Consider the following 115,343-nt stretch of genomic DNA (forward strand, 5'->3'; position numbering starts at 1 on the left):
GACTTTGCGTGTGCGAACAATGGAGTCCAGCGTTCTGAATCCGGCATAGTCGAGCACAATATCGCCGTTAGGCACACCGGCATTGATGAGATCGCGACGCATGGTCACCGGCTCGTTGTAGCTCTGAAGCGCATTGTCGCCGCTCAGCAATAGGTAATTCACTTTGTTGCTGTTGTAGGCGTTAAGCGCGCCTTGGATGCGGTAGCGGTAATACTGATTGATGGTTCCAGTACTGACATATTTGGCCGTACCTAAAACCACGCCCACCTGACGATGTGGCAAATCCTGCACGTCTTCGTAAATATACGGCGCAGTTTTCCAGCTAATCCAGCGATCCAGACCAATAGCCGTCACCGCCAGTAAAATAGCGACGGTTAAAATACCGTATATCAGTCGTCTCCACATGATGGTGCCTGCTGCGTCGGTTGTATTTATGCCTAAAGGTGCTTATGTCTACGAGGCTACTTTACCCGCTCAGGCGACGCAAGCAATCTGAGTGGGATTTTCCTAACTTGATGATTTTTTAGACGATGAGAGTGAGTAATTAAAAATAAAGCGTGGTTGTTACACCACGCTTGGGAGATAACTCTAATTGTATTTTACTTAGCGACTGTCACACACTCTTAGAATGAAGTTCGCTTGTAGATACGATACAGAGGCTGCCAGAAGTTATTATCGATCGCTTGTAATAATGCTTCGTCAGAGGTCAACACGGCCACACCTTGTAGCTGTGCTTCTTTGCCCACTTGGAACGCAATGGAGCGTGATACTTGTTGGATATCTTTAACATCAGGCAGTAGTGCACCTGAACCTTGCTGTGCCAGCGGTGAGCAGTCGGCTAAGGCGCGGCTGGCGGCCATGAGCATGCCGTCGGTGACGCGTTTAGCCCCAGAGGCCAGAACACCGAGCCCAATACCAGGGAAGATATAGGAGTTATTGCATTGGGCGATCGGGAAGACCTGATCTTTATAGCTTACCGGCCCGAATGGGCTGCCGGTGGCGACCAGCGCCGCGCCATCGGTCCAGTTAATAATATCTTCTGGACGGGCTTCAACGCGTGACGTTGGGTTCGACAGCGGCATAACGATTGGACGCGCGCAGTGGCTGTGCATTTCACGAATGATTTCTTCAGTAAATAAGCCCGGCTGACCCGAAACGCCGATGAGAACGGTAGGCTTAGCGTTACGCACCACTTCCAACAGTGAAATTGCATCACTTTCTACTTCCCAGTTTGCTAGTGATGTACTTTTTTGCACCAGCTTACTTTGGAACTCGAGCAGGTTTGGTAGCTTATCTGTGAGCAAGCCAAAGCGGTCAACCATAAAGACGCGTTGGCGTGCTTCTTCATCGCTTAAGCCTTCGGATTTCATCTGGGCAATGATCTGCTCGGCGATACCACAACCTGCAGAGCCTGCGCCTAAGAACGTAATAGTTTGATCGCGCAGTTGGCTGCCGGCCGCACGGCTGGCGGCAATCAGGCTACCCAGCGTAACCGCCGCCGTACCTTGAATATCATCGTTGAAACAGCAGAGTTCGTCACGATAACGGTTGAGCAGTGGGGTAGCATTTTTCTGAGCAAAGTCTTCAAACTGCAATAGAACGTTAGGCCAGCGGCGCTTCACGGCCTGAATGAATTCGTCAACGAAGGCATAATATTCATCACCGGAAATGCGTGGGTGACGCCATCCCATATACAGCGGATCGTTCAAGCGCTGTGGATTATTGGTGCCCACATCTAACACGACCGGCAGCGTATAGGCAGGGCTGATGCCGCCACACGCGGTGTACAGTGACAATTTACCGATGGGGATCCCCATGCCGCCGATGCCCTGATCGCCTAGCCCAAGGATACGTTCACCGTCGGTTACAACGATGACTTTCACGTTTTGTTTGGTGGCGTTTTGCAGCATATCGTCGATGCGGTCGCGGTTCGGATAAGAAATGAATAGACCACGGGCGCGACGGTAAATATCAGAGAAATGCTCGCAGGCTTCGCCAACCGTCGGGGTGTAAATGATTGGCATCATTTCACTCAGATGGGCATCAAGCATGCGATAGAACAGGGTTTCGTTAGTATCTTGGATATTGCGTAGGTAGATGTGTTTATCGTTATCGGTTTTGAAATCCTGATACTGGCGATAGGCGCGCTCGGTTTGTTCTTCAATCGTTTCGACGGCCTCAGGCAGCAGGCCGTGTAGGTTGAAGTTGCTGCGTTCTTCTTCGCTAAAGGCGCTGCCTTTATTCAGCAGGGGGAATTCCAGCAGGATCGGGCCTGCGTAGGGGATGTATAACGGACGTTTACTTTCGTATTCCAGTTCCATGGGTAGCACTCTTTATGTCGGGCGGTATATTTTTATCAGAGATTTTAATACGTCATCCCTGCGATCCTAAGAGATACTAATAAGTTGTTCAATGCTTGTTATAGAAAGATGACATTTAGCAGGGAAAGTGCGAGCTAAGTAACACTTTTTTACAGGATTTGGCGAGGAGTGAGAATGCAGGGCCGAATGACCCTGCATTAAAAATAGCTTAAACCTGAACCTGTTCGACTTGAGTGCAGCCTAACGCATGAAGCGTTGCTTGGGTGGCATCCCATTGGGAGAACACGGCATCTTCGGTTTCAACCAATACCGCACGGCGAGTACGCAGCACATCTTTGCCCGAAACGTTCATCAGAATCAGCGCTGCCTGTAACGGCGGCAAGCTTGGGTTAAAGGCCGCATTTTCAGCATAACGTCCGCTGTAAACGCTACCGTCCTCGGCTTCCAGCGCTACGCCGCTATAGGCATGGCTATAAGGCGCATGGCTGCGGTTGGCTGCGTCTAACGCCGCTAAGGTTAGTTCGTCCGCATTTGCCAAACTGAGGTTATGGTTTTCTTCATCCATCAGCAGGGTTTTGATTTCAAGATCGCGCGGTCCAAAAGCGTCTGGTAGGTAATCACCCAGCGTAGCGGCCTGGCGTCCTGGCAAGTTAATCGCCAGTTTGGTGCCGGTATTCAGCTCATTCATAAACTGACGGCAATGACCACAAGGGGTGTAGTTAACCGTGATGGAGGCGAGTGCTTTTTCGCCGCGCAGCCATGCGTGCGTCACCGCGCACTGTTCTGCGTGAATGGTTTGCTGCATCGGCGCACCCAAGAACTCCATATTGGCACCGAAATACAGGTTGCCGCTAACACCGCGCGCAACGGCACCAACGTAAAATTTGGAGATGGGCGCCAGTGAGCATGCGGCGGCCATAGGAAGCAGGGCAAATGCTAATTCGCTGTCGCTCAAGCCGGTAGCCTGTTTCAGACTTTCAACCTGAGAAGCGGTAATCACCGCGTGGAAATCAGCATCATTGATAATCGGTGAGAGCGCCGCCTGCAAAGCGGCTGGCAGTTGGCTGAATGCCGCGTCGTATCGTGCGTGCATGGGGGAGCCTCTTAGTTAGTTACGGGAGAGTATTCTAGGCAACCGATTGGCTTTATTATGTGATTATTATCACTATTTTGATGTAATTAATGTAACGAATGAAAGAAGTGTGAGATGTATCGCGGGTTTTTGTGATTTTTGTTTCTTTTTAGCCTCCCCATGTAGGGGAGGCAACAGTGATATTAGCTAAATAAGTGCAACAGCACAGGGAAGAGGAATGGCGCTAGCAACGAAGTAATAATCCCGCAGATAACCAGAGCCAGTGAGCTGAACGCGCCTTCCTGAAAATCCATCTCGGCGCAGCGTGCGGTGCCAAGGGCATGCGATGCGGTACCCATCGCTAAACCACGCGAGGCTTTAGTGCTGATTTTCATCAGGTTTAATAGAGTATGTCCAAACACGGCTCCCAGAATCCCAACGAAAATAACGCACACCGCGCTGATGGCTGGAATACCACCAATCGACTGTGCAACGGCCATTGCAATTGGCGTGGTCACTGATTTCGGCATTACCGAGGCTGCGATTTCTGGCGATGCACCCATCCACAGAGCAATTGCTGTGCCTGAAATCATGGCGGTAGCGCTGCCGATAAAACAGATAGTGATGATGGATTTCCAGCGTGCGCGGATCTGGTGGATCTGCTCATACAGTGGGAATGCCAATGCCACCACGGCAGGCTGTAGCAAACTGTTCAGCGTTGAGCTGCCTGCAAAATAATGCTCATAAGGAATTTTGAGCAGCAATAGCAATGGAATAATAATTACCATTGATACAAGCAACGGATTCAATAACGGCATGTTTAGCTTTTGAGCAATACGGCGCGCCCCAAAAAAGACTAACAGCGTGAGTGGTAACGACCACCAAATATAAGCCATTATTTTTTCTCCTCGCTGCCGTCGGTAGCCTCACCAATGATACGTTCGCGATGCACCATATGAGAGCTATAAGCAACGACAACCATAATAATCAAAGTACTAATGAGGCACGATACGACGATAGGACCAAACTGCTTGGTTAATACGTCGTAGTACTGCATCACGCCAACGCCGATCGGGACGAACAACAGCGCCATATAGCGGATTAAAATATTACAACCAGGCTTTACCCATTTTGCTGGCATGATTTGTGATGCCAGCAGGGCAAATAAGATCAGCATGCCAATAATGCTGCCTGGAATTGTGATTGGCAGCAGCGTTGAGATGGCATTCCCTGCAAACAAACACAGGTAAATTAATATGAAAGCTCTCAAATACTGCCAGCAAACTGAAAATGCTTTTGACATCAGTGAATACCTAAGAAAGAAAACGCATTCATCATACAATTAAAATCAGAAATGTGCTACCGATCACATCATGAAAACAAGTTATCGCAATTATGCCGTTTGTGAAGGTTTTCAGTTAGGAGCCCATATAGGAGTAAGAGCCCGTATCAGATGAGATCTTCGGAAGCGTGGTTAGATGCGCCCGACAGTCTATAGCCGTACCAGAAAAATACTAGACCAAAAAGTGATATAGCGACCAGTACGTAGAAAAGCGTAGTCGGCGGGGTGAAAGAGAGCAAAAAACCGCACAGTATGGGATTCACCGCACCGCCTAAATTAGCCAAGTTTTGCACCCCGTAGTAACTGCCTTTCAAATGCGCTGGCGCAATAAAATCAATAAATAGGTATTCAACCGGTATCACAATGACTTCACCAAGGGTGAAGATCGCCATGGCGACCATCCAGAGAGGAATGGAGCGCTCAGCCAAAGCAAAACCGATGAGTCCTAGACAGAAAAAGAGGGTGCCAAATATCAGCCAGCGCAACAGATTTTCTTTATTCATGTTGCGGCTGAGCAAATACTGCAAGCCGATGACGACGGTTGCGTTTATCGTCATCACTGAGCCAATCACCTGATAAGCAAACTGCGCGTTGCTGACGGTGATTAAATACTGGGATAAGTAGCCGGTGAACTGTCCTGCAACCACTGCGCCCATGGTGCTGCCAAGCGTAAAAAAGATTAGCCGGCGGTCGTGGCTTAAGACTTTAAAAGTAGCACTAAAAGTAAGTCGCTGGTCGGTAAATACGGTATCACCGTTCGCAGGCGGAAGTCCGTAGCTATCTAGGCGCAGCCAAAGGGTGAGTCCAACGAGAAAGGCTAGTAGGCCAGAGAGAAAAAACGGCAGCATGGGATAGAACGACGCTGCGAAAACACCGAGCGCAGGGCCCGCGGCCCAGCCAACATTCACTAACGTATAATTCATCGAAAAGCCGCGAATGCGTTCACTTACCGGTAGCCATTCGGCAAAGCAGGCTTTAATGGCAATGCTAAAAATAGAATAAGCGGCGTGCAACAGCGCCAATACGGGCACCATCCAGAGCACGTCGTTAAGCCATGGCATAATGCAAAACGTTAGAGTAAATAGAGCAATGCTGATAATCATTAAACGATGTTTATCAAATTTATCAACCAGATAGCCACCGTAAAAGCTTGCAGTAATGCCTAGTGCAAGACTGACACCTAAGACCAGCCCCACACTCTCAGGCTCAAGATGAAAGTGCTCGGTCATATAGATAGTTATAAAGGGCAGTGTAATGGCGCGCCCTATGGTTAATATGAGTGACGACATCAACAGTAGGGTAATTAGTGGTGGGAATCCTTTCAGCCTCATATATTGATGTCTTACTCTATGTAGTTTACGCATGGTAAAGGAAATGAACGATAGCTACTGATTGTATTAGAAAAAACAGTGTCGGGTAGTCTAAACAATAAATTCAGCGAGTTATTTATAATTAATGACTCGTTTAGCGATCAATGACTGCTATAAACCAGAAATCGTAAAGAAAATACTGAAGGGAAAAATAAGCACCTTTAAGAAATTCAATGGCAATCCATTACCATTGTTTTCTATGTGGCTTATGGGTGCTCGGCAACGAGTCTGGCTTGTTCAGACCATGCGTGGAGCTGCTTTGTATAGATAAACTTTATGGAGGGAAAAGGCTCTAATGGGCTATTCACCGCGATGTAAACCAAACATGGGTAGTTTTCAGGCTGGGATTTATTAGCAAAATCAAGTAATTCACTTTCATCGACTAAAGGTTCTGAGTTAGCGTCAAAATCATAAAAAAAAGAGCTGACAATCCATTTGTAATATTCATCATAATTATATATTAACTGCATAATATTCCTCTCTTTTAAGTATATAAATGCAGTTTTATATTTTGTTTTTTTAAGCGCTTAAATGCCAGCGCTATTTTCATTATTTACATTTTAATAGTATCAGGTTGTAATAAAAGTGTTTAAATAAACAAATGAAATGAAGGTTAAAGAAAACTGTGAGGGAAATAGTTTAGACGTTTTAGGGGCGATATTAATGATGATGAAATATGTTTAATGGGGAAATACAAGAGCCTATAAGACTCTTGTATTTGTGTGGGTAACGAAATAATTACACGCCTAACCGATCACGGATTGTATAATAGGCGGCGCCGATGGCGGTGAATGGAATTTGTAAATTTCGTCCGCCAAAGAATGGAAGGTGAGGAAGTTTAGCAAAGGCATCAAAGCGCTCAGCGTCACCACGTAGCACCTCTGAAATCAGCTTCCCAGCCAGATGGGTACAGGTCACGCCATGTCCACTGTAGCCTTGCATGTAGTAAATGTTATTCTCCAGTCGACCAAACTGCGGCATGCGCGATAGGGTCAGCAGGAAGTTACCTGTCCAGCGATAATCAATTTTCACGCCTTTCAATTGTGGGAAAGTTTTCAGCAGTTTTGGCACGATGAGATTATCAATGTCGTCTGGGTCACGTGCACCGTAAACTACGCCGCCGCCATACAATAAACGGTTATCACCGGTGACACGGTAGTAGTCTAAAAGATAGTTACAATCTTCCACGCAGTAGTCTTTCGGAATTAATGAGGCAGCGACGTCGGCTTGCAGAGGCTCAGTGGTCACGATTTGAGTGCCACATGGCATGCTACGGCGCGCTAATTCGGGTTCAACTTTATTTCCCAGATAGGCATTCCCCGCCACAATGACATATTTCGCCTGTACTTGACCTTTTTCAGTGATCACCGTGGCAGGCGTGCCATGCTTAATTTTGACGACCGGAGATTGCTCGAAGATGCGTCCACCTTGCATGCGGATCGCTTCTGCTTCACCCAGCGCTAAATTGAGAGGGTGAATATGACCACCGCTGTGATCCAATAATCCCCCTACGTAGCGATCGGAGGCGATCTCTTCACGCACGCGATCTGAATCTAAAAGCTCAAGCTGGGTATTGCCATAGCGTTCCCAGTGGGCTTTTTGTTCGATGAGCGTGTGGTATTGCTTGTTGTTGAGTGCAACGAAAATGCCGCCGGGCTTGTAATCACAGTCGATGGCGTAGCGTTTGATACGTTGGCGAATAATTTCTGCACCTTCAAACATCATGCTGCCCAGCATTTTGGCGGTGTCCATGCCGTAGAGCTGTTCAATAACGTCAATATCGCGGCTGTAGGAGTTGACCAACTGGCCACCGTTACGTCCGCTGGCACCAAAGCCAATGCGAGCTGATTCTAATAAAACAACGTCATATCCCGCTTCAACGAGGTGCAGTGCGGAAGAAAGGCCGGTATAACCACCGCCGACGATACACACATCACATTGAACCGATTCGGTTAGCTGCGGATAAGGCGCGTGTGGATTCGCGCTGGCGGCATAATAGCTATTTGCATGTTCAGTCATGATATTTACTCCAGCGAGATCCAGATAGTTTTCAATTCGGTGAATTTTTCTAGGGCGTGCAGTGATTTATCGCGACCGTTGCCGCTCTGCTTATAGCCACCAAACGGCACGGTCATATCGCCATCGTTGTAGTTATTAACGAATACCGAACCTGCTTTCAGGCGGCGCGACATACGATGAGCTTTAGACAAATCACGAGTCCAGATGGCTGCACCTAGGCCATAATCACTGTCGTTTGCCAGCGTGAGCGCTTCCTGTTCGGTGGTGAAGGTGGTGACAGCAAGCACTGGGCCAAAGATTTCTTCACGCGCAATGCGCATAGAGTTGCGCACTTCGGTAAAAATGGTGGGGCCGAGATAGCTACCATGCTCACCCTGCGGGTGATCGCGACCATCGAGATAGAGGTTCGCACCTTCAGCCAGTCCGGCCGCGATGTATTCATTCACTTTTTCACAATGGTCTGCATCGATAAGTGTGCCCATCACGGTTTCAGGATCGAGTGGGTTACCCGGTCTGAAGGCCTGAGCCTGTTCGCGCAAAATAGTGAGGAATTCGTCTTTAATACTTTCTTCCACCAGCAGACGTGTGCCTGCGATACACACTTGGCCTTGGTTGTAGAAAATACCGGCCGCCGCATTAGCTGCGGCTTTTTGCAGATCGGGACAATCGGCAAAAACAATATTGGCGCTTTTGCCGCCAGCTTCGAGCCAAACGCGCTTCATATTGGAATCCCCCGCGTCTTTCAACAACTGTTTGGCGGTGCGCGTGGATCCGGTAAATGTCAGTACGTCGACGTCAGGATGGCGCGAGAGAGCCTGCCCTGCGCCTTGGCCAAAGCCTGCGATCACGCTGAGTACGCCGTCTGGCAAACCCGCCTCTTTGGCTAAACCCGCGATGCGTAAGGCGGTTAACGGGGATTTCTCTGACGGTTTTAAAATAACGCTGTTACCCGCGGCTAAGGCGGGGCCGAGTTTCCAGCAGGCTAACAGCAGAGGGAAGTTCCAAGGAACGATGGCGGCGACAACGCCAACGGGTTCACGTTCGATTAACGCAAGGACATCTTGAGCCGTTGGGGCAATTTCGCCATACACTTTATCAATGGCTTCGGCGTACCAACGCAGAGAGCGAATGGCGCCAGGAATATCATCACGTAGGCTGTGGCGAATAGGCTTGCCAGTATCCAGTGTTTCCAGCAGCGCCAACTCCTCGTGATGCTGTTCCATTAAATCAGCCAGCTTCATCAGCGTTGCTTTGCGTTTTGCCGGAGGGGAGCGTGACCAATCCCCACGCTCAAAAACTTCACGCGCTGCGCTAACGGCCTGATTCACATCATGCTCATCTCCCTGAGCGACGCGAACCAGCTCACGCTGACCCGCCGGATCTTCCACGGCAAACTGTGCGCCATCGGCGGCCTGCTGATAACGGCCATTAATAAACAGTCGGTTCTCAATCTCTAGGGCGCGAGCCCGTTGCTGCCAGTACTGCAAATCGTGAAAGTCCATGCGTTCCCCTTAATTCCCTTCGACATGGCATTGCAGAGCGTGAACGGCAATGCCAACGGCGTCGGGTTTTATCTATATCTCGACATAGGCGTCAGAATGTTGTGGGTGTATGGGCGCTGATAATTCGACATATACGCGCCGACGTATTACTGAAGCTATGTGGAATGCCGGTATTAATGGCATAACTTTGTCCGGCTTCTAGGTGATAAATCTGACCGTTGATCGTCAGCATCACTTCCCCTTCCAACAAGGTGCCGATCTCTTCACCCTGATGTTTGATGCGTTCACCGGTTGTGGTGCCGGGTTCATAAGTTTCAATCATCATGGCCAGCGTGCGGTTCGGGTTACCGTTATGAATGAGCTTCATGGAAACCCCTTGGCTGCCAATTTCGATCAAGTCTTCGGCGTTAATCACAACCTGTGGTTCATCTGGTTTTTCCTGTTCGGCAAAAAACTCCGACAGTGACAACCCATAGACCTTGAGCAGTTTTTGCAAGGTGCTAATCGCTGGGCTGACTTTATCTTGTTCGATGGTGCTAATAGCACTGTGCGTTAATCCAGACAGTTCAGCTGCCCTGCGCTGTGACAATCCCAATTGTTGACGGATATGTGACAGGCGTTTTCCTGGCGCCAAGCTGACATCGCTCATATGCATATTTCCTTATTGATAGTTCTTATCAGGCTGGCTGTTTTTTTCAGCACTGGCTTTCTGACAAGCGGTGATAAAACCTTCAAACAACAAGCGGGATAGGGCGTATTCATCGCTATTCCATTCAGGATGCCACTGCACGCCCAAGGCGAATGGGTGATCGTGAACGCTAACGGCTTCTACTAAACCATCAGATGCCTTGGCTTCAATGCGTAGTCGTGGCCCCAGCGTTTTGGCACCTTGACCATGCAATGAGTTAACCCAGAACTTGTTGCAACCCGGTACTAATTGTGAAAGCAAACCCCCTGCCTGTACCAGCACTTCATGAGAGGGGGCATATTGTTGCTCCAGCGGAAGCTCTGGATCTTCGCGGTGCTCCAGTAACTCCGGCTGTTCATAGAGGCGGCGATAGAGCGTGCCACCGGTTGCCACCACCATTTCCTGTAACCCTCGGCAGATGGCGAAAAGGGGAATGCGCCTTTCGAGTGCGATGCTAATCAGCGCCATACTCAAACTATCACGCCCAGGATCGGCGTCAGGCTCATCGCCGTTTTCACCATATAGGTGCGGCTGCACATTGCTTGGGCTGCCCGGCAGCATAATGCCGTCCAGATGGGGGAGAAGCGATTCCAACAATTCAGGTTCAGACAGTGCGTGTGGCAAGGCCACCGGAAGTCCGCCCGCGTTCAATACGGCATTTAGGTACTTTTCTTGCAAGGTCTGCGTTAGGTGCCCGTGCACCCTGTTCCTACACATGACGACGCCAATCACCGGCCTGTTAAATATATTGCCCATACCACCCTCTCCGCTTGGTCTAAATTATGAACACATTGCTTCCATACAGCGCTTTTCCGTTCAATATTTTCTCAATCTAGCAGTGGTAAGCGTAATATTCAAACTAATTGCAACACTTGCGAAACATTTTGTTTGCATCTACATTTCAATTGTGGACATTATATCGAGCAGTCCAAACGGTCAGATCCACGGTCTTCAATCAATGGCGGGTGAATCATGCAAACCAATATCGTAGAAGTTGAAAACTTTGTTCAGCACAGTGAAGAGAGACGAAGTAGCGCGTTCCAACGCGAAGTAAAAAATTACTTGGAACGCTATCCCTCCACGCAGCACGTCGATGTACTCCTTACCGACCTTAATGGTTGCTTCCGTGGAAAGCGTATTCCTGTTGCTGGGCTGAAAAAGCTTGAGAAAGGCTGCTATTTCCCCGCGTCGGTGTTTGCGATGGATATTTTGGGCAACGTGGTTGAAGAGGCCGGATTAGGCCAAGAGCTCGGAGAGCCCGATCGCACCTGTATCCCGGTACTGGGATCGTTAACGCCATCGGCGGCTGACCCAGAATTTATCGGTCAGGTTTTACTGACCATGCTGGATGAAGATGGTACTCCCTTTGACGTTGAGCCACGTAACGTGCTGAATAATGTCTGGCAGCAGCTACGCCAGCGTGGATTATTCCCCGTGGTAGCGGTAGAGCTGGAGTTCTATCTCATCGATCGACAACGCGACGCCGAAGGATACCTTCAGCCGCCATGTGCGCCAGGGACTCAGGAGCGTAATACACAAAGTCAGGTATATTCCGTTGATAACCTGAATCACTTTGCCGACGTGTTAAGCGATATTGATGAACTGGCGAAATTACAACAAATCCCAGCCGATGGTGCGGTAGCCGAAGCGTCCCCAGGACAGTTCGAAGTTAACCTGAACCACACTGATAACGTCTTACTGGCCTGTGACCATGCGCTTTCGTTAAAGAGACTGGTACGCATGGTGGCAGAGAATCACGACATGCACGCCACTTTTATGGCGAAGCCTTATGAAGAGTATGCGGGCAGCGGTATGCATATCCATATCAGTATGCTCGATAGTAAAGGCCAAAACGTTTTTGCTGATGATGATGGTGAAGATTCGGCATTATTGAAGAAAGCACTCGCGGGCATGATGGAACTGATGCCAGCATCTATGGCGTTGTTAGCGCCTAACGTCAATGCGTTCCGCCGCTTCCAACCGGGCATGTATGTACCGACTCAGGCATCTTGGGGCCACAACAACCGTACCGTTGCATTGCGCATTCCGTGTGGCGATCGCGACAGCCACCGTGTTGAATATCGTGTTGCAGGTGCTGATGCCAACCCGTATCTGGTGATGGCAACGGTGCTTGCGGGCATTTTGCACGGGTTGGATAACACACTTACGCTGGCAGAACCTATCACCGGTAACGGTATTGAGCAAGACGGCCTGCCATTCCCAATTCGCCAAAGTGATGCTCTGTATGAATTTGAAGAACAGCAAGCGCTGCGCTCGCTGCTTGGAGAGCGTTTCAGCCACGTTTACCACGCCTGTAAAACCGATGAGCTTATTCAGTTTGAACGTATGGTGACTGACACTGAGATCGACTGGATGTTGAAGAACGCCTAATACCCTTTATCTTTCAAATTGAAAGGTGCTGCAAGACCCCCTCCCAACCTCCCCCTTGTCAGGGGGAGGGGCTGAAAATGCGTATTTTTGCAGAAACAGCGTGTTTACACGGAGTGCTCCCTCCCCTGATAAGGGGAGGGTTGGGGTGGGGTTAGAAATTTGAAATTCAAATTCAATTACGGAGTACATCATGTCTGAGAATCAAAATCTGTCCGGGAATTCCTCCAACCAGTCATGGCAGAAGCGCCGTGAAGAGGCGGTGGCGGGCGGAGTGTCAACATTACTGCCAGCGTTCATTCATAAAGCACGTAATGCTGAGCTGTGGGACATTGAAGGCAATCGTTATATCGACTTTGCAGCAGGGATCGCCGTGCTGAATACCGGTCATAACCATCCAAAAGTGATCGCGGCCGTTCAAGAACAGCTGACGCGCTTCACGCATCCGTGTTTCCAAGTTACGCCATATCCTGAATACGTTGAACTGGCAGAGCGTTTGAATGCGCTGGTGCCAGTTAAAGAAGCCACGCAGACGCTGTTGCTGACTACCGGAGCTGAAGCGGTTGAGAACGCTGTGAAAGTGGCGCGTATCGCTACCGGGCGTAGCGGTGTGATTGCGTTCCGCGGTGGTTTCCACGGACGTACCTTAATGGGGATGGCGCTGACCGGAAAAGTGGCTCCGTATAAACAAGGATACGGCCCGTTCCCATCCGGCATTTATCATGCGCCATATCCGTCTTCCTACTTGGGCATTACGGAACAGCACGCGTTAGATGCGCTCGATTCCATTTTTGCTGCGGACATCGCGCCGAGCGAAGTCGCCGCAATCATTATTGAACCGGTGCAGGGCGAAGGGGGGTTCTATGCCGCTCCTACTGGTTTCTTGAAATCGTTACGTGAAATTTGCGATCGGCACGGCATTGTTTTAATTGCAGATGAAATCCAGAGCGGTTTCTGCCGTACGGGTAAAACCTTTGCTATCGAACATACCGGCGTTGAACCCGATCTGATCACCATGGCGAAAAGCTTGGCGGGCGGTTTCCCGCTGTCTGCGCTGGTGGGTAAAAAACGCCTGATGGAAAAAGCCTTGCCGGGTGGCTTAGGCGGCACTTACGCAGGTTCTCCGGTGGCTATCGCCGCGGCGCTAGCAGTGACGGATCTGATTAAAGAAGAACAACTGAACCAAAAAGCCCAGCAGGTTGGCGAACAGATTACGACCGAGTTACATGCGTTGGCAGAACGCTTTGATTGCATCGGCGATATTCGTGCCGTTGGTGCGATGGTGGCGATGGAGCTGGTGGAAAATCGCGATGCAGCCAAGCCAAATAAAGCCATCACTTCTGCGTTAGTGAAAGAGGCCGGTAAGCAAGGGCTGATTCTGCTCTCCTGCGGCGTGCGCGGTAATGTCATTCGATTCTTAGCACCGTTAACGGCCGAAAAAGAAGTTATAAAAGAAGGTATGGAAAAGTTGGCTTCAGCACTTTCTGTTGTGACAAAAACAGTGCAAAATGCATGACATAAAGATAACCGGTAGTTTACTGCCGGTTATCTTTTTTTTATCACTATGGCGTAACGACTTTGGGTCTGCGTAGGTGAACAAACGATGAGCCTGTCCATGCTTGCACGGCACAGGTTCCAAATACAGAGCGCGGTCGGAAGATTCGCGCAATAGCCAGAGCAAAAGTAGTTCTCGCGGCTGTTTTCCACTACCGGACCACGGAGCGTTCAGGCGGTAGCGGTTTACTATGATGACGTATCGGGATACGTCTAGAGGATATAACGATGGTGCATGTTTATGTTTATCCGCCGCGCTTGGGCGAACGCCTGAGCCGCAGCGAATACGGGCCAGCTCACTGTTTTATTGGCGCTTTGCTAAATGAACAAACCTATATCTGTAGCCGATTATCCCGCCGCCTAATACGACGTTTCCCCGCGGCCTCTCTGAATGACGTTAATTTGTTACCAGCAGAGGACAAAGGGGGAAACCGTCATGGCGATTAGCACTCCTCCTGTTGCTCAGGCTGCCGCGCATGAAGCGGGTAAGCCTCAATTACGTAAATCATTAAAACTTTGGCAGATTGTCATGATGGGCTTGGCTTATCTGACACCGATGACCGTGTTTGATACCTTTGGCATTGTGTCGGGTATCAGCAATGGGCATGTGCCGATGTCGTATCTTTTTGCTTTGGCCGGTGTGTTATTTACGGCGATCAGCTATGGCAAACTGGTGCGTCAGTTCCCGACCGCGGGTTCGGCGTATACCTACGCACAAAAAGCCATTAATCCACATGTGGGCTTTTTGGTGGGGTGGTCATCGTTGCTGGACTATCTTTTCCTGCCGATGATTAACGTGCTATTGGCGAAAATCTATCTCACGGCGATGTTCCCAGAGGTTCCCCAGTGGATTTGGGTGGTCGGTTTTGTGGCGATCATGACCGCGGCAAACTTGAAAAGCGTGAGTCTGGTAGCCAATTTCAATACCGTTTTTGTTTTGGTGCAGATCTCAATCATCGTGGTGTTTATCTTTTTAGTTGTGCAAGGTCTGCATAAAGGCGAGGGGGTTGGCAAAGTATGGAGCCTCCAGCCATTTGTCAGCGAGAATGCGCATTTGCTGCCGATTATCACCGGCGCTACCATCGTGTGCTTCTCATTCCTCGGTTTTGATGCGGTAACGACGTTGTCTGAAGAAACCAAGGATGCCGCGAAAACGATTCCGCGGGCGATATTCCTGACAGCATTGTACGGTGGCATTATCTTTATCTCGGTATCGTTCTTTATTCAGCTGTTTTTCCCTGATATCTCAAGGTTTAAACAGCCGGATGAGGCGCTGCCAGAAATAGCTCTTTACGTGGGTGGAAAACTGTTCCAGTCAATCTTCCTGTGCACCACGTTTGTGAATACGCTGGCCTCGGGTTTGGCATCGCACGCGAGTGTTTCGCGCTTGCTGTATGTTATGGGGCGCGACAACGTGTTCCCTGAAAAGATCTTTGGCTACGTGCATCCAAAATGGCGCACGCCAGCGCTGAATGTGGTGATGGTGGGGATGGTTGCTCTATCGGCTATCTCGTTTGATCTGGTGACGGCGACCGCGCTGATAAACTTTGGTGCGCTGGTAGCATTCACGTTTGTGAATATCTCGGTGATTAGTCACTTCTATGTTCGTGAAGGGCGCAATAAAACCTGGAAGGATCGTTTCCACTTCCTGATTTTGCCGATGATTGGCGCACTTACGGTTGCTGTGCTGTGGCTGAATCTGGAGAAAAGCTCGCTAACCATGGGGTTAATTTGGGCTGCTCTTGGATTTGGTTATCTGGTGTTCCTCACCCGTCGCTTCCGTAAACCACCGCCGCAGTTCGAAAGCCAGCCGCAGGCTGAATAACGATCTCAACTGTTATGTCGGGGAGCGAAAGCTCCCCGAATTTTTTGCGAAGCTCTTTCCAATCCTCTGCTTATGCTCTGACATCTCCTTACCGCCATGCTAGTTTCCACCCTCAATAAAAAGGTCATTTAAACAGCAAAAATAACATGGAGTTTTATACCTAAATGGATATAATTGAGCGAATGGCAAGGCTTTACCGCAGACCCATTTTTTGGATTGCGGGATGTAAAAAAGATCTGCAGCAATTGCCTGATGAGGTGAAAGATACGATGGGCTATGCATTGTATCTTGCCCAAATTGGGCGAAAGCACCCGCAGGCGAAGCCATTAAAGGGTTTTCATGGCGCGGGGATATTAGAGATCGTTGATGATGATGGGTGTGGAACGTATCGCGCTGTTTATTGTGTTCAATTCAAACATGCGGTTTATGTGTTACATGCGTTTCAAAAGAAGTCATCTTCTGGGATTTCGACACCGCAGACCGATAGGGAAAAGGTCAAAGAACGTTTAAAAGCGGCTCAACAACATGCAAAGGAAAATCACTATGAAAAATAACCTAGAAATCGAAGCCGGTAGCGATAGCGTCTATGAAGATCTTCAGTACGCTAACGCCGAAGAGATGCAGGTAAAGGCACAGTTGGCGGCCATTATTGCTGAGGTGCTACAGGAACGAGGCCTTTCTCAAACCGAAGCCGCTATGATGCTGGGGATGACTCAGCCAAAATTGTCTAATTTGCTGCGTGGGCAGTTTCGCGGCATTAGCGAATTTAAAATGTTGTCATGCCTGATGTGCTTGGGTGGGCAAATTAATATTCAGGTTAAAAAACCGCGCCTTAAAACAACCCGTGGACACTTAACTGTATCAGTGAGCTAAGCACATTAATGGCCCGGATGGTTTCTTTTGCCGCGCACCATATCGGTAGCTAAATGGCGATAGCGCCAGTGCTGCTGGAATAACTCGTAGACGCAGAATGCTAACCCTAACCAGATGAGGGAGAAGCTAATCATCTTCGGCATATTGATCGGCTCACCGAAGGCGAGCACCGCCAGTAAGAATTGGAGAGATGGCTCAACATACTGCGCAAGGCCAATGACCGTCAGCGAGGTGCGTTTAATGGCCGCGGCGAACAGCAGCAGAGGCGCGAAGGTGACCGGTGCCGTTAGTGCATACAGAATATAGGTCTTAGTGCCAGATCCAGCCAGAATACTGCCGCCGGTGGCATGCAGCCAAAAGGTAATAGCAATCGCTAGCGGGAGCATCCACAGTGTTTCTAACGTTAATGCGGTCATGATGTCGTAGCGAATAAATTTACGCACTAACCCATAGAATGCAAATGTGCTGCCCATTGCCAAAGCGAGAAGTGGAACGTGGCCTAACAAAATGACCTGATAGACCAAACCCGTGATGGCGAGCACCACGGCGATGCGCTGAAAGCGACTGAGTTTGTCGTGGAGAAAAATAACGCCTAACGCGATAGAAAACAGTGGATTGGTGAAATAGCCAAGGCTGGCGTCAAGCACCAGATTATGGGTGAGCGCATAGATAAACGTTGTCCACGAGACACTCATGATCAGGCCGCCTAATAGGCAGCAGAACAGAGAGCGTTTATCTTGCCAAACCTGCTGCCACGTCGTTCGGTTTTTAAATAACAGACGCAGCAGAAGCAGCAAAGGAATAGACCAAAACAGGCGTTGTGCCAGTAACTCCAACACGTTGGCATCTGGCAGCATTTTATAAAAAAGCGGTGTAATGCCCCACAAAATAAACGCGAGAACGGCCAAGACTGGCCCGTTTTTCAGCCACATATTTACGACCTGTTTTGTATGAAATCTATACCGCCATACTTCAAGCTGCATTTTGTTGGTCGCGCTTATTCACCCTAAGCACTGGCTGGCTCGCCTCAATGCAACTCGAATTATTGGAGTATTTATCTTGTAAAATAAAGAAAATACGCCTTCGCTACCTACTTTAACCGTTGGTAAGAAAACCGAGGGTGATGTAGCTCACCCTCAATGATAAATCTTATGAATATTAACCAACTAACTGCTTTGCATATTCATACAGTTCTTTAAGCTGGGCCAATTTCTCTGGATTTTCTTCATGGCGGTTATACAGCTCTTCCAACTGATGAATGTAGGTTTGAACACGTTCAGGCGTTAGTGCCGCTTGGCGATGTAGCTGCCAGCGACGCTGTTCATCATCGGTAAGAGTAGCGGGGAAGTTACGTGCGCGATAGCGGAACAGCAGTGGTAAAACGCGTTTATCGTTAAACGTAAGATCAAGTGCCGGAAGGTTCTGCGGCAAAGTTTCTCTAATAATTTGCATTGCCGTTCGGTCTGCATCGCTAAAGAAGCCGTCATACAGCTGGGCGTCAACGTCTTCTGATGCTTTAAAAGGCTCGGCTTCGGCAAACACCGCCACGACTTTGTCTCGTAGCTCGGGATGGCTACGTAGCAGCTGTAAATTATCCATACAATGCTGACGATCGAGCCCTAATCGTTCGGCATTTTCAGGGCGCAGGGTCTGATCAGGTGCCAGCACTGGACATTTGTTGATATGCACAAGTTTGAGAGGAACGGGAGACGCTGTGCCAAGTTCGCTGCGGCGAGTATAGAGCCGTTCGCGCAGGGCATCGGTATCCAGATCCAATAGTGGAGACATATCTCCAGCCAGATCGCACATGATCACCGCGTTTTTATTGTCAGGATGCCATGCCAGCGGCGCAACTAAGCTGGTGTTGCCACGCAGTGCGCCAAACATGCCAGAAATATGCACCAGAGGCTTCATGTTGGCGATATCAATCAGCGCTGAAACTTTGTGTTTATTTCTCAGTTGGAACAAGTAATCAAACAGCTTAGGCTGTGCTTGTTTAACCAATTTAGCCAGCGCGATGGTGGCGTAAACGTCGGCCATCGCGTCATGGGCATTTTCATGCTCGATACCGTTGGCTTTCGATAAATGCTCAAGTTTAAAACTTGGCAAACCTTCCTCGTTTTCCGGCCAATTGATCCCTTCTGGGCGCAATGCATAACAGGTGCGTAAAACATCGAGCAAATCCCAGCGTGAATTGCCGTTTTGCCAGCTGTATCCATACGGATCATAAAAGTTACGATAAAAGATATTTCGGCTGACTTCATCATCAAAACGAATGTTGTTGTAGCCCATAATGCAGGTACCGGGCACGCTGAACATCTGGTTTATTTGCCGTGCAAACTCGGCCTCGCTAACGCCACGCTCTAACGCAACCTGAGGTGTAATGCCCGTGATCATGACGGCTTCTGGCTGAGGAAGATAATCGTCGGCAGGGCGACAATAGATCACCAAAGGTTCTTCAATGATGTTGAAATCAGCGTCTGTCCGCACGCCAGCAAACTGGGCAGGGCGATCTAATGCTGGATGTTGACCAAAGGTTTCGTAGTCGTGGATGAGGAACGTGGGCGCGGCCTTGCTCAAAATAACATCTCTTATCAGAAAACAAAGTAGCGACTAGTGTAACCGCGAAATTGATGAAACCCAAAGACTGGGACAAAACACGCGGGGAACATCGCATAATTATTTATCTGGTTTGGCTAAACGGCGTTTGTTGTTTAATTTTTTTTACGATATTGAGTACACTTAGCAAAGATAGGTATTTTCATGCGTTGTTATCCTTAAGGTATTCCCTGTGCGTCTCAATAGAGCAATTTCTCCCCTCGAACATGTGATTTACGGTCATTACAAAGCCATCCACGGTATCCGTATGGCGATTGCGTTTGTCATCACCTTCTTGGCGATTCGCTTATTGCATGTACCCGAAGCCACGTGGCCGTTGATCACGATGGTGGTGGTGATGGGGCCGATTTCGTTTTGGGGAAACGTGATTACCCGCGCGCTGCAGCGCATTATGGGGACGGTTTTTGGTGCGGCATCGGGGTTGGTTGCACTCTATCTTGAAGTCTTTTCCATGCCGCTGATGTTGGTGTGGTGTGCGGTCGTTATGTTTGTGTGCGGCGTGCTGGCATTAGGCAAACGGCCTTATATGGGGCTTTTGATCGGGATTACTCTGGCCGTGGTTTGTGGTGCGGGTCCCGGTGATATGAACACCGCCTTGTGGCGAAGCGGCGATGTGATTATTGGTTCGCTATTAGCCCTGCTTTTTACATCGATATTCACCCAAAAAGCGTTTGTTCACTGGCGGTTAATGATGAGCAAAGAGCTTAAAAATATGAGCAGTTTTTACAGCGCTCATATGTCTCCAAACGTGTTGGAACGGCCTCATTTAACCAATAAGCATCAGCAGATCCTGAATGAACTCGTCAAAATACGGACGCTGATTTCACCGTGTGTGCGCGAAACTCGCATCAATAAAGATGTATTTGATGCTATTCAGGTGATGAGCCGTAATTTAGTGTCTACGCTTGAGCTTTTGACCGATGCCTACTGGGCAACCCGTGAAAGCCATTTCATTATGTTGAATGCGACAAAGCTACGTGAATTTCAGAAACTGTCGGTTAATACGCTGAATGCGCTTTCCAATGCACTGATCAGTGGAAGCATTGAAGCGAATTTGAGCGATCTGCCTGAAATGGTTGCGGTGTCCGGTGAGCTTAAAGCTTTAATGGAAAACGCCAAAGCAGCTGAAAATATTGAGGCACCTATCTATGGTTATGTTTGGCTTAATATTGAACTGGCGAAACAGCTTGATGAGCTTAAAGATTTGATCGGTATGGTGTTAAGAAAGTAATTTTTGTTATCCCCCCGGAAGGGGGGATAACTATTCGTTATGGTTTAACGTTATGACTTATTTGCAGCCTGCTTCGCTGCATCGATCCAACCATCAAATGTCGCCTGATGGGCTTTAATCCATCCGTTTACATGGCGTTCAATATCCGCTTCTGAGTTTTCACCCTGATGCATACGCAGGTTTTGCGCATTGACGTCAGCAATTGGCAATTTCATTTCAGCAAACAGTTTTGCCGCCGCTGGGTTTTTCTCGGCGAAGGTTTTGTTAGCTACGATCTGCATATTGTTAACAGGGAAACCGTAGTTAGCGCCGTTTGGCAGCTTGGTATCAACATCTTTCAGGCTGCCCGGTAGGGCTGAGAACGGCACCTGTAGCCAAACAACATCACGTCCAGGTTTGAGAACGTCACTAACCCAATACGGCGTCCATGTGTAGTAAAACACCGGCTTGCCTTCTTTAAAGCGGGTCATGGTGTCAGCAATCAGCGCTGAATAGTTGCCTTGATTATGTTCAACCGTATCATTCAAACCATAGGCTTTGAGCTGATAGTTGATAGAAGCTTCACATCCCCAGCCCGGCGTACAACCGGCTAGATCGGCTTTACCGTCGTTGTTAGTATCAAACAGCTTGGCAATTTTGGGATCTTTCAACTGCTCAATATTGGTGATGTGATACTGATCGGCGGTTTTCTTATCGATCAAATATCCCTGCGCCGCTCCCGTTACGTACTGACCTTCACGGTAGAATTTTTTATCACCGCCGGCACCGTTGTACATATCAGAGTGAAGCTGATCCCAATTTACCGCGAGGAAGGTGGCATCACCGGCGGCAACGGAAGTGTACGCTACGTTGTAATCCACTTCTTTGGTTGGCTGAACGTCATAGCCTAGTTTTGCTAGCGCCTTGCTCACCAGTTGGGTCTGGAAAGTCTCTTCGGCAATACTGCTCTGAATTGGCTGTACAGACACGCCTTTGCCCGGCAATTCTGCTGCCTGAGTGGAGAAGGAGATGGAAAGGGTGCCGAACGCCAAAGCAGTGACGGCAAGCATAGAAGCGATGCGTTGTTGAGTTTGGTTATGTTGTTTTGTTTGTGATGTCATGAATATTCCTGTTTGTTTTATCCCTGTTATTTTTGGCGTAGTGCCAGCGATGCAGGGTATAGATGGGAAATAGGGCTATCCGCGCTCTTCTCAGACGATGAAAAAAACCGAATAGAAGTTCGATATGCGCCTCCCCCGGCAAGAGGGAGGCTAAGAAGTTTTAACCGCGCTTAACAAAAATACGTGCGACCAAGCCAATAGGGCCAGTCATGTACCAACCCTGCGTACCACGGCTGCGACGATCGCGGCCAACGGACTGGGTTAAACGGTCGAGAATAATCGCCAGAATTACGATACCTACCCCACCAATGGAAGCCAGACCCATATCGAGTCGGCCGATACCGCGCAGTACCATTTGGCCTAAACCACCCACCGCAATCATCGAGGCGATAACCACCATTGACAGCGCGAGCATCAGAGTCTGGTTAACACCGGCCATAATGGTGGGCATTGCCAGCGGTAGCTGCACTTTAAACAGCATCTGGCGCGGGCTTGAACCGAAGGACTCAGCGGCCTCAATCAAATCAGCCGGAACCTGCTGAATGCCTAAGCTGGTTAGACGTACGATCGGCGGCAGCGCAAAGATAATGGTGACGACGACGCCCGGAACATTACCGATACCAAACAGCATCACGATAGGCACCAAATAGACGAACGCTGGCGTGGTTTGCATGGCATCCAGTAACGGTCTAATTATACGGGCCGCGCCTTTGCTGCGTGCCAGCCAAATCCCTAAGGGCAGGCCGATGAGCATGCAGAAAAACAGTGATGTCAGCACCAATGCAAGCGTCACCATTGCCTGCGACCAAGCGCCGATCGCACCGATGGCGATGAGGCCAATCAGGGTCGCAGCCCCCATACCAAAACCGGCGCATTGCCATGCAATTAAGGCGAAGACCAAAATCGCGATAGGTGCGGGCATGCCCAGCAAGATGTTTTGAAATCCGCTGAGGACGAAGTCCACCGGCATGCGAATGCCTTGAAAAACAGGGCGGCCGTGGCTGACCAACCAGTCGATGCCATGCGTGACCCACGTGTCGAAGGGCACCCAGGTATGATGGAACGGATCCATCAGATTAAAGTGCTCTGGCTCGGGAGCGGGGGCGCTGCTGAGCCAGTCGCTGCCTTGGGCTGCATGGTTACTTGCGGCATCAGTCGTGGCCGGTGATGAAGACCATGCGTCTGCGCCTTGCGATGCGGATGATGCGCTGGCGGCTGATTCTGCGGGTTCTGTTGCCCATGGATTACTCGTTGCGTCACTCATTGGTTAGGGCCCTCTTTGTCTAATGCTTGTAATAGCGTGCCTTTATTGATAATGCCGATAAAAATACCGTCAGCGGACGTCACCGGAACACCACAAGGTGATTGGGCAACCTGCGAAATTAATTCGTTGAGCGAGGTATCTGCATCAACGGCTTCGGGAGCTGACAGCAGGGCAGAATCTAAAGACTGACCTTGAGAGAGCGCTTGTTTTAATGATTCTACTGAAACGATACCAATATATTTTTGGCCTCGTTCTACCACATAACCATAATCATGATCTTCATCCTGCAATAATTTTAGTGCAGCACGAGGCCCGAATCCCGGCGTTTTTCGAATCAACGAAATATGTCTACGGCGAGCAATATCTTTTGCACTAAAGACTTGGCTAATATCAACGCCTTTGAAGAAAGTCTTAACGTAATCATTGGCCGGATTATTCAATATTTCTTCAGGCGTTCCAACCTGTATTACCTCACCACCTTGCATAATGGCGATGCGGTCACCAATACGCATTGCTTCATCTAAATCATGTGAAATAAATACAATGGTTCTTTGTTGCTGAGACTGAAGTCTAATTAATTCATCCTGCATTTCAGTACGAATTAAAGGGTCTAACGCTGAGAATGCCTCATCCATTAATAGAATATCAGGATTAATTGCCATGGCGCGTGCTAAACCAACGCGCTGACGCATACCACCGGATAATTCATCGGGATAAGAGTTAGCGTGATTTTCTAATCCAACCTGACGCAAGGCATCGAGTGCTTTCTGATGACGCTCTGCCTGAGGCATACCTGATAGCTCTAGTCCAAAGGCGGTGTTATCGAGCACGTTCAAATGTGGCATAAGTGCAAATGATTGAAAAACCATGCTGATTTTACTACGACGAATATTACGCAGTTTCTCTTCTGAGACCTGTGCGATATCTTCGCCGTCAATCATGACTTGGCCACGGGTCGGTTTAATCAGACGATTGAGAAGGCGTACCATGGTGGACTTGCCGGAACCTGAGAGTCCCATGATGACAAATATCTCGCCTTCTTCAATGGCCAGACTGGCATTTTTAACGCCAACGGTCAGACCTGTTTTTTCAAATATTTGGTCTTTATGTAGACCTGATTCAATAAGTTTAAATGCACGGTCGGGATGCTCTCCGAATATTTTGTAAAGGTTCTTAATTTCTATTTTAATAGTCATGCAATAATAGAGTGTCCTATATATAATGAGAAATAGTTCACAGATTATTTAAATCAAATAATCCAAATATTATGAGCGAAATCGTTTAATACCCTAACATAATGAGATGATGAGACAACCCCTAAATTCAGATTAATGCCGTAATTGGGGTTTACATAAGCATAAATATTCGTTATGGTAAAATGCTGCTGCGCTTTCGACCTGATTTTAATATCCATCGATTTTTAAGTTATTTGTGCTGTTAGGCCCCTTCAATAAAGCGTAATTACGCTACTGAATATTTATAATCAAAATCATATTATTTGTTAAGAATGCTCCTAATATTTCTTGGCTTTAATCTATTTATGTAAACATTATTATCAACTGCTATTCCACGTGCATGACAGAATATCAGGCTGATTTTTGATGGTGAATATGAGAAAATAGACCTCTGTTTCTTTCTGTATCGAGTATCAATGGCGCTTTCTTCCGCAACTAAAAATCAAATTACTCAATGGTATAAAGCCCTTTCTGAGCATATCCCTGATTTTATCCCACGTCCTCAGCAGCGCACGATGATTGCGGAAGTCGCGAAAACGCTAGCCGGTGATGATGCTCGCCATTTGGCCATTGAAGCGCCAACGGGCGTCGGTAAAACCCTGTCGTATCTGATCCCTGGGATTGCGATTAGTCGCGATCAAGAGAAACCTCTGGTGGTGAGCACGGCCAACGTTGCTTTGCAGGATCAGATTTACAGCAAAGACCTTCCGCTGCTGCGCAAAATTATCCCCGATTTAAAGTTTACCGCGGCGTTTGGCCGTGGCCGCTATATCTGCCCGCGTAATCTGGCCGCGATGGCGAGTGCTGAAGGCATGCAGGGCGATCTGAAACTGTTTATTGAAGATGATTTACAGCCCAGCAGCGCGGAAGAAAAAGCGCTATGTCAAAAAATCAGTAAGCAGCTTAGCGGCTATCGTTGGGATGGCTTGCGCGATCACCTTGATGAGAATATTGATGATGCTCTGTGGGCGAAGCTAAGCACCGATCGCGCCAACTGTTTAGCGCGCAACTGTATGTATTTTCGCGAATGTCCTTTCTTTATTGCTCGTCGCGAAATCGAGAGCGCTGACGTGGTGGTCGCAAACCATGCGTTAGTCATGGCGGCGTTGGAAAATGAGTCGGTTCTCCCTAATGCCAAAGATTTGCTGTTGGTGCTAGATGAAGGTCATCATTTACCCGATGTGGCGCGGGATGCGTTAGAAATCGATGGCGAGATTACGGCTATTTTTGTTAATAGCCAAGTGGAAGGAATCGCGCGACACATCGAGCAGTGCGGTGCACAGTACAGCCCTAAAAATCGCCCGAAGCTGATGGATAGCGAGCGCTTAAAAGCCCATTGTGAAGAGATGCGACAGTTAACCACGGATTTTGATCGTATGGCGACATCGCTACTTCCTGTGGGAAGCAGTGAGCCAAACTATCGTTTCGAGATGGGCGTATTGCCGGAGCCCATGGTCGATATTGCCGTTCGTTTATATAAATTGACGGACGGGCTGCGCGGTTTGGCTGAATTCATGATGAATGATTTGCAGGAAAAGACCGGCAGTCACGACATTATGCGATTGCACAAAGCCATTTTGCAGATGAGCCGTAGTTTTAGCTATTTAGAGGCGATGACGAAACTGTGGCGTTTGGCGGCAATGGAGAAAGCATCCAATGCGCCGATTTCGAAATGGCTAACGCGTGACGTATTTGACAATGTGCAGCACATCTATATGCATTGCGTTGGGATCCGTGTCTGCGATCAGCTTGAGAAAATGCTGTGGCGCAAAATCCCACATGCCATCGTCACTTCGGCCACGTTGCGATCCCTGAATAGTTTTAACCGAATTAGCGAGCTCTCTGGATTAAATGAAAAAGCGGGAGATCGTTTTGTCGCGTTGGATTCCCCGTTTAACCATCCAGAGCAAGGTCGTTTGGTGATCCCGCAAATGACGCTTGAACCTGCTATGGCACAGGAAGCGGAGCATTTACGCCAAATGGCACATTTTTTCCGTCATGAATGGGAGAGTGGCAAGCATACTGGCATGTTGGTGCTGTTTGCCAGCCAGAGAGCGATGCACACGTTCCTCAGCTTCGTTCCTGCATTACGTTTGGGATTGTTGGTTCAAGGCGACCAACCGCGTTACCGCTTGGTTGAAGAGCACTGTCGCCGTGTGCGTAAAGGCCAGCAAAGTGCCTTGGTGGGGCTACAGTCATTTGCGGAAGGGTTAGATCTTAAAGGGGAATTGCTCACTCAGGTGCATATTCATAAAGTTGCTTTCCCGCCCATCGATAGCCCTGTGATCCTCACCGAAGGCGAATGGCTGAAAACGCTGAAGCGCTATCCGTTCGAAGTACAGAGCTTGCCTGGTGCGTCGTTCACTCTGATCCAGCAGGTAGGTCGCTTGATCCGAAGCCATGAGTGTAAAGGTGAGATTATTATTTATGATCGTCGCCTACTGAGTAAAAGCTATGGCGCACGTTTGCTAGGCGCATTGCCGGTCTTTCCGATTGAACAACGCCCAATGCCGGAAGGCGAACTGCCCGAAATTCCAGCCCCGAAGAGCGATAAAAAACCCGCGAGCGGCTCGCGTGGCAAGCGCGGTGCTCGCCGTCGAGGCTAGGGTTAGCGATAAGTACAATTGTCAGGGCAAATAATGCCACGTACTATCCCTAATATAACGCAAATGTAAAATGGATGAGTACGAGGTGTTGCCGTGGATTATGCACAAATCATTAAAGAAGTGGGCCGAGGGAAGAACCACGCCCGTGATATTAGCGCTGAACTCGCTCAGAGCTTGTTTAGCGATATGCTGGCCGGTCGTGTCCCTGAGCTGGAGCTAGGCGGTATTCTGATTGCGTTGCGTATCAAAGGTGAATCCGAGCAGGAGATGCTCGGTTTTTACCGAGCGATGCAGCAGCGTTCCGCCAATCTTGCGCTGCCTGTTGACATGCCAATGCCGATTGTGATCCCAAGCTATAACGGTGCTCGCAAGCAAGCGAACTTGACGCCATTGCTGGCTTTGTTACTTGCCAGAGAAGGTGTTCCCGTTTTGGTGCACGGTGTTAGCCAAGATCCAGGCCGAGTTACCAGCGCTGAAATATTCCAAGAACTGGACATTACACCGACACGCGACGTGCAAAAAATTGATTGGAAAACCGGCAAACCGGTTTTTATCTGCGTGGAAGATTTAGCGCCAGAGATGCATCAAGTGCTGTCATTACGTTGGCGAATGGGCGTTCGTAATAGCGCACATACTCTAATCAAGATGATTAACCCTTTTGCCGGTGACGCTTTGCGTATTGCCAGCGTTTCTCACCCAGAATATATCCACAGAATGGCGGGGTTATTTAATCAAACATTATCCACTGCGCTTTTACTCCATGGAACGGAAGGTGAGGCGTATGCAAACCCGTTACGTTGCCCGCAGATGCATTTATGCCGTGAGGGAGAAATGAGTACGCTAGTGACGCGCGAAATGGGAGAGGGGGATAAACCCGAATTAGCCGAGGCAAAAAGCATAGAGGAAACCGTGCGCTGGACGAAACGTTGTCTTCGCGGTGAGCTGCCAATACCTCTAAGTCTCAAGCTACAGGTAGAAGCCTGCTTGAATATTGTCAGTGCATAAAAATAGAGTGAAAGGAATTAGCCTACAAGCACAGCATTATAAATGTAGTCACTCTAAATAATTATTTATAGGCGTTTTTTTATGCGAATTTAATCGGGGGAAGTCCTGGTTAATGTAAATAAAACGCTAAGAAAATTCTTTAAATTAGAGTTTAATTCTTTGAATTCTATTTTTACTGGTGATTTATTTGTTTTTTTTGTTCTCACTGAGCTTATATTTTTATTTTTAAGATCTCACTTTAAGTTGTATCTATCAAAAAAGTTATCCAGTATCCTTTTCTGGAAAATTCTACCGTACCCATATTCAACAGTGCATAACAGAGTGTGACTTGCTTGTAACATTATGACTATTATACATCATGAAAATAATGATGCTGTTTTAGACAGCTCAAACCGCAAATTCCAGCCTCCATACCCACGTGATGATGAAATTGACTTGATTGAATGGTTACTTATTGCAATTAAATCATATAAAACAATTTTAATTATAACGTTCTGTTTTGGCTTAATCGGGTATGGGATTGCTAAAATTTTGCCGCAAAAATGGACGAGTGATGCGGTTGTTGTTGCTCCGCAAAGTGAGGAGCTCACATCACTGGACGAATTGAAGCCGCAGTTGGCTATTCTGGGCATCGATTTTAACGTCAGCGAAAAAGATCTATTAAGCCTCTTCGTACGAGACTATGACTCTCAGATCTTACGCCGTGAATACCTTGTCACAACGGATTATTATAAGCGCCTCATCGAAAAAGTGGCTGCGAATGATGAATTGGCTAAACGTCAGATACTCGACAGTTTGGCGACCAAGTCTTTTGCTTCCTTCAGCAGTGAATTGAGTAAGACTCCAGCTGATACCGCTTATTCTTACTATAAGCTGTCATTTACCGCTGATAGCAGTGAAGACGCGCAAAAAACGTTGGAAGGTTATATCTCTGTCGTTAACGCTTCGGTGGAAAAATTTATCGCCGGTAAGATCCAGCGTTTGATCGATATTAGCCTGAGCAGTGAAGAGTCAAAATATGATATGGCTCTTGCTCGTTTAAAAAATGTGCAAGACGTGAATATCAACCGTCTTGGTTATGCATTGTCTATTGCTGATGCGGCTGGCGTGAAACGTCCACTGTATAGTAACGGCACCGCGATTAAAGATGACCCTGATTTCTCCATTGCGTTAGGTTCTGATGGTTTAAAGCGTAAGCTAGAAATTGAGAAATCGATTACCGATCTGGCTCAGTTGAACTCCGGTTTGCAAGACAGCAAGATGATTATCAGCAAACTGCGCGAGCTAAAGTTAGCGGATATCAATTTCACCGCGTACAAATATATGATGAAGCCTAATGAGCCAGTGAAAAAAGACAGCCCTAAAACGGCGCTGATTGTCTTGTTGGCACTTATTTTAGGTGGGATCACTTCGGTAGGTTTGGTCACTGTCCGCCATGTGATCAAAAACCGTAAATAACGTATGTGTTAATTTGAGATCTTAATAGTTTGATAGAAATATCAACTTGTCAGAGATAAAAAAACGGGCCATATGGCCCGTTTTTGTTTAATCAGTGCAGCCTGTATCTATTGTGTGCTGCGACGTTTGCGAATGAACATCCAACCCAGTCCCAGAATAACAAACCAGATCGGCGTCACCATCAATGCCTGACGTGTATCAGCTTCCAGCGTGAGCAGTACGATGACAAACGCAAAGAAGGCAAGACACACCCAGCACATCAGCTTGCCAAAAGGCATTTTGTAGATAGATTTTTCATGCAGGTGAGGACGCTGTTTGCGGTAAACCATGTATGAGCACAGAATGATTGACCAAACAAACATGAACAAGATTGCTGATACCGTGGTGACCATCGTGAAGACGGTAACAACGTTAGGGATTAAGTAGATAAGTACCACGCCGCCCAGCAGACAAACGCAGGAGAACGTTAGACCTGATGATGGAACCGCGCGCTTAGACAGCAAGGCAAAGCGCTTAGGCGCTACACCATCCTGCGCTAAGCCATAAAGCATACGGCTGGTTGAAAAAACGCCGCTGTTGGCGGAGGAGGCCGCAGAGGTCAGCACCACGAAGTTAATGATGCTGGCAGCGGCAGGTAAACCTGCTAACACGAACAGTTCAACGAACGGGCTTTTATCTGGAACCACAGAGCTCCACGGTGTCACTGACATAATCATGATCAGTGCAAATACGTAAAACATAATGATGCGGATAGGAATCGAGTTAATCGCTCGTGGCAGTGATTTCTCTGGATCTTTCGTTTCTGCCGCCGTGGTCCCTACCAGCTCAATACCGACGAAGGCGAACACCGCAATTTGGAAGCCCGCGAAGAAACCACTTAAGCCTTTCGGGAACCAGCCACCGTCGTTCCAAAGGTTGCTAAACGAAGCCACGCTGCCGGTTGGTGATTCGAAGTGCATTAACACCATACCTAGCCCGATCAAAATCAGTGCAACGATGGCCACGATTTTAATCATCGCAAACCAGAATTCCATTTCGCCGAACATTTTGACCGTTGCCAGATTCAGGCCTAACAGCAAAAGCACCACGGCAAGCGAGGCGACCCAATCAGAAAGTCCAGGGAACCAGAACTGCGCGTAGGCGGTTATTGCAACGACGTCGGCTATCCCAGTGACAACCCAGCAGAACCAGTATGTCCAGCCAGTAAAATATCCAGCCCACGGGCCGAGTAAATCAGCAGCAAAGTCGCTAAAGGATTTATATTCAAGATTGGATAAAAGCAGTTCCCCCATTGCGCGCATCACGAAGAACAGCATAAAGCCGATGATCATGTAGACGAAAATGATCGAGGGGCCTGCAAGGCTGATCGTTTTGCCGGATCCCATAAACAGGCCGGTACCGATGGCACCACCGATAGCAATAAGTTGAATATGACGGTTGGTGAGATTACGCCGTAGATGCTCTTCCCCTTTTGCGGGGCTCGCGGCCTCAACTTTTACCTGCTCTACCATATTGTCTCTTCCTTTTACCTGTCTGTAAGTGGCATGTCTTCTGCTGATACTTCGCAGATGATTAGCTGCGGTGCAGCCTATAATTTTAGGTATATAAATGCATTGCGAAAGAGAACGACTCTTTCGCAGGACATCCAAGATATTAGGGAAGAAAATAAGAATTGAATACAAATAGATTAACTTAATGTTAATTTTTTGTTTTTTTATAGATCTCGATCCACAGTGATTTGTGATGCATTTCAAGCTGAGTCGGATAAAACATCCGTCCGATCACAAAATCACCGCAATAATCATTCAGCTTCAAGAACGGATTACAGAATATTGTGAAGGTGCTGATAAGGAGAAGCAGAGGGAGTCGGGCATAAAAAAACGCAACCGAAGTCGCGTTTTATTTGGCATTTAGGACAATCAGGTGTTTGTGCGTCTGGATTAGCTATGCGCCGGGTTGGTCAATACTCGACGAGCTTCACGATAACGGCCTTTCCAGTAGCTATCATTCAGGCTTGAAATAGTCACACCGCTGCTGGTGGAAGCATGAACGAATTGATCATTACCTAAATAGATACCGACATGGCGACCCGTTGAACCTGCACGGAACAGCACTAAGTCACCGATACGCAGCTTGGTACGCTGAATTTGGCGGCCAGTATCTTGTTGTTCTGATGTAGAGCGGGGCAGATCCAAACCAAATTGTTCACGGAAAGTACGCTGAACAAATGCTGAACAATCAATGCCACGTTTACTGTCGCCACCGAGGCGATAACGTACACCTTTCCAGGTTGCGTATTGATCCATAATTTTGGATTTAATATCCACATTACGAACCATTGCTTCAAATTCATCCTGAGAAGCTTGAAGTAAAAGACCATCTTTGTCTTTAACTGCATGCGTATCAGTTTGTGCGTATCTATCAGATGAAGAATGGTTTGCACTACATGCCGACAGAAGTACTGCGGCGGCGATAGCAGGTGCTAATCGCAAGATATATCTCAGAATCGGTTGAGACTTGACCATTGTAGAAGATTTTCCTTTTTGTCCTTAACGACGGAGTCGCTATCTATAAATGCCATTCAAGAGACTAATAATAGGATCTACATGTGACAATGTTTACACATGAAATCTGTGCGGTGGAGCACACTTTTGTCGCTATTATTCTCAAAAACTCAGAATCTATGCACAAACGTTGAAAGATTACCGGATCGAAATAGGTTTGGCGAGGCTTTTTGTTCATTTTAAAGAATAAGAAGCTGTTGTAATAATATGTAATATTTAAAGATTATTAAAAAAGATGTGCACGAGATGAAAAGGTCAAAAGAAAGGCAAGATGGTATAGGAATTATCTGAATGAGAACTTATGCAATATCTGATTTATCCCCCTTAATCGATGATATGGATTCAGGGGGAAGTGATGGATTATTGCGGACGATACTTGCCGGGCAAATGCCGGTCTAACAAGTTCAATAAGGCATCTGATGCAGGCGTGAGTAGCCACCAGCTTAGACCAACCAGCACAACGCTGAGGGAGCCTACGGCGATATCGCTAAACCAATGTGCACCAATCATGATGCGCGGCAGAATAAATACCACGAAGATCGCCAGTGCAATAATAAATGAGCGGAGCGTAAAGTAACGCAGCATGAATACGGCAAAAATAATCAACATCATGCCATGGTCGCCAGGGAAACTGTCGCTTGAACTGTCTTTAGTGTTAATTCCAGTAAGTTCTCCCACGCGATGAATGTGGGAGAAATAGTTAGTTGGACTCGCACGCTTAACGGGAAGAATATGACCCAGTTGGTTTAAAACCACCGCAGTCAGCAAGATTACCACGCCCAAAATTAGCATTCGGCGCTTGCCGTAACCATCTTGTTTGACAAAAAATGACAGATATAGCAATCCCATACACAGCAGTGCTATGGCGTCAAACGCACGATTATTGGTATAGGCGACTAAATAGAGAAAGGCGCGGTTGGTGACTAGATGATCGTTAAAAAAGAAAAAGATCGACGAGTCTATTGGGAACCAGAAACCGTGATTCGGAGCCAAATACCAAGAAAAGAATAAAGCGATGCCAAGGAGATTACACAAAATAATCCACGGCAGATTACGACGAGTCATGTGCTAAGCCTAACCTGTAAAAAATGAAAATATCTGTTTAATATGCTGTTTTAATACGCGCTTTTAAGAGCGCGCTTTGTAACGTGTTCCAGTCGGTTTCAGCGTCATGAATTAACTCGATGCGACTGTCCAGCGGCGTGGTTTGCTGCGTTTCAATATGAAAATCAGCACCTTGTCTATTAACGATTAAGGTTCCTTCAGGGATCCGCAAGCTTCCTTTCACACGCACAACCGGTGCGAGACGTACCCATTCCAGCAACGCGACGGTGTCGAAACAGGTCTCCGCGTTGAATACCCATCCGCAGCTAAAATAGCCTTGACCCTGATTCAGTGAGCGACGCCAGTTTTGCCCTTCAGGCAGACGCAGAGCGGCGATGCCTGAAGCAGGCGCTTTACCATGATGGTGATGTTTAGCGTTCGGTAACTCGGCGATGTTTTCACGTGGGCTATCGAGCAATACCACATCAAGCTGCCCATGCTGGGTCGATACCAAGCGACGTCCTGAGCCAGCTTGCTGATACCAGCCATCGAGCTTCTCGCGATCGCTGTCGCTATAGGTGTCGTCTTTATTCGCCACAATGATATCTGCCGCGGCGAGCTGATCGCGGAAATTCTCGTTGCTGGTGTATTTGTCATCGCTAAGCTGGCGGGCATCAAGCACACAAAGCGTGGCTTTTAGCTCTAGCCAAGCTTGATAAGTATCAGATGTCAGCAGGTTTAGGATTTGTTTTGGATGTCCAAGCCCCGTGGGCTCAATCAGCAAGCGATCGGGTTTGGCTTGCTGCAACAACATATTCAATCCAACCTGCATGGGTAGGCCGTTAACGCAGCACATACATCCACCGGGGATCTCTTTTAACACGGCTCCGGTATCAGCCAACAGCGCACCATCAATCCCAATTTCACCAAATTCGTTGACCAAAACAGCCCATTTTTCATTCTCGGGTTTGTTTGCTAATAAGTGGCGTAGCGTGGTGGTTTTACCGCTACCCAAAAATCCAGTGATGAGATTTACTTTAGTCATTTAACGCCCCGATTTACCTGCTTTTCGACCAGAATATTACCATAATTACACACTCTCTCAGGGGAGAGAAAGTGCTGCAACGTTAAACCAAAGTTAAACGAAAAAGAAAATATCGCAAAAATATTCGCTTCCGTTATCTACTGTGAGCTTGCTGATTTAGCCTTATTAAACGCTAATAATTTTCTCTATAGCATAGTTACCTGCTGTATATCGTCTGAACGACATTTTTTCTTAAGGTTTCCTGTTTTGGTGCCGTTGTGTTTTTTACAGACTGCTACCTTTAAATCACTCTCTATGCGCAGGATTTGCATGGATTGATGTATTTACCGGCTAGCGTGTATTTGTGTGAAAATCCAAGGGGTGACCATGAATAAGGTTTGGTTATCAATGCTTTTCGCTGTCGGCTTGGGATTGCCTTTTTTCTCTGGATTGATGTCTGAAGCTCAGGCAGGAAATGTGGGGGTCATTCGTTTTGTTGGCTCGATTGTTGAAGATGCCTGTGACGTTGGCATTGACAAGAATCGTATAAAAACCCGCTGTGACAACGGTGGCCGAACCGCAACGGTCAGTCATCCAATTAGCCAAATAGGTACGGCTCCCGTCGATCTCCCTATTTCAGTGGGAACCAGTCAATTAAACTGGATCAATTCCAAACATACCCTCGGTGTGTTAACCATTAATTATCATTAGATTTCTTTGCTAATTCTTTTCTCAATACTTTATAGGTTGGTGGATTAAAATGGGGTTTGGATTATGGTTATCCAGCCCCTGTTATTGATGTATTTTGCCGAGGTCATTTCTCTGCTGTGATATAATCAGACCAAATTAGGTAAGTGCTCCTATCATTTGGGGATTTGGTCTGGCCAATTGGTAAGCTAGACGATATTCGCCCACGTCATCGGTATAAAAGGTAGCAATATGAGATTGTATCAAGAAGTGGGCAATACTCTGCGTGAGCTGATTGCGCAAGGAGAGTATCCAATTGGTGAGCGTTTGCCCCCTGAGCGTGATATTGCAGAACAATTTAGCGTTAGCCGCAGCGTTGTTCGTGAAGCACTTATCATGCTCGAGCTGGAAAAACTGATTGATGTTCGTAAAGGTTCCGGCGTGTATGTTGTTGCTTTGCCGCAAAGCCAGCGACGTGCTGCGGTGACCGATCTCGATGAAAATACCTACGGCCCTTTTGAATTGCTTCAGGCAAGGCAGTTGCTGGAGAGCGAGATTGCGGCATTTGCGGCCGTTCAGGCAACCAAAGCCGACATCATGAAGATGCGAAAAGCGATTGAACAAGAACGCCAGTCATTGTCCTCAGGCACGATCGATGAAAGCGCCGATGAACTCTTCCACTGCCTGCTTGCGCAATCTACGCAAAACAGCGTGTTGGCCAGCATGGTTCACGACGCTTGGCAGGCAAGAAAACATAACCCAATGTGGAGTGGGCTGCACGTGCATACCAGCGATTTCAGCTACCGTTGGAATTGGTTAGACGATCACCAAAAGATTCTGCATGCCGTTTTACGTCGCGATGCTAAATCTGCGAAACAGGCGATGTGGCAGCATTTGGAAAACGTAAAAACTAAGTTGTTAGAAATCTCCGATCCCGAAGATCCAAGTTTTGATGGTTTTTTATTTGAATCAACTCCGGTGTTACAGAGCGAGTAGGCATTATACTTTTGTGAGTGCATTACTACCTTAACTGCACGCTATCAACGACGCTTCGCCGTTGGCTTTTTCATAAGCTTGTGCGGTAAGTTCCTATATTTCGCAATAGATTAGCTATTTATGGTCGTTTTTCGACATAATAAAAATAATATCCGTCGGGAATTACCGGTAACTGATATATGACACAGCTTTTTCGCTCAGCGAGTTTCCGCCCAGTAGCCAGACTTATCGTCTCTCTACTGGTCGTTATTTTAATTCTTATTATCGCCGTGTTGACTATTTCATGGCAGATTTCGCGTGGGATGGAGCGCGATATTGAGCAACGCCTGCAGCGTGCGATATCGCAATTTGATGCGACGTTACAAAATGCGGAGACTGCAGCGAATGCGGTGCATGATTATTTAGGTAAGGCCTGTAACACTGAAACGCAGGACGCGTTACGTTATCAGGTTACCGTTGTTCCAGATATCCGCACTGTTAATCTGGCTACTGGCGATAATGTTTACTGTTCATCTCTGGCCGGAAATTATTCGACCAGTGTGAGTACCAGTAAATATGTCGGTGGAATGTTATTGATGCTGAATGGTAATCCGGTAACGCCAAATCGTTCGCTTATTGCATTTCGCAAACCTTACGGCGAGTACAGCGTTTTGGTGGGCGTTGATGGCTATTATCTAAAGAATGTTTTGGAGCTACTGCAAACACCAACGGAAATTCATCTATTAGTCGGCACAAGTTGGATGGACAGTTCAGGCCATGTCTCCGATGAGAAATTCCAGCCCAATGGTACCAGCTATTTTAAGACATCAACGCGCTTCCCTTACACGGTTGCAACAGAAATTCCTACCAGCACCCATTGGGAATACGTCTGGGAGTACTCTTCTGGCAGCATTATTTTATTCCCACTCTTAGCTGTCTTATTGGGATTTGTGACCTACCGTACAATGGGGCGCGTGAATTCGCCTCTGTCCGAGCTGAGAAGCGGGTTGAAGAACCATGAGTTTATTCCGTTTATTCAACCCGTAGTTAGCGGTAATACTAACGATCTCACGGGATGTGAAGTGCTCATGCGTTGGCGTCATCCGCAGATGGGGATGATTGCCCCTAATCAGTTTATTCCTTTAGCAGAAGAATCTGGGCTGATCGTGCCGATGACTCAGGATTTGATGGCGCAGGTGAGAGACTATTTTGCGCCTTTGGCGGAGCGTCTCCCTTATAACTTTCATTTCGGAATCAATATTAGCGCGAGCCATTTTAAAGATCTCAGTCTGGTTGAGGATTGCCGCCAATTTCTTGCCGCCTTTGAAGGGTATAAAATTCAGCTGGTATTAGAACTGACCGAGCGCCAACTCATTGTGCCAAGCGAGATGACGCATCGTATATTCCATGAGCTACACGAGCTTGGCGTATTTATTGCCCTGGACGATTTTGGTACTGGCCACTCAAGCTTGGCTTATCTGCGTGAATTCCATATTGATATTCTTAAGATTGACCAGAGCTTTATCCGCATGATTGGATCAGATGCGCTATCAGGGCATATCGTAGATAACGTGATTGATTTAGCTAAACGTCTGCAAATGGTGACAGTAGCAGAAGGGGTGGAAACACCGGAACAGGCGGAGCATCTTAAACAATATAACCTTGATTTTTTGCAGGGGTATTTATTCGGACGCCCAGAAGATCTCAAAATCTTTAGCGATAAGTGGCTGTTGTAGATGGTTTTAATACATCGATAGTGTGATCAGATTAAATTTACAATATTGGCTATCCCATGTGGGATAGCCAATTGACATGAATTATTTAACCAGTGCTGCGCAGGTGCTAGCCGCGCCATTTTTCACGAGTGCTAAATAAGCATGGATGACGGCTTCGACAAACGTAGCTTGTTTTGGCAACTCATCACCAAATACCGCTTTGATACCTAGCAATGCCTGAACGCGGGCTTCGCCTTCTTGGCTTTCAGCAACCACCGCCTTTAATGTTTCCACCATAGGATCACGAATATCAATATCTTGTTGATGATCGTCTACGCCGCCGACATAACGCATCCAACCCGCCACACCCAGCGCCAAGCATGGGAAAGCGCTACCGTGAGCAAGATGCCAACGAATGGAATCCAGCATGCGCTGAGGCAGTTTCTGGGTGCCATCCATCGCAATTTGCCAAGTGCGATGTTTCAGTGATGGATTACTGTAGCGCTCGATCAGACGGTCGGCATACTGACCTAAATCAACGCCGGTTACGCGTAGCGTCGGGGCTTGTTCTTGCAGCATTAAACGGTGTGCCGCGGTGCGATAGGCCTGATCTTCCATGCAATCATTAATGTGCTGATAGCCAGCCAGATATCCCAGATACGCGAGGAATGAATGACTACCGTTAAGCATGCGCAGCTTCATTTCTTCGTAAGGCAGTACGTCACTCACCAGCTCTGCGCCAGCGATTTCCCACTGCGGGCGGCCTGCAACAAAATTGTCTTCCACAACCCATTGAATGAAAGGCTCACAGGCGATGCCGCAAGGATCTTCTACGCCAACGGCCTGTGCTACCTCAGCCAACGTTTCCTCCGTGGCGGCCGGTACAATGCGGTCAACCATGGTGCTTGGGAAGGTGACGTTAGATTCAATCCAAGCAGCCAGATTTTCATCGCGTGCCTTGGCTAATCCGAGAACCGCATTTTTAACCACGTGACCGTTTTCAGGGATGTTGTCGCAAGATAAAACGGTAAACGGTGCAAGGTTGCGTTCGTGGCGTAAACGTAAAGCTTCCACAATCACGCCTGGTGCCGAAGTTGGTGCCAAGGGAGTGGCTAAGTCGCGTTGGATCAAGGCATTATTGAGATCCAGTTTTCCGCTGCCAGGTTCAATGCAGTAGCCTTTTTCCGTGACGGTCAATGACACAATGGCGACCTGTGGTTCCGCCATTTTCTCGATAACGGCCTGAATGCCATCGATTTCTGAGTGCAGTGATTCATGCACTGAACCTACCACCACGGCCTGATTATGTTCAGCGCCTTTTTCCAATACGGTGTACAGATGATTTTGTTCGCGCAGCTGTTCAATCAACTTTTCGCCGCCGAACAGGTTAACTTCACAATAACCCCAATCTCCGCCTTGCTGATTAAGCACTCGGTCAGTCAGCAATGCCTGATGGGCACGATGAAAAGCACCAAAACCGAGGTGGACGATACGACTTTTTAAAAGGCTACGGTCATAAGTGGGCTGTTTTACACCGTCTGGCAAAGAGTGGTTGGCTAGGTTTTTCATGCTGAACTCCATTGAGAAGATGAACGTGGCAGACGGGAAAAAGTCTGTCAGCATCAGAACGGTAAAGCAAAAGATGTTAGACCACTTTGTCTCGCTTACGCTCACGGCATAAAAATACGTTTATAGCCTGAGAATTAATGCGGTCTGACATCTTCTAAGATCGCTAAAGTGGCTTGCAGTCTAAAGTCATATGACAGAAAATGAAATTGGTTAGTCCAAAATTCTAAAATATTCGTGAAGTGGATCAACCAATAGTGGATTGGGTTTTGACAGAAAACCAGCAAAGAGTAAGGTAAAAGCTAAATGATATCTGTGGTATTTGGTATAACAGCTTGAGTTTTTTACCCACTATTTTGCTGGAAACATCGAGAGATTGCTGCCAAAGCTGCCACAGAAGAATTCCCTTAATCATGATAAATCGTATTTTCACCCGCAGAAGGTAGAGACAGATGGAACAAACTTGGCGTTGGTATGGCCCGAACGATCCGGTTTCTTTGGATGATATTCGTCAGGCAGGCGCAACCGGTGTGGTCACCGCATTGCACCATATTCCTAACGGAGAAGTTTGGACAGTTGAAGAAATTGAGAAGCGTAAGGCTATCTTGGCGGCAAAAGGGCTGACATGGTCCGTGGTTGAAAGCGTTCCGGTTCACGAAGAGATCAAAACGCAAACCGGCAACTATCAGCAGCACATCGACAACTACAAACTGTCTCTGCAAAATCTCGCGGCCTGCGGCATCGATACCGTTTGCTACAACTTTATGCCCGTTCTGGATTGGACACGTACCGATCTTGAATATGAATTGCCAGATGGCTCTAAAGCGCTGCGTTTCGATCAAATTGCGTTTGCGGCGTTTGAACTGCATATTTTAAAACGCCCAAATGCAGAAGCGGATTACACGGCGGAAGAACAAGTACAGGCTAAAGCCTATTTTGACGCCATGAGCGAAGCCGATATTGCTAAGTTAACAGGCAACATCATTGCGGGTTTACCCGGTGCGGAAGAGGGGTACACGCTGGATCAATTCCGCGCTCGTTTAGCCGAGTACGACGGTATTGATAAGGCTAAGCTACGCGAGCACATGGGCTATTTCTTGAAAGAGATCGTGCCTGTTGCCGAAGCGTGCGGCTTGAAGCTAGCGGTTCATCCTGATGATCCACCACGTCCAATTCTGGGGCTGCCACGCATTGTTTCAACCATCGAAGATATGCAATGGCTGAAAGAAACCGTCGATAGCATCTACAACGGCTTCACCATGTGTACCGGTTCATACGGCGTTCGCGGCGATAACGATCTGGTTAAGATGATTGAAACCTTCGGCGATCGTATTCATTTCACGCATTTACGTTCTACCTGTCGTGAGCAAAACCCGAAAACCTTCCATGAAGGTGCGCATTTGCAGGGTGATGTCGATATGTATTCCGTGGTGAAAGCGATTCTGACCGAAGAGCAACGTCGTCAGAAAGCAGGGGATATGCGCCCAATTCCTATGCGTCCCGATCATGGTCACCAAATGCTAGACGATCTGAAGAAGAAAACTAACCCAGGCTACTCTGCGATTGGTCGCTTGAAAGGTTTAGCTGAAGTGCGCGGCGTTGAACTTGCGCTTAAGCGTGCGCTGTTCCCTGAAATGAAATAATCATCGCGTACTATATTGCTGAAGATAAATTGCTGAAGATAAAAAAAGGGACGCCATCGCGTCCCTTTTTGCTGTTTGGTGTGCAGAACCGTAATCAGTCAGCACGGCCCATAAAGCGACGTTCTTCAATATGGATGCGAATTTTTTCACCGCTGCTCAGATATTCAGGAACCTGAATCGTTAAGCCGGTGCTCATTACCGCAGGTTTGGTACGTGCGCTGGCAGAACCGCCTTTGATGCTTGGGCTGGTTTCAACGATTTCCATATCCACGGTCTGTGGCAGCTCAAGTGCCAGCACCTGACCATCCATGGTTAATACCTGAATGCCAGGCATTCCACCTTCAGGAATAAACAGCAGTTCTTCTTCGATCTGATCTTTTTTGAAGGTATATGGCGTGTAGTCTTCGTTGTCCATAAAGACGTATTCGTCACCGTCAATATACGAGAAGTTGACCTGACGACGGCTCAGAGAGATCTCTTCCAGAATGTCATCGCCCTTAAAACGTTCTTCAACTTTCAGACCGGTACGGATATCGGAGAAACGCATTTTGTACAGCGTGCTCGCGCCACGAGCGCTTGGGCTTTGTACATCGATATCGCGAACCAGCAGCAGTTTGCCGTTTAAAGTGACCGCCATACCGCGTTTAATTTCGTTAGCTCTTGGCATAAAAAAACCTTGTTAATGAGTTTGCAAATTCAGTCTTTAGCGTGTGGCGACACGTTACCCGCGCGGCGTTTTCTAGGCAAGAGGGGAAGATAAAAAAGCAGATAAATTTGACGCAAAATGCCGGAGTGGGCGCTCCGGCATCACAGTTTTTGACGAGTTATTGATAAACGGGTAACAAGTTCATCAGTGACAGAATATGTGCCACGGCGTTAATCAAACCAAAGGCAATAATAAACAGAATCATTGCTGAACCGCCCGGTGCGCGATAGGTCGCCTGTGGGAAACGTTTACGGCTTGCTCGCGCCATCATCGCCGGTACGATAACCGCCCAAATAGTGGCGGCTAAACCCGCAAAGCCGATGGCATAAAGAAAGCCATCTGGGAATGCCAGTGCGCCAATCGTTGGCGGCACGAAGGTGACCAATGCCGCTTTGGTACGGCCAGTACGGCTATCATCAAACTTAAAGAAGTCAGAGATAAAGTCGAACAGACCTAGGGAAACACCCAAGAACGAACTCGCCAACGCCATATAAGAGAACGCGTTAAGCAGCTGGTTGACAATGCTGCTGCTAGCAACGCTGCCCATCTGTTTTAGCAAACTGCCAATGTTGCCGCCTTCAGCGATGATCTGCTGGAACGCCGCGCGGGTGATGTTCCCTTGGATCACATACTGCCAGAAGATGTAGATCGTCAGTGCGATAAGCGTACCGATAAACAGACTGCGAACCACTGACTTAGCGTCTTTATGATAATACTTCACCAGCCCCGGAACGTTACCGTGATAGCCAAAGGACGTTAGCAGGTAAGGAAGCGAAGCCAGCGCATAGGGCAAATAACTTGGTTTGTCTTCACCGGTATTAAACAAAACCGCAGGATCGACATGGGTGAACATATCACCGGTTGAAAGCAAGAAGGTAATCACCATGCCGCCAATCAGAATGGTGCTTAAGCGGTCAACCGCACGCGTCGATAACCAGACGATAAAGGCCACGACAATGGCGAATACCAAGCCTGCTGCAGTTTGCCCAACGCCAAAATAGGGTTCCAGCGTGTGGGTGATGATTGAACCCCCCGCTGAAATATAGGCATAGGTCAGAATGTAGAGAACGAAGGTGATGGAAAGCCCGTTCAACGAGTTCCAGCCTTTGCCGAGCAGATCGCCCACCATGGTGTGGAAGCTTGCGCCTGCCGGATAATTGAGATTGGCTTCTAATATCATTAGGCCAGAGATGTACATGCAGGCCCAGGTATAGATCAGTAGCAGGACGGAACCGGTAAACCAGACCCCAGCGGTGACGACCGGAATTGAAAACATCCCCGCACCGACGGCGGTTCCGGCAATAATCATCGCGCCCCCAAGGACTGACGGGCGGCGTATCGTTTGAGTCAAGGTATTCTCCATCGTCATGCTGTGCTCCTGATTAGCGGCATGCTAATTCTTATGTACTAGCTCAATGGTACGTGTTGTTTAATGAGAAGTAAACAGAGTAATGACGAGTGAGGTAAAAGAATTTGCCAGATTTTGTGCGAGAAAGTCGCGATGGGGCAGAAAATTACGCGTTTAACCGCCGAATGATGTCGATTTATCGGTGTTTTTGCTGTGAGCTTTTACAGCATAAAAAATGAAAACCCTGTATAAGTGGAGAGCGGATTTTCCGCTCGCTGACTCTGTCGCAGCTCATTTCAGACAGCCCACCGGAGTACTTCCATGGACTGCCGTTCCGATTGCGGAGCTTGCTGTATTGCTCCCTCAATTTCTAGCCCGATCCCCGGTATGCCTCACGGCAAACCCGCTAATACGCGCTGTGTTCAGTTGGATGATGACATGCGCTGTAAAATCTTTTTATCACCGCTCAGGCCCGCCGTGTGTGGCGGACTTCAGGCAGCTGCGGATATGTGTTTTAGTCATCGAGATCAAGCCCTGAGCTATTTAATTCAGCTTGAGATAGCCACTGCGCCTTGATGCCGGTTCCCGCACATTAAGTTTTCGCGGTTTATGCTATGTTCAAAAATCGCGACTTAAGGGACAGGTTAGATCTCAGCATGAAACGTATAGACAGAATTTGCCAGGAATTAGAACGCTTAACATTGGGTCTGAACCAGACCGATTTGCAAAACGACGTTGCTTTCACCGCTGAAAGTATTGGTTTTAATCTTGGCCTCGCGCGTAATTCAGTAAGCAAAGATCTTAACCAACTGTGGAGTGAGCAACGGGTTATTAAGGTAAAAACCCGCCCGGTTTATTTCCTCCATCGCGAGGTGGTAGAAACACTCATTGGTCATGTGCTACCGGACCATCTCACCGAGGTTCGTTTTGTTAGCGAATTATTGCCAAGTGAAGACCCGCTTATCGCCAGCGATCCTTTTACCGCGCTGATTGGTTACGACCGCAGCTTGAAACTGGCGGTGGAAAAAGGGAAGGCCGCGGTACTCTATCCCAGCGGTTTACATGTTTTACTGACCGGCCCATCTGGCGTGGGGAAAACCTATTTTGCCGAGCTGATGCATCAGTTTGCCTGCCAGCAAAGCGGCAATAACGCACTGCCGTTGGTCTATTTCAACTGTGCTGAGTATGCGCACAATCCCGAGCTTCTCTCTTCTCATCTTTTTGGTCATCGGCAGGGCGCTTTTACTGGCGCAACCAGCGATAAAACTGGGCTTATTGAGCAGGCTGACGGTGGCTATCTGCTGCTGGATGAAATTCATCGCCTTCCTTATGAAGGGCAAGAAAAACTGTTTGCCCTGTTAGATAAAGGTGAATTTCGAGCGTTGGGCTCAAGTCATAAGGCGCGAGCGGTGAGTGTGCGCTTAATCTGTGCCACCACGGAACCGGTGAATTCCACGTTACTACGCACTTTCCAGCGACGTATTCAGGTTAGTATCGATCTGCCTGCCTTACGCGAGCGTTCAATGGAAGAGCAAATTGAGCTGATTACTGGATTCCTGCATCAGGAAAGTCGAAAAATCAGCCGCACCATTCGGGTCGATAAAGCGCTGCTGCTGTGGCTGCTAGAAAAACCGTTGGAAGGCAATATTGGCCAGTTGAAAAGTGATATCCAATTCTTGTGTGCTCAGGGCTGGGCGGCAGGCATGGGGCAGCAACACGATGTGCTGACGTTGGATAAAAAGCTGGTAGAGCAGTCGGTGATGCCGAGTGCGGACCAACGCTTGCTGGTCGATAGCATATTTGGTCAACAACAATGGCTGGATATCAGTGCAGATACCCTATCTGCGCTGAAACCCTCGTTGGGCGCGGCCGTGGGGCAAGACGACAGCGACCTGTTTTACCGTTTTCTGACGCGCGAATATGTCAACCTACGCAACAGCAACGTGCCGCCGCAGGAAACGCTGGCTATCCTCAAAAACAAACTGCGCTCGATATTTGAATATGGTTTGTACAGCCGTGACACTGCGACGGTCGGTTACAGTGGCCAGCTTGAGCAGCGTTTAGCGCTGCTGATTGGCTACGTTGAGCAGGTGGTTGGGTTTACTCTGCCAGAAAACATGGTTAATCATCTGCGTAAGCACTTCCTCACCTTGCTGAGCTATGTCCAGCGCGGTTTGATTCCTCAGCTTTACTCTTCAAGCCTGATATTGGATCACTGCAAAGACGAATACGATAACGCGATGCAGCTTTGTCGTCGCATCGATGAAATATTTAATATTCAATGTCCTGCGACCGAAGTGGTGTATCTATGCATGTTCCTAAAAGAGTGTCGCCAGCACCGCTGTGAAATTGACGATAGCCCCGAGCTTGGCGTGATTTTTATTGCCCATGGTGCCACGACGGCTACCAGTATGGCGCAGTATGTGAATCAGGTTTTAGAGCGTGAACTGCTCACCGCGATTGATATGCCGTTCGAGCAGTCAGTGCATGACACCTTGGAAGTGCTTACCAACCTGATCCGCAGCCGTGGCTACCGGCGCGTGATTCTGATGGTCGATATCGGTTCACTGGTCCATTTTGGCAGCGCCATCAGCAAATTGTTCCAGTTTGAAGTGTTGCTGTTGCCAAACATGACGCTAACCAGCCTGTTGGAAATTGGTCTGGATTTGACCTATGAATCTAGCGATTTTGCCGCGCTGAATGCGCTAATGCAGGAGAAACAAATTCCGTGCCATTGGTGTTCGCCCGAACAGGCCGGAGCGGGAAAAGTGCTGGTGGTGTCCTGCATTACCGGTATGGGAACCGCAGAGAAAATCCACAAGGTACTGTCAGAAAGCTTTGGTGAACTGATGGCGCAGGATACGCGCTTATTAATTCTGGATTACAACGAGGTTCGAAGCCTAGACCGTATTCAGCAGGTGCTGGCTCCTCATGAACGGCTGGTGGGTATTGTGGGGACGTTCCAACCGGGATTGCCGGACATTCCCTTTATCTCGCTGGAAGAGATGTTTTCAGAGCAAGGCCCCGAGCTGCTGCTTAGCTTGTTAAACCCCGATCTCAGCACTCAGGAACGCCGCTTAGAAGTTGAACGTAGCTCAATGCGGTTTATCAGCGCGCTAACGCTCGAAAGTATCATTAATCAGATTTCGGTGCTGAACCCTCGCCGTATCTTGCAGGAAATGGAGAGCGTCTTGCAGCGGATCTGTCAGGCCTCAGACCTCAAACCGAGCCGACAAGTGACACTACGCTTCCTTATCCACTGTTGTTGCATGGTGGAGCGTATCGTTATTAGCCGTAAACCGTTACAGATGGCGCTGGAAACTCAGCAAGATATTGATGCTGCCGCTATGAGTGTCATCAAACAGGCGTTCGCTCCCATTGAGGAGGCGTATGCCATTCGTTTATCTGACGCAGAATTCATTTATATTTACGAGCTTCTCTACCGCTAGCCCGCACTCTGCGGGCTTTCTCTGCATACCTCCTCGATAAAAAACGCGCCGTGACACAATGCTGGCACGGGCGTTGCTATATCAGCCATAGAAACCTTTTATTTCTTTGACTGAATGCCAGGAGGCTCATTTTGTCTACTACAGCTTCACATCCCCTACCACAGATTTTACTGCTGACTCACGGTGGCTGGGGCAGCCAGCTTTGCGCCAGTCTACGAATGGTTGCCGGAGATATTCAAGGCGTGGCCGAAATTGCGCTCATGCCGGTCGATACCTTTAGCGAGTTTTTTCAGCGCGTTGAACAAGCCGTAATGGCCATGCCAAAAGGATCACTAATCCTGACCGATTTTATCGGTGGAACCACGTCAAACGTGGCGGCTCGGCTGAGTGTGGATTATCCAATCGGCGTGATTTGCGGCCTGAATGCGTCGCTGCTGCTACAGGCTTTAGAGCTGCGAGAAACCGGCTTGTTGACTGATGCAATCGAAGAGCTGGTCGAGGCTGGGCGCGACAGTTGCCTCGACGTGGTGGCGCATATCAATAGCCTTCAGAGCAACGCATAACCCATTAAATCCGAAATATAAAACCGAATAACGAAAAGGAAAATCACATGGCTAGCATCGTTTTATGTCGTATCGACAGTCGTTTAATTCATGGTCAGGTTGTTACTAAGTGGGTTGGACAATCTCAAGCAAACCGCATTGCGGTGGTCAGCGACGAACTGGACGCCGATCCGTTTATGAAAAATATCTATCTGATGGCGGCACCGCCAAGCATCAAAGTGGATTGCTACAGCAACAGCAGTTTTGCCGCCGCGTGGAAAGAAAATCAGCTGGGTGAAGGAAAAGTGCTGGTGCTGTTCCCATCGCTGACGGCGGTGCAAGACGCCGTGCATCAAGGCTTTGATGTGCAGACTATTCAGGTAGGGGGATTAGGCGGTGGCCCAAGCCGTAAAGCCGTGTTCCAAAATATTACGCTAGACGACAAAGATGTGGGCATTTTGGGCGATCTGAAAGATCACGGCATTAAGGTGTTCTTCCAAACCATTCCAGAAGATAAGCCGCAGTCGCTAGAAGACATTCTAAAAAAATATTAATCGTCTTTGAGTACCAACTTTGACTGTTGACCATTGATTTTGACCAGAGGAAATCACTATGGATACCTTGTTTATTGCTATCAGCATGGGGCTGTATTACTGGTTTGCCCGTTTACGTCTTGGGTACACCTTTTCAGGCATGCTGGTTCAGCCGATTGTTATTGCCGTGTTCGTTGGGGTGATTTTGGGCGATATGCAAACCTCAATGATTATTGGGGCGGGCATGCAGTTGGTTTATCTCGGCGTGACATCAACGCCGGGCGGTAATGTGCCTTCCGATCCGGCTCTTGCAGCCTGTATTGCAATCCCGATTGCCGTTCAGGCCCATATGGAGCCTAACTTAGCTATCGCGCTGGCGATCCCGTTTGGCGTGATCGGGGTATTCCTCGACCAGCTACGTCGTACGCTGAATGCGGCATGGGTACACATGGCGGATAAATACGCCGAAGAGGCCAATACCGGCGGCATTATGCGCTGCGCCTTTTTATATCCAGCGCTGCTGGGGTTGGTTCTGCGTTTCCCGGTGGTATTTGGTGCCAACTATTTCGGTCAGAGCGTGGTCGAGAAGTTCCTTGCCTTGATGCCGCATTGGTTAACGCACTCCTTTGAAATTATGGGCGGCATCCTTCCCGCGCTCGGTTTTGCCATCACGATTATGGTGATTGGTAAGAAAAGCCTGCTGCCTTGGTTTATCGGTGGTTTCTTCGCGGTGCTTTATCTCAAAGTCGACATCATGGCGATGGCTATTTTCGGCACCTGCGTGGCGTTTTTGGTGAAAGGTTTGGCAAAGAATGAAGGAGCATCATCATGAGTGAATCAACCCCAGATATCATGCAGCACGAATTAGTCGAGCGTGCCCGCCAGAGTTCGGCGCTCACCAAAGGCGATATCACCAAAGCGTGGTTTATTTATTGGCTGGGTGCTGAGGTTTCCAGCTCCTATGAACGTCTGCAAAGCCTGATCTTCTGCGCCTCGATGACGCCGATTATTAAAAAGCTTTATCCCGAAAAAGAAGAGAGAGCCGAAGCGTTAAAGCGCCATTTGAACTTCTTCAACACTGAACAAACGTTTGGTGCGGTGATCCAAGGCGTTGCTATCGCCATGGAAGAACAGAAGACGCGCGGCGAACCCATTTCTGATGCATCGATCACCGGGATCAAAACGGGATTGATGGGGCCACTGGCAGGTATCGGTGACTCGGTAATTTGGGCGGCGGTAATGCCTTTGCTCATCGCTATCTTTATTCCATTTGCAGCTAAAGGCAGCGCATTCGGTGGGATCCTGCCACTGGTGCTTTACACCGGTATTACGCTGGCGGTCAGCTACGGGCTGGTACACAAAGGCTATACCCTTGGGCGCGATTCCATCATTACCTTGTTGCAAGGCGGGCGAATTAAAGAGCTGATTTATGGTGCCAACGTGCTGGGGTTAATCATGATGGGCGCGCTATCGGCAAGCTACGTCAAGATAACCTCACCGCTTAAAATCAGCGCGCTTGAAGGATCGGAAATTGTCGTACAGCAGATTTTAGATTCCATTGCGCCTGGGCTTTTGCCGCTGGCCGCGGTGTTCTCTATCTACTTCTATCTCACCAAAAAAGGCCCGCGTTATACCACGATTTTGCTTTCGGTGGTGGTGATTAGCGTGGTGTGTTCGCTGCTTGGTGTGCTGTAAGGAGAGTTGCAATGAGTCAAAATATATACCAACGCCTAGGGCTAAAACGTGTGATTAACGCCTGCGGAAAAATGACTATTCTGGGCGTTTCAGCGGTATCACCTGAAGTGATGGCCGCAACGGCTGAGGCCGCAGGGGCGTTTGTGGAAATTGATGCGCTGGTCGATCGCACCGGCGAGTTGGTGTCAACGCACACCGGTGCGCAGGATAGCTATATAACCTCTTGCGCGTCGGCGGGGATTGCCATTGCGGTGGCGGCGGTCATCACGCGCGGTGAACCAGACCGCGTAGCGATGATGCCGGACAGCGCCGGTATGGCCAACGAAATTCTCATCCTGCGCGGTCATAACATTGATTATGGCGCGCCAATCACCAGCGCCATTCGTTTGGGTGGCGGGCGCATTGTTGAAGTGGGGCAGAGTAATTTGGCTGCGCGCTGGCAGCTTGAGAAAGCGGTTAGCGAACGCACGGCGGCGCTGCTGTTTGTGAAATCTCACCACAGCGTACAAAAAGGCATGCTCACGCTTGAGGATTTTGTGGCGGTCGCTAAACAGTTCCAACTGCCACTCATTGTTGACGTCGCCGCCGAAGAAGATTTACGCCAATACGTTGCCCGTGGTGCCGATATGGTGATTTACAGCGGAGCCAAAGCGTTCAATGCACCAACGTCAGGCTTTATCACGGGCGGGCGTGAGTGGATCCGCTGCTGCAAAGCTCAGCATCACGGAATTGCGCGAGCAATGAAAATTGGCAAAGAAAACATGGTCGGTTTGGTGAAAGCGCTGGAGCTTTATGGCGAAGGTATTGCCAATATGACGCCAGAAAAACTAACCCCCACGGTCGATGCGATCTCGGCACTGCGCGGATTTAGCGCCGAGATTGAGCAAGACGAAGCGGGACGCGAGATTTGGCGTGTTCAGGTACGCGTTCACCCTGATATTTTGGGCATAGATGCGCGGCAGGTTGAAGCGATGCTACGAACCGGTGACATCGCTATCTACACGCGTCGATACTTCCTGCATCAGGGTGTTTTCAGTATCGATCCCCGCACATTAGATCACCATGATTTAACCACGATCGTTGAAAGACTGGCACAGATCGCCGGTGAACAGGAAAAGCATTATGCAAAGCATTAATTTTTACCAAGGGCGCGTAGCCATCAACGTGCTGGCCAAAAATATTGAAAATGCGCGAGCGGTGTATGACGCTGCCGAAGGCCATGCGGTGATTGGCGTGTTGTCGGCACAGTTCGACAATGTGGCGCAGGGCATTGAAGAAGTTAAACGCTGGCAGTTGCAGGTGCCTTCAATTTCAGTAGGGCTGGGGGCGGGCGATCCTGCTCAGTTTTATAAAGCCGCGATGATTGCCGCCGCTACCGGTGCTGCACATGTTAACCAAACTTTCACCGGATGTGGCTTCGCCGCCGGTGCGCTGGCTCAGGCTGGGCAGTCGCATACGCATATCAATGCGCTAGTGAGCCCAACGGGAAACATCGGGCAGGTACAAATTTCAACCGGCGAGCGCAGTGCCAAGGGGGACAAAGCCATTGTTTCCTGCGATAGCGCGGTGAATATGATGTTGGATATGGGCGCGCACGCGGCGAAGTTTTTCCCTATGGGCGGGGAGCGTAGCTTAGCTGAGCTAAAAGTCTTGGCGGAAAGCGCGGCGCGTAACGGTATGACGCTGATAGAACCGACGGGCGGCATCGATTTAGACAACTTTGGGGTTATTTTACAAACCTGTTTGCAGGCTGGCATGAAACGAGTGATGCCACACGTCTATACCTCGATTATCGATCCACAAAGTGGTGAGACACGGCCAGAAGATATCAAACACCTGATGGATATGATCAAAGCCATTGTGTAGATAACGCAGTAATGCACCGAAACGCTGGGAACTTATTTCCAGCGTTTTTGTTCCTATATATCGTATTCCTATCAACCGTAGAGATTACGCTTCTTTGATTTTCCACATGCAGGCCACGCCCGCAATCAACAAAACCAGCGAAACAAAAAACACGGCGTAGTAGTTCCAGAATTCTGCAATAAAACCAGCCACAGAACCTGCAAATATCCAGCCGGTACGCCCCGCAGTGGTAAATAAGGTGGTGGCTGAACCTGCCTGACCGGGCATTAAATCCTGAAAATACAGCATGCCGATTCCGGCCAAAATACCGATAAAAACGGCGTTGAGGAGCTGTAGCGCCAGCAGTGCCCAAGGTGCGGTTAAGAATAATAGGCCAGCATAAAAAGCCAAGCCTGCGGCGAGTGCAACCATCATCAAAAAGCGTTTACCAAAGCGCTTAGCGTAATAGCCCGCGATGAGCATGGTTGGAATTTCTAGGCCTGCGGCGGTGCCCATCATCACGCCAGCCAGTTTATCCGGTAAATGCAGTTCATGAATGATGTACAACGGCATATTGATGAGATACATGCTGTTGCAGGTCCACATCAACGTACAGGCGGCAAAGAGCAACAGCGTGTCGCGACGATTGCGGCGTGGCGCATCCAGCACTTCTGTGGTGCGTACCACTGTTTTTGGCATCGAAGGCAGTGTGTACCACACAATCAAACCGCAGACTAAAAACGTCGCCATCGCCGCCATATACATAAACGGAAAGCCAAAACCGAGCGCTAGCGCGAATGAAATTGGTGGCCCAATCACCCACGCCAGAGAGACTTGCGCACGCAAAATTGAGCTGAACATCACCGCTTCTTTACCGGTTTTATCTGCATATTCACGTGCCAGAGCAAACATCTGCGGGTTGGCGGTGGAGCCAAAACTGGTGAGCATGACACCGACGACGAGCAATAAATAGTAGTTGCGGTTATAGGCAAACAGCAGACAGCCCGCAGCGCCAAGAATGCAGCACAATAAAATCAGCTTTTTGCGATCGCCTGAGCGGTCTGAGCGAGCGGCGAGAAATTGACTAACGATGATCCCAATCACCGCGCTGCCGGTATAAAACAACCCAACCATGAATGGGCTTTTAACCACTTCGGTGGAGAGAAACAGGCTGAGCGTTGGTGTTTGTAATGCGCCAGCAATGCCGGTCAAAAACGCCACAATCAAGAATGAGGTGGAGGTTAAATCGGGCAGACGGCGGAGTGCGGTCGAATACATGCGCATAGGTTTATCAGGGATCAGTCAGAGGTGAACGGAGAACTTCAGGGCGGGGATGTTACGCTCGAATGTTAAAAATGAAAAGCTGTTTCAGCCTCTTGAATGTAAGAAAGTCATACAAAAGATAAGGAATAGATTATGCACAATAATAAATGGATAGCAGGCAGAAAATAGTTTGCGAAGAGCATTGCACTATTTTTCCTTGGTTCTGACTTTTATCCGTAAAACGTAATAATGGCGGTAAGTATAACTACGGAGAAAGAACGATGAATTCACTTGTTTTGTGGCTACGATGTAGCTACATTTATGGTTATAAAACACTCAGTTCATGGAGCGAAGTTATGACTAAAAGTGATGTGGTAAGAGCCCGAGTTTCTCCAGCGGTTAAAGTGGCCGCTATGGAGAATGCCAGCGCGTTAGGAACCGATCTTTCAACTATCATCCGGTTATTAGTTAATCAGATAGCCGTGACGGGTGAAGTGCCTGCGGAATTACTTAAGCCTAATGCAAAAACGCTGAAGGCGATCCGCGATCTGGAAGCCGGTATCGGTGTGAATCGGGCCAGCGATATTGATGAATTAAAGGCAGATCTCGGCTGGTAGCGAGTTGAGAAATCATGATGCAAGGATTGCTCATCATGTTAATGATTGTTTATCAGCATCGTTTTAAAAAAGATGCTAAACGCTTTATGGGTAACTTATTCGCTCAGAGAGTGATCCTGCAAACTGTTGCTTTGCTACAGAAAGGCGAGCCGTTGCCGGAAAGATATCGAGAGCATAAGTTGGTCGGGAATTATATTGGCTATCTTGAATGCCATGGAATGCCCGATCTTTTATTAATCTATCAGCGAACCGAAACCGAGCTAAGGCTATACCGTGTGGGAAGCCATGCGGAGTTATTTGATTAGCTTTGTTCAATGACTCTTGGTTGAAGACAATGATTAGATAAAAAACGGGGCCGAAGCCCCGTTGGTGATATGGCTAAAGTTAAGAGTTAGAAGCTATGCGCCAGTTGGAACCGCATGGGCGGTGTTCGTGAGTGCAGGGCCCTGATATTTTTCGATCTCAACCTGCGCCATTTGGCCACAGTTACCCTGCGCCAAGCTGGATGAGCCAATATCAAACGTCAGGCAGTTCACGTTGCCGTTTTTACACAGCGATCCTGGTGTTGCAGGATCGGCCGGATCAAACCATGCGCCTTCGCTGATACGAATCACGCCCTGGCGTACATCTTCAGTGACTACTGCGCCGACCAAGATCTGGCCACGATCGTTAAAGGCACGCACTAAGTCACCATTGCTGATGCCACGCGCTTTAGCATCAATTGGGTGGATTAGAATGGCCTCACGATCGGCGACGGCATATTTTTTACGCAGCGGCGTATTGTCTAGCTGAGAGTGCAGACGGTTGATCGGATGCGCGGTATTCAGAGACAGAGGATATTTTGCGGCTTCTGGCCCTTTATACCACTCATGCGGCGGCATCCACGTTGGAATACCTTTGCAATCTTCATAGCCCATTTTCTCAATGGCGTCAGAGTAGATTTCAATTTTACCGGACGGTGTACCCAATGGATTTAACAGTGGATTTTCGCGATAGTCAGCGAAGCGTACCCATTGTTTATTTTCTTCTGGCACAGGGAAGCGAACATAGTTGTTTGACTCCCAGAACATATCGAACGGCGGTAATGCCACACGCGCTGCGCGAGCCTGGGTTTTCATATCGTCATACATGCTTTTCAGCCACTGGGTTTCATCTTTGCCCTCGGTAAAGGCATCCTGAACCCCTAGCTTTTCTGACAAGCCCGCAAAGATATCGAAATCGCTACGTGATTCGAACTGCGGTGGTACGCACTGATGCATTGGGAAGACATACAGTTGCGAGTAGTCACCGCCCATTTCCAGATCGTTTCGCTCGTAGCTGGTGGTGGTTGGGAAAACAATATCCGCGTGTTTGGCCGTTGCTGTCCAATAAGGTTCGTTGACCACAATGGTTTCAGGTTTTTGGAAGGCTTTGACCAGCAAGTTTGTATCTTGATGCTGGTGGAAGGTGTTACCACCCGCGACGTAAACCATTTTCACATCAGGATAGGTAACCTGAGCGCCATTAAAATTAATGGTTTTGCCTGGATTCATTAAACATTCGGCAATACGCGCAACGGGAATTGGCGTAGGCGTATTTTTCGGCGAGTTACCGGCGGAAATGCCCGCCAAAATCCCACCTTTAGCTGTCGGACTGCCGCCTGAAGAGTAGTGATAGCTAAAGCCAAAACCACCGCCCGGCAGACCAATTTGCCCCAACATGGCGGCAACGGTTACCAGCATCCAGTGTTGCTGCTCGCCGTGATGCTGACGTTGAATACCCCAGCCACCCATAATCATGGTGCGATTCTTCGCCATATCACGCGCTAGCTGGCGAAGCACGTCGGCATCAACGCCGCTTACCTCGGCTGCCCAGTTTGCGTCTTTGACGATGCCATCGTCTTGACCCATAAGATAAGCTTCGAATTTATCAAAGCCCACGGTATAGGTTTTCAGGAAATCAGGGTTATGCAGTTTTTCTGTCAGCAACGTGTGCGCAATACCAATCAGCATGGCGGTATCTGTGTACGGACGCGGTGCAATCCATTGAGCATTCACAAATTTTGCGCTGTCGTTATGGACGGGATCGATGCTGATGATCCGTGTCCCTTTTTTCTTCAGCGCCTCAAAGCCAGTTTGGCCAACGTGATCGGGTACGTTCCAGCTATTTCTCAATGTGACCATTGGGTTACATCCCCACAGGATCACTAACTGACTATTCTCAATGACGTTTGGCCATGCGGTTTGTTGTTCGTAAACCTCCATGGAACCAACCACGTGAGACATGATCACCTGTGCAGCGCCGGTCGAGTAGTCACCCGCATAGCCTAAGAAACCGCCGCTTAGATTCATCATACGCTGAAGCAGTGTTCGGCTATTGTGAAGCATACCCACGCTCTTCCAACCGTAAGAACCAGCATAAATAGACTGTGGACCATGTTCTTTTTGCAGGCGTGCGATTTGATCGCTAACCAGCGTTAGGGCTTTATCCCAGCTTACGCGTACCCACTCGTCACGGCCGCGCAGCTCTGGATGGCTATTGGCTGAGCCACCTTCTAACCAGCCTTTACGTACCATCGGGTACTTAATACGGTTTTCCGCGTGTACCTGATAAGGCGCCATGGTAATGAGCTCATTTGGGTACGGATCGTCACTAATGGCCTTAACATCCACCATTTTGCCGTCTTTCACGATGGCTTCGAAAGCGCCCCAGTGTGCGGCGGTGAGTATGCCCGTCTGTGCCTGACGCAGTGCCGTAAATTGCGGCAGCGCTTGACTGATGGCCTGCGCTAAGGCTGACTTAGGCCATAAACCTGCCAGCAATGGCACGCTCAATACGGCACCTGCGCCGGTCAGAAAGCGACGGCGGCTGACTTGAAGCGGTTTTTGTTCGAAATCGTTAACGTTTTCAACGTGGGAGTTCAGATTTTTTTTCATTGTTATGGCTCCTTAAATCTTGTTCGACTGATTGGCAGGCATATCACTGGCGTGTTTCTGAACGTATTGGGTCAGAACGCGCAGCTGTTCCTGCGTCAGAGAAGTACGTGGAGCCATACCTTTAACCACACCGATCCACTGGTTGGCGTTGAAGCGGTCAAGCGCCGTTAAACCATGGCAACCGGTACAGTTGGCAGACATCATGTCGGAGGCGTAATGCCAAATTTTTTGTTGGTCATCAACCAACTGTTTTTTCGGCAACCAAACCTGCAATGAAACCTGATGCCAAACCAAACCGGTTTCGGCGTCTTTAACCGTGCTGAGGGTTTTCAGCTGTTTGCGAGCATCTTCGCCCACTAATACGCTGAGGATGCGCTTGCCTTGTGCGGCATAGAACACTTCCGTCACGCCGTCTTGCTGCCAACCGGCAACGTCAGCCAATACGCGATCGCCTTGACGTTTCACCACTTTTACTTCAGTGGATGGCATCAGGTTACCCGCGTTGTGCTGGGTTTCATCGGCGCTGAGATAGAACGGTTCGGTCGCGATGGTATACAGCGTTGTGGCACTGTCTGGCGTTTTCGCTGCGGCGCTGGCCAATTCGCTGGCACCGGCGGCGGCTAATCCACTCATGTCTGGCAGGATATGCGCAACACCTTTGTGGCAATCGATACAGGTTTCACCATTTTTGATAGCTACCGGATGCTGCTGACGGGCTTCTGGTTTCTGCGCGATAACGTCCATCGCGTCGTAGCTGTGGCACGAGCGGCAGGTTGCGGAGTCGTTTTTCTTTAACGTATCCCACACGCTTTGCGCCATGGCGAGTTTATGCGCCTCATATTTTTCAGGCGTATCAATTTTACCTGTCACTTCGCCATACACGTCTTTCAATGCGGCAACTTTGGTTAGCAGATAATCGATAGGCTGGTGTGGAACGTGGCAGTCGGCGCATTCAGCGCGGATACCTTTGGTGTTCTGGAAGTGAATACTGCCCTGATATTCGGCGAGAGGTTGTTCCATGGAGTGACATGAAATACAGAATTCCGTGTCACTGGTTTTATGCATAACGGTGGCGGTTCCTGCCAGCAGGGCTGCGCCAATGAGGATCCCCAACAATAAAAGCCATAGCCAGGCTCTGCTCCGGCGCTTGCCGGGAGTCTGATATCGATTGCTCATAGTTTATTCCATATAATTATTAATATAGTTTTCTTGCCATATTATTTCTGAATCGAATGAATTGATGTTTTTTCAATGCTATAGGATTCGAAATCCCGCTAAGTATAGAAAACTTTTAGGCTGATTACCTATAAAGAAGTAGCAAAATTGGCAGCTTTTTTATCGTTTTTATTCAATAGGGCGCGGTGCTGATCGCTGTTTTCATTCATTAACACATTTCGTTAACAGAGAACTGCGTTCTGCAGGTACATTGAGCGTTATAGATACCGCTATGATTAAACTGAATCTCTTGAATTGTTTACGAATGTCATTTGAGCGGTAGGTCACGACATTGGCTGTTTGAAATCCTCAAAGGTTGAATTGATGAAGAATTTTGACTCCGCAACACTCATTTCCCAGCTACAACGCTCACAGGCTCAGTTGGAAAGTATCCGCCACGAATTTCATGCCAACCCAGAGTTAGGCTTTCACGAAACGAATACCTCTAGCAAAGTGGCTGAATTGCTCAATGAGTGGGGCTATGACGTTGCCACGGGCATCGGCGGAACCGGCATTGTGGCAAGTTTAACTAAAGGAACGGGGACAAAATCCATCGGCCTGCGCGCCGATATGGATGCGTTGCCGATTCATGAAGCCAGCGGCGTGAAATACCAGAGTGGCTGTTCAGGAAAGATGCATGCCTGTGGTCATGACGGTCATACGTCCATGTTGCTGGGCGCGGCGCAATGGTTAGCAAGCGATAGCGCAAACTTCAATGGCACCGTTCGTTTGATTTTTCAGCCATCGGAAGAGGATATGCGTGGCGCACAGGCGATGATTGACGATGGGTTGTTTACGCGATTCCCCGTCGATGCTGTATACGGTATGCATAATATGCCTGGTTACCCACAAGGGCATATGGCGTTCAAAGAGGGCGCGACGATGGCCGCGGTGGATAGCTTAACGATCACACTGACCGGCAAAGGTAGCCATGGCTCAACGCCTGAAAAAAGCATTGACCCGATCGTGGCCGGTGCATCATTGGTGATGGCATTACAAACGATTGTTTCGCGAAATGTTGCGGCGCAGGATCAAGCCGTGGTTAGCGTGGGGGCTTTTCAGGCCGGTGATGCTGGCAACGTGATCCCGCAGGAGGCGGTGTTGAGGTTAAGCATCCGCTCCACCGATGAAAACGTGCGCAAAAATGTGCTGCAACGGATTCGAACCATTACTGAAGCGCAGGCTATATGTTATGGCGTGACGGCGTCCATCGAAAGCGCGGTGGCGGGCGTGGTGTTGATGAATACGCCGCATGAAACCGCGTTTGCCAAGCAGGTGGCGGTTGAGCTACTCGGCAGTGAGAAGGTTGTTGATATGCCTAACACGTTTATGGGCAGTGAGGATTTTGCGTTTATGCTCAAGCATAAGCCCGGCTGTTATTGCATTATTGGCAACGGTGATTCGCCGATGCTGCATCACCCACAGTACGATTTTGACGACCGCAATCTGAGCGTGGGCGCAGCATACTGGGTAGCACTGACCCAATCTTATTTGGCATAACGGCGTGAGTGAGTTGGGGTAGATTGCCTACCTCAACTGACTATCTTTACTGCCTCGACGGTTGTATCCGCTGGCGGCCTGCTGCTTTTTGTCGATTTCCGCCTGACAGTTCACGCAAAGCTGTACTCCCGGCAGCGCCTTGCGCCGTGCTTCTGGGATTTCTGCGCCACACTCTTCACAAAAATGAGCGCTTTCGCCGTGGCTCAGCTGGCTACGTGCACGCGCAACGGCGTCATCAACCGTCGCGTCAATTTGATCCTGAACTGCCCCATCATTTGCCCAACCACTGGCCATATTCACCTCCGGTTATTTTTTAGGCTACATAAGTATAGATGGGGGCTTAGGACTCAGGATCAACCACGGCTTAAAAACTCAGCGTCGCAGATGTCATTATGAAATTCATATCTTTTAAATTGGCATGTTTTTCTAAGCTATGACCAACGTCGAAATAGGCATAGGCGAATTTAAACTGCAGCCATTTTTCTGGTGTCCATTGGGTTGAAATCTGATATTGATTGCCAATAAAGCGGCTGCCTTGAATGCTGTTTTTAATGGGTTTCATTGGGCTGAGGTAAAATCCGTCCTGCTTTTGCTGCCGCCACATTGCATCCCAGCTAAGATCAATGGAGAGGGTATCCGTTGGCGTTAACGTGACAGACGGGTGAATGTCTATCAGGTTGGCCGGTGCCACTAGACCGTTCTCGGTCAGATAAGGCAATTTAGGATACATGGCATTGAAGGTATTCAGTTCGCCGTCGTGCGGGTTTTTGTCGCCGCTCGCTATCCCCATTTTGCCGCCGAAACGTGGTCGCCATATCCATGTAGACGCGGTATAGCCCGCATGCACTGATGCGGACCACGCCCGAATAGTGCGTGATGCGCCATTGGGTGAAAACTCACCAAATTGATACGCGGCCTCATTATCCCAATCAAATCCCGCCGAACTGCCGAAAATGCGGCTGCCAACGGTATAGCGGCGTTCACTGCCGCTGCCCTGCGTGTAGGTAGAATCGTTGCTTTCGAAGCCAAAGGTGTAGAGATCGATAGAAGAGGCGAGTGGGGCTACCGGCGTCGTGGCATATAGCCCCCAGATTTTTTGGCTATTGTCGGTGTTATCATCAAAACTGCCTTTTTTGATGTTCACCGGATGACCAATAAATGCATCTACGCGATTTTTGGGCGTAGCCCAACTGGCGCGAACGGCATCGAAGGAGCGGCGCACGTTTGCTCCGTCGCGCGTTCCCATCAAATGCAGTGAGCCAAGTGGGATCTCTTGCCGTCCCACCCGCAGCGTGCCGAGACCCGCGTCGATAGGTAATTTTAAATCGATGTATCCTTGCCCTACGTAGGCGTGATCGTCATCCGTTGGCTTGCGTCCCTGATCGCGCGGCGTGGCGATCGATGAACCAAGCTGAACATAAGTTGACAAATAACGGCCATAGTCGAGTTTAGAACCCAGCAGAAAACGCTGCATAAAGGTACTATCTCGCCCTCCGCCATGGGCGGCCAGATCGCGTTGATCGCTCCATTCGTAGCGTTCACGCAGCGAACCGTCGAAGGAAAGCACCGTATTGTCAGTTAACGCTATCTGCTTCCATGCTGGTGATTCTTCGGCATGCAGATAAGGTGAGTGGACAAGCGTCGTTAGCATCGTTGTCGCAACCAATGCCGGGAGCCATCGATAAGATCGAAATTGATAAGAGTGTTGTTTATTAGACTGTTGCATGGGGATCGCTTGCTGATGTCGCGGTGCCAAACAAGGCTGACACCGCGATAAGATAAATATTATTTAGTGTCTTGATGGATTTCCGCAATATAGCCGCCAGGGAATTGCACCACGGCGCTAGCTCGTTTTTCGCCTGCGACCGACTGCCATAGTATTTTTGCACCGCTGGCCGTTGCTTTGCCGAGGGTTTCACTCAGATTAGCGACGCCATAGCCGGTACGTTCCTGCCCGAATGGATAGTTCAAATGTCCATCGGTGACAAAGATGCGGGTTTTTCCGAAGGCCGAGGACAAATTAACCACGCGAATAGCGCTATTTTTCTCACCGCCTATCACGGTAGAGCTTTGCTGTGAATCATCGACGACTTTGCCATTAGAGAATTTCTGATAGCTTTTAATAAAATCATCAACGCGATAGCGTGAAAGATAAATACGGTTTTCAGGAATAAAGCTTAGTGGCTGATAGTTAGGTGCTTTGGTATGCCAATACAGCTGCATATTCACGCCGCCTGGCCACTGAACAACAGCGTCACGTCCGATAGGATCGTTAAATGGCTCTACGATTACGTCGGCTCCGGCTTTTTTGGCGCTCGCTATCGCGGCATCCATATTGGTGACTAAGAAACCGTTACGCTCATTGCCAAACGGGTAAGGCGCTGGTGTTTGGAAATCAAATACGGAAAAGCTTCCGGATGGCGTTAAGATCAGCTGAGAATAGGTTTTGCTCGGTGTAGGGGTGACATCCGCTAAGACGCGCTGGGTCGTGCTTCCACCAAAAGTTTTCAGGATACTGTCGACGAAAGGATCCATTTTTCCCGGCTCGACATAGACGTGGGTGGTGTCGTATTGAGGGCCTACGCCAATATCCGCCGCCCAACTGGCCGGAGATAAAGTCACTGTTAATGCCGAAGCGACGGCGAAATAGATAGAAATACGCGCTGTTTGATTCATTTCAGTCCCCTTAATATTAAATGTTCGATGCTACAGGTTGAGTGCACTGCCGATGAACTGTTCATAAAATGCATATTACGGAGAAGTGAAATGAAGGATAGACAGTAATTTTTAACATTTAATTAAAAATAACTAGGGTAAAATAGAGTTGTAATTAACGAGGTTAAAGAGTGGGTGCTGGCAGAATAGTTGAAAATAGCCGTCACTCTGGATTTAGCAGAATGACGGTCTAGGAATAGTTCTAAAAAATAATTTCTTGTATCTTTAAAATGTATATTTATTAATGGTTAATGATATTGTCGTTTATTAATAATGGTGGAGTGTAAAAGCCCTCATCATTAAACAAAATTTCAGTGGTGTATTGGGCTGTATGCATACAGAGACGGAGTTTGCCAGTGTGCTTATTATCACATAATGAAAACTCAGCGCCCGTCAGACCGTTATCTAAATCAAATAGGGTTAAATAGGTCATTTCTAACTCATGTGAACGCAGCGTGAGTTGGCAAATGTTTTGCGTATTGGGATTATCTGGTGCATTGCTGGCAATAAGTAAATTTCGCGCTGAATTTTGCTCTGCCATCAACTTGGGCATTATTTGGGTATAAATAGTGACAGTCGAAGCGGTTGTCTTCGCCACCGTTTTCTGCATGTCGCTGCCCGACTTTACCCAACTCGGTTTCACATGGCATAGCATCGTTTCATTGTGAGCATCATCGTATTGCTCGGGAGTCGTTAAGCTGCCATTGATTATCCAATTTAAATCAGCGCATTGCCTGTGTGGATTTTGAATCGTTGAAATATCAATAATGATGTTACCGATAAGCATTACACGGCGTCTAAAGCTAACCTGCTGGTAAGCCTTCTCATCCCAATTTGTTATGTAAAAACTGTCGGGAGTTTCAGCCTTGCTTGCCCAATCAACTATCACGTCAATATAGTGATACTTATTGGTTTTAAGATAGGCGTTGACCACCGGACTCACCGGCGGCTGGTTCGCGAGATTGATTGCCAGCGTGCTATGTGACGCGGTTTTCTTGTAATAATCGCGATGTAAGTCGGTGCCATAACCTGTCGTCCCCAGATCTTTCACCAGCTCTTTGCCTTGGTGAAAAATAATAATGCTAAGACTATCGCTGTGATCGTGTTCTCCGCCGTAGGGAAGATGTTTTATCAGTACTGCGCTTTGCGTCTCTGGCTGTTGAAATAACGTTAAGCCAAGCTGACTATCGTTATTGAAAGTTTGGATAGGAAGGGAATTTCCCAGAGGTGCATGCTCATTGCCATACAGAATAAAATCGGTGTTGATGCGATTTTTCCGGCTATAAATAATATCCAATGCCTGTACATAACCCGGATCAGCATAATAGCTGTAGGCAAACTCATAGATGTCGGAATGGATAAGTTTTTCTTGGCCAAAAACGCAATCGTTAAGACGAGGGAAACAGCCGTTCGGCATTAGCAATGACAACGGTACACGAAGCATTCGCGGATAGTAGGGGAGATCTAATAAGCTGTATTTCGTTCCCTTAGCTATTTTCTCGAATGCAAAAAAACCTTGTAGTGCATACAGATGATAATGCAGCGAGCCTTCAAACCACAGGCTGCCATTAATTAGCGAATGTTCTAGCTGATAGCGCAAGCCATAGCGTGTATTTAAAGCAAAGTTAAGGTAGGGCTCTTTCTCCAAAACCAGCCCAATAACGGCAATGGCACTGTTAATTTTCACTTCATGGTTATGAATTTGATCGTGTCGCTGCTGCATCAAGAATTCAGCGCCGGGCTGTAATAATTGCTGCTGAATAAAATTTTGTTCGTCAGTGGATAAATGATCGCAAATCAAATCGTAGCCGCGTACAAAATCAAGCAAGCAATTGGCTTCACACAATGCCTGCGCATTCATTTTTCCGTTAGCGTTATAAGGAATGCCGCCATGCTCCTGATAGTAGGGATAATAGCTGGCATAAGTTAGCAATAGATCGCGAACGCGCTGGAAATAGGATTCATTTTCGGTGACTTGCCATAATAACCCGACTTCGTAGCAGGCCTTGGCATTTAAGCCATTCATCCAACGCCACCATGCGCCATCATAGGGCTCACCGCTGAAGGTTTTATTATCTACTGGGCAGTTATGATGGTGTTCATAGCGATAGTCCCAATTAAGTCGCACTCCGTGCTCAGGGCAATAATAGTAGTGGTTCCAGGTCGCAATTCCGGAGGTCGGTACTTTTAACGGATGATTTAACACCGTGGCGTTGTCGGCATTCAATGTATCAATCCACTCAGGCCAGCGCTGTGCGCGCTGGCGGATGATGGCGATTTCAAGGGTACTGAATTGTTTCATTCTCACCGCTTCCTTTTATGGCACCAACGACGCACTTACGGTCAACAGATTGATGTTTTTTGGATCTTTCTGCTCGAGATAAGCCGCTTTTTCTTTGAAAATAGCGTCAGGGTAGGCTCTTTCAGCGGCTAAAATATTGCCAACGGCCTCGTTTTCATCGAATTTTAATTCAGGGAACGGCCACGGCTTAGGGTTGTCGATTTGTTGAGCCACAACAAGCAAAGCTTGTTTAAGATTGTGATCGTCTAAATCGAAATGCCACATATCTATACCGGCTAGTTCACCATATCGCGCTAGGCGCATAAAAGCCGAAAGAGAGAAATTGGTGTAGTGCCATGAGCGTGTTCTCTCTATTTCTTCGGTGAGCAATCCCTTGTTATCTATTTGAGCCGCTAAATGACGCAGCTGGGCAATTTTTAACTGGCGGCGAGCGAGGTCTGGCTGATCGGTAAATAATGAAAAAGCAACAACTTGGGTATCGAAAAATGTGCCGTGGTTATTGTGCCAGTTACTTTCTTCAAATCCATTTTCACTGGTTAATAGCCATTGGTTAAACTGTTTATACCAGTGCTTAATAGCCTGATAATTTTTCTCGCTCAGCGTATTTGCTGGGCGAATAAGCTCAATGCTATCCATAACGTCAATCAAAGCACGACTATCGATAATGCCTATCCCTCGTCCATCTACAATTCCGGGAATAGCCTGTGCATAGGCCAAACTGGGGTTCATCTTGGTTTTGGGTGCGACAAACCATGCGGTGGCGAGATCTGCAGCCTTTTGTGCATATTCGATTTTGCCAGTGAAGTAATAAGCTAGCCCTAGGCGCTTCATGTCGTTGGCAAAATGCGCCATACGTTGACTGTCTGTTGCGTCAGTTTTGGTATCTGGATTCGTTTTCCCATCTTGGCGAATATAGGGGAGGTGATTAGGCGTATTGGGATTAGGCCACCAATAAGTACCAAAGCTGTAGTAGTCGTGTTTATTATTCGATGCCGGTGAAAGACTCTTATCAACGACGCTGTAATTGGCGTGTTTAAGTGCGCTGTTTGCCTCGGCGATAAGTTGTTCGAAAGCAGGCTGCAGCACAGATGCGGGTTGTTTTAGCTGCTGTTTGCTGGTGGCTAATGTTTCTGGCGAGTAAGTAAAATAGCGGGATTCGGCCGCATGGCTTAATGCAATAGAGCTAAATAACACGCATGAAATAACGCTGACGAGTAATTTAATCTTCATCATTTTTCCTATTTAAAATTGGTGTTTGTTACAAGGTAAATGTCATACCAATACGATAACGTGATTCAGGAATATTTCCCTCGCCGTCGTAGTATCCAGTTCTATCTAAATAATCATATTCGATATATGGGCTAAACCAATCATTCCACTTATAACGTAATGAAAAGGCATTTTCCGTCGACCAGGTTTTTCCATTTTTATATTCATACTGATCGCTGGCATGTTTATAAACTGTACCTTGATATTGCACGCTCCACGTATCATTTATTTTATACCTGAGATACAAATCTAAGCGATTAACGCTATCACGGTGATATTCTCCGTTATCATTTGTCGTTTCATAATCATTATAGTCATAGCGATAGCGTAGGCTAGTGCTAAGGTCTGGGGTGATTTTGTAATTAATTCGAAAATAAGGCCGAAGCTGAGTGCCTTTACTGCTCCAGTGTAAAATTCCCCCGGGCTGAAGGCTCCATTTATCGGTTAATTTATAGGTATAGTTGGTCTCTATTTCGTTATAGTCAGAGGTTATATCTCCCAGCGAATGTGCGCTATCGCTTTGATCAGCGCCGTTAGGCCCTTTGCCATTATTTTTGTTGTTTTTATTATCGGTTTCCATACTGGCCCACCAGCCATTTTTCCAGCTTTCGCTGACTTTGAAGCGAGACTCATAGCTGTGGCTGCCTGCTCGGTATCCACCTCGCACATCGAAGGTGAGCGCATGAGAAACGAGTGGGGTCGCTGCAATCAGTAAACTGATGACAGAAATAATCGGTTTTTTCATGATATTCCCTTATATAAAAGCAGTTTTGTGTGAGGTTTTATTGGCTTCTTTCTCTTTAACTAAGGTCCATAAGAAAGCAGCGCCAATAAGATCAAAAAACCCTAAACCGACAAAAAAGAAGTTGTAGCCAATCACCGCGACGGACGCGCCTAAGAACATTGAGAAAAGAAAGTTTCCCGTACCACCGCTGAGTGCAGCAAAGCCGGTCGCCGTAGCTACTTCGGATTTATTAAATAGATCCGAAGACATGGTGATAACGGTAATAGAGAGGCATTGATGTGCAAAACCTGCAATGCAGAATAGCGCGACGGCCAAATAGATATTTTCGACGTGACAAATAAAGGCCATGCTGACCATCAGACAGGCGGCAAATGTATAGGTAATTCGGCGTGAATTAATAATGTTGATACCGCGATTATTTAGATAACGCGCCATTATTCCCGAAAAGAGGCAACCTAAATCTGACGTTAAAAAAGGGAGCCAGGTAAACATCGCTACGTGGGCCATATCAAGATGACGTTCGGTGACTAAATAAAGCGGCATCCAATAATGCAATGTTCCCCATGCGGGATCGGCCATAAAGCGCGGTAGGGAAATGCCCCATAAATTACGATTTGTGAGCATGTCTTTGAGTTTAACCCGCTGGATTTTCTCCGTAGATTTAATCTGCCCATCGGCAATCAAAATGCGCTCTTCATCTGACAACGCCGGATTTTTTTCTGGCGACTGATAAAAGAATAGCCATAGAGCAACCCAAATAAGGCCAATCGCACCGGTAATAATAAAGGACATTTCCCAGTTATATTCGAGTATGGCCCAGACGACCAAGGGAGGTGCCAGCATCGCGCCGAGCGAGGTTCCCATACTGTAGATCCCGCAGGCCAAGCCGCGTTCTTTAGCGGGAAACCATTCTGCCACCACTTTCATCCCAGCAGGATTCGCCGAAGATTCGGTAACGCCCATGGTGCCTCGCCAAAAGGCGAGAGACTGCCAGCCGCCTGCCGTGCCATGAGCCATATTGGCGATAGACCAAGCGATAGCAAAAATGGCAATGCCCCATTTCACACCGATGATGTCGATGACATATCCCACCACCGGCGCAGCCAGCGCGTAGGTTGCTTGAAAGGCACTGACTACGTATGAATATTGTTGCTGACTGATACCGAGTTCTTTAATTAAGGTTGGCGCGGCAATACCTAACGCGCTGCGAGATAAATAGTTGGTAATTGTCCCTACGGTAACGAGCGCAATTATCCACCAGCGTAATCCTTTAATTTTCATCCGTTATTCACTCTTCTGTTTTATGAAACGATGTTTTATTAAAACAGATTTGATGTTTTGTTTATTGTGATCGATGATCAATATATTGATATTGTTGAATTTTTTCCATGAATGATTCTTTGAGACACATTATCGCTATCGATCATTTAATTTAATTATCGTGAGAAGAAGAATTTTTATTTGAAATAAACTGGAAGGAACTCAATAGATTGGTATTTTTTAGCTGAGTCTAATAAAGGCGTTATTACAATAAATAGCGATTTATTTAATAAGTATCGAATTTAAAACGTAAGGGAGAGGTTGCAACGTCACCCAAAATCAGGGGTGACGTTAAATAGGGAGAGGTTGAACTCAGCGACTATTTTTCATGCCGTTGACGCAGATTATTAATCACTGCGCTAAGATCCAGATCTTGATCCTGTAGCAATACCATCAGGTGATATACCAAGTCTGAAGCTTCATTCACCAGTTCGTCGCGGTCGTGCACCGTGGCAGCTAGTGCGGTTTCCACGCCTTCTTCTCCCACTTTCTGCGCGATTCGTTTGGTGCCGCTGGCGTACAGGCTCGCGGTATAAGAGCTTTTCGGATCGGCATTTTTACGCTCTGCAAGTAACTGTTCTAACTGGAACAAAAATGCCCAGTCGGAGGCTGCAGGAGAAAAACAGCTGCTGGTGCCTTTGTGGCAGGTTGGGCCCTGAGGCTCCGCCAGCACCAGCAACGTATCGTTATCGCAGTCGGGGGTGATGCTGACAACGCTAAGGAAGTGGCCTGAGCTTTTACCTTTGGTCCACAGGCGCTGCTTAGTACGCGAGTAAAACGTTACGTGGCGGCTACGATTGGTTTCATCGAGTGCTTCGGGCGTCATATAGCCCAGCATGAGCACTTCGCCGGATACCGCATGTTGAACGATCGCAGGCATCAGGTTATCAACTTTGTTCCAGTCTAATTGTTCTTTCTGCTGTTCAGATAAAAAGGATTCTTTTAACACAAGCGGATCTCCACACCTTGTTGCGACAGATAACGTTTCAAATCGCCAATATTGATAATTTGTTTGTGGAACACCGAGGCCGCCAGCGCGCCATCAACGTCGGCGTCGCGGAATGCTTCAAGGAAGTGCTCTGGTGTACCTGCACCGCCGGAGGCGATCAGCGGCACATGACATACGTCGCGGATCAATTTTAGCTGGCGCAGATCGTAGCCGTTGCGCACGCCGTCTTGGTTCATCATGTTTAACACGATCTCACCGGCACCGCGCTTTTGCACTTCTTTGACCCAATCAACCGTTTGCCACGTGGTGGCTTTGGTGCGTTGTTCGTCACCGGTAAATTGATAAACCTGATAGCTGTCGCTTTCGGCATCAAACCATGTGTCGATCCCCACCACGATGCACTGCACGCCGAAGCGGTCGGCGAGGCGAGAAATTAAATCAGGATCGGCCAGCGCAGGGGAGTTGATGGAAATTTTATCGGCGCCAAAGGTTAAAATTTGCGAGGCATCTTCAACGCTTTTGATCCCGCCTGCGACGCAGAAAGGAATATCAATCACTTCCGCCACGCGTGATACCCAGCTTTTATCCACCACGCGACCGTCGGATGACGCGGTGATGTCATAAAACACCAGCTCATCGGCACCTTCCTGCGCATAGCGTTGAGCGAGCGGCACGATATCGCCGATAATTTCGTGGTTACGAAACTGAACGCCTTTGACCACTTGGCCATCGCGCACGTCCAGACAAGGAATTATGCGTTTTGCCAACATGCGATAGCCTCCTTCACGGTGAATTTTCCTTCCAGCAGGGCACGCCCCACAATAACGCCTTGAACGCCGCTGCCGCGCAGGGCGGCAATATCTTCTAGGCTACCAATGCCGCCGGATGACTGAAACGCCACCTGCGGATAACGCGCACAAACTTCTTGATACAGCGCCACATTAGAGCCGCTAAGCGTGCCATCGCGTGAAATATCGGTGCAGAGCACATGTTTGAGGCCATAAGGCAGAAACTCGTCAACGATCTGTTCAAGCGTGACGCCGGAATCTTCCTGCCAGCCGCTAACCGCAATATTTTTGCTGCCGTCAGCCGCGATGCGCACGTCGAGCGCCAGAACCAGCGCATCGGCACCAAAACGGGTAAACCACTGTTTCACGACATCAGGCTGGCGCACCGCCGTGGAGCCGATGACAACGCGTGAAGCACCTGCTTCAAGCAGCGCTGCTACGCCGTCTTCACTGCGAATGCCACCACCGACCTGCACGGGAACGGATACACCGGCCAATAACTTGCGCAGTAATGGGATCTGGCGCGCTGCCGGATCTTTGGCACCGGTTAAATCAACCAAGTGCAGAACTTCACCGCCTTGTTGCTGATAATCTTGCAGGCGCGGTAGCGGGTCATTGCCATAATCGCGTTGCTGGCCGTAATCGCCCTGATGCAGACGCACTACTTTTCCGTCGATAAGATCTAATGCGGGAATAATCATTGGCGTGCTGCTCCTTAAAGTGACAATTCCAGAAAGTTTTTTAACAGCTGAGCACCGGCTGCGCCGGAACGCTCAGGATGGAATTGCACACCGAAGAAATTATCTTTTTGCACCGCCGCGCTAAAGGGCGCGCCATAGTTCGCTTGCGCGATGGTATTTTCGCACACGGGATAGGCATAACCGTGCACAAAATAGAAATAGGCACCGTCTTCAAGCCCTTGGAACAGGCGATGACCGGCGAGGGCTGAGACTTGGTTCCAGCCCATGTGTGGCAGTGGCAATCCATAGTCTTTCATCGTTTCAACAGGAGTATCGATGATGCCTAATGTGTCAGTATTGCCTTCATCGCTGCGGCTAGCCAGCAGTTGCATACCGAGGCAGATCCCCAAAACTGGCTGAGTACAGGCTTTGATCAGCTCAATCAGATTACGCTCGCGCAGCTGTTGCATCGCGGCTTGTGACGTTCCTACACCGGGAAGGAATAGCTTATCAGCGGTGAGGACCACATCGGGTTCACGGCTGATTTTTGGCTCATAGCCCAGCCGCTGAATAGCATATTTCACCGAGGATAAGTTGGCACAGCCGGTATCCAGAATTACAACGTTCGTGTCGGCCATCATAAAACCCCTTTCGAGCTTGGCAGGGTATCGCCCTCAACGCGAATGGCCTGACGCAGCGTGCGGCCAATGACTTTAAATAAGCTCTCTACGCGGTGGTGATCGTTTTTCCCTTTGGTTTTCAAGTGCAGCGTGATCCCCATGGCATAGGCCAGAGATTGGAAAAAGTGCTCAACCATTTCGGTGCTGAGGTCGCCCACTCGCTGGTGGGTAAACTCGGCTTTATAAACCAAATAAGGGCGGCCAGAAATGTCCAGCGCGCAGCGCGCCAAGCATTCGTCCATCGGCAGCACAAAGCCAAAACGGGAAATGCCGCGTTTATCGCCCAGCGCTTTTTTCAACGCTTCGCCCAATGCCAGCGCGGTATCTTCCACGGTGTGGTGGTCGTCGATATACAGATCGCCTTTCACCTCGATGTTCATGCGGAAGCCGCCGTGAGTAGCAATTTGATCGAGCATGTGATCAAAGAAGCCGACGCCGGTACGAATGTGGCTTTCACCTTCACGATCGAGCCACACGTCGACGTTGATTGCGGTTTCACGCGTAACGCGATTCACCTGCGCGTGGCGGTCGCGTTTAGTCAACTCTTCGGCGATGTAATCCCAACCGCTATTTTCGGCGTTGTAGCGAATGCCGGTGATGCCCATATTTTCAGCCAGCTGAACGTCTGTTTCACGGTCACCGATAACGCGTGAGGCTGCATAGTCCATCACTTCAGGATTCAGGTATGACTGCACCAGTTCGGTTTTTGGCTTACGGCAGGTGCAGTTGTCGGCGGGCAGATGCGGACAAATCAGCACGTCATCAAAGACCACGCCTTGTGAGGTGAAAATTTGCATCATCAAGTTATGCGGGCCGTCAAAATCGGCCTGCGGAAAACTGGCTGTGCCTAAGCCGTCTTGATTGGTGATCATCACCAGACGATAACCGGCCTGCTGTAGCTTCAGTAGAGCAGGGATAACAGCGGGTTCAAACGCCAATTTGTCCATGCGGTCGACCTGAAAATCCACCGGTGGCTCGCTAATTAAGGTTCCATCACGGTCGATAAAAAGAAACTTCTGGCTCACACGGCCTCCTTGCTGAATTCTTTAGCGGCTACGGCATTGGGAAAAGCGCGCAGGGCTGCAATCACTTGGTTGTTTTCTGCCTGTGTGCCTATGGTGATCCTTAAGCAGTTAGACAGACTAGGTTGTTTGCTTTGATCTCGTAAGATAATGCCTTGATCCCAGAGCGATTTAAACACCGCCGCGGCGGCAGAACAGCGAAAGACTAAATAGTTGCCTTCGCCGGGATAAACGGCCTCGACACAGTCGCATTCGGTTAGGGCTTTTACCAGCAGCGCGCGGTTTTCAAGAATGGTTTGCACCCGCTGGCGCATGGCTGCCACACCGTCTGGAGAGAGCGCCTGCGCGGCGATATCGGCAACCGGCGTTGAAAGAGGATAAGGCGCGATCACTTTCAACAGCAGGGTGATCATTTCAGGGCTGCCGAGCGTGAAGCCACAGCGCAAACCCGCCAAAGCAAATGCTTTAGAGAGGGTACGCAATACGACCATGTGCGGAAACTCAGCCAGCCAAGGCACCAGCGAAGCGTGCGGCGCGAATTCGATATAGGCCTCATCAACCGCCACAATGGCTTTTCCTGCGGTGAGTTCTAGTAACTGGCGTAAATCAGTCGGGCTAAGCAAGTTGCCGGTTGGATTATTCGGGCTGCAGACGTAAATCAGCTTCACGTCAGCCAGATTTTGTTCAATGGTCGGTAAATCCAACTGCCAGTCTTCACGAAGTGCAACCGTGCGGCGTTCAACGCCAAAGGTTTCAGCGCTTACACCATACATACCGTATGTCGGCGGGCAATAAAGTACCGCATCCTGACCCGGCTCACAGAATGCACGGATCAGCAGTTCAATGCCTTCATCCGCGCCACGGCTGACTAACACCTGATCGGCGTTGACACCCGCGTAGGACGCGTAGTTATTAATCACGGCCTGTGGCTGACATTCTGGATAGCGGTTAAAGGTATCGGCGCTGAGCTGATAAGCCGTGCCAATCGGATATTCGTTGGCGTTTAACCACACGTCGCCTTTACCGCCCAGACGGCGAGCAGATTGATAAGGGACTAATTTGCGCACGTTGGCGCGGGCCAATTCTTCAATGCTGGAGCTCATTAGTTTTTCTCCTTCTGCTGAGACTGGAGCGCAGCAACGCGCAGGGTGACGGCATTTTTGTGGGCGGTCAGCAACTCTGCCGCTGCCATCGCTTCAATCACCGGCGCTAGGCCGAGTAGGCCATCGGCGCTAATTTGTTGAACGGTCATGCGTTTTTGAAAATCAGCTAAACCGAGGCTGGAGTAGGTTGCGGTGTAGCCGTAGGTTGGTAGCACGTGGTTAGTTCCAGATGCGTAATCACCCGCAGATTCGGGCGACCAGTCGCCAAGGAATACGGAACCTGCGCTGGTGATTTGGTCGATCCACTGGCGCGGCTCGCGTGTCTGGATAATCAAGTGCTCAGGGCCATAACGATTGCTGATGTTGATGCACTCCGCTAATGACGAAGTGACAATTAAACGGCTTGAATCCAGCGCCTGACGTGCGATGTCGGCACGTGACAGGGTTGCCAGCTGCGCTTCCACTTCAACGGCGACGCGTTTGGCAATTTCAGCATCGGGCGTGAGTAAAATTACCTGTGAATCAGGGCCGTGTTCTGCTTGAGATAGCAAATCAGCGGCGATAAATGCCGGAGTCGCTTTTTCATCGGCAATGACCAGAACCTCAGAAGGACCTGCAGGCATGTCGATGGCTGCGCCGTCGATGGTTTGGCTTACCTGACGTTTAGCTTCGGTGACGTAAGCATTGCCCGGCCCAAAAATTTTATCCACTTTAGGGATTGATTCACTGCCGAAAGCCAGTGCTGCAATAGCCTGAGCGCCGCCGACCTGGAACACTTCGGTGATGCCACATAGCGATGCGGCATAAAGGATTTCATCGGCAATCGGCGGTGGCGAACACAACACCACGCGTTGACAGCCTGCGACGCGCGCCGGAATACCGAGCATCAATACGGTGGACAGCAACGGCGCGGTACCACCCGGAATGTATAAACCGACTGATGCCAGTGGGCGGGTGACCTGCTGGCAACGTACGCCGGGCTGGGTTTCGATATCAACCGCAGGCAAGATTTGGGCGACGTGGAATTTTTCGATATTCTTGGCAGCTTGTTGCATCGCCGCTTTGATCTCTTCGCCTAGACGAGAGGCCGCTTGATCGATATCACGCACGCTGACGCGCAACGTGGTGATATCGACTTTATCGAATTTAGCACTTAGCTCACGCAGTGCCGCATCGCCGCCGGATTTAACCTGTTGCAGAATATTGGCCACGCTAGCGCTAATGGCATCAGACGCGGCGACCGCTGGACGTTGCAATAGCGCTTGTTGCTGCTGCGCATCGCATTCGTTCCAGAAAGTGATGTTGTTAAAGTTGGTTTTCTTATCAGCAGCAATCATCGCTATTACTCCATCATTTTTTCGATTGGCAGAACCAGAATCGAGCTAGCACCCAGAGATTTCAGTTTTTCCATGGTTTCCCAGAACAGGGTTTCGCTGCTCACCATGTGCATGGCGACGCGGTTTTGGTCACCAGCCAGCGGCAGTAATGTTGGACGTTCAGCCCCCGGCAACAGCTGAATAATTTGTTCCAGCTTGTCGCTTGGCGCGTGCAGCATGATGTACTTAGATTCGCGAGCTTGAATTACGCCTTGAATGCGGGTCATCAGTTTGTCGATAAGTTCTTGTTTAGCGGCTGGCATTTCGCCATCGCGCTGGATCAGGCAGGCCTTGGAGCGATAAATCACTTCGACTTCGCGCAGACCGTTGGCTTCAAGCGTTGCACCAGTAGAGACTAAATCGCAGATCGCGTCGGAAAGGCCAGCGCGCGGCGCGACTTCCACCGAGCCGTTCAGCAAGCATGATTTAAAGCGGATATTTTGTTTATCGAGGTATTGCTTAAGCAGGTGTGGGTAGGAGGTCGCGATGCGGGAATCTTGTAAACACTGCGGGCCGTCGTAAGGAACGTCTAACGGCATCGCCAGTGATAAACGACAGCTGCCGAAATCCAAGCGACGCAGCGTGAAGTAGCGCGGATCTTCGCCCTGAGCGCGGCGGCTCAACAGCTCTTCTTCCAAAACGTTCTCGCCAATGATGCCCAAATCAACAACGCCATCCATCACCAATCCGGGGATATCGTCATCGCGAACGCGCAGAATATCGATAGGCATGTTTTCAGCGAATGCGATCAAGCGTTGCTGCTGTAGATTAATTTTAATGCCGCAGCGTGCCAGAAGCTCTTGAGAGTCTTCGCTCAGGCGACCGGATTTTTGCATGGCGATACGTAAACGAGTTTTGTCTAACATGTGGCTTCCCTTAATATTTTATAAATTCTGTGATGTTATTTACTAATCTTCGGGCAACAAAAAAGCCCTCGGAAGATAATCTTCCGAGGGCTCTCTTTTGCGTTCTGCGCCACTGGAAGATTGTTAACCGTCTTCCAGCACTCATCGGCCTGTCAGACTAGTCAGGATGATGGTGATGATGGTGGCTGAACTGAACGCGAGTAAGCATTTTTTGTAATCCAATAATTTGGCAGACACAATTGTCTGCGTTAACTGTAAATTAACCTAAACCAAATGCAGGGGGGATGGCAACCCCTTTTTTGTGGTCATTTTTTGTTTTATCTCTAGCTGGCACAGAGCGAGAAAAGTTTAATATTTCGTTTTTGTTTCATTTACCCAGCATGATTGATTATTACTGACAATACTTTACTGCACGATATAGCGTGGAAATTGTATAAACAGAGAGAGTGGCGTAGCCTGATTTATATGAATAAATTGTTTTCCATGCATAATTCATCAGAACAAAGGGTGCGATTAGGTCGCAGGTCATGCGTATTGAGAGGGCCGCAATGAAAAAAATATCAATAGTAGGACTTGGTTGGGTTGGTATGCCGTTGGCCCTATCTTTGCTGGGGCGCGGCTATCAGGTCGTTGGCAGTAAAACCACGTCCGACGGCGTTGAAGCCGCTCGGATGAGCGGGATTGAATGTTATCCGTTGGTGATGACGCCTGAACTTGAGTGCGAGCAAGACGATCTGGAACAGTTGCTCGATGCCGATGCTTTAGTGATTACGCTGCCAGCCAGTCGTAGACCCGAAGAGGGGGAGCGTTATCTGCATGCGGTTCAGCTTTTGGTGGATAGCGCTTTGGCACATAACATTCCACGGATTATTTTCCTGAGCTCTACCTCGGTTTATGGCGACGCCGTTGGTACCGTCAACGAACGATCTGAGCTGCAACCGAGCACCAGCGCTGGCCGCACGTTGGCTGAGTTAGAAACGTGGCTGCACGATTTGCCAAATACCTCTGTCGACATTTTACGCTTGGCGGGATTGGTTGGCGCAGGGCGTAATCCGGGCCGTTTTCTTGCAGGAAAAACCGGTATTGCTGGCGCAAACAGCGGCGTGAATCTGGTGCATCAAGATGACGTGATTGCGGCCATTCAAATGCTGCTCAAACTGCCTCAGGGTGGGCATGTATATAACCTGTGTGCGCCGATCCATCCGACTAAGGCCGAGTTTTATCCGCCTCTAGCGCGGGCTTTAGGATTGGAGCCACCGCAGTTTGCCGATGAAGATCAGCCTGCGCAGGGAAAATTGGTGGACGGCAGTTTAATCAGCAAAGAATTAGGGTTCGAATATCAATATACAAATCCGGCGCTGATGCCATTGAATTGATTGGCGCTTAAAGTAAAAAAGCCTGTCAGATGACAGGCTTTTTTGTTGCAGAAATGAACGTCGTTATTAGGCGCTAACGCTGCCCCACATATCATATTCATCAACGTTTTCGATGGTGACGTTAACCACGTCGCCGATCTTCAAGGTGGTTTCGCCGTTGAGATAGACCGCACCGTCGATTTCAGGTGCATCAGCCATGCTGCGGCCAATAGCGCCTTCTTCGTCTACTTCATCAATGATAACGGGAAGTGTCAGGCCAATTTTGTCTTTCAGACGCTGGGCTGAAATTTGTTGCTGAAGCTGCATAAAGCGGTGGAAACGTTCTTCCTTCACTTCTTCCGGCACTTGGTCAGCCAATTCATTGGCGGTAGCCCCTTCAACCGGGCTGAATTTGAAACAGCCAACGCGGTCGAGTTTCGCTTCAGTCAGGAAATCGAGCAGCATCTGGAAGTCTTCTTCAGTTTCACCTGGGAATCCAACGATAAACGTCGAACGCAACGTGAGTTGCGGGCAAATTTCGCGCCAGCGTTTAATGCGCTCAAGGGTGCGTTCAACAGCGCCAGGGCGCTTCATCAGTTTAAGGATTTTTGGGCTGGCGTGCTGAAGCGGAATATCCAGATACGGCAACACTTTGCCTTCTGCCATCAATGGAATGACGTCATCAACGTGCGGATAAGGGTAAACGTAATGTAAGCGGATCCAAACGCCGAGTGTGGAAAGCTGTTCGCACAGACCGATCATGCTGGTTTTCACCGGCTGTCCGTTCCAGAATCCGGTGCGGTGTTTGACGTCAACGCCGTAGGCCGACGTATCCTGCGAGATAACCAGCAGTTCTTTGACGCCCGCATCAACCAAACGTTTTGCTTCATCCAATACGGAACCAATCGGACGACTGTCCAGATCGCCGCGCATGGATGGAATGATGCAGAACGTGCAACGATGATTACAGCCTTCAGAAATTTTCAGGTAAGCGTAATGTTTCGGCGTGAGTTTGACACCCTGTTCTGGCACCAAACTGGTAAACGGATTATGCGTTGGTTTCGGCACATACTGGTGTACGTGTTCAAGCACGGCTTCGTAGCTGTGTGGCCCCGTGATTTCCAAAACTTTAGGGTGAACTTCGCGGATCTGGTTCTCTTTTGCCCCTAAGCAGCCGGTAACAATCACTTTGCCATTTTCGTTGAGCGCTTCACCGATAGCCTCTAACGATTCTTGCACAGCGCTGTCGATAAAACCGCAGGTGTTCACGATAACGAGCTCGGCGTCGTCGTAGCGGGGGACTACATCATAACCTTCGGTGCGCAGTTCGGTCAGAATACGTTCGGAGTCCACTAGGTTTTTCGGGCAGCCCAGAGACACAAAACCAATACGCGGTTGGTGCATATATTACGCTCACAAAATGTTCAAAGAAGAAAAACGGCTGAGATTTTACACGGGAATTTATTTTGCCTCTAGTTTTTATCATGACGGGTGCTTAGGCTAGATAAATTCGTCGTGATGTTGTCAGAAATCTTGACCGATTTTTAAGGATACATAGATGGTAATGCTCGAAACTCAAAGACTCATCATGCGGCAAATAAATGAATCAGACTGGACGTTTTTCAGCGATCTTTACCGTGATGAGCAAGCTATGGCGCTGATTGCCGACACGCAAACGGAGCAGCAGATTTTGGCTGCTTTCGATTGCCGCTTACCTGAATGGCGTAAAGAACTGCCCCAATGGCTGTGCTTAGTCATGATTGATCGAGACTCTGGTCAACGGGGGGATTAACCGGCTTTGTTTCTGAATGGATGCCACATCGTATTGCTGAAGTTGGTTTTATCATCAGCCCACAGTTTCAGCGTAAAGGCTATGGCAAAGAGTCTCTCACCGCGCTGATTCATTTTGCGTTTTCACAATGTGGTTATCACAAGCTAAAGGCGGTGGTGACGTCAGGTAATGAGGCATCGCGGGGATTGCTAATACGCAGCGGCTTTCAGCAGGAAGGCTGTTTGAGACAAAATTATTTTCTGCAGGGGAAATGGCATGATGACTGGGTCTTCGGCTTGTTGGCCGAGGAATATAGCAGAGGCGAACCCCTGCTGTGATTTGGTTGATTATTCAGCTAATTTCCTTTTCACGAAAAGCTGAACACAGAGAAGAAGCACCAATACTCCGGCGATAACCAGCAAATGTTGGATGCGGAAATGATCGGCAAGCGGGCCGAATAGCACCATACCCAGCGGCAAAGCGCAGCAGTTGGCAACCTGCACCAAGCTGAAAATTCTACCGTGCATTTCGGGTATCACTTTCTCTTGTAGAAGAGAAGTCACCGGCGCGTTAAAGCACGGCATAGTGATCCCTATCAGGAAATTAAAAACCAGATAAATGCTGAATAGAGGCGCGCAGCCCAGTGCGATCATGAAAAAGCCATAGGCGCCGCCAGCGAATAAGGTGGTGCGTAGGCGATTGGTAAATCCTCCCCACATCGCAATCAATATCCCGCCTGCAATAGCGCCGCTGCTAAACGCCATTTCATTGATAGCTAACCGCCATGCCTCTGGGCCAAACGAACGGCTGACCATCAGGGGCGTCATAAATGCCGCGGGGCTTATCAAGATCATCATGACAATCAAGAACATAATTAGATAACGGATAAACGGGTTTTGTCGCAGGTAGCGAAAACCTTCACCGATAGCCTTGATTGTAGATTGACCGTCAAGATTGTCGTTTGTGAGCTTGGTGATCTTTAACATCGACATCAACACTAAGCCAATCGCGGCGGTAATGACGTCGGCGAAGAAGATTTTTTCGATGGAGAAATAAGCATACAGAACGCCACTGGCCGCCGGTGCAATTAGCATATTCAACGAGCTTAAGGTGCTGTTTATTCCATTTATTTTTATCAAACGGTCTTTGGGAACTAACTGAGGAATGATCGCATTTACCGTGGGCGTTTGAATTCCCGTACCAAAGGAACGAACGGCCAATACGGCAAAGATCAGCCATAGCGGCTTGTATCCTAAGATAAATGAAACGGCCAGTAGCAGCGTCACCAGCGTAATAGCCGCGTCTGAAATCATGCTGACATACTTGCGGTTATAGCGGTCTACCCATACACCGGCAAACAGCGAAATAATGAGCTGAGGTAAAAAACCGCATAGTGTCGAAATGGTGATCATCAGCCCTGAAGACGTAGTCAGCGTGATGTACCAAATAATGGCGTATTGCACGATGGATGAACCAAGCAGAGTCACTGTTTGGGCTGAGAGGAAAAGGGCAATGTCCTTTTTCCAATGAAGTTGTTGCGTCATGGTATTGATACTCAAGTTTTTTCAATAAAAAAGCCGGTTCGCACTGCTGGCGGCCCGGCTTAAAGATTGTCTATTTCAACAATCCGTCACGGATGTTTTGCAACATCAAGGCCACAGATAGAGCGTGGCGAGAGACATAAACCCTTAGGTTCAGCTAGCAAAAAACGACGTAACTAAACGACCGATAACGAGCTAGCTGATGAAGAGTTTAAGCAGCGGATGGCTGCTGATTAGGCTCCGAACAACGCTTCATCTTTCGATTGCGCGGAGCTGCGTCTGGTGACGGATTTTTTGAAGTAGGTACAAACCATGAAATTCACTCGATACCAAGAGACAAATTCTCTTTAGATTAGGTGCGAATTATATCTGTGTAATATAGATAGGGCAAATCGAGGTCTTTTGATGGCTACTCTAGGCTAAGGATATCGCCGGTATTAAACGGCTGAGCATTTAACCATAAGCGACCCCAACCACCGGTACAGTGGCAGCCATAAATGAGGTTGATTTTTTGCTGTTGGAAATAGCGTCGGGTGCGGAGCATTTCAGGCAGACTTGCGCTGCGTAAATGTAGACCGCCGATAACGGCGCTAACTTTTTCTACTCCGGCGATCTGCTTGGCATAGTCAATGATATCGCAGATGCCTGAATGTGAGCAGCCAACAATAATCACTAAACCTTGGCTTCCACGCCAGATTAAACAGCTATCATCTCTGACATAGTCAGTTTCATAACCGGTATCATTTTCAATTAAGCCGAAGCGTTTATCGGGATTGCTGCGGGGGATTTCTCCGGCAAAAATAAAGCGCGTACCAATGTTTACCGGTTGGCGTGAAAGCTGAAAGGGGAAATGGGTTTGTAATTGCGTTTTGTTATTTTCAGGGGATATTTTTTTAATTTTGATGGCACGAGAACCGATAAAGCCCCCCGCATAGCGCGTGAGGAATACATCGGGGTGACATATGACCTTAGGCTTGTGTGGAGTGTAGGGAATCAGATAAGGAAGCCCACCAAAGTGATCGTAATGCCCGTGTGAAAGCACCACGGAAGAAACAGTGCTTAAATCTATTCCTAAACGTTGCGCGTTATGACAAAAACGCCGATCTTGCCCCGTATCAAATAGGACCCGCTGTTCGCCATCATCCAGCCATAAACTTAATCCTACGCCGCTGTTTAAATCCGCGTGACGTGTGTGATTTTCTAGCAAAACCGTAATCTTAAGCGACATCTGTTATTTGTCCGCACAGTTGATAATGACTAACTAAACTAGATATGAATCAGACAGCCGTTTTCTTCGAGCTGAGCCAGCTGTGCCGGATAGTGGCCAAATGAATTCCAACGCAGATCGAGTCGTTTAAGATTCTTGAGCGTGTAGATACTGTCTGGCAATGAGGTGAGATTATTTGCTCGCAGATCCAGCGTTTGTAGCTGGGTAAGAGCGGCAATACTTTCTGGTAATTCAGACAGATTATTGAATCTGAAATTAAGATCTTGTAAACGGCTTAATTGCGTTAAGGCATCCGGAATCGATTTAATGCGGTTACCCGATATATCTAGCACGCGTAGCTGGGTGAGCTGATTGATTTGGTCTGGGAACTGGCTGAGATGATTGTTCATTAAATGCAGTTCTTTGAGATTTGTCAGCTCCCCTATCTTTTCAGCAAACAACGATATTTTATTATTGTATAAGCGCAGCTCTTCCAAGGCGTACATGGAAAAAACGGTTTCTGGAATGGTGGTGAGGTGGTTATCAGTGATATTCAGGTAACGCAGGTTATGTAGTGCTGACAACGTTGCTGGAATATCGTTGAGTTGGTTATTGCTCAAATAGAGATAGACCAATTCAGTTAGCTGTCCAAGCGTGCTGGGCAATTCAGATAATTTATTATGCCCGAGATCGAGCATTTCCAGCGCGCGAAGCTGCCCAATAGAGTCAGGAATATGTGCGATCTGATTACAGGATATATTGAGCACCTGTAGCTTAGTTAAGCTGTCAATTTGCTCGGGATAGTCGCGTAGCTGGTTGTTATAGACGCTAAGACCTGTCAGCCCTTCATTCAATTTAATGTTATCAAGCTGCTCAAGTTGTTGATTGTCAAGATTGAGAAACGGCGCGTTAGCCTGTTCTGTCGATGTTATTGAGCGTTGGTGTAATAGCATAGGGATGAATCCAATGAGTGAGGCTGGCAGTGAGGAGATCACTGTAGCCAGTTTGCCTCGTGATGGGAAGAAAAGGGGAGCAAAACTGAGTGCTCACAAGGATAAAATAAATCCTATTACGTGTTGTTTATAAACAGTGAGTTGGCGCACGTTGCTACGATGAATAGCTTCTCATAATGCCACTAACCATAATGCTACTAACGTTAACGAACCTGGGAAGAATAATGGAACCATTACATGCGGTTTGGGTCACTGTTGGATTGTTTGTTCTGACCTTTTTTAATCCGGGAGCGAACCTTTTTGTGGTGGTTCAGACGAGCCTATCTTCTGGGCGGCGCGCGGGTGTGCATACAGGATTAGGCGTAGCGCTGGGCGATGCCATTTATTCTGGTCTTGGCCTATTTGGCATGGTGGCCTTGATGACCCAGTTTGAAAGCCTGTTTTCAATCATCAAAATAGCAGGTGGTGTTTATCTGCTTTGGTACGCTTACGGCGTCGTCAAAAATCAAAATGATATACAAATTGGCGCGTTGCATACGCTGGTTCCCGGCGAAGGTGCGGTATTTTTCCGCCGTGGACTGATTACCGATCTTTCTAACCCACAAACTGTGCTGTTTTTTATCAGTATTTTCTCAGTAACGCTGAGCGCTGAAACGCCGACTTGGGCTAAGTTATTAACGTGGTTTGGCATTGTGATGAGTTCGGTCATTTGGCGTATTTTCCTCAGTCAGGCTTTTTCTCTCTCGGTGGTACGCCGTGGTTATTCCCGCATCCAACGCGTAATTAGCAAAGTGATCGGTGCCGTTGTCGGGGCGTTTGCGTTACGCCTGATTTACGAAGGTGGCCGCGAACTTAGTCGTTAACGCGAGCTTAGCCGTTAAATAGCATCACCGGGATAAGCCGCAACGCTTATTAATATTTCAACTATGCTGTTATTGGGCGAAAGACAGATATGTTGCGGGATGATAAGTATGACTAATTCACTTTGGGAGTGAGGTTGCTGCTTATTGGTATCGATCGCGGCTTAGGTCACTAAGACGATCGTTTTTTGAGTTGTATGCAAAATTGTTAGATTTATGGTGGGTTATTTAATCAAATAATCAACATTTTGTGCGATCCGTCACACTTACATAGTTATAAACGTCTACCGCTTGTTTTCCTCCCTAATCAGTAAGTTACCCGTAACAATTCGTTTTATTCACGCCAAAACTGCCATTTCCAAACGTAGCGTAACGTAAACAAATGTTTCATAACAACACATTCAGCAAGGAAATGGTGTTAAATAACTGATAACATTTTGTAGATAGGCAATGTCATGGCAAATGAAAAACCTGGAAGCTCAAGAAGAGATTTCCTTCTAAAAACAATAACATTAGTACCCGCAGTGGCTATCGGTGGAACAGGTATTGGCTCACTGGCTGCTCCGATGGTTGCGCATGCAGCCGAACCTAAAACGCCGGAAAAACATACGGCACGTGATTACACTCCTACCTTTTTTACTCCTGAAGAATATGCGTTTGTGCAAGCGGCCGCTGCACGCCTGATCCCGAATGACGATCGCGGCCCCGGCGCGCTAGAAGCGGGCGTGCCTGAATTCATCGATCGCCAAATGAATACTCCGTATGCCACAGGTTCACAGTGGTATATGCAAGGGCCATTCAACCCTGATGCGGAACATGACTTTGGCTATCAGCTACCGTTAACGCCGCAGCAGATTTATCGCTTAGGCGTAGCCGAAGCCAATGATTACGCTAAAAAACAGGCGGGCAAAATCTTTGCTGAATTACCGCAAGACAAACAAGACGATCTGTTAAGCCAAATGGAAGGTGGAAAAGCGGAATTTACTCAGGTTCCGGCCAAGATCTTCTTCTCTTTCTTACTGCAAAATACCCGTGAAGGTTTCTTTAGCGATCCCATCCATGGCGGTAACCAAGGCATGGTCGGCTGGACGCTAATTAACTTCCCCGGCGCACGTGCAGATTTTATGGACTGGGTAGAGCGCGGTGAACGTTATCCGTTCCCTCCGGTGTCTATTCGCGGAGAAAGAGGATAAATCATGGCGAATACAATGAAGAAAGTCGATGCGGTAGTGGTGGGATTCGGTTGGGCGGGTTCCATTATGGCGAAAGAGCTCACTGAAGCCGGTTTAAATGTGGTTGTACTGGAGCGTGGGCCGCATCGTGATACCTATCCTGATGGCGCCTATCCACAGGTGATTGATGAACTAACCTATAACACGCGTCGCAAGCTATTTCAGGATTTATCCAAAAGCACCGTAACCATTCGCCATAACGTCTCTCAAACTGCGTTGCCTTATCGCCAGTTAGCGGCATTTTTACCGGGAACGGGTACCGGTGGGGCGGGTCTGCACTGGTCTGGGGTGCATTTCCGTATCGACCCGATGGAATTGCGCATGCGCAGCCATTATGAAGAACGCTATGGCAAAAATTTCATTCCTGAAGGGATGACGATTCAAGATTTCGGCGTTACCTATGAAGAGCTTGAACCGTATTTTGATAAGGCTGAGAAAGTCTTTGGTACGTCAGGCACGCCGTGGAGCGTGAAGGGGAAAGTGATTGGTCAGGGCAAAGGGGGAAATCCGTTTGCGCCAGATCGCTCTGACAATTTCCCGTTACCGGCTCAGAAACGCACCTTCTCTGCACAGATGTTTGCTCAAGCCGCGGAGTCTGTGGGCTATCATCCTTATGACCTGCCTTCGGCGAACACCTCAGGCCCGTACACCAATACCTATGGCGCTCAGATGGGGCCATGTAACTTCTGCGGATTCTGTAGTGGTTATGCGTGCTACATGTACTCCAAAGCTTCTCCAAACGTTAACGTGTGGCCAGCTTTGCGCCAAGAGCCTAAATTCGAGCTGCGTACCAACTCACATGTGCTGCGCGTTAATCTGACCGATGATAAAAAGCGCGCCACCGGTGTGACCTATGTGGATGCGCAAGGACGTCAGGTTGAGCAGCCTGCTGATTTGGTTATTTTGGCTGCATTCCAGTTCCATAACGTGCATCTGATGCTGCTGTCTGGCATTGGTCAGCCTTACAACCCAATCACTAATGAAGGGGTGGTAGGCCGTAACTTTGCGTACCAGAATATTTCAACCATCAAGGCTTTCTTCAATAAAGATATTTTCACTAATACCTTCATTGGTGCGGGTGGTGCAGGTGTCGGCGTGGATGACTTTAACGCTGATAACTTTGATCACGCCAAATATGGTTTTGTCGGCGGATCGCCGTTCTGGGTGAATCAGGCCGGGACTAAACCGATTTCAGGTTTGCCAACTCGCCCAGGAACTCCAGCGTGGGGAAGTAAATGGAAAGCCGAAGTCGCTGATGTTTATCCGCATCATGTCTCTATGGATGCACACGGCGCGCACCAGTCTTATCGTGCTAACTATTTGGATTTAGACCCTAATTACAAAGATGTTTATGGTCAGCCACTGCTGCGCATGACGTTCGACTGGCAGGAAAATGACATCAAAATGTCGCAGTTTATGCATGGACGTATGCATAAAATCGCCGAAGCCATGAACCCAACGGTGATTAGCGGTTCGCCTAAAAGTGAAGGGACGCATTTCGATACCACCGTCTACCAAACCACGCATATGAACGGTGGGGCGATTATGGGTGACGATCCGAAAACCAGCGCCATTAACCGCTATCTGCAAAGTTGGGATGTGCCAAACGTATTTGTACCGGGAGCATCGGCATTCCCGCAGGGCTTGGGCTACAACCCGACCGGAACCTTGGCGGCTCTGACTTACTGGTCTGCTCGTGCCATTCGCGAACAGTATTTGAAAAATCCAGGACCGTTGGTGCAGGCTTAAGGAAACCAGAACATGAAAAAAATACTCTCAGTGCTGGTATTTGGTGCGTTTAGTCTCAGCGCATTGGCTCAGGACATGAGCGGCGCAGATTTGATTAAACGCGGTGAATATCTGGCTCGTGCCGGAGACTGCGTGGCCTGCCATACCAGCAAAGGTGGAACCCCGTTTGCAGGTGGGCTACCGATGGCAACGCCAATCGGCACGATTTACAGTACCAACATCACGCCAGATAAGAAGCACGGCATTGGTGAATACTCTTTTGAGGATTTTGATCAAGCGGTGCGTCACGGCGTGGCGAAGAACGGCAGTACGCTATATCCGGCGATGCCATATCCTTCTTATGCCGTGGTGACTGAACCGGACATGCGCGCGCTTTATGCGTATTTCATGCAGGGTGTGAAACCTGTCGATCAGGCAAACAAAGACAGCGATATTCCTTGGCCGTTGTCGATGCGCTGGCCATTGTCGATTTGGCGCGGGATGTTTGCGCCAGATGTGCAGGATTTCAAACCCGCACAGGGTGAAGATCCCGTACTGGCGCGTGGTCGCTATCTGGTGGAAGGTTTAGGGCACTGCGGTGCTTGCCATACGCCACGCAGTATCACCATGCAGGAGAAAGCGCTTAACAATGCCGAAGGCGATGTTTACCTTTCCGGCAGTGCGCCGATTGATGGCTGGATTGCTTCAAATCTGCGTGGCGATAACAAAGATGGGTTAGGCAGCTGGAGTGAAAAAGATCTGACTGAGTTCCTGCGAACAGGGCGAAACGATCGTACCGCCGTGTTTGGCGGCATGACCGATGTCGTTGAACATAGTTTGCAGTACTTAACGCCAGAAGACGCCACGGCAATTGCGCGGTATCTGAAGTCGCTGCCGGCAAAAGATAAAGATCAGCAGGCCTTTAAAGAGGACAAAACCGTCGCTAATGCGCTGTGGAAGGGCGATGACAGTAAAAAAGGCGCGGCGGTGTATGTTGATAACTGCGCGGCTTGCCATCGAACTGACGGTAGCGGTTACACGCGTTTCTTCCCTGAACTGCGCGGCAATCCGGTGGTGATGACCGATGATGCTACTTCGCTTATCCATGTAGTATTAACTGGGAATACGCTACCGGGCGTGAAAGGAGCTCCATCCTCGATCACGATGCCTGCATTTGGCTGGCGCTTGAACGATCAGCAGGTGGCTGATGTGGTCAACTTTATTCGTACCAGTTGGGGGAATAAAGCCCCTGAAATTACGGCTAAAGACGTTGCCAAAGTGCGCGAGGACAAGGACATCATTCCCGATCCGAAACTGCTAGGCAGCCCTGAAATTGAAAAATTACAGGTCACACAGCAATAGCAAAAATATGCATGCCGTTCGTTTAAGCGAGCGGCATGTTCTCTAAAGCCGAATGAGATGTGCCTGTGGAGCCTGTCGTTGATGCAGTATGGCGGCAATCACTAAACGTTCATCGCTGATGATGTAATAAATCACATGGCTCTTATAGGGAAAATAGAATGATTCTGCGGCCATGTTGTTACAACGGATACCCATCTGTGGCGTTTTCGCCAGCAGCTGTAGCTGCTTTCTGAGGCCGAAGAGATAATTATCCGCCTGCTCGATGCCCCAATGTTCAACGCTGAAGGCTCGGATCGTGAGCAGATGCTGCTTTGCCGCCAGCGATAAATGATAAGCCATCATTTCTTATCGTGTTTACCTGCCATAAGATCCTGCATAAAAGCTTCGCCATCAATGGCTTGCCCGTTAACGATATCGCGTTGCGCCTGTTCAAAACAGTGCTGTAGATGGGCTGCTTTAATATCTTCCACGGCCAGATAGTTTTCATAAGACATGACTACGGCCACGGTTTTGCCGTTTTTGCTGATTTGAATCGGTTCTGCCTGAACGCTCATTAATAACTCTCCAAACTGGGTTTTTGCTTGGTTGGCGGTAAAGGTTTTCATGGCTTCGCTTTGGTGGTGAGAATATATGCAAAAAATAACACGAATCGAACGATTTGCGCGATAAGCTTTGGCTTAAAATTGTTTTGCATAAACCAATATAAAAATGCCCACGGGCGTTGCCGTGGGCAGTATCAATAAAATCGATAGGGATTGCTGAGGTTTTTAGCTGTCTAATGCAGAATTTGCGAGCGATTTCATCCCTATGGCTGCATTTGCACGGGTTTGCAAATCGCGAACTGTATAGTCATTCGCATTATTTTAAGCATCCACCAACGGGCTTAGATGCTGGAATAGCGGATCAAGATACTGATTCACCTGGCGATAGACCTGCTGATTTAAGGCGTTATACAGGCTATGGTTTTCTGCGTTAGGCATAAATGTATCGCCCATTCGTACCATTTTCTGTGTCGCTTGTTCATAGCTATCAAACGCGCCGACGGCCATGCCCGCGTTAATCGCGCACCCGATGGCCGCCGACCCTTTCATCACATTTCGACGGGTGGGAATCCCAAATATATCGGCGAATATCTGCATGAAGACATCGCTGTTAGCACCGCCGCCAGAGATGATAAGGCTTTTGAACGGGGTTTTTAGCTCGGCCGCCATTTTATCCATATGATTTTTCATGGTGAATGCGATGCCTTCCAGCACGGACCGATACATGTGCCCACGGGTGTGGCGGCCATCAAAACCAATCATGGCTCCTTTGCGGAATTCAGCCTCGGATGGCGGTGCCCAGTCATGAATGGTGAGTAAGCCTTCGCATCCAGCCGGTATTTTTTCTGCTTCACGATTGAGCAATTCCTCAATGCTTTCGCCTTGGTCAGCCGTATCGGCTAAAGCCGCTGCGCCAAACTGATCGCGGAACCAACTGATTGTCCACATGCCACGGCGAACGCCCATGCATTCATAGAGATAATGATTTGGAATCGATGCTTGGAATGGCCAGAAGTTTTTAGCATCTTTAACATTTTCGTGCCCGTGTACCATGGCACCGATGTAGGTGCCCAACGAGATCAGCGCAACGCCTTCGTCAAGAGAGCCAGCTCCCAAAGCTTCAACGGCTTTATCATGGGCGGTGGCAATAACGGGAATACCGGCGGGAATCCCCAATTTCTTGGCTACGCTATCGGTAATATGACCCAGAATTTCCCCCGGACGCACAACATCAAACACCTGCTCACGAGAGAGATTACAGCTTTGCCATGTGGCCGGATCGGTGCTCCAATCCAACGTATCATTGTCCATTGGCCACCAGCCAATGTAGTTTGCACAGGTATCTTTAAATTCCCCGGTTAGCCGATGAGTAATATAACCGGACGTGGTCGTGACATAGCGAACGCCTTGGTAGGCATCGATATACTCATAGGGTTTATTTAAACGCTTATCCATCCAGTTAATGACGGGATAAGCCAGTTCCCCATTGGCTTTGAGTAGCACTCGGCAGCAGCGAATGATACATACGCCCATAGCCAGAATATCGCTTGCATGACGTCCTTGCTGGTGGAATTTTTGCATCGCAGTGCGGAAAGCAATTTGCAGTGCATCCCACAGATCGTCATCAGGATGTTCGGCCAATAGCGGTGCGGGAATATCCATTTTTCTTAATGCTTGTTTCCCTTCACAAATAACCTGCCCGTCTACGTCAAAAATAACCACTTTTGCACTTTGGGTGCCCACGTCTACACCCATGAGATATTGACTTTTCATCTGTAAGGCCTCGCTCTAGAACTTAGGATTAATGATTAGTTTGTGATTTAGTTGATGACTGAACCGTATCTGAATGGCGATGTGTTGCTCGTCGCATGTTTTGAGCCAGCAGATAGGTAAACACGATAACGAGGCAGGTTGCGGCAAGCCCCATTAGCCACATATTTCGATAGGCCTGCGCCGCCGGTAACGTGTCTTGCCAATGCCCAACAATGGGATAGACAAAGACATCAGGAAGAAAGCCAATCACCGAGCAAATGCCAACGGTGGTTCCCATGATGTAGGCGGGGGTTCGCGCCTCGCCAATGCAGGCAAAATAAAGCCCACGCGAGGCGTAACACACAAAGGCCAGCAACAAGATCAAGCCTATTCCGATCGCAACAGAGCGCGGATTTTGGTTAGTGATGAGCAGCGCAACTAATGTGATGACGCTGATGACAGCTAAAAACTGTATGACGCGAGTGGGGGATTTGAAACGGCTATAGGTGGTGATTAAACCGCCAAGCGGCCCACACATGGCGCGGAAGATCTTGTTGATCACGATCCCCATATAGCTAGCCGCCACCAGATCCATGGCGTACATTTCGGTGAGATAATTCGTCGAATAGCTAAGAATGGCGTAGATGGTATACACGCCAAAAATAATCATGCTGCAATACCACGTGGTACTAATTTTGAGTACGGAGAGAATATCGCTGAGGTGGAATGCGGGAGAGGAGGTTTCTCCGCGCTGGCTAAAGCCGTCTTTAACAAAAAACCAGCAAAGAATGCCTAGCAAAATGTAGACACTGCTATAAATTAAAATAACAGCTTTCAAGCTATTAGGATCGCTGGGGGAAAATAACGAGAACACCCACATGGTGAATACGGCTAGGGCCATAACGCCAACGCCGCGCAGGCCTTCCATCCAGCCCATAATTTTTCCCTGTTCATCATGCGACCCCAGCAACGAGGCGGCTTTAATCGAAACAGACCAGAGTAAAAGAATAGTGGTAATGGCAAATGCCACCTGAATTAATATCATGACCCAAAAAGGCGGATAAACCATCATTAATAGGCCAAGTAGCCCGGTGGCAATCATAGAAAATGACATCATTTTCTTATGAGAAAACTTATCAGCGATAACGCCGCTAGGGGCATAAAGAATAATTGCCGTAATACCAAAAGTGCTCATAATGAGCCCGATTTCGGTGTTTGAAAAACCCATAAACTTCGCCATGGGAATTTGATAAATATAGCGTAGATAGGCGAGGTCGAAACTGACACCACCGCTAATACTTATTATTGCAAGTGTTACCCAACGACGAAAATTATCTTTATCCATAATGATTTCTCAGTAAGCACATGGCAAAAAAAAAGAGAAAAGTAAACTCCCCGCAAGGGAAGTTACTTTTCTCTTAGTCTCCAGTAACGGCTGGAATTAATAGCATGATGTTTGAATTTATTTCGTGAGAGTTATCACAATTCTAATTTTGGCTAATAAACAATGGTGAGAATATAAAATGCTTGTAGTAAATGTGGTTAATTTATTTTTAGACAAATAAAAGAAAGTTTTTGATGTGCGGATTTTTAATCTGTTTTCGTGAGATTTATGTGATTAGTGTCACGGAAGTAGCGAAGGTAATCATGATACTAATCTTAATCAGTTACTCGAGATAAAGAGAAAAGTAACTTCCTGCTAAGCGGGGAGTTTGCTTTTCTCTTTTTTTTTGCTCTTTTACTATGAACAAGGGATATATCATGTCACTAAGCGCATTAAATGAATTTAATCTCGACTTTTTCTCGTTAAAAGGAAAGAACGCGATCGTCACCGGTGGGAATAGTGGATTAGGTCAGGCTTTTGCAGTGGCCTTAGCCAAAGCAGGGGCAAATCTCTTTATTCCGAGTTTTATTATGGATAAAGGTGAAACTCGTGAGCTTATTGAACAGCAGGGCGTGCAGGTTGAGTTCTTACAGATTGATATTACAGAAAAAGGCGCACCGGCTAAGGTGATTGCTCAGTGTGTAGAGCGGTTTGGCTCTGTGGATATTTTAGTTAACAATGCCGGTATCTGTAAGCTCAACAAAGTGCTCGATTTTGATCGTAAAGATTGGGATCCGATGATTGATATCAACCTCACGGCAGCCTTTGAACTTAGCTATGAGGCCGCAAAATTTATGATCCCACAAAAAAGTGGGAAAATAGTTAATATATGTTCGTTATTTTCTTATTTAGGTGGGCAATGGTCACCGGCTTATTCTGCAACCAAACACGCGCTAGCCGGATTTACTAAGGCTTACTGTGATGAACTTGGTCAATATAATATTCAGGTTAATGGTATTGCGCCAGGATATTACGCAACAGAAATTACGACAGAGACGCGTAAAAATCCAGAAACTAATCAGCGTGTATTGGATCATATTCCAGCTAATCGTTGGGGGGAGACTCAGGATCTCATGGGAGCGATGGTTTACTTAGCCAGCAGGGCATCAAATTATGTTAATGGGCATTTGCTGGTGGTCGATGGTGGCTATTTAGTGAGATAAATAAATCTAAAATAACTCAATGATAAAAAAGATGGTTCCTTTTTATTTGAGGTTTTTTTAGTACTGATTCATTTACTAAGAGCTAGATTTTAATTATCAAATAATGATAAGGATTTACTATGCCGTTAACACGAGAAGAAATTGTTGAGAATTTGAAAGAAATTGTTGGCCCAGCGCGCGTGATTACCAATAAAGCCGTATTACAGAAAAACAGTATTGATCGCTTCAGAAAATATGCCGATATACATGGCGTATTTACACTGCCGTTGCCAGCAGCGGTCGTGATGTTAGAAAATACCGAGCAGGTTTCACAGGTCTTAGCATTTTTAAATAAACATAAAATTAATTGCGTACCGCGTACAGGTGCATCAGCAACTGAAGGTGGTCTTGAAACCGTGGTTGAAAACTCAGTGGTGCTCGATGGCTCGAGGTTAAATAAAGTCATCAAGATTGATATTGAGAACATGCAGGCAACGGCGCAGTGCGGTGTCCCATTAGAAGTATTGGAAAACCAACTGCGCAGCAAAGGCTATACCACCGGTCACTCTCCGCAGTCTAAGCCTCTCGCGCAGATGGGCGGCTTGGTTGCCACGCGCAGCATTGGCCAGTTTTCAACGTTGTATGGCGCAATCGAAGATATGGTGGTGGGGGTAGAAGCTGTTTTCCCCAATGGCACTATTACTCGAATTAAAAACGTGCCGCGCAGAGCCGCTGGGCCTGATATTCGTCACGTGATTATCGGTAACGAAGGTGCGCTGTGCTATATCACTGAAGTTACAGTTAAAATCTTCAAATACCAGCCAGAAAATAATCTGTTCTATGGCTATATCCTCGATAACATGCAGACCGGTTTTAAGGTTTTGCGTGAGGTTATGGTGGAAGGATATCGTCCTTCGATTGCACGCCTTTATGATGCGGAAGATGGTACTCAGCACTTTACCCATTTTGCCGATGGAAAATGCGTGCTGATTTTCATGGCGGAAGGGAGCCAAAAAATGGCGCAGGCCATTGGCTCTGGCATTGAGGAGATTGTTGCTCACTATCCTGAATGTCGCCGTGTTGATAGCAAACTCATCGAAACATGGTTCAATCATCTGAACTGGGGGCCGGATAAAGTCGCCGCCGAGCGCGTTCAGATTATGAAAACTAACAATATGGGTTTCACTACCGAAGTATCGGGTGATTGGGGAAGCATTAATAAAATATACGAGAATGTGATTCACCGCATCCGCCATGAATTCCCACACGCCGACGATATCACCATGCTGGGAGGTCATTCGTCTCACAGCTATATCAACGGTACCAATATGTATTTTGTCTATGACTATAACGTGGTGGACTGCAAGCCAGAGGAAGAGATCGATAAGTACCATAACCCGCTAAATAAGATCATCGTGGAAGAAACCATCAAGCAGGGCGGCTCTATGGTGCACCATCACGGCATTGGTAAACACCGCGTGCACTGGACAAAAGACGAGCATGGCTCCGCCTATTATGTCCTCAAAGCGCTAAAAGACGTTTATGATCCGAACGGTATCATGAATACGGGGACCATTTATCCAATTGAAAAATAGAAATTATTTTTCTAGCGGTAGGGCTTCTGTTTAAAGCGCGATGAAGCATACTCAGATCGCTTGATCTGAGTATGCGCACTGAAACAAATGACTGCGCATGAGGATCATAATGTTACAACAACACCCTCAGCAGGTACGGATGGATGATGTTCCGTTAAGCCGATTTCATTTTCGCATGGCGGGTTTAACGTTTGGCGCACACCTAACCGATGGTTATGTGCTTGGCGTTATTGGCTTCGCGCTCGTGCAGATTAAGCCACAAATGGGGCTTTCAACCATTTGGGAGGGATTAATTGGTAGCTCCGCATTATTTGGCCTATTTATTGGCAGCCTGACATTAGGCTGGCTATCTGACCATATTGGCCGACAAAAGATTTTTACCTTAAGTTTTGTGCTTATCACGCTGGCCTCGTTTTTGCAGTTTTTTGCCACCTCTCCCGAACAGCTTTTTTGGCTACGGGTTTTGGTCGGCATCGGGCTCGGTGGCGACTATGCGGTTGGTCACACCATGCTGGCTGAATTTGCCCCACGCAAATACCGCGGCGTGCTGCTTGGTGCTTTCAGCGTTATTTGGACGATTGGCTACGTACTCGCCAGCCTGATGGGGCATTGGTTTACAGATTCAGGGCCGGACACATGGCGCTGGCTGCTGGGATCTGCCTCCATACCGGCGTTGTGCATTATGTTACTGCGTTGGGGAACGCCGGAATCGCCGCGTTGGCTGATGCGGAAGGGGCGAATTGAGGAGGCGCATCAGGTGGTTCGTTTATATCTGGGGCGAAATGTGATCCTTAACGATGAAATACCGGTGGAAACCTCTCACCACATTCGCACTTTATTTTCAGCACGTTATTGGCGTAGGACGGTTTTTAATAGCCTATTTTTTGTCTGTTTGGTTATCCCTTATTTTGCTATTTACACCTATCTTCCCTCCATGCTGATCCTGCTAAATATCGATGCTGGTTTTGCGACAGACATGCTGCTGCATGGGCTGCTGATCGCCGGTGCATTATTAGGCTTAGTCTTAACGCAATATTGTTCGCGGCGACGGTTTTTAATTGGCTCATTTATGGTGCTGGTGTTTTGCCTCGTGGTTCTCGCTTTCACGCCCTATCAGCAAGTCGGCATGCTGTTAGGGCTGTTTGGCATGTTCACATTAACCATTTCGGCGGTGAGTAATTTGGTGGGGGTATTTCCTGCGGAAAGCTTTCCCACCGACATTCGCTCGCTTGGGGTGGGGTTTGTCACGTCGATGAGCCGGTTGGGATCGGCAATCGGCACGGGCTTGTTACCGTTGTCGGTGTTAGAGCTGGGGATCCGCACAACGACCTTAATTCTGGCTTTAATACTTCTGCTAGGCGCGTGGATTTCTCTGTTGTGGGCACCAGAAACCAAAGGTGTAACCTTGGTTTGCGCATCTCAGGTGAAGAAAAAAGAACCACACGCTGTATTGACGCCTTCTGAACCTCTGTAAGGAGCGATCCCCGTGAAAGCATTACTTGCGTTTAAGCCTCTGTCCGATCTCAGCATGCTTTCAGAGCATGACTGGATCCCACATGAGCAGCTACGGCTGAATATCGACTACGTGCGCTCGGCGCTAAGCTGCTTTGATGAGACTGCGGCAGAACTGTTATTAAGAGCACAGACGGCAGATCAAAGTATTAGGCTAGAAGCCTTAGCTTTCAATGACAACATGGCTGAATCTCACCTTAAATTACTGTTGGCTCTAGGTTTTGAGCGGGCGTCACGTCTGACGTCTCCAGTCTGTGAGTGCGCTTTTAACCCATTAGCCAATGCGACAATATTGGCTAATTATCTGCGAGGTGGACAGCATTCTCTGGTCGTTCTTGGCATGCAGTTTGGTGACGTCGACGATGGGCAAACGGCAGCCATGCTGGCCGAAATGTTGGGATGGCCATATTTGAGTCAGGTCAGCGACTTCACATTATCACCAACGCCCCATACGATTCGCGTCAGTCGAATGGCGGAGACTGAGGTTCAGCATTTCACTATCGCGTTGCCCGCGGTTTTGGCGGTGGGTAACTCAACTCAGGCAGCCGCGCTTCGAATACCTACGCTAAAACAAAAGTTGGCGGCCAGCAGAGCGAGCATTGAGGTGGTAACACATGAACTTTGCTATATAGAGCAGATAAACTCGCTGGTTTTAAAAAAATTATCGCCCATTAGCAAACAGAGAAAAACGCAGTGGCTTGAAGGGAGAACGCCCCAAGACAAAGCGCTCGAACTCTATGATGTGTATCTGCGGAGGAGAATGAATCTGTGAAAATTGCGTTGCTGTTTGATGCCCGTTCGCCAGCATTTTTGCGCCATGCCAATGAGATGTGGCGGTTTTTACAAGATAGCCAAATAGAGAACGCCACTTTCACCTTTTGGCTTTTTTATCATAAAGATAAGCCGAGTGAACTTCCATTACTCCATTTGCTACCCGCTGAAATTATGTGGTTTGCAGTGCCAGAACCGATACAGGCCGAAGCCTGCTTAGCCAGCCTTGAAGCGGCCTTCGCCGAGCAAAATCCTGAAGTCATACTGTGCAGCAGTGGGCCATGGGGAAACGAAATGGCTGCTCGGCTAGGGATGCGGCTACATGGGAGTGCAATAACTTCGGCACGATCCGTTTTGCTGTCTTCATCAAGCTGCACAGCCTATAAAGCCGTTTATGAACAACATCTACTGGCAGAGTTTTCGCTGTCTTTACCGCCGTACTGTATATCGGTAGCGCCAAGTGGTGGAGGGAATATCGCGGTTGCATCCGCTGCTCGGATCTCACAAATAGACATTTCAGCTCCCGTTCCTCCATGTGAATGGCTGCTTTCGGTGGACGTCGAACAGAGTGCGAATATTTCTCCGCTCAGTGAGGCTCGCCGTGTATTAGCCGTGGGGCAGGGCGTTGGAAGCCGTGCCGGATTTCAGAGAATGCAAGATATTGCGCAACAGTTGGGCGCACAGCTTGGTGCAAGCCGTCCTGTTGTGATGAATGCGTGGGGGGAAATGTCGAGATTGGTGGGTATCTCCGGCGCGATTGTGGCGCCTGACATTTGTATTGCGGCAGGTGTATCTGGAGCCGCGGCGTTTTCAGCAGGCATCAGCCATAGCCAATTTATTGTGGCGATAAACAGCGATCCCCAAGCGGCTATATTTGCTCACGCTGACGTCGCCATTGTCGATGATATGGATCAGGTGCTGGAAGCATTGGCCGCTTGCGTGCAGCAGACCTCTTTGCCGCAGAACAACTGAATACGTCCTGCGGTGAGTGATATTGCTTCAGTGGTCGAATGAGAGTTGCCACACGCCGGTGTTGGTGGTGGAAATGGCGGTGGCTCCTGCATCAAGCGCATTATTGGCGTCTTCCGCGTCGCAGACGAGACCACCGGCAATAATCGGCAGGTCAATCTTCTCGGTTACCCATTTCAGAACTTTTGGCATACAGCCGGGGAGAATCTCAATACAGTCTGGATTCGACTGGGCAACTTGTTTATCAATACTGTGAAATGAAATTGAGTCGAGCAAAAAGAGTCGATGTATGCCGTAAAATCCTTGGGCCCGAGCGGCCTTAATCATCGATGCTTTGGTGCTAATAATGCCGTCGGCGGCGGTGACGATTTTAAGGAAGTTAATCACGATTTCTTTATTCGAAGTGCCATCGAGCAGATCAACATGAATAAACGCGTATTTATCTGCATTTTTAATGCGCTGAACAATGGCTCCGATGTTGCAAATATTGCCGTATAGCACCGAAATAATTTTGCAGTCTGACTGCAATGCGATATTTAAACTTTCGGTATCTTTCACGGCCGCGATCACGGGGTGATGACGAAGAAGTGGCAGAATTGACACAGGTGCTCTCCAGCATGATGTTAATTAGCGATTCTGAACATAACATATCACTCCGCTGCATAACGTATGCGGAGATATCTCACAGCACGCCATTATCCATATCTGAATAAAATCCCAGCGCCTGCGGGAGGATATTCCCAATGCGCAAAAACCGCGCTGTCGCATAATATGCGGCAGGTGCCACATTCCAAACAACCAAGGTGATCGAATTTCAGATTGCCCTGAGCGTCTAATTGATAAAGCCCAGCAGGGCAGCCGTGAATCAATATTTGAGCCGTTTGCGGATCGATATCCTTAGATAAAATGATATGTGTCGGGCTATCAGGGGACGATTGAAAGCAATTTTTGGCGAGCTTGTCGTGAACATTCATAAGCTTTTTCCCCCTCGAACAAGGTCCTTGAGCAATTTAGTTATTCCACTGCGTTTCGCATATTTCCACAGCAACGATCTCAGCGGCGGAGGCGGTGTTTCATTGAGGGTAAAAAGATCGTGCATGAAATTAGCCGCTAGCTGCGGGTAGTGATCGAACAAGCGTGGCATTTTGAGCTGCATTTCTGGTATATGGCGATAGCGATGCATCAGCGATAATAGCGAAGTTTCTTTCAGGGCGGCGTGATATTCGCTTAGCGATGAGGAGCTAAAATCCTGTTTTTGCCAGGCGGAGATTATTGTTTGGGCTGCGGCCTGAGCGGAGAGAACGGCCAGATCCATGCCACGTACCGTGTAGCCGGTATTCACGCAGTAACCAGCGGCATCGCCGATCAATAAATATCCTGCACCATAGACCGAGCGCTGACCGTGGGTAATATCTTCGGGAATGAGATGAGCGCTATATTCGAGCCGTTCGCTATTTTTGATTATCGGCGCGATGACCGGATGCTGGCGAAAATCATCCATAATCTGTGGCAGGCTCTGTTTTGCGTCGTTCAGCGAAGAGAGGTTGCAGACCACACCCAGTGATAGCGAGCTGCGGTTGGTATAGATGAATCCGCCACCGACTTTTCCTTGGGTGCAAGCGCCCGCAAACATCCATGCGCAGCCTTGCTGAGGAAGCAGCGTAAAGCGATCTTCTAAGGTTTGTTCTGGCAAGGCGAGAATTTCTTTTACACCAACCGCCATCGTATGAGGGGACGGTTTTGCAACGAGCTGATGCTTCTCTGCTAGCAACGTGTTTGCGCCCTCAGCAACCACGACCCAATGCGCATAGAGCGCTTCCTCGCCCATTGTTACGCCGCAAATGCAGCCTGAGCGATCGTCAATAAGAGCGTCGACGTTTACGCCAAGCAAGCATTGGGTTCCTGCGGCCTCAGCCTGTGCCAATAACCAAGGATCAAAACGTGAGCGCAGCACGGAATAAGAGGTTGTGTGTGGTGCTTGAGGTGGGTGACGGTAGTCTAGTGTGACGGCGCTTTCATCGCTGAGTAATGATATGCGCTCTTGTGTTATCAGGCGTTCCAGCGGGGCGCTGGTGGCAAAATCGGGGATTAAACGGCTAAGGCTATAGCTATACAGTCGCCCACCGGACATGTTTTTCTCTCCGGCCTGCAATGAACGCTCTAAGAGAAGAACGTTCATTCCGGCTCTGGCAAGCAGCAGTGCGCAGCTACTTCCCGCGATCCCTGCACCGATGATGATGACATCAAATTTTTCATCTAAAGGCTCATTACTCATTGATGCCTATCCTCCTTCAATGGAAGGAAACAGCATAGCACCCTGCATTGCTGCAAACTTGACCTAGCACAGCACAATGATTAAGCAAAAAATTGATTAGCGAGTTTGTGAGGTTGGATTATATTTAAAGGGTTAATAATCTAGGGTTTATTCTTTAAGTTAAAGCCGTTATGGTTCCAAGCAGGGGATAAACACCCTTTGCGAAGGTAAAGAGTAATTTTTATTTATCTGAATGGATACGCTGGCATCATCATGAAGAAAATCGCACTCACTACGTTAATCAAAAAAATCACTCTCGGGGCAGGCCTGACGTTAATGGCAATCCCGATGACCTATGCGGATGAGGCTGCTCCGGCGGCCCCACAAATCAATGCCAAAGCCTATGTGCTGATGGATTACGACAGCGGTAAAATCCTCACTGAGGCCAACGCCGATGAGCGCTTGGATCCCGCTAGCCTGACGAAGATCATGGCGAGCTATGTGATCGGTCAGTCTATTAAGGCCGGTAAAATCACACCTAACGACATGGTTGTGGTGGGTAAAGATGCTTGGGCGACGGGCAACCCGGTTTTACGCGGATCGTCGCTGATGTTCCTAAAACCCGGCGACCGGGTGCCTGTTTCTGAGCTGAATAAAGGCGTGGTTATTCAATCGGGTAACGATGCCAGTATTGCGCTGGCCGACTATGTTGCCGGTAGTCAGGACGCGTTCGTTAGCCTGATGAATAAATACGTTGAAGCTTGGGGACTGAAAAACACCTCATTCAAAACGGTTCACGGATTAGATTCTGAAGGGCAATACAGCTCGGCGCGCGATATGGCGCTGATCAGCCAACGTTTGATTGCTGATGTGCCGGATGAATATGCGTTACACAAAGAAAAAGAGTTCACCTTTAATAAAATCCGCCAGATTAACCGCAACCGTCTGCTATGGGATAGCAGCCTGAACGTGGATGGAATTAAAACCGGGTTTACCTCAGGTGCAGGTCATAACTTAGTCTCGTCGGCGACCGATGGCCCAATGCGTTTGATCTCGGTTGTGCTTGGTGCACCAACGGATCGAATTCGTTTTGAAGAGAGTAAAAAACTGCTGACGTGGGGCTTCCGTTTTTATGAAACCGTTACACCAATTAAAGTGGGGCAGGCATTTACTACTGAAAAAGTGTGGTTTGGGGATAAGAGCGAAGTGGAATTGGGCGTTGATAAAAACGCCGGTGTCACTATTCCGCGTGGGCAGCTGAAAAACCTGAAGGCCAGCTTCACCTTGAACCAGCCTCAGTTGGAAGCGCCATTGGCCAAAGGGCAAGTGGTGGGGACAATTGATTTTCAATTAAACGGCAAAATCATTGAGCAGCGTCCGCTGGTGGTGCTCAACGAAGTGAAAGAAGCCGGCTTCTTTGGCCGTATCATCGACTTTGTGATGATGAAAATTCATCAGCTGTTCGGTTCGTGGTTTGGCTAATTCATCCAGATATCAGCGTGCAACATGCACGCTGATTCATGCTTTATGCAATTCTCTTCGCAAGTCTTCATCGCAGTATGAAATACCGCTTTTCTCACCGAAAAATCACCGTTAGCCTGGCTGCGGGTGCTTAGGGCTGTCTGCTTTATACCCTTCATATTTCAAGCGGCATTTTTGTTGGCCGCTTTCGTTCACCCGAATCACTTACTTGAGTAAGCTCATCGGGATTCACTCACTTGCCGCCTCAATGCCGCTCGAACTATTTTGGGTATATGCATTAGTTGAAAGCAGATAGAAAAAAGCCCCACCCGACTATAAATCGAAGTGAGGCTCAATCTTATGCAAGACAACATGAGGTTAGTCTCTTACCCGCCGCAAGGCAAGGAAAAGGAGGCCGGAGATGCCGCAAAAAACGGTGATTTATTGTGTATTGATCGTCTGTCTAACGCTGCTGGCGTTTATCAGAATCACTCACGGATATCTTTGTGAGATACATATAAAAAACGGTGATAAAGAAGTGGCGGCTGTTTTGGCCTACGCATCCAAACGGTAAGCTGACTCAACGGCGGGGAGGTTACTCCCCGCTTGTTGGGCCACGCGGGATCAATCTTGTGACGTTAGTATCAGCCACTAAGCACCCATTTATATCATGCAGAATTAACCGCAGGTCAGAACCTTGAGTGCCAAGCCACCGCGTGAGGTTTCACGGTATTTGGCATTCATATCTTTACCTGTTTCGTACATGGTTTCGATCACTTTATCTAGGCAAACGCGTGGGTCGCTGGTACGGCGCATTGCCATACGAGAAGCGTTGACCGCTTTCACGGCGGCGATAGCGTTACGTTCGATACAAGGCACTTGAACCTGCCCAGCAACTGGATCACAGGTTAAACCAAGGTTGTGCTCCATGGCGATTTCAGCGGCCATACAAACCTGCGCAGGGCTTCCGCCCATCAGCTCAGTCAGACCCGCCGCAGCCATTGAACAGGCAACCCCGACTTCGCCTTGGCACCCAACTTCAGCACCGGAGATCGACGCATTCATTTTGTACAGTGCGCCAATAACGCCAGAGGCTAAGAAGTAACGGGAGTACGAGTTGGTATTAACTTCACGAATGAACTTATCGTAGTAGGCCAATACCGCAGGGATAATCCCGCACGCGCCGTTGGTTGGTGCTGTGACCACTCGGCCACCCGCCGCATTCTCTTCGTTAACGGCAAAGGCGTACATGTTGATCCAATCAACAACGGCCATTGGGTCAACGCTCATTTTATCGTGAGTCACCAGCATGCGACGCAGCGCAGATGCACGGCGTGGAACGCGTAATGGCCCTGGCAAAATGCCTTCGGTATTCATGCCGCGCTCGATGCCGCTACGCATAACATCCCAAACGCGAGTGAAGTGGGCTTCGATCTCTTCTTTGCTGTGCAAAGCGAGTTCGTTTTGCATCACCAGACCAGACAGAGACAGCCCAGATGTTTTGCAATGTTCCTGCAAATCCGCGGCGCTCTTGAATGGATAAGGAACCTGCACTTCGTTTTCAGACTGCTTACCAAAGTTTTCTTCGTCAACGATGAAGCCGCCGCCGATAGAGTAATAGGTTTTACTATGAACCACGGTGTCGCCAGCCAGCGCAGTAATGCGCATGCCGTTCTCGTGCAGCGACAGGTTGTCTTGATGGAAATTCATGCTGGTTTTCAGCGGGAAATCCACTTCGTGCTGGCCTTTGGCCAACAACAGGCGTCCACGTTGTTCTACGTCTTTGATAAAAGCGGGGATCATATCGATATCAACGCTGTCAGGCATGTTGCCCGCCAAGCCCATAATGATAGCGAGATCGGTGTGGTGGCCTTTACCGGTTAATGAAAGTGAACCGTAAACGTCAACAACTACGCGGGTGACATCGTTCAGGATGCCTTTTTCAATTAAATCGTCAGAGAATTCTTTACCGGCTTTCATTGGGCCCACGGTGTGGGAGCTGGATGGGCCAATGCCAATTTTATAAATATCAAATACGCTAATCATGTCGCCTCCGTACGTTAAACAGGGCTATATCCTTCGTACTTGAAGCTGCTACCGTGCTGCAATTCCAATTACTGTGGATATAAAGAATGGTGCTGCCAGAGAAGGGGAGTGATGCGGCCAGCGCAAGACAAGAAGTGCGCTGGCCGGTAGAACATTAACTCTTACAGCGATTAACCGAACAGGGTGTACAGGATTGCAGAGATTGCAATCAGACCCATGATGACCACGAATACGTTGCTGATGTGGCCGCTGTATTTACGCATCGCTGGAACTTTATGGATGGCGTACATTGGCATCAGGAACAGGATCATCGCGATAACTGGGCCACCCAGGGTTTCGATCATACCCAGAATGCTTGGGTTCAGCGTTGCAACAGCCCAAGTGGTCAGCAGCATGAACAGCGCAGTGATTTTGTTCAGTTTGCTGGTTTCAATGGTTTTGCCTTTGCCACGCAGAGACTTGATAACCATACCGTTGAAGCCTTCACGAGCACCCAGATAGTGGCCCAGGAAGGATTTAGTGATCGCGATGAAGGCAATAACTGGCGCCATGTATGCGATAACTGGAGTATTAAAGTGGTTAGCTAAGTAAGACAGAATGGAGATGTTCTGTGCTTTAGCTTCAGCCAGATCCGCTGGAGACAGGCTCAGTACGCAGCTGAACACGAAGAACATAACGGTCAGAACCATCATGATGTGTGCGTAAGCTAGGATCTTAGAGCACTTCTTCTCAGCGTCTACACCGTACTCTTCACGTTTTGCCACGGCGAACGCAGAGATGATTGGTGAGTGGTTGAAAGAGAACACCATAACTGGAATTACCAGCCACAGGGTCATCCACAGGCCGCTGCCGTTCATGGACTGAGTCATTGCCGCGGTTTCGAAGATAGCACCGTTCCAGTTAGGGATCAGGTACAGAGCCAGCATCATCAGGACCGCAACAAACGGGAATACCAAGATGCTCATTGCTTTAACGATGAACTGCTCACCCAAACGAACGATAGTCATCAGACCCAGAATCAGGATCAGAGACAGAATGGCACGTGGAGGTGAAGACATACCCAACTGGTGAGTAATGAAGCTATCAACGGTGTTGGTGATTGCAACGCTATATACCAATAAGATTGGGTAAATAGCGAAGAAGTACAGCAGGGTAATCAGTTTACCTGCACCCACGCCAAAGTGTTCTTCTACAACTTCAGTGATGTCTTCGCCTGGATTTTTACCAGACAGCACGAAACGGGTCAGGCCGCGGTGCGCAAAGAAAGTCATAGGGAAAGCGATGATTGCCATGATGATCAGTGGAATTAAACCACCGACGCCGGCGTTGATTGGCAGGAACAGTACGCCTGCACCAATCGCTGTGCCGTACAGGCCCAGCATCCACATGGTATCTGACTTGCGCCAGGCCGTTGCGGAACCAGAAGTAGAAGTAATAGTACTAGTCTGAGTAGTGTCCATAGGGTCTCCGAAGTGAACACGTTTAAAACAGTTTCTTATCAAAACAATTCTTTGTTCAGTCGTGATGTTCAACGAAAGAACTTTATTCAATTCAACGTACTGCGTGTGTTGCTAATTACCTGGTTATAAAAATGGATTCATTCCATTAAATAAAGCGGCTGCACTATACAACAGTGTATAAAAACAACTGTGTATAAAAGGAACGCATAAAGCTTACTTTTTCATGGAGCTTGCTTTGTCCTGCTCGGCCAAAATAAAAAAAGCGAACAAATAATAGTCCGTTCATAAAATGCTCTTTTTAATTGTTGGTGAGTTGCAGCTGTTTTCGGCGGGAAAGATATATTTTTACAGTTAAAACGTCCGTGATCCGGCTCTCAATTGCGATATTCACTCGATTTTATCGCGTTTTTTCTGATTTTTAGGCTAAAATAAACACACAAAATTAACAAGGAAATTCATGCTAATTAACAGTGATAGGAAAAATAGTAAAAATTCGTTTCTTATATGAAATAAAAAACACGATTTAACTGAATTCCCAAAAACAAAGATTCTTATCACTTTGGTTATAGTCAACATGTGTATTATAAGTGAGGATATTTTAACTCACTGTTTTACATGAGTTTATTTTCGTAATTTTATTGTTTTTTGTATGACGAAAATATATGCATTTTAAATGAGAAATTAGATTAAAACTGATTATTCCTTGAGCGTAACTAATAAGCAATATTCACCTCAGTGAATGAAATTGGCTATTAAGTATGATTAATTAACTTATTGGTGAGAAAGGAAATGATGAATAGGGGAGAAAAGATTGGTAAATAAACAACCGAAGATAAGGATGAAATGACTACAGCCTCAATTATATTGAAACTGTAGTTTATAAATAGGATTATCAAAGTGATAATGATTATTAAATAGTAGTTAGCACAAAAGTTGTACGTTCTTTAGGATCAAAAACTGGCAAATTTCCGTTCTCGGCGCCTGATCGGTGATCAGCGTGGAAAACTCGGAAAGTGGTGCAATCCAAGCTGGTTTGACTTCACCAAATTTGCTGGCATCGGCGATCAGCACCGAACGGCGTGCCCGCTGAATCGCTTTTTGCTTAAGTGCAATCTCATCAAGATTGAAGCAGGTTGCGCCCTGTTTCTGGGTGATACCTGCGGCGGAAATAAAGGCCAGCGTTGGGCAAAGGTTATCCAACTCGCTGCAAATCCCGTTAGGAACAAAAATGGCGCTGTCTGGATTAAATGAGCCGCCGCATAAGATCACACGGCAGTTTGGCTTGGTGCGCAATGCCATAAATGTGTTTAACGAGTAGCAGACGCCGGTGAAGCTCAGTGATTCATCAAGAGCATCAATGATGAAAGGAACCGTGGTACCGCAGTCAAAAAAGACGACGTCATCTTCTTGCACTAGCTGCGCAGCAAGTGTGCCGATGTGGCGCTTTTCTTTGACACGTTTTTCCTGCTGATCGGTCACGAAGTAGCGAGCGCTTTGATGGATTTTTGGGTCTAGCACCACATAACCCCCCAGTAAGACCACGTCGCTACTTTGTGAGGCTAAATCGCGGCGCACCGTCATTTCTGAGACATTAAGTAACTCGGCGGCATCTTTAAGATGTAGTTTATCTGTTCGTTTGAGCGCCTGTGACAAGCGGTTAATACGATCGTAACGCCGGGTTTCCATAGTTTCTCTCAGTAAAGTGACCGGTACTTAAGCCGGGCAAGAATAATCGGGATGCCTTTTCCCATGAGATTCCGGATAAGGAACAACGTTCCAACGTGATGTTGGATGAGATAAATGCGACTACTTTCAACGAATTCAATCGTTCGCGAGGCCTTTCATCTTACCTCTGCGCCTGCCGAGGCGCAAATTCGTGATTGAGTGAATGTAGTCTAGTAGATACAAAAAAGCCCGCAAAACGGGCTTATCATCTCATTGAGCTTATTGTCTCACCCAGCCTCGTCGAATCGGCAGAGCAAAGCTGAAGGAGTAAATCTGATGCAAGCGGCTGACGATGCTTTGGCCGATCATGCCCCAAAGCAGCTGCGTCACGGCGCAACTCATGAGTCCTACGAGCAGCCCGCCAACCATATCTAGCGGCCAATGCACGCCAAGATAGACGCGAGACCATGCGATACATACGCCTAGTGCCAATAAAATGACACCGAATAGCAGATGGCGATACCAGAACAAAAATGCCAGAGCAAAGGTAAAGATGCCAGTACCATGATCGCTCGGGAATGAGTTGTCGGGGGCGTGTGGAATAAATTGATAGCCAATACCGTCAACAAACGGCCGTGCATGAGGGAATATCATGCCAATGACGCGCGAGGCGAGTAGGGCAAAAATCAGGGCAAAGGTGGCTTTGGTAGCAAGAGTGCGGTTCTCGTCCATTGCCTTGCGTGGCCCCCATAGCCAGAAACTCACGATCAGTATTGGCACAATGGCGATCAGATCGTTGGCAAAAAACTTGGCTAACGCAATCAGCCAAGCCGGAGAATTTGGTGTAGCGTTCACAAGCATAAAGAACGCTTGGTTAAACTGTTCCATATAACGTCTTACTCTTCTAACAAACCCAAAATAGGCATCTCAATGAAATAGCAGCTATTTTATCGAATGATGCCCTAACAAAGCCGAGCAGTAAGGCCACATTGACCCACATAAGTGACGGCAAAAGAGCGCGTACAATAAAAGTCGGCATCGCGGGAGTAAAGGCCATTAATCTGAAAATTAGCAAAAAGTGTGATATTCAGAATTTGAAGCAAAAAATGGTGCCTCATCCCATATCGTTACCTTAACAATCACAGCTTAAGGGAACATTAAGGGGCGATGCACCATTCGGTTTATGAACGATTGTTTGTGAACGATTGTTTGTGAATGATTAGTAAGCTCTTGCTGGTGTGGTTGGGAACATCAACCCGATGACCATGGCGCTAAGCGCAGGGAATAACGCCATCACAAACCAAGGTAGACCGGCGAGTGTTAGGCTGTGGCGAGTGGCTTCCATCAGCTCCCCGATGATGGGACTTCCCACTAAAACCGCAAAACCACCGCTCAAAGCCAACGCCTGATAATATGGCGTCGTATCATTGCCATTTGCAAAGTAGCTCACGAGGTGCTTGGTCGTGGGCACAATCAGGATCTGTCCACAGTTGATGAGGAATACAAACATCAACAGCGGCAAATAGCCATGCCACCCAGTGGTCTGATGGCGTATTGCGACAAATGCCATATAGATGAAGGCGAGCGATAGGGTTGAAAATCCCATCACCAATAACTGACTTTCTTTTCTGTTCGTAAAGCTACGTAGACCTTTCTGGATCAGCATTGAAATCAACACGGAAAACGCAAACAGCAGGCCAATGTATTCGCTCTCCCCACCCAAATGACGCAACGTCAGGGGAAGGGCTAAAAATAGCTGGCTGTAGCTGAGCAAATAGCTGCTATAGGCTAATACAAACACCAAGAAGCGGCGATTTTGCAACACGTTTTGCCACGTGCCTTTTTGCTTCGGCAACGCAGGGTAATAGAAACTAGCGGGGAGTTTTTGCGCTAACCAAATCAAGGCGGCGACAAACACCAAAGCGCCAGCCCATGCAAGAGCATGAAAACCAAGGCTGACTAACCAAAATCCCAGTAATGGCCCTACGAGCGCGCCTATTTCGCCTGCGATAGCCACTGAATTCCCAAGTTCTAATACCTTGCCTGATTTCAGCTTATGATCGCCTTCGCCCGCTTCGTTCATCAGCAGGTTTTTGGCTGGCGCAAATAACGCACCGCCAACTCCTGTGAGTAGTACCCCTGCGATGAGCAGGTTGGGCTGATTAGCAAATGCTAAACACAAAAAACCACTCGCCTGCGTTAAGCATCCGAGCAGCAAAAGATTTTTCCCACCGATAGAGTGAGCGAGCTGTTCGCTCTTCATATACATCATCTGTTGGGCAAAAAAGCGCAGCCCAACCACAAACCCGATGACCTCCCCAGACAAGCGCAGCGAGTCATGCATAAACAGCACAAGGAAAGGAATAACGAGATAAAATGCGCTGCTAAAGAGCGACTGACTCGCGATCAAGTCGCGCGAGTTTGCATACAGAGGGATTGGGATAATTTTATTTTTAATCTTCATAACATTACCAATAATGAGTGAAAGTCCATTAGGTACCATCTTGATAGAAGATGGCCTCAACCCGACTCATCATGAGAACGGCTTTAAAATCACTGCGGGTTCAAATCTGCCTTGATGCATAAAAGCAACGAATGCGGCGATGTGAATAACACAATACGCCTAGGGTATAGCGAGTTGCTTAAGCGAACATTAAGGATGAGAGATGTTATTGAATGAAATTATGAACAATGGCTAGGTATGGTTTAACTATTTGATTTTATGATGGTGTTTATTACAGGCAATAAAAAACCCGGTAGTCTTGAACCTAAGAAGGCGGGACTATCGGGCTCCTCAATATGGGGAACATCAAAGAAAAGCAGTGGCACTAATTAAGACTTTGTCGCGGGTAGAAAGTTTCAGGCAAAGTGAAAAAAATCACAGTTTTTTTCTTTTTGCCTGAATTCTAAGACTTTATTATCCGCCGATGCCGGGCCATATGATGACGATCAGTGTCCCCGCGAGTGTGAGCAGAACGTTGGCTATCGCGTAAGTGCCCGCATAGCCCAGTGCAGGGATGTTGCTGCGTGAGGCATCGCTAATGATTTCCATCGCGGGAGCACAGGTTCTGGCGCCCATAATGGCACCAAACAGCAGGGCGCGGTTCATGCGCAGCACGTAGGCACCAAACAGGAAACAGATCACAACGGGCAGCAAGCTGACCACCAAACCGGAGAGCAGCATTTGCCCACCGATTTGTCCCAAACCGTGGTTCATGCCTGCGCCTGCACTCAGGCCAACACCGGCCATAAATACCATCAAGCCAAACTCTTTCACCATGTTCAGCGCCCCTTGCGGGATATAGCCAAAAGTAGGGTGATTGGCACGCAGGAAACCCAGCATGATGCCGGAGAACAGCAATCCAGCGGCGTTACCGATGCCAAAGGAGAAGTTGCTGAACTTGAAGGTAATCAAACCAATCATTAAGCCGATGATAAAGAAGGCGCAGAAGGCTAAAAGATCGGTGACCTGACTATGGATAGAAATAAACCCGATGCGTTCTGCCACGCTTTTGACGCGGCGCGCATCGCCGCTGACCTGCAGTACATCGCCTTTGTTGAGCACGATGTTGTCATCGATAGGCATTTCAATCTGACTGCGTATCACGCGGTTCAGGAAACAACCGTGGTCAGTCAGTTTGATTTGGCTGAGGCGCTTACCTACTGCATTGTTGTTTTTGACCACAATTTCTTCGGTCACGATGCGCATATCCAGCAAATCGCGGTCGAAAACTTCTTTCCCATTACGGAAACTTGGGTCTAAACGGGCATGGGCATCAGGATAGCCGACCAGCGAAATCTCATCACCGACCTGTAAAACAGCGTCGCCGTCTGGCGTGGCTAAGATACCGTTGCGGCGGATACGTTCGATGTAACAGCCGGTTTGGCGATAGATGCCCAGTTCGCGCAGGTTTTTGCCGTCAGCCCAAGAAACCAGCTCAGGCCCAACGCGGTAAGCACGAATCACCGGCAGGAAAACTTTGCGCTGTACTTCATTATCTAAACCGCGTTCACGCGCGATCTGCTGCGCCGAGGTTGGCAGGTCTTGGTGCTGAAGCTTCGGTAAATAGCGTGCGCCAAAAATCAGGCTGACTAAACCGATGAGATAAGTCAGGGCATAGCCGAGGCTTAGGTTGTCTTGCAGATGAGGAAGGTTAGGATTGTTAGCCAAAGTTTGACGCAGCGTATCGCCCGCACCCACCAGCACCGGCGTAGAGGTCATTGAACCTGCCAACATCCCAGCGGTTAAGCCGATATCCCAATGGAAAAGTTTGCCAAAGCCCAGCGCCATCACTAGCGCACTGCCAACCATCACGAGGGCCAGCATGAGATAGTTTTTTCCATCGCGGAAAAAGATAGAGAAGAAATTGGGGCCAGCTTCCACGCCCACACAGAATATAAACAGCATAAAGCCGAGATTCAGTGCCTCCGTGTTGATGGCAAAATGTTGTTGTCCGAGGAGAAGAGAAACAACTAAAACGCCAATGGAGTTACCGAGCTGAACGGAACCCAAGCGTAATTTACCGAGGCATAACCCCAGCGCCAAGACAACGAACAACAGCAGGATGTAATTTCCTGTTAACAAACTTGCGACATCAATGTTCACGGCGAATAACTTATCGTTAACTAGCTTGCGCTTGATATGATTGACTATTGGAGATACATTCAACCATACAAAATAATAAATTTCATCTTTAACTCGGTTATCCCCAGTAATAGATGAAACCCCAATACGAACGGTGTATTGGCAGCTATTTTAGACGCGACTTGTGTGTTCGGCCAACAAAAAGCCGAAACATGTGGGAATGCGTCTTTTGCACGTTATCACGCTAGGGAATGCGTGGGCTCACAGAGCTATCTGCTTCGCCAAGGGCGGTGAAAAGGGTAGGTCACTGTGGGTGTATTGAATATCGCTTCTAAGGAAAGAGGGATTTTTGATGACAATGTATCGGCGTTGGTTGGGCGCGATGGTTGCTTTTGTCTTAGTTAGTTTGCTCTTCATGGTATTAAAACCGTGGGAGCACGCAGACGGCCCCAACATTGTGATGAAAGGTGAAATCAGCCTGCTGTGGTTTGTTATTCCCGGATTTATTGCGAGCTATGCTTCTGTGAACGGCCGCATTTTTTATCCTTTTCTTGGCACCCTTTGTGCCGTGCTGGTTTCAACATTGATTCACTTGTTTTATGGAACAGAGTTACGTAACGGATTACAGATGTTTGCGTATGGAACCAGTGCGCTTTTCTGGTCGACTTCAGGGGCGTTTCTTTTTTGGTTTGTCGCGCTCACCTGGCAGAAAAAGCGTTCGATTGGCGTTGAGCGCTATCGCTAGAAAGACACCACATTCTGATAGATAAAATAAAAGGGCATCCAAATGGATGCCCTTTTTTCGAAGCAGAAAACGATTACTGGAACAGAGCCAGATTTTCTTTAGCGTAGGCTTCAAAATCAGTGCAGCCGCCAATATGTTTCTGATCGATGAAGATCTGTGGAACGGTTTCAACAGGTTTACCGACGGTTTTTTCCAGATCGGCCTTAGTGATACCCTCTGCGTGGATATCAATATAACGGAAGTTGAAATCATCGCGTTCTTCGGTCAGTTTTTCAGCCAACTCTTTAGCACGGACACAATACGGGCAGCCCGGACGCCCAAAAATTACTGCAAACATGAGAACTCCTTGATTGATTTGAGCTTATTCACTAAATCTTGATAATGTTTAGCGCCGACTCACTTTAACTGCGTTTACTATGCCTGCTACGGCAGTTAAAAAAAAGTAGGATTTGCCTGTTACTTTGATAAATTTTGCCTATTTAGGGAGTCCGCATGAAGGCTTTAGGGGATTTGCCTAAACCTGTTTTAATCTGTGAAGCTCTGGGAATGGTGCTGCTGGTGGTAGCCTATCTCAGTATTCACGATTATATTCATCTACCCGATCTGCTCGCGACACCGCTCGCGGCGGTCATCATGATTTTTGCCGGTGTTGCGCTGATGATACCGGCTGCCGTGGCGCTGATTTGGAGCTTGACGCATAGCAAAACACCGCTGTTTAGCTTAACGCCAAAGTCAGATGCGTCGGCGGCAAAACCTGAAACAAAATCTGAGGAGCATAAAAATGACGCCAACCATTGATCTTCTGTGTTCGCATCGATCTGTCCGTGCGTTTACGCCACAGCCTATCGGTGACGCAGAGCGGGAGGCAATTTTTGCTGCGGCACGTGCCACGTCTAGCTCAAGCTTCTTGCAGTGCAGCTCGATTATTCGTATTACCGATCCTTCACTGCGTGAGCAACTGGTTGAGCTAACCGGAGGCCAACAGCATGTGGCCGATGCCGCTGAATTCTGGGTTTTCTGCGCGGATTTCAATCGCCATAAAGAAATCTTTCCTCAAGCGGAATTAGGTTTGGCTGAGCAACTGCTGTTAGGCACCGTTGATACGTCGCTGATGGCGCAAAACGCCTTTACTGCGGCTGAATCCTTAGGGCTGGGCGGCGTTTATATTGGTGGTCTGCGTAATAATATTGAGGAAGTTACCCAGCTATTAAAGCTGCCGCAAAACGTGCTGCCGCTGATGGGATTGTGTCTTGGCTATCCGGCGACTAATCCCGCGCAAAAGCCGCGTCTACCGGAGGCGATGGTGGTGCATGAAAACTACTATCAACCACTCGATCGTGAACTTCTGGCGCAGTACGACGCCCATATTTGCGCTTATTATCAAAGCCGTGGAAGTAACACGCGTAGCGATACTTGGAGCGAGCAGATTAAGCGCACGCTGGCGAAAGAGAGCCGTCCGTTTATGCTGGAATATCTGCATAAACAAGGTTGGATCCTGAGATAGTATAAGAGGTTGGCCGTGAATATCGTCATACTTTCCCGTGATGGCTCCCTATATTCATGTAAACGCTTGAAAGAGGCGGCGCAGCGACGTGGTCACAACATTGATATTGTTGATCCGCTTTCGTGCTATATGAACATCAACTGCGCAGCACCCAGCGTGCATGAAAAAGGGCGTCAGTTGGAACGCTATGACGCCGTGATCCCGCGCATTGGATCGGCGATTACCTTTTACGGCACGGCGGTTTTACGACAGTTTGAAATGCTGGGCAGTTTTCCGCTAAACAACGCCGCTTCGATTGCCAAAGCCCGCGATAAGCTGCATTCATTGCAGTTGTTGGCTCAGCAGGGCATCGATCTGCCTATTACGGGATTCGCGCACCGCCCTGACGATACCAGCGATTTGATTGAAATGGTCGGTGGTGCTCCGCTGGTGGTTAAGCTGGTTGAAGGCACGCAGGGGATCGGCGTAGTGCTTGCCGAGACGCGTCAGGCTGCGGAAAGCGTAATCGATGCTTTTCGTGGTTTGAATGCGCACATTCTGGTGCAGGAATATATCAAAGAGGCTCAGGGCGCAGACATTCGCTGTTTGGTGATCGGCAAGCGGGTAGTGGCGGCTATCGAGCGGCAGGCTAAACCGGGTGAGTTTCGTTCTAATCTGCATCGCGGTGGTACCGCGAAACGGGTGGTTATCACCGAACAAGAACGCGATGTGGCGCTGAAAGCCGTTGCCACGCTGGGTTTGTGCGTGGCAGGCGTGGATATTCTACGCTCCGCGCGCGGCCCGTTGGTGATGGAGGTTAATGCCTCGCCGGGGTTGGAAGGCATTGAAACCACCACGGGGAAAGATATTGCAGGTATGATGATCGACTACATTGAACGCACGATTGCGCGCAAAAAGCACTAAACCTGTACAAACTGATTGGTGGCAGGTTGATAGTGATATCCCGCCTGCGCCAATCGTTCCTGTAATCCACTCATCGAAATATCATAACGGCGGGCTAAATCCTCTAAGGTTGGGCACTCATCGCGGAGTTTCATGTTGACGATGCTCATCAGCATCAATGGGTCCATAGTGGCATAGCGCGTCAGCGACATTGTGTACTCCTCTTTCCGCCAAGATTGATGAATTAATTGTCTTTGAGCATAGATAAAACGGGCAATTTTCCGTAAGCTATGCCCCTTTTCTACGTCTGTGCTCATTATCTCCTGTTTTATCATTTTTGTAAGGTAGGCCACTATGGATTCGCTAATCGTCCCGGATCTGGATCTTTTACGACGCTGGCTGGATCAACTGGGCATCACCTTTTTTGAGTGTGACTCCTGCCAAGCGCTACATCTGCCGCATATGCAGAATTTTGACGGTGTATTTGACGCCAAAGTCGATATGATCGATCAAACGATTTTGTTCAGTGCGCTGGCTGAAATACGCCCGACCTCGCTGATCCCCTTGGTTGCCGATCTCAGTCAAATGAATGCCAGCACGTTAGCAGTGAAAGTCTTTGTTGATATTCAGGATGACAATTTACCGAAGCTGATTGCCTGCCTTTCATTGAACGGCAGCGTCGGTGTGACGCTTGAGCAGTTTGCTGAGTTCATGAAACAGGGCGAAGAACAGCTTTCGATGATCATGATGGAGACACGCGCCAATGGCATGTTGTTTCTCGGCGAAGGCGAAGAAAGCGACGCCGATTACGACCCAAACGCCATGAGCGGGCCTCTGCTCCATTAGTGATAACGCGCCTGACAATCACTGCGCTGACATGGTTCAACGGCACCTTTATGGTGCCGTTAGTTTTTGTATAAAAACCTCATAAATATTCTGCAAATTAATCAATCTCCCCGATATCTGACGCCATAAGCGGCTTGAATGGCGCACGACATAGATGCTATTGCATAGAAAGTCGATAATTGACGTTTTTTCCACCGCTCGGTGGCTGGATAGGCTATCAGCAGTTATGCTTGATTTGCAGCGTACAGCCCAGATTTTCCTCATATTATTACCCAACATTTAAATGAAGAAATAACCGATTTTTCTGATTTTATATGCATAACGATCTGCTGTCGCATGCCATCACGGCTGGTAAACGGGCTAGTGCGCGCCGTTTCTACATTATTTGGAGGGATTGACGATGATCAACGGGCATAAAAAATGGCTGGTAGGCGCTATCTCTGGGGCTTTAATGGCTACCGCGGCAACGGCCGCCGATCAGAAAACGCTGCATATCTATAACTGGTCTGACTATATTGCACCAGACACCTTGGCGAATTTCACCAAAGAAACCGGCATCAAGGTGGTTTACGACGTGTTTGATTCCAACGAAGTGCTGGAAGGCAAACTGATGGCCGGTAGCACCGGTTTTGACTTGGTTGTTCCTTCCGCCAGTTTCCTCGAGCGTCAGGTTGGCGCGGGCGTATTTAAACCCTTAGACAAAAGCCAACTGAGTAACTACAAAAACCTCGATCCTGAGCTGCTAAAGCTAGTGGCTAAGCACGATCCAGACAATAAATATGCGATTCCGTACACCTTTGCGACCACTGGCATTGGCTATAACGTCGAAAAAGTGAAAGCGGCATTAGGCAAAGATGCGCCGGTGAATAGCTGGGATCTGGTGTTGAAACCTGAGAATCTCGAGAAATTGAAAAGCTGCGGTGTTTCTTTCCTCGATGCTCCCGCAGAAATTTATGCCACCGTGCTTAACTACATTGGCAAAGATCCTAACAGTTCTGACGCCAACGACTACAACGGCGCGGCGAACGATTTGCTGTTAAAACTTCGTCCAAATATTCGTTATTTCCACTCCTCTCAGTACATCAACGACTTAGCCAACGGTGACATTTGCGTCGCGGTCGGCTGGTCCGGCGACGTGATGCAGGCCGCTAACCGTGCTAAAGAAGCTAAAAACGGGGTGGATATTGCCTACAGCATTCCGAAAGAAGGTGCACTGATCTTCTTCGATGTGTTTGCGATGCCCGCTGACGCGAAAAATACCCCTGAGGCGTATCAGTTCCTCAACTACTTATTGCGCCCTGAAGTGATCGCAAATATTAGCAATCACGTTTATTACGCTAACGCCAATAAAGCGGCGACACCGTTGGTGAATCCAGAAGTGCGGGATAATCCGGGAATTTATCCTCCGCCGGACGTCAGAGCCAAAATGTTCACGCTGAAAGTGCAATCGCCAAAAATTGACCGCGTGATCACTCGCGCGTGGACCAAAGTGAAAACCGGAAAATAAATCAGCGAAACAGTTACGTAGATAAATAATGTGGCTACGCTGAATACACAGGCAGAGAAAACCTCTTTGCCTGTGTGCTTTTACACTGCTCATTGAGCGGTATGTGTCGATGCAGCCGGGTCTGTATCAGGTACGAGAGCGAGGACGTCCCGAATGAATGATATTATCCCCCGTCAGGCACCTAAGATGCATAAAGCGTTTACGCCGTTGTTGGAAATACGCAATCTCAGTAAAACCTTTGACGGGCAGCTCGCCGTCGATGACGTCAATCTCACAATTTATAAAGGCGAAATTTTTGCGCTGCTCGGCGCATCAGGCTGTGGAAAATCCACCTTACTACGCATGTTGGCTGGTTTCGAAATGCCCTCCAGCGGGCAGATTGTCCTCGATGGGCAGGATTTAGCCCATGTGCCTCCTTATCAGCGCCCAATCAATATGATGTTCCAGTCTTATGCGCTTTTTCCCCATATGAGCGTGGAGCAAAATATCGCCTTCGGTTTGAAGCAAGATCGCTTGAGTCGCGGCGAAATCAGCCAGCGCGTGGAAGAAATGCTGTCACTGGTGCATATGCAGGAATAT

Annotated in this window: 107 protein-coding genes and 1 other annotated feature (2 of these 108 running past the window's edge); of the genes, 46 read left to right on the forward strand and 61 right to left on the reverse strand. The window is 48.3% G+C overall.

Annotation, left to right across the window (positions count from 1 at the left end):
• The 11 genes from sanA to puuD form a co-directional block, all read right to left on the reverse strand.
• On the reverse strand, nucleotides 1–405 hold the 5' portion of the coding sequence (gene sanA, locus CPY98_RS06695) for an outer membrane permeability protein SanA (protein ID WP_025800815.1). Its footprint begins 345 nt before the window's first position; only the first 405 of its 750 coding nucleotides appear in the window; it begins with the start codon at nucleotides 403–405; its stop codon lies beyond the left edge, outside the window.
• Nucleotides 406–623: 218 nt separating this feature from the next.
• Nucleotides 624–2,321: an NAD-dependent malic enzyme gene (locus CPY98_RS06700; protein WP_043492061.1), complete on the reverse strand. Its 1,698-nt coding sequence runs from the start codon at nucleotides 2,319–2,321 to the stop codon at nucleotides 624–626.
• Between the two features lie 208 nt (nucleotides 2,322–2,529).
• Nucleotides 2,530–3,414, reverse strand: a complete 885-nt coding sequence (gene cdd, locus CPY98_RS06705; protein ID WP_096386913.1) for a cytidine deaminase — start codon at nucleotides 3,412–3,414, stop codon at nucleotides 2,530–2,532.
• A gap of 182 nt (nucleotides 3,415–3,596) precedes the next feature.
• A complete protein-coding gene (locus CPY98_RS06710; protein ID WP_038502086.1) occupies nucleotides 3,597–4,289 on the reverse strand; it encodes a CidB/LrgB family autolysis modulator in 693 nt (230 codons plus the stop codon).
• Nucleotides 4,289–4,696, reverse strand: a complete 408-nt coding sequence (locus CPY98_RS06715; protein ID WP_025800819.1) for a CidA/LrgA family protein — start codon at nucleotides 4,694–4,696, stop codon at nucleotides 4,289–4,291. Before CPY98_RS06715 ends, CPY98_RS06710 begins: the two co-directional genes overlap by 1 nt.
• A 146-nt stretch (nucleotides 4,697–4,842) precedes the next feature.
• Nucleotides 4,843–6,060 carry an MFS transporter gene (locus CPY98_RS06720; protein ID WP_166493798.1) on the reverse strand — a complete coding sequence of 406 codons (1,218 nt, stop codon included), beginning with the start codon at nucleotides 6,058–6,060 and terminating at the stop codon, nucleotides 4,843–4,845.
• A 251-nt stretch (nucleotides 6,061–6,311) separates the two neighbouring features.
• Complete coding sequence (locus CPY98_RS06725) at nucleotides 6,312–6,575, reverse strand: hypothetical protein (protein ID WP_096386919.1); 264 nt, start codon at nucleotides 6,573–6,575, stop codon at nucleotides 6,312–6,314.
• Between the two features lie 268 nt (nucleotides 6,576–6,843).
• Nucleotides 6,844–8,124, reverse strand: a complete 1,281-nt coding sequence (locus CPY98_RS06730) for an FAD-binding oxidoreductase (RefSeq protein ID WP_096386922.1) — start codon at nucleotides 8,122–8,124, stop codon at nucleotides 6,844–6,846.
• 5 nt (nucleotides 8,125–8,129) lie between these two features.
• Nucleotides 8,130–9,626 carry an aldehyde dehydrogenase PuuC gene (puuC, locus tag CPY98_RS06735; RefSeq protein WP_096386925.1) on the reverse strand — a complete coding sequence of 499 codons (1,497 nt, stop codon included), beginning with the start codon at nucleotides 9,624–9,626 and terminating at the stop codon, nucleotides 8,130–8,132.
• 91 nt (nucleotides 9,627–9,717) lie between these two features.
• Nucleotides 9,718–10,275 (reverse strand): HTH-type transcriptional regulator PuuR, encoded by a 558-nt coding sequence (gene puuR / locus CPY98_RS06740; RefSeq protein WP_043492070.1) that lies wholly within the window; start codon nucleotides 10,273–10,275, stop codon nucleotides 9,718–9,720.
• Between the two features lie 12 nt (nucleotides 10,276–10,287).
• Nucleotides 10,288–11,070, reverse strand: coding sequence for a gamma-glutamyl-gamma-aminobutyrate hydrolase (gene puuD / locus CPY98_RS06745; protein ID WP_038502088.1), 783 nt, complete (start codon nucleotides 11,068–11,070; stop codon nucleotides 10,288–10,290).
• Between the two features lie 216 nt (nucleotides 11,071–11,286).
• Here puuD and CPY98_RS06750 point away from each other — a divergent pair, with 216 nt between their 5' ends.
• From CPY98_RS06750 to CPY98_RS06775, 6 genes are all read left to right on the forward strand, one after another.
• On the forward strand, nucleotides 11,287–12,705 hold the full coding sequence (locus CPY98_RS06750) for a glutamine synthetase family protein (protein ID WP_025800826.1): 1,419 nt from the start codon (nucleotides 11,287–11,289) through the stop codon (nucleotides 12,703–12,705).
• Between the two features lie 190 nt (nucleotides 12,706–12,895).
• On the forward strand, nucleotides 12,896–14,218 hold the full coding sequence (gabT, locus tag CPY98_RS06755) for a 4-aminobutyrate--2-oxoglutarate transaminase (protein ID WP_096386928.1): 1,323 nt from the start codon (nucleotides 12,896–12,898) through the stop codon (nucleotides 14,216–14,218).
• 266 nt (nucleotides 14,219–14,484) lie between these two features.
• Nucleotides 14,485–14,703, forward strand: coding sequence for a hypothetical protein (locus CPY98_RS06760; RefSeq protein ID WP_040045804.1), 219 nt, complete (start codon nucleotides 14,485–14,487; stop codon nucleotides 14,701–14,703).
• Nucleotides 14,693–16,081: an APC family permease gene (locus tag CPY98_RS06765; RefSeq protein WP_025800829.1), complete on the forward strand. Its 1,389-nt coding sequence runs from the start codon at nucleotides 14,693–14,695 to the stop codon at nucleotides 16,079–16,081. The genes CPY98_RS06760 and CPY98_RS06765 overlap by 11 nt, the downstream gene beginning before the upstream one ends.
• A gap of 164 nt (nucleotides 16,082–16,245) precedes the next feature.
• Nucleotides 16,246–16,635 carry a type II toxin-antitoxin system RelE/ParE family toxin gene (locus CPY98_RS06770; protein ID WP_046449840.1) on the forward strand — a complete coding sequence of 130 codons (390 nt, stop codon included), beginning with the start codon at nucleotides 16,246–16,248 and terminating at the stop codon, nucleotides 16,633–16,635.
• Nucleotides 16,625–16,954, forward strand: a complete 330-nt coding sequence (locus tag CPY98_RS06775; RefSeq protein WP_046449841.1) for a helix-turn-helix domain-containing protein — start codon at nucleotides 16,625–16,627, stop codon at nucleotides 16,952–16,954. Before CPY98_RS06770 ends, CPY98_RS06775 begins: the two co-directional genes overlap by 11 nt.
• Nucleotides 16,955–16,959: 5 nt before the next feature.
• Here CPY98_RS06775 and rarD read toward each other — a convergent pair whose 3' ends face one another.
• Together rarD and sbcB are read right to left on the reverse strand one after the other, a co-directional pair.
• Entirely contained in the window at nucleotides 16,960–17,886 is a 927-nt protein-coding gene (gene rarD, locus CPY98_RS06780) for an EamA family transporter RarD (RefSeq protein WP_025800832.1), read from the reverse strand.
• Between the two features lie 226 nt (nucleotides 17,887–18,112).
• Entirely contained in the window at nucleotides 18,113–19,537 is a 1,425-nt protein-coding gene (gene sbcB, locus CPY98_RS06785; protein ID WP_172863861.1) for an exodeoxyribonuclease I, read from the reverse strand.
• A 208-nt stretch (nucleotides 19,538–19,745) separates the two neighbouring features.
• Here sbcB and CPY98_RS06790 point away from each other — a divergent pair, with 208 nt between their 5' ends.
• Entirely contained in the window at nucleotides 19,746–20,804 is a 1,059-nt protein-coding gene (locus tag CPY98_RS06790) for an FUSC family protein (RefSeq protein ID WP_096386934.1), read from the forward strand.
• Nucleotides 20,805–20,854: 50 nt separating this feature from the next.
• On the opposite strand, the gene proX is transcribed toward CPY98_RS06790, so the two are convergent.
• The 3 genes from proX to proV form a co-directional block, all read right to left on the reverse strand.
• On the reverse strand, nucleotides 20,855–21,853 hold the full coding sequence (proX, locus tag CPY98_RS06795; RefSeq protein ID WP_226930023.1) for a glycine betaine/L-proline ABC transporter substrate-binding protein ProX: 999 nt from the start codon (nucleotides 21,851–21,853) through the stop codon (nucleotides 20,855–20,857).
• A 211-nt stretch (nucleotides 21,854–22,064) separates the two neighbouring features.
• Nucleotides 22,065–23,168: a glycine betaine/L-proline ABC transporter permease ProW gene (gene proW, locus CPY98_RS06800; protein ID WP_043492103.1), complete on the reverse strand. Its 1,104-nt coding sequence runs from the start codon at nucleotides 23,166–23,168 to the stop codon at nucleotides 22,065–22,067.
• Nucleotides 23,165–24,364 (reverse strand): glycine betaine/L-proline ABC transporter ATP-binding protein ProV, encoded by a 1,200-nt coding sequence (proV, locus tag CPY98_RS06805; protein WP_025800837.1) that lies wholly within the window; start codon nucleotides 24,362–24,364, stop codon nucleotides 23,165–23,167. The genes proW and proV overlap by 4 nt, the downstream gene beginning before the upstream one ends.
• A 455-nt stretch (nucleotides 24,365–24,819) precedes the next feature.
• Here proV and dinG point away from each other — a divergent pair, with 455 nt between their 5' ends.
• From dinG to wzz(fepE), 3 genes are all read left to right on the forward strand, one after another.
• Nucleotides 24,820–27,009 carry an ATP-dependent DNA helicase DinG gene (gene dinG / locus CPY98_RS06810; protein WP_043492105.1) on the forward strand — a complete coding sequence of 730 codons (2,190 nt, stop codon included), beginning with the start codon at nucleotides 24,820–24,822 and terminating at the stop codon, nucleotides 27,007–27,009.
• 93 nt (nucleotides 27,010–27,102) lie between these two features.
• Nucleotides 27,103–28,014: a DNA-binding protein YbiB gene (gene ybiB / locus CPY98_RS06815; protein WP_043492109.1), complete on the forward strand. Its 912-nt coding sequence runs from the start codon at nucleotides 27,103–27,105 to the stop codon at nucleotides 28,012–28,014.
• 342 nt (nucleotides 28,015–28,356) lie between these two features.
• Nucleotides 28,357–29,472, forward strand: coding sequence for an LPS O-antigen length regulator Wzz(fepE) (gene wzz(fepE) / locus CPY98_RS06820; RefSeq protein WP_096386937.1), 1,116 nt, complete (start codon nucleotides 28,357–28,359; stop codon nucleotides 29,470–29,472).
• 107 nt (nucleotides 29,473–29,579) lie between these two features.
• Here the strand turns inward: wzz(fepE) and cycA are convergent, their stop codons facing one another.
• From cycA to CPY98_RS06840, 4 genes are all read right to left on the reverse strand, one after another.
• The gene (gene cycA / locus CPY98_RS06825) at nucleotides 29,580–30,983 is read right to left on the reverse strand and encodes a D-serine/D-alanine/glycine transporter (RefSeq protein WP_025800841.1); all 1,404 of its coding nucleotides are present in this window, start codon (nucleotides 30,981–30,983) and stop codon (nucleotides 29,580–29,582) included.
• 429 nt (nucleotides 30,984–31,412) lie between these two features.
• Nucleotides 31,413–31,997 (reverse strand): bifunctional murein DD-endopeptidase/murein LD-carboxypeptidase, encoded by a 585-nt coding sequence (gene mepS / locus CPY98_RS06830; RefSeq protein WP_004096016.1) that lies wholly within the window; start codon nucleotides 31,995–31,997, stop codon nucleotides 31,413–31,415.
• A 399-nt stretch (nucleotides 31,998–32,396) separates the two neighbouring features.
• Nucleotides 32,397–33,101 carry a phosphatase PAP2 family protein gene (locus tag CPY98_RS06835; protein ID WP_025800842.1) on the reverse strand — a complete coding sequence of 235 codons (705 nt, stop codon included), beginning with the start codon at nucleotides 33,099–33,101 and terminating at the stop codon, nucleotides 32,397–32,399.
• A 37-nt stretch (nucleotides 33,102–33,138) separates the two neighbouring features.
• On the reverse strand, nucleotides 33,139–34,125 hold the full coding sequence (locus CPY98_RS06840; protein ID WP_043492113.1) for a GTP-binding protein: 987 nt from the start codon (nucleotides 34,123–34,125) through the stop codon (nucleotides 33,139–33,141).
• 366 nt (nucleotides 34,126–34,491) lie between these two features.
• On the opposite strand from CPY98_RS06840, the gene CPY98_RS06845 reads away from it, so the two are divergent.
• The 3 genes from CPY98_RS06845 to CPY98_RS06855 all read left to right on the forward strand — a co-directional run bounded on the left by CPY98_RS06845 (nucleotide 34,492) and on the right by CPY98_RS06855 (nucleotide 37,502).
• Nucleotides 34,492–34,815, forward strand: a complete 324-nt coding sequence (locus CPY98_RS06845; protein ID WP_043492115.1) for a hypothetical protein — start codon at nucleotides 34,492–34,494, stop codon at nucleotides 34,813–34,815.
• Between the two features lie 228 nt (nucleotides 34,816–35,043).
• A complete protein-coding gene (locus CPY98_RS06850) occupies nucleotides 35,044–35,787 on the forward strand; it encodes a GntR family transcriptional regulator (protein ID WP_025800845.1) in 744 nt (247 codons plus the stop codon).
• A 179-nt stretch (nucleotides 35,788–35,966) separates the two neighbouring features.
• Nucleotides 35,967–37,502, forward strand: a complete 1,536-nt coding sequence (locus tag CPY98_RS06855) for a cyclic diguanylate phosphodiesterase (RefSeq protein WP_096386941.1) — start codon at nucleotides 35,967–35,969, stop codon at nucleotides 37,500–37,502.
• A gap of 81 nt (nucleotides 37,503–37,583) precedes the next feature.
• On the opposite strand, the gene CPY98_RS06860 is transcribed toward CPY98_RS06855, so the two are convergent.
• On the reverse strand, nucleotides 37,584–39,050 hold the full coding sequence (locus CPY98_RS06860) for a mannitol dehydrogenase family protein (protein ID WP_046449850.1): 1,467 nt from the start codon (nucleotides 39,048–39,050) through the stop codon (nucleotides 37,584–37,586).
• A 449-nt stretch (nucleotides 39,051–39,499) separates the two neighbouring features.
• Here CPY98_RS06860 and uxuA point away from each other — a divergent pair, with 449 nt between their 5' ends.
• Nucleotides 39,500–40,690, forward strand: a complete 1,191-nt coding sequence (gene uxuA / locus CPY98_RS06865; protein ID WP_025800848.1) for a mannonate dehydratase — start codon at nucleotides 39,500–39,502, stop codon at nucleotides 40,688–40,690.
• A gap of 94 nt (nucleotides 40,691–40,784) precedes the next feature.
• Here uxuA and yeiP read toward each other — a convergent pair whose 3' ends face one another.
• Nucleotides 40,785–41,357, reverse strand: coding sequence for an elongation factor P-like protein YeiP (gene yeiP / locus CPY98_RS06870; RefSeq protein ID WP_004096007.1), 573 nt, complete (start codon nucleotides 41,355–41,357; stop codon nucleotides 40,785–40,787).
• 157 nt (nucleotides 41,358–41,514) lie between these two features.
• Nucleotides 41,515–42,765, reverse strand: a complete 1,251-nt coding sequence (gene mtr, locus CPY98_RS06875; protein WP_096386943.1) for a tryptophan permease — start codon at nucleotides 42,763–42,765, stop codon at nucleotides 41,515–41,517.
• A gap of 300 nt (nucleotides 42,766–43,065) precedes the next feature.
• Between mtr and CPY98_RS06880 the strand changes: the two genes are divergently transcribed.
• The 8 genes from CPY98_RS06880 to CPY98_RS06915 all read left to right on the forward strand — a co-directional run bounded on the left by CPY98_RS06880 (nucleotide 43,066) and on the right by CPY98_RS06915 (nucleotide 50,829).
• Nucleotides 43,066–43,320, forward strand: a complete 255-nt coding sequence (locus CPY98_RS06880; protein WP_071842617.1) for a YkgJ family cysteine cluster protein — start codon at nucleotides 43,066–43,068, stop codon at nucleotides 43,318–43,320.
• An 80-nt stretch (nucleotides 43,321–43,400) separates the two neighbouring features.
• Nucleotides 43,401–46,193, forward strand: a complete 2,793-nt coding sequence (locus tag CPY98_RS06885) for a sigma 54-interacting transcriptional regulator (protein ID WP_096386946.1) — start codon at nucleotides 43,401–43,403, stop codon at nucleotides 46,191–46,193.
• Between the two features lie 131 nt (nucleotides 46,194–46,324).
• Nucleotides 46,325–46,756 (forward strand): PTS sugar transporter subunit IIA, encoded by a 432-nt coding sequence (locus CPY98_RS06890; RefSeq protein WP_096386949.1) that lies wholly within the window; start codon nucleotides 46,325–46,327, stop codon nucleotides 46,754–46,756.
• Nucleotides 46,757–46,803: 47 nt separating this feature from the next.
• Nucleotides 46,804–47,289 (forward strand): PTS system mannose/fructose/N-acetylgalactosamine-transporter subunit IIB, encoded by a 486-nt coding sequence (locus CPY98_RS06895; protein WP_025800852.1) that lies wholly within the window; start codon nucleotides 46,804–46,806, stop codon nucleotides 47,287–47,289.
• 58 nt (nucleotides 47,290–47,347) lie between these two features.
• The gene (locus CPY98_RS06900) at nucleotides 47,348–48,100 is read left to right on the forward strand and encodes a PTS sugar transporter subunit IIC (RefSeq protein WP_025800853.1); all 753 of its coding nucleotides are present in this window, start codon (nucleotides 47,348–47,350) and stop codon (nucleotides 48,098–48,100) included.
• The gene (locus tag CPY98_RS06905) at nucleotides 48,097–48,963 is read left to right on the forward strand and encodes a PTS system mannose/fructose/sorbose family transporter subunit IID (RefSeq protein ID WP_025800854.1); all 867 of its coding nucleotides are present in this window, start codon (nucleotides 48,097–48,099) and stop codon (nucleotides 48,961–48,963) included. Before CPY98_RS06900 ends, CPY98_RS06905 begins: the two co-directional genes overlap by 4 nt.
• An 11-nt stretch (nucleotides 48,964–48,974) precedes the next feature.
• Nucleotides 48,975–50,099 (forward strand): DgaE family pyridoxal phosphate-dependent ammonia lyase, encoded by a 1,125-nt coding sequence (locus CPY98_RS06910; protein WP_096386952.1) that lies wholly within the window; start codon nucleotides 48,975–48,977, stop codon nucleotides 50,097–50,099.
• A complete protein-coding gene (locus tag CPY98_RS06915) occupies nucleotides 50,086–50,829 on the forward strand; it encodes a KDGP aldolase (protein ID WP_043492136.1) in 744 nt (247 codons plus the stop codon). The genes CPY98_RS06910 and CPY98_RS06915 overlap by 14 nt, the downstream gene beginning before the upstream one ends.
• Nucleotides 50,830–50,913: 84 nt before the next feature.
• Here the strand turns inward: CPY98_RS06915 and CPY98_RS06920 are convergent, their stop codons facing one another.
• A complete protein-coding gene (locus tag CPY98_RS06920) occupies nucleotides 50,914–52,092 on the reverse strand; it encodes a sugar efflux transporter (protein ID WP_025800857.1) in 1,179 nt (392 codons plus the stop codon).
• Between the two features lie 335 nt (nucleotides 52,093–52,427).
• On the opposite strand from CPY98_RS06920, the gene CPY98_RS06925 reads away from it, so the two are divergent.
• Both CPY98_RS06925 and CPY98_RS06930 read left to right on the forward strand, forming a co-directional pair.
• Entirely contained in the window at nucleotides 52,428–52,688 is a 261-nt protein-coding gene (locus CPY98_RS06925) for a type II toxin-antitoxin system RelB/DinJ family antitoxin (RefSeq protein WP_046449868.1), read from the forward strand.
• A gap of 35 nt (nucleotides 52,689–52,723) precedes the next feature.
• Complete coding sequence (locus tag CPY98_RS06930; protein WP_043492143.1) at nucleotides 52,724–52,993, forward strand: type II toxin-antitoxin system YafQ family toxin; 270 nt, start codon at nucleotides 52,724–52,726, stop codon at nucleotides 52,991–52,993.
• A 93-nt stretch (nucleotides 52,994–53,086) separates the two neighbouring features.
• Here CPY98_RS06930 and torA read toward each other — a convergent pair whose 3' ends face one another.
• Both torA and CPY98_RS06940 read right to left on the reverse strand, forming a co-directional pair.
• The gene (gene torA, locus CPY98_RS06935; protein ID WP_096386955.1) at nucleotides 53,087–55,603 is read right to left on the reverse strand and encodes a trimethylamine-N-oxide reductase TorA; all 2,517 of its coding nucleotides are present in this window, start codon (nucleotides 55,601–55,603) and stop codon (nucleotides 53,087–53,089) included.
• A 12-nt stretch (nucleotides 55,604–55,615) separates the two neighbouring features.
• Nucleotides 55,616–56,779 (reverse strand): NapC/NirT family cytochrome c, encoded by a 1,164-nt coding sequence (locus CPY98_RS06940; protein WP_043492148.1) that lies wholly within the window; start codon nucleotides 56,777–56,779, stop codon nucleotides 55,616–55,618.
• A 363-nt stretch (nucleotides 56,780–57,142) separates the two neighbouring features.
• Between CPY98_RS06940 and CPY98_RS06945 the strand changes: the two genes are divergently transcribed.
• Nucleotides 57,143–58,318: a M20 aminoacylase family protein gene (locus CPY98_RS06945; RefSeq protein ID WP_043492151.1), complete on the forward strand. Its 1,176-nt coding sequence runs from the start codon at nucleotides 57,143–57,145 to the stop codon at nucleotides 58,316–58,318.
• Nucleotides 58,319–58,345: 27 nt separating this feature from the next.
• Here the strand turns inward: CPY98_RS06945 and CPY98_RS06950 are convergent, their stop codons facing one another.
• The 16 genes from CPY98_RS06950 to hisL form a co-directional block, all read right to left on the reverse strand.
• Entirely contained in the window at nucleotides 58,346–58,612 is a 267-nt protein-coding gene (locus CPY98_RS06950) for a DksA/TraR family C4-type zinc finger protein (protein ID WP_040045834.1), read from the reverse strand.
• A gap of 70 nt (nucleotides 58,613–58,682) precedes the next feature.
• A complete protein-coding gene (locus CPY98_RS06955; protein ID WP_096388727.1) occupies nucleotides 58,683–59,969 on the reverse strand; it encodes an alginate export family protein in 1,287 nt (428 codons plus the stop codon).
• Between the two features lie 134 nt (nucleotides 59,970–60,103).
• Entirely contained in the window at nucleotides 60,104–60,994 is an 891-nt protein-coding gene (locus CPY98_RS06960; RefSeq protein ID WP_043492154.1) for a VOC family protein, read from the reverse strand.
• A gap of 280 nt (nucleotides 60,995–61,274) precedes the next feature.
• Entirely contained in the window at nucleotides 61,275–63,335 is a 2,061-nt protein-coding gene (locus tag CPY98_RS06965; protein ID WP_096386958.1) for a heparinase II/III family protein, read from the reverse strand.
• 15 nt (nucleotides 63,336–63,350) lie between these two features.
• The gene (locus tag CPY98_RS06970; RefSeq protein ID WP_231899443.1) at nucleotides 63,351–64,568 is read right to left on the reverse strand and encodes an alginate lyase family protein; all 1,218 of its coding nucleotides are present in this window, start codon (nucleotides 64,566–64,568) and stop codon (nucleotides 63,351–63,353) included.
• Nucleotides 64,569–64,593: 25 nt separating this feature from the next.
• Nucleotides 64,594–65,349: an oligogalacturonate-specific porin KdgM family protein gene (locus tag CPY98_RS06975; RefSeq protein ID WP_051874101.1), complete on the reverse strand. Its 756-nt coding sequence runs from the start codon at nucleotides 65,347–65,349 to the stop codon at nucleotides 64,594–64,596.
• Nucleotides 65,350–65,358: 9 nt separating this feature from the next.
• Complete coding sequence (locus CPY98_RS06980) at nucleotides 65,359–66,630, reverse strand: MFS transporter (protein WP_043492162.1); 1,272 nt, start codon at nucleotides 66,628–66,630, stop codon at nucleotides 65,359–65,361.
• A 358-nt stretch (nucleotides 66,631–66,988) separates the two neighbouring features.
• A complete protein-coding gene (hisIE, locus tag CPY98_RS06985) occupies nucleotides 66,989–67,618 on the reverse strand; it encodes a bifunctional phosphoribosyl-AMP cyclohydrolase/phosphoribosyl-ATP diphosphatase HisIE (RefSeq protein ID WP_096386960.1) in 630 nt (209 codons plus the stop codon).
• Nucleotides 67,612–68,388, reverse strand: coding sequence for an imidazole glycerol phosphate synthase subunit HisF (gene hisF, locus CPY98_RS06990; RefSeq protein WP_025800864.1), 777 nt, complete (start codon nucleotides 68,386–68,388; stop codon nucleotides 67,612–67,614). Before hisF ends, hisIE begins: the two co-directional genes overlap by 7 nt.
• Nucleotides 68,370–69,107 carry a 1-(5-phosphoribosyl)-5-[(5-phosphoribosylamino)methylideneamino]imidazole-4-carboxamide isomerase gene (hisA, locus tag CPY98_RS06995; protein WP_096386964.1) on the reverse strand — a complete coding sequence of 246 codons (738 nt, stop codon included), beginning with the start codon at nucleotides 69,105–69,107 and terminating at the stop codon, nucleotides 68,370–68,372. The genes hisF and hisA overlap by 19 nt, the downstream gene beginning before the upstream one ends.
• 14 nt (nucleotides 69,108–69,121) lie before the next feature.
• Nucleotides 69,122–69,724, reverse strand: coding sequence for an imidazole glycerol phosphate synthase subunit HisH (hisH, locus tag CPY98_RS07000; protein ID WP_096386968.1), 603 nt, complete (start codon nucleotides 69,722–69,724; stop codon nucleotides 69,122–69,124).
• Nucleotides 69,724–70,791, reverse strand: coding sequence for a bifunctional histidinol-phosphatase/imidazoleglycerol-phosphate dehydratase HisB (gene hisB, locus CPY98_RS07005; RefSeq protein WP_096386971.1), 1,068 nt, complete (start codon nucleotides 70,789–70,791; stop codon nucleotides 69,724–69,726). The genes hisH and hisB overlap by 1 nt, the downstream gene beginning before the upstream one ends.
• Nucleotides 70,788–71,891 carry a histidinol-phosphate transaminase gene (gene hisC, locus CPY98_RS07010; RefSeq protein WP_043492173.1) on the reverse strand — a complete coding sequence of 368 codons (1,104 nt, stop codon included), beginning with the start codon at nucleotides 71,889–71,891 and terminating at the stop codon, nucleotides 70,788–70,790. Before hisC ends, hisB begins: the two co-directional genes overlap by 4 nt.
• Nucleotides 71,891–73,228 carry a histidinol dehydrogenase gene (gene hisD / locus CPY98_RS07015; protein ID WP_096386973.1) on the reverse strand — a complete coding sequence of 446 codons (1,338 nt, stop codon included), beginning with the start codon at nucleotides 73,226–73,228 and terminating at the stop codon, nucleotides 71,891–71,893. Before hisD ends, hisC begins: the two co-directional genes overlap by 1 nt.
• A gap of 5 nt (nucleotides 73,229–73,233) precedes the next feature.
• Nucleotides 73,234–74,133 carry an ATP phosphoribosyltransferase gene (gene hisG / locus CPY98_RS07020; RefSeq protein WP_004095958.1) on the reverse strand — a complete coding sequence of 300 codons (900 nt, stop codon included), beginning with the start codon at nucleotides 74,131–74,133 and terminating at the stop codon, nucleotides 73,234–73,236.
• 56 nt (nucleotides 74,134–74,189) lie between these two features.
• Nucleotides 74,190–74,315 (reverse strand) — a sequence feature (His leader region).
• Complete coding sequence (gene hisL, locus CPY98_RS20835; RefSeq protein ID WP_102961614.1) at nucleotides 74,291–74,341, reverse strand: his operon leader peptide; 51 nt, start codon at nucleotides 74,339–74,341, stop codon at nucleotides 74,291–74,293. Its footprint overlaps the feature before it by 25 nt.
• A 340-nt stretch (nucleotides 74,342–74,681) precedes the next feature.
• On the opposite strand from hisL, the gene CPY98_RS07025 reads away from it, so the two are divergent.
• Nucleotides 74,682–75,509 (forward strand): SDR family oxidoreductase, encoded by an 828-nt coding sequence (locus CPY98_RS07025; protein WP_096386976.1) that lies wholly within the window; start codon nucleotides 74,682–74,684, stop codon nucleotides 75,507–75,509.
• A 66-nt stretch (nucleotides 75,510–75,575) separates the two neighbouring features.
• Here the strand turns inward: CPY98_RS07025 and rimO are convergent, their stop codons facing one another.
• On the reverse strand, nucleotides 75,576–76,892 hold the full coding sequence (gene rimO, locus CPY98_RS07030) for a 30S ribosomal protein S12 methylthiotransferase RimO (protein ID WP_025800871.1): 1,317 nt from the start codon (nucleotides 76,890–76,892) through the stop codon (nucleotides 75,576–75,578).
• A 184-nt stretch (nucleotides 76,893–77,076) separates the two neighbouring features.
• On the opposite strand from rimO, the gene CPY98_RS20970 reads away from it, so the two are divergent.
• Together CPY98_RS20970 and CPY98_RS20975 are read left to right on the forward strand one after the other, a co-directional pair.
• A complete protein-coding gene (locus CPY98_RS20970) occupies nucleotides 77,077–77,280 on the forward strand; it encodes a hypothetical protein (RefSeq protein WP_231899444.1) in 204 nt (67 codons plus the stop codon).
• Between the two features lie 20 nt (nucleotides 77,281–77,300).
• Nucleotides 77,301–77,597 (forward strand): GNAT family N-acetyltransferase, encoded by a 297-nt coding sequence (locus tag CPY98_RS20975; RefSeq protein ID WP_231899445.1) that lies wholly within the window; start codon nucleotides 77,301–77,303, stop codon nucleotides 77,595–77,597.
• A gap of 9 nt (nucleotides 77,598–77,606) precedes the next feature.
• Here CPY98_RS20975 and CPY98_RS07040 read toward each other — a convergent pair whose 3' ends face one another.
• The 3 genes from CPY98_RS07040 to CPY98_RS07050 all read right to left on the reverse strand — a co-directional run bounded on the left by CPY98_RS07040 (nucleotide 77,607) and on the right by CPY98_RS07050 (nucleotide 80,960).
• Nucleotides 77,607–78,803, reverse strand: coding sequence for an MFS transporter (locus CPY98_RS07040; RefSeq protein WP_043492201.1), 1,197 nt, complete (start codon nucleotides 78,801–78,803; stop codon nucleotides 77,607–77,609).
• Between the two features lie 406 nt (nucleotides 78,804–79,209).
• Nucleotides 79,210–80,028 carry an MBL fold metallo-hydrolase gene (locus CPY98_RS07045; RefSeq protein WP_096386978.1) on the reverse strand — a complete coding sequence of 273 codons (819 nt, stop codon included), beginning with the start codon at nucleotides 80,026–80,028 and terminating at the stop codon, nucleotides 79,210–79,212.
• A gap of 38 nt (nucleotides 80,029–80,066) precedes the next feature.
• The gene (locus CPY98_RS07050) at nucleotides 80,067–80,960 is read right to left on the reverse strand and encodes a leucine-rich repeat domain-containing protein (RefSeq protein ID WP_046450539.1); all 894 of its coding nucleotides are present in this window, start codon (nucleotides 80,958–80,960) and stop codon (nucleotides 80,067–80,069) included.
• Between the two features lie 224 nt (nucleotides 80,961–81,184).
• Between CPY98_RS07050 and CPY98_RS07055 the strand changes: the two genes are divergently transcribed.
• The 4 genes from CPY98_RS07055 to CPY98_RS07070 all read left to right on the forward strand — a co-directional run bounded on the left by CPY98_RS07055 (nucleotide 81,185) and on the right by CPY98_RS07070 (nucleotide 86,142).
• On the forward strand, nucleotides 81,185–81,823 hold the full coding sequence (locus CPY98_RS07055) for a homoserine/threonine efflux transporter (protein ID WP_040045850.1): 639 nt from the start codon (nucleotides 81,185–81,187) through the stop codon (nucleotides 81,821–81,823).
• A gap of 452 nt (nucleotides 81,824–82,275) precedes the next feature.
• Nucleotides 82,276–83,013, forward strand: a complete 738-nt coding sequence (locus CPY98_RS07060) for a gluconate 2-dehydrogenase subunit 3 family protein (protein ID WP_096386981.1) — start codon at nucleotides 82,276–82,278, stop codon at nucleotides 83,011–83,013.
• 3 nt (nucleotides 83,014–83,016) lie between these two features.
• Nucleotides 83,017–84,801, forward strand: a complete 1,785-nt coding sequence (locus CPY98_RS07065) for a GMC family oxidoreductase (RefSeq protein WP_025800878.1) — start codon at nucleotides 83,017–83,019, stop codon at nucleotides 84,799–84,801.
• A 12-nt stretch (nucleotides 84,802–84,813) separates the two neighbouring features.
• On the forward strand, nucleotides 84,814–86,142 hold the full coding sequence (locus CPY98_RS07070; protein ID WP_096386984.1) for a cytochrome c: 1,329 nt from the start codon (nucleotides 84,814–84,816) through the stop codon (nucleotides 86,140–86,142).
• A gap of 42 nt (nucleotides 86,143–86,184) precedes the next feature.
• Here the strand turns inward: CPY98_RS07070 and CPY98_RS07075 are convergent, their stop codons facing one another.
• From CPY98_RS07075 to CPY98_RS07090, 4 genes are all read right to left on the reverse strand, one after another.
• On the reverse strand, nucleotides 86,185–86,484 hold the full coding sequence (locus CPY98_RS07075) for a type II toxin-antitoxin system RelE/ParE family toxin (RefSeq protein WP_025800880.1): 300 nt from the start codon (nucleotides 86,482–86,484) through the stop codon (nucleotides 86,185–86,187).
• On the reverse strand, nucleotides 86,481–86,747 hold the full coding sequence (locus tag CPY98_RS07080; protein WP_046450542.1) for a type II toxin-antitoxin system Phd/YefM family antitoxin: 267 nt from the start codon (nucleotides 86,745–86,747) through the stop codon (nucleotides 86,481–86,483). The genes CPY98_RS07075 and CPY98_RS07080 overlap by 4 nt, the downstream gene beginning before the upstream one ends.
• 258 nt (nucleotides 86,748–87,005) lie before the next feature.
• Nucleotides 87,006–88,457 (reverse strand): FGGY-family carbohydrate kinase, encoded by a 1,452-nt coding sequence (locus tag CPY98_RS07085; RefSeq protein WP_096386987.1) that lies wholly within the window; start codon nucleotides 88,455–88,457, stop codon nucleotides 87,006–87,008.
• A gap of 28 nt (nucleotides 88,458–88,485) precedes the next feature.
• Nucleotides 88,486–89,781, reverse strand: a complete 1,296-nt coding sequence (locus CPY98_RS07090) for a nitrate/nitrite transporter (protein ID WP_046450544.1) — start codon at nucleotides 89,779–89,781, stop codon at nucleotides 88,486–88,488.
• A 416-nt stretch (nucleotides 89,782–90,197) separates the two neighbouring features.
• Between CPY98_RS07090 and CPY98_RS07095 the strand changes: the two genes are divergently transcribed.
• The 5 genes from CPY98_RS07095 to CPY98_RS07115 all read left to right on the forward strand — a co-directional run bounded on the left by CPY98_RS07095 (nucleotide 90,198) and on the right by CPY98_RS07115 (nucleotide 95,812).
• Nucleotides 90,198–90,983 carry an SDR family oxidoreductase gene (locus tag CPY98_RS07095; protein ID WP_043492225.1) on the forward strand — a complete coding sequence of 262 codons (786 nt, stop codon included), beginning with the start codon at nucleotides 90,198–90,200 and terminating at the stop codon, nucleotides 90,981–90,983.
• A gap of 119 nt (nucleotides 90,984–91,102) precedes the next feature.
• Nucleotides 91,103–92,557 (forward strand): FAD-binding oxidoreductase, encoded by a 1,455-nt coding sequence (locus CPY98_RS07100; protein ID WP_096386990.1) that lies wholly within the window; start codon nucleotides 91,103–91,105, stop codon nucleotides 92,555–92,557.
• A 109-nt stretch (nucleotides 92,558–92,666) separates the two neighbouring features.
• Nucleotides 92,667–94,031, forward strand: coding sequence for an MFS transporter (locus tag CPY98_RS07105; RefSeq protein WP_043492230.1), 1,365 nt, complete (start codon nucleotides 92,667–92,669; stop codon nucleotides 94,029–94,031).
• 12 nt (nucleotides 94,032–94,043) lie between these two features.
• Nucleotides 94,044–94,841, forward strand: a complete 798-nt coding sequence (locus CPY98_RS07110) for a hypothetical protein (RefSeq protein ID WP_096386993.1) — start codon at nucleotides 94,044–94,046, stop codon at nucleotides 94,839–94,841.
• The gene (locus tag CPY98_RS07115) at nucleotides 94,838–95,812 is read left to right on the forward strand and encodes an electron transfer flavoprotein subunit alpha/FixB family protein (RefSeq protein ID WP_096386996.1); all 975 of its coding nucleotides are present in this window, start codon (nucleotides 94,838–94,840) and stop codon (nucleotides 95,810–95,812) included. Before CPY98_RS07110 ends, CPY98_RS07115 begins: the two co-directional genes overlap by 4 nt.
• A gap of 27 nt (nucleotides 95,813–95,839) precedes the next feature.
• On the opposite strand, the gene CPY98_RS07120 is transcribed toward CPY98_RS07115, so the two are convergent.
• The 3 genes from CPY98_RS07120 to CPY98_RS07130 form a co-directional block, all read right to left on the reverse strand.
• Complete coding sequence (locus CPY98_RS07120) at nucleotides 95,840–96,412, reverse strand: glycerol-3-phosphate responsive antiterminator (protein ID WP_025800889.1); 573 nt, start codon at nucleotides 96,410–96,412, stop codon at nucleotides 95,840–95,842.
• A gap of 92 nt (nucleotides 96,413–96,504) precedes the next feature.
• Nucleotides 96,505–96,783 (reverse strand): ferredoxin family protein, encoded by a 279-nt coding sequence (locus CPY98_RS07125; protein ID WP_096386999.1) that lies wholly within the window; start codon nucleotides 96,781–96,783, stop codon nucleotides 96,505–96,507.
• Nucleotides 96,780–98,084: an FAD-dependent oxidoreductase gene (locus CPY98_RS07130; protein WP_096387002.1), complete on the reverse strand. Its 1,305-nt coding sequence runs from the start codon at nucleotides 98,082–98,084 to the stop codon at nucleotides 96,780–96,782. The genes CPY98_RS07125 and CPY98_RS07130 overlap by 4 nt, the downstream gene beginning before the upstream one ends.
• Nucleotides 98,085–98,336: 252 nt before the next feature.
• On the opposite strand from CPY98_RS07130, the gene CPY98_RS07135 reads away from it, so the two are divergent.
• Both CPY98_RS07135 and CPY98_RS07140 read left to right on the forward strand, forming a co-directional pair.
• A complete protein-coding gene (locus CPY98_RS07135) occupies nucleotides 98,337–99,545 on the forward strand; it encodes a serine hydrolase (RefSeq protein WP_096387005.1) in 1,209 nt (402 codons plus the stop codon).
• A 400-nt stretch (nucleotides 99,546–99,945) separates the two neighbouring features.
• Nucleotides 99,946–100,098 carry a Hok/Gef family protein gene (locus CPY98_RS07140; RefSeq protein ID WP_025800893.1) on the forward strand — a complete coding sequence of 51 codons (153 nt, stop codon included), beginning with the start codon at nucleotides 99,946–99,948 and terminating at the stop codon, nucleotides 100,096–100,098.
• Between the two features lie 104 nt (nucleotides 100,099–100,202).
• Here CPY98_RS07140 and CPY98_RS07145 read toward each other — a convergent pair whose 3' ends face one another.
• The 6 genes from CPY98_RS07145 to CPY98_RS07170 form a co-directional block, all read right to left on the reverse strand.
• Nucleotides 100,203–101,570 (reverse strand): L-serine ammonia-lyase, encoded by a 1,368-nt coding sequence (locus CPY98_RS07145; RefSeq protein WP_096387008.1) that lies wholly within the window; start codon nucleotides 101,568–101,570, stop codon nucleotides 100,203–100,205.
• A 170-nt stretch (nucleotides 101,571–101,740) separates the two neighbouring features.
• Nucleotides 101,741–103,030 carry an HAAAP family serine/threonine permease gene (locus CPY98_RS07150; protein ID WP_025800895.1) on the reverse strand — a complete coding sequence of 430 codons (1,290 nt, stop codon included), beginning with the start codon at nucleotides 103,028–103,030 and terminating at the stop codon, nucleotides 101,741–101,743.
• A 921-nt stretch (nucleotides 103,031–103,951) separates the two neighbouring features.
• A complete protein-coding gene (gene deoR / locus CPY98_RS07155) occupies nucleotides 103,952–104,716 on the reverse strand; it encodes a DNA-binding transcriptional repressor DeoR (protein ID WP_025800896.1) in 765 nt (254 codons plus the stop codon).
• 258 nt (nucleotides 104,717–104,974) lie between these two features.
• Nucleotides 104,975–105,583, reverse strand: a complete 609-nt coding sequence (gene ybjG, locus CPY98_RS07160; RefSeq protein WP_043492243.1) for an undecaprenyl-diphosphate phosphatase — start codon at nucleotides 105,581–105,583, stop codon at nucleotides 104,975–104,977.
• A 331-nt stretch (nucleotides 105,584–105,914) separates the two neighbouring features.
• On the reverse strand, nucleotides 105,915–107,159 hold the full coding sequence (locus tag CPY98_RS07165; protein WP_096387011.1) for an MFS transporter: 1,245 nt from the start codon (nucleotides 107,157–107,159) through the stop codon (nucleotides 105,915–105,917).
• A 453-nt stretch (nucleotides 107,160–107,612) separates the two neighbouring features.
• Nucleotides 107,613–109,301 carry an aspartate:alanine antiporter gene (locus CPY98_RS07170; protein ID WP_043492486.1) on the reverse strand — a complete coding sequence of 563 codons (1,689 nt, stop codon included), beginning with the start codon at nucleotides 109,299–109,301 and terminating at the stop codon, nucleotides 107,613–107,615.
• 331 nt (nucleotides 109,302–109,632) lie between these two features.
• Here CPY98_RS07170 and ybjM point away from each other — a divergent pair, with 331 nt between their 5' ends.
• Nucleotides 109,633–110,025, forward strand: a complete 393-nt coding sequence (gene ybjM / locus CPY98_RS07175) for an inner membrane protein YbjM (protein WP_025800909.1) — start codon at nucleotides 109,633–109,635, stop codon at nucleotides 110,023–110,025.
• 73 nt (nucleotides 110,026–110,098) lie between these two features.
• Here the strand turns inward: ybjM and CPY98_RS07180 are convergent, their stop codons facing one another.
• Entirely contained in the window at nucleotides 110,099–110,362 is a 264-nt protein-coding gene (locus CPY98_RS07180; RefSeq protein WP_004095905.1) for a GrxA family glutaredoxin, read from the reverse strand.
• Nucleotides 110,363–110,517: 155 nt separating this feature from the next.
• Between CPY98_RS07180 and CPY98_RS07185 the strand changes: the two genes are divergently transcribed.
• From CPY98_RS07185 to rimK, 3 genes are read left to right on the forward strand one after another with little or no spacing between them, the layout of a single operon-like run.
• Nucleotides 110,518–110,823 (forward strand): DUF1418 family protein, encoded by a 306-nt coding sequence (locus CPY98_RS07185; protein WP_025800910.1) that lies wholly within the window; start codon nucleotides 110,518–110,520, stop codon nucleotides 110,821–110,823.
• On the forward strand, nucleotides 110,807–111,529 hold the full coding sequence (gene nfsA / locus CPY98_RS07190) for an oxygen-insensitive NADPH nitroreductase (RefSeq protein WP_025800911.1): 723 nt from the start codon (nucleotides 110,807–110,809) through the stop codon (nucleotides 111,527–111,529). The genes CPY98_RS07185 and nfsA overlap by 17 nt, the downstream gene beginning before the upstream one ends.
• Nucleotides 111,530–111,544: 15 nt before the next feature.
• On the forward strand, nucleotides 111,545–112,432 hold the full coding sequence (rimK, locus tag CPY98_RS07195) for a 30S ribosomal protein S6--L-glutamate ligase (protein ID WP_096387014.1): 888 nt from the start codon (nucleotides 111,545–111,547) through the stop codon (nucleotides 112,430–112,432).
• Here the strand turns inward: rimK and CPY98_RS20980 are convergent.
• Nucleotides 112,429–112,623, reverse strand: coding sequence for a DUF4250 domain-containing protein (locus CPY98_RS20980; protein ID WP_043492247.1), 195 nt, complete (start codon nucleotides 112,621–112,623; stop codon nucleotides 112,429–112,431). The two genes, rimK and CPY98_RS20980, sit on opposite strands and share 4 nt — an antisense overlap.
• 142 nt (nucleotides 112,624–112,765) lie before the next feature.
• Here CPY98_RS20980 and CPY98_RS07205 point away from each other — a divergent pair, with 142 nt between their 5' ends.
• From CPY98_RS07205 to potG, 3 genes are all read left to right on the forward strand, one after another.
• Nucleotides 112,766–113,257, forward strand: a complete 492-nt coding sequence (locus CPY98_RS07205; RefSeq protein WP_043492250.1) for a YbjN domain-containing protein — start codon at nucleotides 112,766–112,768, stop codon at nucleotides 113,255–113,257.
• 400 nt (nucleotides 113,258–113,657) lie between these two features.
• Nucleotides 113,658–114,764, forward strand: a complete 1,107-nt coding sequence (gene potF, locus CPY98_RS07210; RefSeq protein ID WP_025800915.1) for a spermidine/putrescine ABC transporter substrate-binding protein PotF — start codon at nucleotides 113,658–113,660, stop codon at nucleotides 114,762–114,764.
• Between the two features lie 153 nt (nucleotides 114,765–114,917).
• Nucleotides 114,918–115,343: the start of a putrescine ABC transporter ATP-binding subunit PotG gene (gene potG, locus CPY98_RS07215; protein ID WP_096387017.1), read on the forward strand. It continues 708 nt past the right edge of the window; only the first 426 of its 1,134 coding nucleotides appear in the window; the start codon lies at nucleotides 114,918–114,920; the stop codon falls past the right edge of the window.

It is taken from the genome of Hafnia sp. CBA7124, from assembly GCF_002355555.1.
Classification (GTDB): Bacteria; Pseudomonadota; Gammaproteobacteria; order Enterobacterales; family Enterobacteriaceae; genus Hafnia; species Hafnia alvei.

Bases quoted from the DNA above. Each gene is read 5' to 3' on its own strand.
- CPY98_RS06700 (WP_043492061.1), bottom strand. From the start codon at position 2,321: ATGGAACTGGAATACGAAAGTAAACGTCCGTTATACATCCCCTACGCA.
- cdd (WP_096386913.1), bottom strand. From the start codon at position 3,414: ATGCACGCACGATACGACGCGGCATTCAGCCAACTGCCAGCCGCTTTG.
- CPY98_RS06710 (WP_038502086.1), bottom strand. From the start codon at position 4,289: ATGGCTTATATTTGGTGGTCGTTACCACTCACGCTGTTAGTCTTTTTT.
- CPY98_RS06715 (WP_025800819.1), bottom strand. From the start codon at position 4,696: ATGTCAAAAGCATTTTCAGTTTGCTGGCAGTATTTGAGAGCTTTCATA.
- CPY98_RS06725 (WP_096386919.1), bottom strand. From the start codon at position 6,575: ATGCAGTTAATATATAATTATGATGAATATTACAAATGGATTGTCAGC.
- CPY98_RS06730 (WP_096386922.1), bottom strand. From the start codon at position 8,124: ATGACTGAACATGCAAATAGCTATTATGCCGCCAGCGCGAATCCACAC.
- puuC (WP_096386925.1), bottom strand. From the start codon at position 9,626: ATGGACTTTCACGATTTGCAGTACTGGCAGCAACGGGCTCGCGCCCTA.
- puuR (WP_043492070.1), bottom strand. From the start codon at position 10,275: ATGAGCGATGTCAGCTTGGCGCCAGGAAAACGCCTGTCACATATCCGT.
- puuD (WP_038502088.1), bottom strand. From the start codon at position 11,070: ATGGGCAATATATTTAACAGGCCGGTGATTGGCGTCGTCATGTGTAGG.
- CPY98_RS06750 (WP_025800826.1), top strand. From the start codon at position 11,287: ATGCAAACCAATATCGTAGAAGTTGAAAACTTTGTTCAGCACAGTGAA.
- gabT (WP_096386928.1), top strand. From the start codon at position 12,896: ATGTCTGAGAATCAAAATCTGTCCGGGAATTCCTCCAACCAGTCATGG.
- CPY98_RS06760 (WP_040045804.1), top strand. From the start codon at position 14,485: ATGGTGCATGTTTATGTTTATCCGCCGCGCTTGGGCGAACGCCTGAGC.
- CPY98_RS06765 (WP_025800829.1), top strand. From the start codon at position 14,693: ATGGCGATTAGCACTCCTCCTGTTGCTCAGGCTGCCGCGCATGAAGCG.
- CPY98_RS06770 (WP_046449840.1), top strand. From the start codon at position 16,246: ATGGATATAATTGAGCGAATGGCAAGGCTTTACCGCAGACCCATTTTT.
- CPY98_RS06775 (WP_046449841.1), top strand. From the start codon at position 16,625: ATGAAAAATAACCTAGAAATCGAAGCCGGTAGCGATAGCGTCTATGAA.
- rarD (WP_025800832.1), bottom strand. From the start codon at position 17,886: ATGTGGCTGAAAAACGGGCCAGTCTTGGCCGTTCTCGCGTTTATTTTG.
- proX (WP_226930023.1), bottom strand. From the start codon at position 21,853: ATGCTTGCCGTCACTGCTTTGGCGTTCGGCACCCTTTCCATCTCCTTC.
- proW (WP_043492103.1), bottom strand. From the start codon at position 23,168: ATGAGTGACGCAACGAGTAATCCATGGGCAACAGAACCCGCAGAATCA.
- proV (WP_025800837.1), bottom strand. From the start codon at position 24,364: ATGACTATTAAAATAGAAATTAAGAACCTTTACAAAATATTCGGAGAG.
- dinG (WP_043492105.1), top strand. From the start codon at position 24,820: ATGGCGCTTTCTTCCGCAACTAAAAATCAAATTACTCAATGGTATAAA.
- cycA (WP_025800841.1), bottom strand. From the start codon at position 30,983: ATGGTAGAGCAGGTAAAAGTTGAGGCCGCGAGCCCCGCAAAAGGGGAA.
- mepS (WP_004096016.1), bottom strand. From the start codon at position 31,997: ATGGTCAAGTCTCAACCGATTCTGAGATATATCTTGCGATTAGCACCT.
- CPY98_RS06835 (WP_025800842.1), bottom strand. From the start codon at position 33,101: ATGACTCGTCGTAATCTGCCGTGGATTATTTTGTGTAATCTCCTTGGC.
- CPY98_RS06840 (WP_043492113.1), bottom strand. From the start codon at position 34,125: ATGACTAAAGTAAATCTCATCACTGGATTTTTGGGTAGCGGTAAAACC.
- CPY98_RS06845 (WP_043492115.1), top strand. From the start codon at position 34,492: ATGAATAAGGTTTGGTTATCAATGCTTTTCGCTGTCGGCTTGGGATTG.
- CPY98_RS06850 (WP_025800845.1), top strand. From the start codon at position 35,044: ATGAGATTGTATCAAGAAGTGGGCAATACTCTGCGTGAGCTGATTGCG.
- CPY98_RS06855 (WP_096386941.1), top strand. From the start codon at position 35,967: ATGACACAGCTTTTTCGCTCAGCGAGTTTCCGCCCAGTAGCCAGACTT.
- CPY98_RS06860 (WP_046449850.1), bottom strand. From the start codon at position 39,050: ATGAAAAACCTAGCCAACCACTCTTTGCCAGACGGTGTAAAACAGCCC.
- uxuA (WP_025800848.1), top strand. From the start codon at position 39,500: ATGGAACAAACTTGGCGTTGGTATGGCCCGAACGATCCGGTTTCTTTG.
- yeiP (WP_004096007.1), bottom strand. From the start codon at position 41,357: ATGCCAAGAGCTAACGAAATTAAACGCGGTATGGCGGTCACTTTAAAC.
- mtr (WP_096386943.1), bottom strand. From the start codon at position 42,765: ATGACGATGGAGAATACCTTGACTCAAACGATACGCCGCCCGTCAGTC.
- CPY98_RS06880 (WP_071842617.1), top strand. From the start codon at position 43,066: ATGGACTGCCGTTCCGATTGCGGAGCTTGCTGTATTGCTCCCTCAATT.
- CPY98_RS06885 (WP_096386946.1), top strand. From the start codon at position 43,401: ATGAAACGTATAGACAGAATTTGCCAGGAATTAGAACGCTTAACATTG.
- CPY98_RS06895 (WP_025800852.1), top strand. From the start codon at position 46,804: ATGGCTAGCATCGTTTTATGTCGTATCGACAGTCGTTTAATTCATGGT.
- CPY98_RS06900 (WP_025800853.1), top strand. From the start codon at position 47,348: ATGGATACCTTGTTTATTGCTATCAGCATGGGGCTGTATTACTGGTTT.
- CPY98_RS06905 (WP_025800854.1), top strand. From the start codon at position 48,097: ATGAGTGAATCAACCCCAGATATCATGCAGCACGAATTAGTCGAGCGT.
- CPY98_RS06910 (WP_096386952.1), top strand. From the start codon at position 48,975: ATGAGTCAAAATATATACCAACGCCTAGGGCTAAAACGTGTGATTAAC.
- CPY98_RS06915 (WP_043492136.1), top strand. From the start codon at position 50,086: ATGCAAAGCATTAATTTTTACCAAGGGCGCGTAGCCATCAACGTGCTG.
- CPY98_RS06920 (WP_025800857.1), bottom strand. From the start codon at position 52,092: ATGCGCATGTATTCGACCGCACTCCGCCGTCTGCCCGATTTAACCTCC.
- CPY98_RS06925 (WP_046449868.1), top strand. From the start codon at position 52,428: ATGACTAAAAGTGATGTGGTAAGAGCCCGAGTTTCTCCAGCGGTTAAA.
- CPY98_RS06930 (WP_043492143.1), top strand. From the start codon at position 52,724: ATGTTAATGATTGTTTATCAGCATCGTTTTAAAAAAGATGCTAAACGC.
- torA (WP_096386955.1), bottom strand. From the start codon at position 55,603: ATGAAAAAAAATCTGAACTCCCACGTTGAAAACGTTAACGATTTCGAA.
- CPY98_RS06940 (WP_043492148.1), bottom strand. From the start codon at position 56,779: ATGAGCAATCGATATCAGACTCCCGGCAAGCGCCGGAGCAGAGCCTGG.
- CPY98_RS06945 (WP_043492151.1), top strand. From the start codon at position 57,143: ATGAAGAATTTTGACTCCGCAACACTCATTTCCCAGCTACAACGCTCA.
- CPY98_RS06950 (WP_040045834.1), bottom strand. From the start codon at position 58,612: ATGGCCAGTGGTTGGGCAAATGATGGGGCAGTTCAGGATCAAATTGAC.
- CPY98_RS06955 (WP_096388727.1), bottom strand. From the start codon at position 59,969: ATGCTAACGACGCTTGTCCACTCACCTTATCTGCATGCCGAAGAATCA.
- CPY98_RS06960 (WP_043492154.1), bottom strand. From the start codon at position 60,994: ATGAATCAAACAGCGCGTATTTCTATCTATTTCGCCGTCGCTTCGGCA.
- CPY98_RS06965 (WP_096386958.1), bottom strand. From the start codon at position 63,335: ATGAAACAATTCAGTACCCTTGAAATCGCCATCATCCGCCAGCGCGCA.
- CPY98_RS06970 (WP_231899443.1), bottom strand. From the start codon at position 64,568: ATGATGAAGATTAAATTACTCGTCAGCGTTATTTCATGCGTGTTATTT.
- CPY98_RS06975 (WP_051874101.1), bottom strand. From the start codon at position 65,349: ATGAAAAAACCGATTATTTCTGTCATCAGTTTACTGATTGCAGCGACC.
- CPY98_RS06980 (WP_043492162.1), bottom strand. From the start codon at position 66,630: ATGAAAATTAAAGGATTACGCTGGTGGATAATTGCGCTCGTTACCGTA.
- hisF (WP_025800864.1), bottom strand. From the start codon at position 68,388: ATGTTGGCAAAACGCATAATTCCTTGTCTGGACGTGCGCGATGGCCAA.
- hisA (WP_096386964.1), bottom strand. From the start codon at position 69,107: ATGATTATTCCCGCATTAGATCTTATCGACGGAAAAGTAGTGCGTCTG.
- hisH (WP_096386968.1), bottom strand. From the start codon at position 69,724: ATGGCCGACACGAACGTTGTAATTCTGGATACCGGCTGTGCCAACTTA.
- hisC (WP_043492173.1), bottom strand. From the start codon at position 71,891: ATGAGCTCCAGCATTGAAGAATTGGCCCGCGCCAACGTGCGCAAATTA.
- hisD (WP_096386973.1), bottom strand. From the start codon at position 73,228: ATGATTGCTGCTGATAAGAAAACCAACTTTAACAACATCACTTTCTGG.
- hisG (WP_004095958.1), bottom strand. From the start codon at position 74,133: ATGTTAGACAAAACTCGTTTACGTATCGCCATGCAAAAATCCGGTCGC.
- CPY98_RS07025 (WP_096386976.1), top strand. From the start codon at position 74,682: ATGAAAAAAATATCAATAGTAGGACTTGGTTGGGTTGGTATGCCGTTG.
- rimO (WP_025800871.1), bottom strand. From the start codon at position 76,892: ATGCACCAACCGCGTATTGGTTTTGTGTCTCTGGGCTGCCCGAAAAAC.
- CPY98_RS20970 (WP_231899444.1), top strand. From the start codon at position 77,077: ATGCGGCAAATAAATGAATCAGACTGGACGTTTTTCAGCGATCTTTAC.
- CPY98_RS20975 (WP_231899445.1), top strand. From the start codon at position 77,301: ATGCCACATCGTATTGCTGAAGTTGGTTTTATCATCAGCCCACAGTTT.
- CPY98_RS07040 (WP_043492201.1), bottom strand. From the start codon at position 78,803: ATGACGCAACAACTTCATTGGAAAAAGGACATTGCCCTTTTCCTCTCA.
- CPY98_RS07045 (WP_096386978.1), bottom strand. From the start codon at position 80,028: ATGTCGCTTAAGATTACGGTTTTGCTAGAAAATCACACACGTCACGCG.
- CPY98_RS07050 (WP_046450539.1), bottom strand. From the start codon at position 80,960: ATGCTATTACACCAACGCTCAATAACATCGACAGAACAGGCTAACGCG.
- CPY98_RS07055 (WP_040045850.1), top strand. From the start codon at position 81,185: ATGGAACCATTACATGCGGTTTGGGTCACTGTTGGATTGTTTGTTCTG.
- CPY98_RS07060 (WP_096386981.1), top strand. From the start codon at position 82,276: ATGGCAAATGAAAAACCTGGAAGCTCAAGAAGAGATTTCCTTCTAAAA.
- CPY98_RS07065 (WP_025800878.1), top strand. From the start codon at position 83,017: ATGGCGAATACAATGAAGAAAGTCGATGCGGTAGTGGTGGGATTCGGT.
- CPY98_RS07070 (WP_096386984.1), top strand. From the start codon at position 84,814: ATGAAAAAAATACTCTCAGTGCTGGTATTTGGTGCGTTTAGTCTCAGC.
- CPY98_RS07075 (WP_025800880.1), bottom strand. From the start codon at position 86,484: ATGATGGCTTATCATTTATCGCTGGCGGCAAAGCAGCATCTGCTCACG.
- CPY98_RS07080 (WP_046450542.1), bottom strand. From the start codon at position 86,747: ATGAAAACCTTTACCGCCAACCAAGCAAAAACCCAGTTTGGAGAGTTA.
- CPY98_RS07085 (WP_096386987.1), bottom strand. From the start codon at position 88,457: ATGAAAAGTCAATATCTCATGGGTGTAGACGTGGGCACCCAAAGTGCA.
- CPY98_RS07090 (WP_046450544.1), bottom strand. From the start codon at position 89,781: ATGGATAAAGATAATTTTCGTCGTTGGGTAACACTTGCAATAATAAGT.
- CPY98_RS07095 (WP_043492225.1), top strand. From the start codon at position 90,198: ATGTCACTAAGCGCATTAAATGAATTTAATCTCGACTTTTTCTCGTTA.
- CPY98_RS07100 (WP_096386990.1), top strand. From the start codon at position 91,103: ATGCCGTTAACACGAGAAGAAATTGTTGAGAATTTGAAAGAAATTGTT.
- CPY98_RS07105 (WP_043492230.1), top strand. From the start codon at position 92,667: ATGTTACAACAACACCCTCAGCAGGTACGGATGGATGATGTTCCGTTA.
- CPY98_RS07125 (WP_096386999.1), bottom strand. From the start codon at position 96,783: ATGAATGTTCACGACAAGCTCGCCAAAAATTGCTTTCAATCGTCCCCT.
- CPY98_RS07130 (WP_096387002.1), bottom strand. From the start codon at position 98,084: ATGAGTAATGAGCCTTTAGATGAAAAATTTGATGTCATCATCATCGGT.
- CPY98_RS07135 (WP_096387005.1), top strand. From the start codon at position 98,337: ATGAAGAAAATCGCACTCACTACGTTAATCAAAAAAATCACTCTCGGG.
- CPY98_RS07140 (WP_025800893.1), top strand. From the start codon at position 99,946: ATGCCGCAAAAAACGGTGATTTATTGTGTATTGATCGTCTGTCTAACG.
- CPY98_RS07145 (WP_096387008.1), bottom strand. From the start codon at position 101,570: ATGATTAGCGTATTTGATATTTATAAAATTGGCATTGGCCCATCCAGC.
- CPY98_RS07150 (WP_025800895.1), bottom strand. From the start codon at position 103,030: ATGGACACTACTCAGACTAGTACTATTACTTCTACTTCTGGTTCCGCA.
- deoR (WP_025800896.1), bottom strand. From the start codon at position 104,716: ATGGAAACCCGGCGTTACGATCGTATTAACCGCTTGTCACAGGCGCTC.
- ybjG (WP_043492243.1), bottom strand. From the start codon at position 105,583: ATGGAACAGTTTAACCAAGCGTTCTTTATGCTTGTGAACGCTACACCA.
- CPY98_RS07165 (WP_096387011.1), bottom strand. From the start codon at position 107,159: ATGAAGATTAAAAATAAAATTATCCCAATCCCTCTGTATGCAAACTCG.
- ybjM (WP_025800909.1), top strand. From the start codon at position 109,633: ATGACAATGTATCGGCGTTGGTTGGGCGCGATGGTTGCTTTTGTCTTA.
- CPY98_RS07180 (WP_004095905.1), bottom strand. From the start codon at position 110,362: ATGTTTGCAGTAATTTTTGGGCGTCCGGGCTGCCCGTATTGTGTCCGT.
- CPY98_RS07185 (WP_025800910.1), top strand. From the start codon at position 110,518: ATGAAGGCTTTAGGGGATTTGCCTAAACCTGTTTTAATCTGTGAAGCT.
- nfsA (WP_025800911.1), top strand. From the start codon at position 110,807: ATGACGCCAACCATTGATCTTCTGTGTTCGCATCGATCTGTCCGTGCG.
- CPY98_RS20980 (WP_043492247.1), bottom strand. From the start codon at position 112,623: ATGTCGCTGACGCGCTATGCCACTATGGACCCATTGATGCTGATGAGC.
- CPY98_RS07205 (WP_043492250.1), top strand. From the start codon at position 112,766: ATGGATTCGCTAATCGTCCCGGATCTGGATCTTTTACGACGCTGGCTG.
- potF (WP_025800915.1), top strand. From the start codon at position 113,658: ATGATCAACGGGCATAAAAAATGGCTGGTAGGCGCTATCTCTGGGGCT.